103 protein-coding genes and 3 pseudogenes (1 of these 106 cut by a window edge) are annotated in these 113,797 nt (G+C 64.6%); 66 read left to right on the top strand and 40 right to left on the bottom strand.

Going from position 1 to position 113,797, the window contains the following annotated elements; genetic code table 11:
- The 3 genes from AYJ54_RS14070 to frc all read left to right on the top strand — a co-directional run.
- Window positions 1-96 carry the 3' portion of a GntR family transcriptional regulator gene (locus AYJ54_RS14070; protein WP_063699495.1) on the top strand. The gene continues 636 nt to the left of window position 1, outside the view, so 96 of the gene's 732 nt are visible here — the last part of the coding sequence; its start codon lies beyond the left edge, outside the window; its stop codon occupies window positions 94-96.
- Window positions 97-172: 76 nt separating this feature from the next.
- Complete coding sequence (gene oxc, locus AYJ54_RS14065) at window positions 173-1,906, top strand: oxalyl-CoA decarboxylase (RefSeq protein WP_063699494.1); 1,734 nt, start codon at window positions 173-175, stop codon at window positions 1,904-1,906.
- A gap of 154 nt (window positions 1,907-2,060) precedes the next feature.
- Entirely contained in the window at window positions 2,061-3,338 is a 1,278-nt protein-coding gene (frc, locus tag AYJ54_RS14060; protein WP_063699493.1) for a formyl-CoA transferase, read from the top strand.
- A gap of 455 nt (window positions 3,339-3,793) precedes the next feature.
- On the opposite strand, the gene AYJ54_RS14055 is transcribed toward frc, so the two are convergent.
- Complete coding sequence (locus AYJ54_RS14055) at window positions 3,794-4,630, bottom strand: DUF1194 domain-containing protein (protein ID WP_063699492.1); 837 nt, start codon at window positions 4,628-4,630, stop codon at window positions 3,794-3,796.
- A gap of 333 nt (window positions 4,631-4,963) precedes the next feature.
- On the opposite strand from AYJ54_RS14055, the gene AYJ54_RS14050 reads away from it, so the two are divergent.
- Window positions 4,964-5,407, top strand: a complete 444-nt coding sequence (locus tag AYJ54_RS14050) for an SRPBCC family protein (RefSeq protein WP_063699491.1) — start codon at window positions 4,964-4,966, stop codon at window positions 5,405-5,407.
- A 274-nt stretch (window positions 5,408-5,681) separates the two neighbouring features.
- On the opposite strand, the gene AYJ54_RS14045 is transcribed toward AYJ54_RS14050, so the two are convergent.
- Window positions 5,682-7,013 carry an Hsp70 family protein gene (locus AYJ54_RS14045; RefSeq protein ID WP_063699490.1) on the bottom strand — a complete coding sequence of 444 codons (1,332 nt, stop codon included), beginning with the start codon at window positions 7,011-7,013 and terminating at the stop codon, window positions 5,682-5,684.
- Between the two features lie 367 nt (window positions 7,014-7,380).
- Between AYJ54_RS14045 and AYJ54_RS51275 the strand changes: the two genes are divergently transcribed.
- The 14 genes from AYJ54_RS51275 to AYJ54_RS13975 all read left to right on the top strand — a co-directional run bounded on the left by AYJ54_RS51275 (window position 7,381) and on the right by AYJ54_RS13975 (window position 23,705).
- The gene (locus tag AYJ54_RS51275; protein WP_201724186.1) at window positions 7,381-7,518 is read left to right on the top strand and encodes a hypothetical protein; all 138 of its coding nucleotides are present in this window, start codon (window positions 7,381-7,383) and stop codon (window positions 7,516-7,518) included.
- A gap of 246 nt (window positions 7,519-7,764) precedes the next feature.
- Complete coding sequence (gene oxlT, locus AYJ54_RS14040) at window positions 7,765-9,051, top strand: oxalate/formate MFS antiporter (protein WP_063699489.1); 1,287 nt, start codon at window positions 7,765-7,767, stop codon at window positions 9,049-9,051.
- Between the two features lie 261 nt (window positions 9,052-9,312).
- Window positions 9,313-10,635 (top strand): oxalate/formate MFS antiporter, encoded by a 1,323-nt coding sequence (gene oxlT / locus AYJ54_RS14035; RefSeq protein WP_063699488.1) that lies wholly within the window; start codon window positions 9,313-9,315, stop codon window positions 10,633-10,635.
- A 190-nt stretch (window positions 10,636-10,825) separates the two neighbouring features.
- On the top strand, window positions 10,826-11,251 hold the full coding sequence (locus AYJ54_RS14030; protein ID WP_063699487.1) for a CBS domain-containing protein: 426 nt from the start codon (window positions 10,826-10,828) through the stop codon (window positions 11,249-11,251).
- A gap of 108 nt (window positions 11,252-11,359) precedes the next feature.
- Window positions 11,360-12,379: a 2-dehydropantoate 2-reductase gene (locus tag AYJ54_RS14025; RefSeq protein WP_063699486.1), complete on the top strand. Its 1,020-nt coding sequence runs from the start codon at window positions 11,360-11,362 to the stop codon at window positions 12,377-12,379.
- Window positions 12,376-13,164, top strand: a complete 789-nt coding sequence (locus tag AYJ54_RS14020) for a fumarylacetoacetate hydrolase family protein (RefSeq protein WP_136623675.1) — start codon at window positions 12,376-12,378, stop codon at window positions 13,162-13,164. Before AYJ54_RS14025 ends, AYJ54_RS14020 begins: the two co-directional genes overlap by 4 nt.
- A 68-nt stretch (window positions 13,165-13,232) precedes the next feature.
- Window positions 13,233-13,484: a hypothetical protein gene (locus AYJ54_RS14015; protein ID WP_063699485.1), complete on the top strand. Its 252-nt coding sequence runs from the start codon at window positions 13,233-13,235 to the stop codon at window positions 13,482-13,484.
- 125 nt (window positions 13,485-13,609) lie between these two features.
- Window positions 13,610-15,700, top strand: a complete 2,091-nt coding sequence (locus AYJ54_RS14005) for a phospholipase D-like domain-containing protein (protein WP_082905655.1) — start codon at window positions 13,610-13,612, stop codon at window positions 15,698-15,700.
- Between the two features lie 285 nt (window positions 15,701-15,985).
- Entirely contained in the window at window positions 15,986-16,189 is a 204-nt protein-coding gene (locus AYJ54_RS14000) for a hypothetical protein (RefSeq protein WP_063699483.1), read from the top strand.
- A 57-nt stretch (window positions 16,190-16,246) separates the two neighbouring features.
- Window positions 16,247-16,900, top strand: coding sequence for a hypothetical protein (locus AYJ54_RS13995; RefSeq protein ID WP_063699482.1), 654 nt, complete (start codon window positions 16,247-16,249; stop codon window positions 16,898-16,900).
- A 522-nt stretch (window positions 16,901-17,422) separates the two neighbouring features.
- Entirely contained in the window at window positions 17,423-18,418 is a 996-nt protein-coding gene (locus AYJ54_RS13990) for an NAD(P)H-dependent flavin oxidoreductase (RefSeq protein WP_063699481.1), read from the top strand.
- Between the two features lie 208 nt (window positions 18,419-18,626).
- Window positions 18,627-19,595: a zinc-binding dehydrogenase gene (locus AYJ54_RS13985; RefSeq protein WP_063699480.1), complete on the top strand. Its 969-nt coding sequence runs from the start codon at window positions 18,627-18,629 to the stop codon at window positions 19,593-19,595.
- A 179-nt stretch (window positions 19,596-19,774) separates the two neighbouring features.
- Entirely contained in the window at window positions 19,775-21,148 is a 1,374-nt protein-coding gene (locus AYJ54_RS13980; protein ID WP_063699479.1) for a cation diffusion facilitator family transporter, read from the top strand.
- Window positions 21,149-21,374: 226 nt separating this feature from the next.
- Entirely contained in the window at window positions 21,375-23,705 is a 2,331-nt protein-coding gene (locus AYJ54_RS13975; RefSeq protein ID WP_063699478.1) for a PAS domain-containing sensor histidine kinase, read from the top strand.
- A gap of 7 nt (window positions 23,706-23,712) precedes the next feature.
- On the opposite strand, the gene AYJ54_RS13970 is transcribed toward AYJ54_RS13975, so the two are convergent.
- A complete protein-coding gene (locus AYJ54_RS13970; RefSeq protein ID WP_063699477.1) occupies window positions 23,713-24,606 on the bottom strand; it encodes a LysR family transcriptional regulator in 894 nt (297 codons plus the stop codon).
- A gap of 223 nt (window positions 24,607-24,829) precedes the next feature.
- Between AYJ54_RS13970 and AYJ54_RS13965 the strand changes: the two genes are divergently transcribed.
- The 6 genes and pseudogenes from AYJ54_RS13965 (at window position 24,830) to AYJ54_RS13945 (ending at window position 30,793) form a co-directional block, all read left to right on the top strand.
- On the top strand, window positions 24,830-25,306 hold the full coding sequence (locus AYJ54_RS13965) for a formate dehydrogenase subunit gamma (protein ID WP_063699476.1): 477 nt from the start codon (window positions 24,830-24,832) through the stop codon (window positions 25,304-25,306).
- A pseudogene (locus AYJ54_RS52300) lies at window positions 25,303-25,600 on the top strand (formate dehydrogenase); the annotation flags it as partial. The gene AYJ54_RS13965 and the pseudogene AYJ54_RS52300, both read left to right, overlap by 4 nt.
- A gap of 1 nt (window position 25,601) precedes the next feature.
- Window positions 25,602-26,854, top strand: a 1,253-nt coding sequence (locus AYJ54_RS13960; protein ID WP_245329007.1) for a complex I 51 kDa subunit family protein, incomplete at its 5' end; no start/stop codon positions are given.
- Window positions 26,855-26,864: 10 nt separating this feature from the next.
- Entirely contained in the window at window positions 26,865-29,738 is a 2,874-nt protein-coding gene (fdhF, locus tag AYJ54_RS13955; RefSeq protein ID WP_063699475.1) for a formate dehydrogenase subunit alpha, read from the top strand.
- 4 nt (window positions 29,739-29,742) lie between these two features.
- Window positions 29,743-30,570, top strand: a complete 828-nt coding sequence (fdhD, locus tag AYJ54_RS13950) for a formate dehydrogenase accessory sulfurtransferase FdhD (RefSeq protein WP_063699717.1) — start codon at window positions 29,743-29,745, stop codon at window positions 30,568-30,570.
- Window positions 30,560-30,793, top strand: a complete 234-nt coding sequence (locus tag AYJ54_RS13945) for a formate dehydrogenase subunit delta (protein ID WP_063699474.1) — start codon at window positions 30,560-30,562, stop codon at window positions 30,791-30,793. The genes fdhD and AYJ54_RS13945 overlap by 11 nt, the downstream gene beginning before the upstream one ends.
- Here the strand turns inward: AYJ54_RS13945 and AYJ54_RS13940 are convergent.
- From AYJ54_RS13940 to AYJ54_RS51270, 14 genes are all read right to left on the bottom strand, one after another.
- The gene (locus tag AYJ54_RS13940) at window positions 30,768-33,737 is read right to left on the bottom strand and encodes a bifunctional [glutamine synthetase] adenylyltransferase/[glutamine synthetase]-adenylyl-L-tyrosine phosphorylase (protein ID WP_063699473.1); all 2,970 of its coding nucleotides are present in this window, start codon (window positions 33,735-33,737) and stop codon (window positions 30,768-30,770) included. The two genes, AYJ54_RS13945 and AYJ54_RS13940, sit on opposite strands and share 26 nt — an antisense overlap.
- Window positions 33,734-35,194, bottom strand: a complete 1,461-nt coding sequence (locus AYJ54_RS13935; protein ID WP_063699472.1) for a sensor histidine kinase — start codon at window positions 35,192-35,194, stop codon at window positions 33,734-33,736. Before AYJ54_RS13935 ends, AYJ54_RS13940 begins: the two co-directional genes overlap by 4 nt.
- On the bottom strand, window positions 35,178-35,858 hold the full coding sequence (locus AYJ54_RS13930) for a response regulator transcription factor (RefSeq protein ID WP_063699716.1): 681 nt from the start codon (window positions 35,856-35,858) through the stop codon (window positions 35,178-35,180). The genes AYJ54_RS13935 and AYJ54_RS13930 overlap by 17 nt, the downstream gene beginning before the upstream one ends.
- Before the next feature lie 272 nt (window positions 35,859-36,130).
- Window positions 36,131-37,705, bottom strand: coding sequence for a Do family serine endopeptidase (locus AYJ54_RS13925; protein ID WP_063699471.1), 1,575 nt, complete (start codon window positions 37,703-37,705; stop codon window positions 36,131-36,133).
- Window positions 37,706-37,925: 220 nt separating this feature from the next.
- Window positions 37,926-39,269, bottom strand: coding sequence for a methyl-accepting chemotaxis protein (locus AYJ54_RS13920; protein WP_063699470.1), 1,344 nt, complete (start codon window positions 39,267-39,269; stop codon window positions 37,926-37,928).
- A 104-nt stretch (window positions 39,270-39,373) separates the two neighbouring features.
- A complete protein-coding gene (locus AYJ54_RS13915) occupies window positions 39,374-39,856 on the bottom strand; it encodes a cytochrome c-type biogenesis protein (protein WP_063699715.1) in 483 nt (160 codons plus the stop codon).
- 5 nt (window positions 39,857-39,861) lie between these two features.
- A complete protein-coding gene (locus tag AYJ54_RS13910) occupies window positions 39,862-41,844 on the bottom strand; it encodes a heme lyase CcmF/NrfE family subunit (protein ID WP_063699469.1) in 1,983 nt (660 codons plus the stop codon).
- On the bottom strand, window positions 41,841-42,332 hold the full coding sequence (ccmE, locus tag AYJ54_RS13905) for a cytochrome c maturation protein CcmE (RefSeq protein WP_063699468.1): 492 nt from the start codon (window positions 42,330-42,332) through the stop codon (window positions 41,841-41,843). The genes AYJ54_RS13910 and ccmE overlap by 4 nt, the downstream gene beginning before the upstream one ends.
- A 37-nt stretch (window positions 42,333-42,369) precedes the next feature.
- A complete protein-coding gene (gene ccmI / locus AYJ54_RS13900) occupies window positions 42,370-43,491 on the bottom strand; it encodes a c-type cytochrome biogenesis protein CcmI (RefSeq protein ID WP_063699714.1) in 1,122 nt (373 codons plus the stop codon).
- A gap of 131 nt (window positions 43,492-43,622) precedes the next feature.
- Window positions 43,623-43,892, bottom strand: coding sequence for a hypothetical protein (locus tag AYJ54_RS13895; RefSeq protein WP_063699467.1), 270 nt, complete (start codon window positions 43,890-43,892; stop codon window positions 43,623-43,625).
- A gap of 99 nt (window positions 43,893-43,991) precedes the next feature.
- Complete coding sequence (locus tag AYJ54_RS13890; protein WP_063699466.1) at window positions 43,992-45,395, bottom strand: hypothetical protein; 1,404 nt, start codon at window positions 45,393-45,395, stop codon at window positions 43,992-43,994.
- Window positions 45,396-45,553: 158 nt separating this feature from the next.
- The gene (locus AYJ54_RS13885; RefSeq protein WP_063699465.1) at window positions 45,554-46,930 is read right to left on the bottom strand and encodes a sensor histidine kinase; all 1,377 of its coding nucleotides are present in this window, start codon (window positions 46,928-46,930) and stop codon (window positions 45,554-45,556) included.
- Window positions 46,931-47,038: 108 nt separating this feature from the next.
- Window positions 47,039-47,713, bottom strand: a complete 675-nt coding sequence (locus AYJ54_RS13880; protein WP_063699464.1) for a response regulator transcription factor — start codon at window positions 47,711-47,713, stop codon at window positions 47,039-47,041.
- A gap of 244 nt (window positions 47,714-47,957) precedes the next feature.
- Entirely contained in the window at window positions 47,958-48,113 is a 156-nt protein-coding gene (locus tag AYJ54_RS51270; RefSeq protein ID WP_201724185.1) for a hypothetical protein, read from the bottom strand.
- Between the two features lie 235 nt (window positions 48,114-48,348).
- Between AYJ54_RS51270 and ku the strand changes: the two genes are divergently transcribed.
- The 4 genes from ku (at window position 48,349) to AYJ54_RS13860 (ending at window position 50,428) form a co-directional block, all read left to right on the top strand.
- A complete protein-coding gene (gene ku, locus AYJ54_RS13875) occupies window positions 48,349-49,308 on the top strand; it encodes a non-homologous end joining protein Ku (protein WP_063699463.1) in 960 nt (319 codons plus the stop codon).
- Window positions 49,309-49,366: 58 nt separating this feature from the next.
- The gene (locus tag AYJ54_RS13870) at window positions 49,367-49,603 is read left to right on the top strand and encodes a hypothetical protein (RefSeq protein ID WP_063699462.1); all 237 of its coding nucleotides are present in this window, start codon (window positions 49,367-49,369) and stop codon (window positions 49,601-49,603) included.
- Window positions 49,604-49,829: 226 nt separating this feature from the next.
- The gene (locus AYJ54_RS13865; protein ID WP_063699461.1) at window positions 49,830-50,009 is read left to right on the top strand and encodes a hypothetical protein; all 180 of its coding nucleotides are present in this window, start codon (window positions 49,830-49,832) and stop codon (window positions 50,007-50,009) included.
- A gap of 251 nt (window positions 50,010-50,260) precedes the next feature.
- Window positions 50,261-50,428 (top strand): Flp family type IVb pilin, encoded by a 168-nt coding sequence (locus AYJ54_RS13860; protein WP_063699713.1) that lies wholly within the window; start codon window positions 50,261-50,263, stop codon window positions 50,426-50,428.
- Window positions 50,429-50,532: 104 nt separating this feature from the next.
- Here AYJ54_RS13860 and AYJ54_RS13855 read toward each other — a convergent pair whose 3' ends face one another.
- Window positions 50,533-51,201 (bottom strand): glutathione S-transferase family protein, encoded by a 669-nt coding sequence (locus tag AYJ54_RS13855; RefSeq protein WP_063699460.1) that lies wholly within the window; start codon window positions 51,199-51,201, stop codon window positions 50,533-50,535.
- A 50-nt stretch (window positions 51,202-51,251) separates the two neighbouring features.
- Between AYJ54_RS13855 and AYJ54_RS50665 the strand changes: the two genes are divergently transcribed.
- Complete coding sequence (locus tag AYJ54_RS50665; RefSeq protein ID WP_161491853.1) at window positions 51,252-51,407, top strand: hypothetical protein; 156 nt, start codon at window positions 51,252-51,254, stop codon at window positions 51,405-51,407.
- Between the two features lie 83 nt (window positions 51,408-51,490).
- Here the strand turns inward: AYJ54_RS50665 and AYJ54_RS13850 are convergent, their stop codons facing one another.
- Complete coding sequence (locus AYJ54_RS13850; protein ID WP_063699459.1) at window positions 51,491-51,949, bottom strand: cupin domain-containing protein; 459 nt, start codon at window positions 51,947-51,949, stop codon at window positions 51,491-51,493.
- 102 nt (window positions 51,950-52,051) lie between these two features.
- Between AYJ54_RS13850 and AYJ54_RS13845 the strand changes: the two genes are divergently transcribed.
- The 3 genes from AYJ54_RS13845 (at window position 52,052) to AYJ54_RS13835 (ending at window position 54,930) form a co-directional block, all read left to right on the top strand.
- Complete coding sequence (locus AYJ54_RS13845) at window positions 52,052-53,605, top strand: winged helix-turn-helix domain-containing protein (RefSeq protein ID WP_063699458.1); 1,554 nt, start codon at window positions 52,052-52,054, stop codon at window positions 53,603-53,605.
- Window positions 53,606-53,710: 105 nt separating this feature from the next.
- Complete coding sequence (locus AYJ54_RS47155) at window positions 53,711-54,412, top strand: helix-turn-helix transcriptional regulator (protein ID WP_161491852.1); 702 nt, start codon at window positions 53,711-53,713, stop codon at window positions 54,410-54,412.
- Between the two features lie 77 nt (window positions 54,413-54,489).
- On the top strand, window positions 54,490-54,930 hold the full coding sequence (locus AYJ54_RS13835) for a DMT family transporter (protein WP_063699456.1): 441 nt from the start codon (window positions 54,490-54,492) through the stop codon (window positions 54,928-54,930).
- A 52-nt stretch (window positions 54,931-54,982) separates the two neighbouring features.
- On the opposite strand, the gene AYJ54_RS13830 is transcribed toward AYJ54_RS13835, so the two are convergent.
- Window positions 54,983-55,384, bottom strand: a complete 402-nt coding sequence (locus AYJ54_RS13830; RefSeq protein ID WP_063699455.1) for a YciI family protein — start codon at window positions 55,382-55,384, stop codon at window positions 54,983-54,985.
- A 563-nt stretch (window positions 55,385-55,947) separates the two neighbouring features.
- On the opposite strand from AYJ54_RS13830, the gene AYJ54_RS13825 reads away from it, so the two are divergent.
- From AYJ54_RS13825 to AYJ54_RS13795, 8 genes and pseudogenes are all read left to right on the top strand, one after another.
- Complete coding sequence (locus AYJ54_RS13825) at window positions 55,948-57,639, top strand: thiamine pyrophosphate-requiring protein (RefSeq protein ID WP_283808665.1); 1,692 nt, start codon at window positions 55,948-55,950, stop codon at window positions 57,637-57,639.
- A gap of 85 nt (window positions 57,640-57,724) precedes the next feature.
- Window positions 57,725-60,250 (top strand): GAF domain-containing sensor histidine kinase, encoded by a 2,526-nt coding sequence (locus tag AYJ54_RS13820; protein ID WP_063699453.1) that lies wholly within the window; start codon window positions 57,725-57,727, stop codon window positions 60,248-60,250.
- Window positions 60,251-60,291: 41 nt separating this feature from the next.
- Entirely contained in the window at window positions 60,292-62,010 is a 1,719-nt protein-coding gene (locus AYJ54_RS13815) for an alpha/beta hydrolase (protein ID WP_063699452.1), read from the top strand.
- A gap of 202 nt (window positions 62,011-62,212) precedes the next feature.
- A complete protein-coding gene (locus AYJ54_RS53985) occupies window positions 62,213-62,560 on the top strand; it encodes a twin-arginine translocation signal domain-containing protein (RefSeq protein WP_136623674.1) in 348 nt (115 codons plus the stop codon).
- Between the two features lie 16 nt (window positions 62,561-62,576).
- Window positions 62,577-63,539, top strand: a complete 963-nt coding sequence (locus tag AYJ54_RS13810; protein WP_161491851.1) for an extracellular solute-binding protein — start codon at window positions 62,577-62,579, stop codon at window positions 63,537-63,539.
- A gap of 126 nt (window positions 63,540-63,665) precedes the next feature.
- Window positions 63,666-64,689, top strand: a pseudogene (locus tag AYJ54_RS13805) (ABC transporter ATP-binding protein).
- A 55-nt stretch (window positions 64,690-64,744) separates the two neighbouring features.
- Window positions 64,745-65,674: a carbohydrate ABC transporter permease gene (locus tag AYJ54_RS13800; protein ID WP_063699451.1), complete on the top strand. Its 930-nt coding sequence runs from the start codon at window positions 64,745-64,747 to the stop codon at window positions 65,672-65,674.
- Window position 65,675: 1 nt separating this feature from the next.
- On the top strand, window positions 65,676-66,521 hold the full coding sequence (locus AYJ54_RS13795; protein ID WP_063699450.1) for a carbohydrate ABC transporter permease: 846 nt from the start codon (window positions 65,676-65,678) through the stop codon (window positions 66,519-66,521).
- 44 nt (window positions 66,522-66,565) lie between these two features.
- On the opposite strand, the pseudogene AYJ54_RS52295 reads toward AYJ54_RS13795, so the two are convergent.
- The 3 genes and pseudogenes from AYJ54_RS52295 to AYJ54_RS13785 form a co-directional block, all read right to left on the bottom strand.
- A pseudogene (locus tag AYJ54_RS52295) lies at window positions 66,566-67,261 on the bottom strand (MFS transporter); the annotation flags it as partial.
- A gap of 1 nt (window position 67,262) precedes the next feature.
- Window positions 67,263-68,140 (bottom strand): MFS transporter (locus tag AYJ54_RS52290; RefSeq protein ID WP_245329021.1); only part of this gene is annotated, 878 nt, incomplete at its 3' end.
- Window positions 68,141-68,318: 178 nt separating this feature from the next.
- Entirely contained in the window at window positions 68,319-68,834 is a 516-nt protein-coding gene (locus AYJ54_RS13785) for a YcgN family cysteine cluster protein (RefSeq protein ID WP_063699449.1), read from the bottom strand.
- 293 nt (window positions 68,835-69,127) lie between these two features.
- Here AYJ54_RS13785 and AYJ54_RS13780 point away from each other — a divergent pair, with 293 nt between their 5' ends.
- The 3 genes from AYJ54_RS13780 to AYJ54_RS13770 are packed head-to-tail and all read left to right on the top strand — an operon-like array spanning window position 69,128 to window position 72,582.
- The gene (locus tag AYJ54_RS13780; RefSeq protein ID WP_063699448.1) at window positions 69,128-71,413 is read left to right on the top strand and encodes a transglycosylase domain-containing protein; all 2,286 of its coding nucleotides are present in this window, start codon (window positions 69,128-69,130) and stop codon (window positions 71,411-71,413) included.
- Between the two features lie 9 nt (window positions 71,414-71,422).
- Window positions 71,423-72,001 (top strand): DUF1214 domain-containing protein, encoded by a 579-nt coding sequence (locus AYJ54_RS13775; RefSeq protein WP_063699447.1) that lies wholly within the window; start codon window positions 71,423-71,425, stop codon window positions 71,999-72,001.
- Window positions 71,998-72,582, top strand: coding sequence for a DUF1254 domain-containing protein (locus AYJ54_RS13770; protein WP_063699446.1), 585 nt, complete (start codon window positions 71,998-72,000; stop codon window positions 72,580-72,582). The genes AYJ54_RS13775 and AYJ54_RS13770 overlap by 4 nt, the downstream gene beginning before the upstream one ends.
- 653 nt (window positions 72,583-73,235) lie before the next feature.
- On the opposite strand, the gene AYJ54_RS13765 is transcribed toward AYJ54_RS13770, so the two are convergent.
- The 3 genes from AYJ54_RS13765 to AYJ54_RS13755 all read right to left on the bottom strand — a co-directional run bounded on the left by AYJ54_RS13765 (window position 73,236) and on the right by AYJ54_RS13755 (window position 76,205).
- On the bottom strand, window positions 73,236-74,216 hold the full coding sequence (locus AYJ54_RS13765; RefSeq protein ID WP_063699445.1) for a tripartite tricarboxylate transporter substrate binding protein: 981 nt from the start codon (window positions 74,214-74,216) through the stop codon (window positions 73,236-73,238).
- A 74-nt stretch (window positions 74,217-74,290) separates the two neighbouring features.
- Complete coding sequence (locus AYJ54_RS13760) at window positions 74,291-75,196, bottom strand: VOC family protein (RefSeq protein WP_063699444.1); 906 nt, start codon at window positions 75,194-75,196, stop codon at window positions 74,291-74,293.
- Window positions 75,197-75,212: 16 nt separating this feature from the next.
- A complete protein-coding gene (locus AYJ54_RS13755) occupies window positions 75,213-76,205 on the bottom strand; it encodes a zinc-dependent alcohol dehydrogenase family protein (protein WP_063699443.1) in 993 nt (330 codons plus the stop codon).
- A 114-nt stretch (window positions 76,206-76,319) separates the two neighbouring features.
- Between AYJ54_RS13755 and AYJ54_RS13750 the strand changes: the two genes are divergently transcribed.
- From AYJ54_RS13750 to AYJ54_RS13740, 3 genes are all read left to right on the top strand, one after another.
- Window positions 76,320-77,021 (top strand): GntR family transcriptional regulator, encoded by a 702-nt coding sequence (locus AYJ54_RS13750; protein ID WP_063699442.1) that lies wholly within the window; start codon window positions 76,320-76,322, stop codon window positions 77,019-77,021.
- A gap of 99 nt (window positions 77,022-77,120) precedes the next feature.
- A complete protein-coding gene (locus AYJ54_RS13745) occupies window positions 77,121-77,984 on the top strand; it encodes a fumarylacetoacetate hydrolase family protein (RefSeq protein ID WP_063699441.1) in 864 nt (287 codons plus the stop codon).
- A gap of 8 nt (window positions 77,985-77,992) precedes the next feature.
- The gene (locus tag AYJ54_RS13740) at window positions 77,993-78,574 is read left to right on the top strand and encodes an amino acid synthesis family protein (protein WP_063699440.1); all 582 of its coding nucleotides are present in this window, start codon (window positions 77,993-77,995) and stop codon (window positions 78,572-78,574) included.
- A gap of 41 nt (window positions 78,575-78,615) precedes the next feature.
- Here AYJ54_RS13740 and coaA read toward each other — a convergent pair whose 3' ends face one another.
- Both coaA and AYJ54_RS13730 read right to left on the bottom strand, forming a co-directional pair.
- Window positions 78,616-79,548, bottom strand: coding sequence for a type I pantothenate kinase (gene coaA / locus AYJ54_RS13735; protein WP_063699439.1), 933 nt, complete (start codon window positions 79,546-79,548; stop codon window positions 78,616-78,618).
- Window positions 79,549-79,709: 161 nt separating this feature from the next.
- Window positions 79,710-80,537, bottom strand: coding sequence for an MBL fold metallo-hydrolase (locus AYJ54_RS13730; RefSeq protein WP_063699711.1), 828 nt, complete (start codon window positions 80,535-80,537; stop codon window positions 79,710-79,712).
- A gap of 95 nt (window positions 80,538-80,632) precedes the next feature.
- On the opposite strand from AYJ54_RS13730, the gene AYJ54_RS13725 reads away from it, so the two are divergent.
- Window positions 80,633-81,493, top strand: a complete 861-nt coding sequence (locus tag AYJ54_RS13725) for a LysR family transcriptional regulator (protein WP_063699438.1) — start codon at window positions 80,633-80,635, stop codon at window positions 81,491-81,493.
- Window positions 81,494-81,499: 6 nt separating this feature from the next.
- On the opposite strand, the gene AYJ54_RS13720 is transcribed toward AYJ54_RS13725, so the two are convergent.
- The 3 genes from AYJ54_RS13720 to AYJ54_RS13710 form a co-directional block, all read right to left on the bottom strand.
- On the bottom strand, window positions 81,500-82,312 hold the full coding sequence (locus AYJ54_RS13720) for a Crp/Fnr family transcriptional regulator (RefSeq protein WP_063699437.1): 813 nt from the start codon (window positions 82,310-82,312) through the stop codon (window positions 81,500-81,502).
- A gap of 379 nt (window positions 82,313-82,691) precedes the next feature.
- On the bottom strand, window positions 82,692-83,453 hold the full coding sequence (locus AYJ54_RS13715; RefSeq protein ID WP_063699436.1) for a hypothetical protein: 762 nt from the start codon (window positions 83,451-83,453) through the stop codon (window positions 82,692-82,694).
- Between the two features lie 14 nt (window positions 83,454-83,467).
- Window positions 83,468-83,656, bottom strand: a complete 189-nt coding sequence (locus AYJ54_RS13710; protein ID WP_063699435.1) for a hypothetical protein — start codon at window positions 83,654-83,656, stop codon at window positions 83,468-83,470.
- Between the two features lie 251 nt (window positions 83,657-83,907).
- Between AYJ54_RS13710 and AYJ54_RS13705 the strand changes: the two genes are divergently transcribed.
- On the top strand, window positions 83,908-84,882 hold the full coding sequence (locus tag AYJ54_RS13705) for a DUF2336 domain-containing protein (protein ID WP_063699434.1): 975 nt from the start codon (window positions 83,908-83,910) through the stop codon (window positions 84,880-84,882).
- Between the two features lie 265 nt (window positions 84,883-85,147).
- Here AYJ54_RS13705 and AYJ54_RS13700 read toward each other — a convergent pair whose 3' ends face one another.
- From AYJ54_RS13700 to AYJ54_RS13690, 3 genes are read right to left on the bottom strand one after another with little or no spacing between them, the layout of a single operon-like run.
- Window positions 85,148-85,492, bottom strand: a complete 345-nt coding sequence (locus AYJ54_RS13700) for a DUF1491 family protein (protein WP_063699710.1) — start codon at window positions 85,490-85,492, stop codon at window positions 85,148-85,150.
- A gap of 57 nt (window positions 85,493-85,549) precedes the next feature.
- Entirely contained in the window at window positions 85,550-86,257 is a 708-nt protein-coding gene (locus AYJ54_RS13695) for a peptidoglycan-binding domain-containing protein (RefSeq protein WP_063699433.1), read from the bottom strand.
- On the bottom strand, window positions 86,250-88,100 hold the full coding sequence (locus tag AYJ54_RS13690; protein ID WP_136623673.1) for a PAS domain-containing sensor histidine kinase: 1,851 nt from the start codon (window positions 88,098-88,100) through the stop codon (window positions 86,250-86,252). The genes AYJ54_RS13695 and AYJ54_RS13690 overlap by 8 nt, the downstream gene beginning before the upstream one ends.
- 387 nt (window positions 88,101-88,487) lie before the next feature.
- Between AYJ54_RS13690 and AYJ54_RS13685 the strand changes: the two genes are divergently transcribed.
- Both AYJ54_RS13685 and AYJ54_RS13680 read left to right on the top strand, forming a co-directional pair.
- Window positions 88,488-88,913: a DUF5330 domain-containing protein gene (locus AYJ54_RS13685; RefSeq protein WP_063699431.1), complete on the top strand. Its 426-nt coding sequence runs from the start codon at window positions 88,488-88,490 to the stop codon at window positions 88,911-88,913.
- 77 nt (window positions 88,914-88,990) lie between these two features.
- On the top strand, window positions 88,991-89,416 hold the full coding sequence (locus AYJ54_RS13680) for a SufE family protein (protein WP_063699430.1): 426 nt from the start codon (window positions 88,991-88,993) through the stop codon (window positions 89,414-89,416).
- A 7-nt stretch (window positions 89,417-89,423) separates the two neighbouring features.
- On the opposite strand, the gene AYJ54_RS13675 is transcribed toward AYJ54_RS13680, so the two are convergent.
- Both AYJ54_RS13675 and AYJ54_RS13670 read right to left on the bottom strand, forming a co-directional pair.
- The gene (locus AYJ54_RS13675) at window positions 89,424-89,837 is read right to left on the bottom strand and encodes a Ros/MucR family transcriptional regulator (RefSeq protein WP_063699429.1); all 414 of its coding nucleotides are present in this window, start codon (window positions 89,835-89,837) and stop codon (window positions 89,424-89,426) included.
- 159 nt (window positions 89,838-89,996) lie between these two features.
- Window positions 89,997-90,857: a hypothetical protein gene (locus tag AYJ54_RS13670; RefSeq protein WP_063699428.1), complete on the bottom strand. Its 861-nt coding sequence runs from the start codon at window positions 90,855-90,857 to the stop codon at window positions 89,997-89,999.
- 310 nt (window positions 90,858-91,167) lie between these two features.
- Here AYJ54_RS13670 and AYJ54_RS13665 point away from each other — a divergent pair, with 310 nt between their 5' ends.
- Entirely contained in the window at window positions 91,168-92,817 is a 1,650-nt protein-coding gene (locus tag AYJ54_RS13665) for a glycosyltransferase family 39 protein (RefSeq protein ID WP_063699427.1), read from the top strand.
- Between the two features lie 215 nt (window positions 92,818-93,032).
- Window positions 93,033-93,812, top strand: a complete 780-nt coding sequence (locus tag AYJ54_RS13660) for a class II aldolase/adducin family protein (protein WP_063699426.1) — start codon at window positions 93,033-93,035, stop codon at window positions 93,810-93,812.
- 107 nt (window positions 93,813-93,919) lie between these two features.
- Here the strand turns inward: AYJ54_RS13660 and AYJ54_RS13655 are convergent, their stop codons facing one another.
- The 3 genes from AYJ54_RS13655 to AYJ54_RS13645 form a co-directional block, all read right to left on the bottom strand.
- Window positions 93,920-95,314: a M20/M25/M40 family metallo-hydrolase gene (locus AYJ54_RS13655; protein ID WP_063699425.1), complete on the bottom strand. Its 1,395-nt coding sequence runs from the start codon at window positions 95,312-95,314 to the stop codon at window positions 93,920-93,922.
- Window positions 95,315-95,336: 22 nt separating this feature from the next.
- A complete protein-coding gene (locus AYJ54_RS13650) occupies window positions 95,337-96,662 on the bottom strand; it encodes a glycosyltransferase family 87 protein (RefSeq protein ID WP_063699424.1) in 1,326 nt (441 codons plus the stop codon).
- Between the two features lie 141 nt (window positions 96,663-96,803).
- Window positions 96,804-98,423 carry a helicase HerA-like domain-containing protein gene (locus tag AYJ54_RS13645; RefSeq protein ID WP_063699423.1) on the bottom strand — a complete coding sequence of 540 codons (1,620 nt, stop codon included), beginning with the start codon at window positions 98,421-98,423 and terminating at the stop codon, window positions 96,804-96,806.
- A gap of 356 nt (window positions 98,424-98,779) precedes the next feature.
- Here AYJ54_RS13645 and AYJ54_RS13640 point away from each other — a divergent pair, with 356 nt between their 5' ends.
- The 14 genes from AYJ54_RS13640 (at window position 98,780) to AYJ54_RS13575 (ending at window position 112,257) form a co-directional block, all read left to right on the top strand.
- Complete coding sequence (locus tag AYJ54_RS13640; protein WP_063699422.1) at window positions 98,780-99,145, top strand: hypothetical protein; 366 nt, start codon at window positions 98,780-98,782, stop codon at window positions 99,143-99,145.
- Between the two features lie 24 nt (window positions 99,146-99,169).
- On the top strand, window positions 99,170-99,577 hold the full coding sequence (locus tag AYJ54_RS13635) for a DUF4332 domain-containing protein (RefSeq protein WP_063699421.1): 408 nt from the start codon (window positions 99,170-99,172) through the stop codon (window positions 99,575-99,577).
- 346 nt (window positions 99,578-99,923) lie between these two features.
- Window positions 99,924-100,784 carry a dihydropteroate synthase gene (gene folP, locus AYJ54_RS13630; RefSeq protein WP_063699420.1) on the top strand — a complete coding sequence of 287 codons (861 nt, stop codon included), beginning with the start codon at window positions 99,924-99,926 and terminating at the stop codon, window positions 100,782-100,784.
- Window positions 100,781-101,149 carry a dihydroneopterin aldolase gene (gene folB / locus AYJ54_RS13625; protein ID WP_063699419.1) on the top strand — a complete coding sequence of 123 codons (369 nt, stop codon included), beginning with the start codon at window positions 100,781-100,783 and terminating at the stop codon, window positions 101,147-101,149. Before folP ends, folB begins: the two co-directional genes overlap by 4 nt.
- On the top strand, window positions 101,149-101,640 hold the full coding sequence (gene folK / locus AYJ54_RS13620; RefSeq protein WP_063699418.1) for a 2-amino-4-hydroxy-6-hydroxymethyldihydropteridine diphosphokinase: 492 nt from the start codon (window positions 101,149-101,151) through the stop codon (window positions 101,638-101,640). Before folB ends, folK begins: the two co-directional genes overlap by 1 nt.
- Window positions 101,641-101,722: 82 nt before the next feature.
- Window positions 101,723-103,594, top strand: a complete 1,872-nt coding sequence (locus AYJ54_RS13615) for a methylmalonyl-CoA mutase family protein (protein ID WP_063699417.1) — start codon at window positions 101,723-101,725, stop codon at window positions 103,592-103,594.
- The gene (locus AYJ54_RS13610) at window positions 103,591-104,055 is read left to right on the top strand and encodes a GFA family protein (protein WP_063699416.1); all 465 of its coding nucleotides are present in this window, start codon (window positions 103,591-103,593) and stop codon (window positions 104,053-104,055) included. Before AYJ54_RS13615 ends, AYJ54_RS13610 begins: the two co-directional genes overlap by 4 nt.
- A gap of 32 nt (window positions 104,056-104,087) precedes the next feature.
- Window positions 104,088-106,244: a methylmalonyl-CoA mutase gene (scpA, locus tag AYJ54_RS13605; RefSeq protein ID WP_063699415.1), complete on the top strand. Its 2,157-nt coding sequence runs from the start codon at window positions 104,088-104,090 to the stop codon at window positions 106,242-106,244.
- 162 nt (window positions 106,245-106,406) lie between these two features.
- Window positions 106,407-107,243, top strand: a complete 837-nt coding sequence (locus AYJ54_RS13600) for an RsiV family protein (RefSeq protein ID WP_430641430.1) — start codon at window positions 106,407-106,409, stop codon at window positions 107,241-107,243.
- 130 nt (window positions 107,244-107,373) lie between these two features.
- Entirely contained in the window at window positions 107,374-108,366 is a 993-nt protein-coding gene (locus tag AYJ54_RS13595; protein WP_063699414.1) for a tripartite tricarboxylate transporter substrate binding protein, read from the top strand.
- A gap of 190 nt (window positions 108,367-108,556) precedes the next feature.
- The gene (locus AYJ54_RS13590; protein WP_063699413.1) at window positions 108,557-109,051 is read left to right on the top strand and encodes a tripartite tricarboxylate transporter TctB family protein; all 495 of its coding nucleotides are present in this window, start codon (window positions 108,557-108,559) and stop codon (window positions 109,049-109,051) included.
- A 3-nt stretch (window positions 109,052-109,054) separates the two neighbouring features.
- Window positions 109,055-110,569 carry a tripartite tricarboxylate transporter permease gene (locus AYJ54_RS13585; protein WP_063699412.1) on the top strand — a complete coding sequence of 505 codons (1,515 nt, stop codon included), beginning with the start codon at window positions 109,055-109,057 and terminating at the stop codon, window positions 110,567-110,569.
- 51 nt (window positions 110,570-110,620) lie between these two features.
- A complete protein-coding gene (meaB, locus tag AYJ54_RS13580) occupies window positions 110,621-111,610 on the top strand; it encodes a methylmalonyl Co-A mutase-associated GTPase MeaB (RefSeq protein ID WP_063699411.1) in 990 nt (329 codons plus the stop codon).
- Complete coding sequence (locus AYJ54_RS13575) at window positions 111,607-112,257, top strand: pyroglutamyl-peptidase I (protein WP_063699410.1); 651 nt, start codon at window positions 111,607-111,609, stop codon at window positions 112,255-112,257. Before meaB ends, AYJ54_RS13575 begins: the two co-directional genes overlap by 4 nt.
- A 104-nt stretch (window positions 112,258-112,361) precedes the next feature.
- On the opposite strand, the gene AYJ54_RS13570 is transcribed toward AYJ54_RS13575, so the two are convergent.
- Window positions 112,362-113,693 carry an IS1182-like element ISBrsp8 family transposase gene (locus AYJ54_RS13570; protein WP_076611642.1) on the bottom strand — a complete coding sequence of 444 codons (1,332 nt, stop codon included), beginning with the start codon at window positions 113,691-113,693 and terminating at the stop codon, window positions 112,362-112,364.
- Window positions 113,694-113,797: the final 104 nt, after the last annotated feature.

Below are 113,797 nucleotides of genomic sequence, written 5' to 3'. Positions count from 1 at the left end.
GCGCGCGACACCGAGCTCGCCGAGAAGCGCGCCCGCGACCACACCCTTGGCCTTGCAGCTTACGTCGAAGCACACGGCCAGGAACTATTCACGTAGCTCTTTAACCTAGCAACGTTCACCAGAAGGGCGAACCATTCGCCCCAACGACCTTGAGACCAGGGAGACAAGGCCCATGCTGAATACCGCGACCAAGTCCGAAGCACCGGGCACCGAGCAGGAACTGACGGATGGCTTCCATCTCGTCATCGACGCGCTCAAGCTGAACGGCATCAACACCATCTATAATGTGCCGGGCATCCCGATCACGGATTTGGGCCGCATGGCGCAGGCCGCCGGCATTCGCGTGATCTCCTTCCGCCACGAGCAGAACGCCGGTTACGCGGCGGGCATCGCGGGCTTCCTCACCAAGAAGCCCGGCGTCTGCCTCACCGTCTCTGCGCCCGGCTTCCTCAACGGTCTCACTGCGCTCGCCCACGCCACCACCAACTGCTACCCGATGATCCTGATCTCGGGCTCCTCCGAGCGCGAGATCGTCGACCTCCAGCAGGGCGACTACGAAGAAATGGATCAGCTCGCGATCGCCAAGCCCCTGTGCAAGGCGGCCTATCGCGTGCTGCACGCCCAGGACATCGGCATCGGCCTGGCCCGCGCCATCCGCGCCGCGGTCTCGGGCCGTCCGGGCGGCGTCTATCTCGACCTGCCGGCAAAGCTGTTCGGCCAAGTGATGAATGCCGATGCCGGCGAGAAGTCGCTGGTCAAGGTGATCGACGCGGCTCCCGCGCAGATCCCCTCGCCCGCTTCGGTCAAGCGCGCACTCGACGTGCTCAAGGGCGCCAAGCGCCCGCTCATCATCCTCGGCAAGGGCGCGGCCTACGCGCAGGCCGACGAGGAGATCAAGACCTTCGTCGAGAAGAGCGGCGTGCCCTTCCTGCCGATGAGCATGGCCAAGGGCCTCCTCCCCGATACGCATCCGCAGTGCGCCGGCGCTGCCCGCTCGACGGTTCTCAAAGAGTCCGACGTCGTGATGCTGATCGGCGCGCGGCTCAACTGGCTGCTCTCGCACGGCAAGGGCAAGACCTGGGGTGAAGCGCCCAAGAAGTTCATCCAGGTCGATATCGAGCCGAGGGAAATGGACTCCAACGTCGAGATCGTTGCGCCTGTCGTCGGCGACATCGGCTCGGTCGTCTCGGCCTTCAACCAGGCGATGGGTGCGGGCTGGACCGCCCCGCCCGCCGAATGGACCAAGGCTGTTTCGACCAAGCGCGAAGAGAACGTCGCCAAGATGGCGCCGAAGCTCATGAACAACAAGTCGCCGATGGACTATCACGGTGCGCTCGGCGTGCTGAAGAACGTCATCAAGGAGCATCCGGACGCGATCCTCGTCAACGAGGGCGCCAACACGCTCGATCTCGCCCGCGGCGTCATCGACATGTACAAGCCGCGCAAGCGTCTCGACGTCGGCACCTGGGGCGTGATGGGCATCGGCATGGGCCAGGCGATTGCGGCTGCGCTCGAGACCGGCAACCCCGTGCTGGCGGTGGAAGGCGACAGCGCCTTCGGCTTCTCCGGCATGGAGGTCGAGACGATCTGCCGCTACAACCTGCCGATCTGCGTCGTCATCTTCAACAATGACGGCATCTATCGCGGCACCGACGTCAACAGCGCCAACTCCGATCCCGCGACCACCGTCTTCGTCAAGGGCGCGCGCTACGACAAGATGATGGAAGCCTTCGGCGGCGTCGGCGTGAATGCCAGCTCGCCGGACGAGCTCAAGCGCGCCGTCAACGAGGCGATGAAGTCGGGCAAGCCGACGCTGATCAACGCCGTGATCGACCCGGCCGCGGGCTCGGAGAGCGGCCGCATCGGCAATCTCAATCCGCAGAGCGTTCTGCAGAAGAAGAAGTGAACACCCAGCGGGTCATTCCCCGCGCAGGCGGGGAATCCAGTAATCGCCGAACCATCCTTGATGGCGAATACTGAGCCCAACTGAATCGACAGCGAATACTGGATGCCCGCCTTCGCGGGCATGACGGAAACAGATAGTGAAAGGAGCAAACACGATGACAAAGGCGCTCACGGGCGTTCGCATTCTCGATTTCACCCACGTCCAGTCGGGGCCGACCTGCACGCAATTGCTTGCATGGTTCGGCGCCGACGTGATCAAGGTGGAACGTCCCGGTGTCGGTGACATCACCCGCGGCCAGCTGCAGGACATCCCGAACGTGGACAGCCTGTATTTCACCATGCTCAACCACAACAAGCGCTCGATCACGCTCGACACCAAGAACCCCAAGGGCAAGGAAGTCCTCACCGAGCTGATCAAGAAGTGCGACGTGCTGGTCGAGAACTTCGGCCCCGGCGTGCTCGATCGCATGGGTTTCCCCTGGGAGAAGATTCATGCGATCAACCCGAAGATGATCGTCGCCTCGATCAAGGGCTTCGGCCCCGGGCCGTACGAGGACTGCAAGGTCTATGAGAACGTCGCGCAGTGCACCGGCGGCGCCGCTTCGACCACCGGCTTCCGTGATGGTCTCCCGCTCGTCACCGGCGCACAGATCGGCGATTCCGGCACCGGCCTGCATCTCGCGCTCGGCATCGTCACCGCGCTCTACCACCGCACGCATTCGGGCAAGGGCCAGCGCGTCACGGCTGCGATGCAGGACGGCGTGCTCAACCTTGCGCGTGTAAAACTGCGCGACCAGCAGCGCCTCGCCCATGGGCCGCTCAAGGAATACAGCCAGTTCGGCGAAGGCATTCCGTTCGGCGACGCCGTGCCGCGCGCCGGCAACGATTCCGGCGGCGGCCAGCCCGGCCGCATCCTGAAGTGCAAGGGCTGGGAGACCGATCCCAACGCCTACATCTACTTCATCACCCAGGCCCCGGTCTGGGAGAAGATCTGCGACGTGATCGGCGAACCGACCTGGAAGACCGATCCGAACTACGCCAAGCCCCCGGCCCGCCTGCCGCGGCTGAACGAGATCTTCGCCCGCATCGAGCAGTGGACGATGACGAAGACCAAGTTCGAGGCGATGGAGATCCTCAACAAGGACGACATCCCCTGCGGCCCGATCCTGTCGATGAAGGAAATCGCGGAAGACCAGTCGCTGCGCGCGACCGGCACCGTGGTCGAGGTCGATCATCCGACCCGCGGCAAGTACATCTCGGTCGGCAACCCGATCAAGCTGTCGGATAGCCCCAGCGACGTGCAGCGCTCCCCGCTGCTCGGCGAACATACCGACGAGATCCTGCGCAGTGTGCTCGGCTTCAGCGACCATCAGGTCGCCGAGATCCACAAGTCCGGCGCGCTCGACCCGCCGCAGAAGCAGGCCGCTGAGTAAGCGGTAGCGCTTTGACGCGAGACAAAAGGGCCGCCCATCGGGGCGGCCTTTTTTGCATGAGAACGCCTGTAGTCACAGGCACCAACTAAAAAACTGAAAAACAACCCCATGCACAGTAGCCAACCCGTTGGCAACAAAGGAATTGCGGATTTTACGAAACCCCTTTGACACGTCGGGCAAAACAGGGGCATTATGCGAACGTCGAAAGAAGCGCAGGTCTCGCCCGGCAAAGAGCTTTTCGGAGCACTGGAGCATTGCCGCCGGGATAAATTATCCTAACGATTCCAACGTCGAATACAGCCGGCGCTTGAGCTTTGCCGCGGACCGGTTACCTTCGACCCATGGGGGTCTCAAGCAGGCCGAGATCGTCTCTCGGAGGCGGTACGCGCAGCTCTCAGCCGAGGATGAGCAGTCGGAAACGTTCAGCCTCGAAAACCCGGGCTAGGTGCCCATGCCTAGCGACCCCAGCGATCCTGCCAAATCTTCTCGCCGATGGTGCAACTGACGCGCGGTTCTTTCTCCGCGACCGGCACCACCCGATGCTCTGGGCTTCTGCCCGCCACCTCGAGCAGGAGTTTCGCGCGGATCGCCTCCTTGAATGTGTCGCGGTCCTTGATCGCCACCACGAACGAGCCAGGGCCCCCTATCACGCAGTCCTCGTAGTACCAATCGAGATTCTCGATATCCATCGAGGGGTACGACGGCTCCTTCACCATGATCGGCAGTCCGTTGATGACGATACCCTTTCCGAGCGCTTCCTCACGTACAGGCGTGATCGGTGGGCCGTTGTTGTTTGGACCGTCGCCTGAAATATCAATGACGCGCCGGAACCCCCGGCTCGGGTTCTCGTCGAAGAGAGGCATCGCGTACAGGATCGCGCCCGAGATCGAGGTGCGCGACCCCCGCCGCACCGGCGTCCGCATGATTTCATTGGCGACGGCATCGGCCGTCTCGGGACCGTCGATCACCCGCCAGGGAATGATGATCTTTTGGTCGCTGGACGCCGACCACTCGAAATACGTGATCGAAATCTTTCCGTTCGGACCACCCCTCAGGGCCTGCAGGAATTCCTTGGATACGATGGCCTGGGCGTAACCCTCCCGCTGGACCGCGAGTTCATCCAAATCCATCGAATAGGAGACGTCGACGGCGATGACGAGTTCGATGTCGACCGAAGGGGCCGGCTCTTTGTCTGCGGCTTCCTGCGGTCCGCCGGTACCGGCGAGGCCGCTCCCTGTGAGTAGACCCGCAACAAGTATCGCGCCGGTCGAGACGCCCCACCGAACCTGCATGAGCGGACCTCCACGTCGCCGGTGCGATGCTGACATGCACCGGCCATCGCGGGAAGCAAAAGGCGCAATCCACCAATTCACGTTGCTGAGATAAACTCGCGCCAGGCCACCGTTCAACGGTCCGCGGATGCACCTGACATGAACAACACGTCCCCGTCGACACGTCAGCTTCCTGGGCGAGACCGGACACCGAGTGCGGTGGGCGCCCTCAACAGACTCTGGCAGGAAAATCTGAGATGTCGTGTCGGGCCGGCAGCGTCTCGCTCGTCCTCGGGGCATGAATGGGCGACAGATGTCAATACCCTGCCCATCAATGCAAGAGGATGAACGCTTATGCCCAACACTGTACGCCTGCACCGCGTTTTGGCGACCAGCCCGGAGAAAGTCTACCGCGCCTTTCTTGAGGGGGACGCGCTGGCGAAATGGCTTCCGCCCAACGGCTTTGCCTGCACCGTCCATCACCTCGAGCCCAAGGTCGGGGGTACGTTCAGAATGTCCTTCCGCAACTTCACGACCGGCAACAGCCACGCGTTCGGCGGTGAATATCTCGAGCTCATTCCGGGCGAACGGCTGTGCTACACCGACAAGTTCGACGACCCCAACCTGCCCGGCGAACTTCAGGTCACCGTAACGCTGAAGAAAGTCTCCGTCGGCACCGAGCTGGACGTGACGCAGGCTGGCATACCGGACGTCATCCCGCCGGAGGCCTGCTATCTCGGCTGGCAGGAATCGCTGCGAAACCTGGCAAGGCTCGTCGAGCCCGAGATCAACCAATAGGGCTAAGCGAAATGGCGTTAGGTTGAATCGATGTGGGCCGCGGGCTCGTTCAACCTCTCCCGCTTGCGGGGGGAGGCATAGGCCGCCTTCGGCGGCCGTTCTCTTTAGAGACGCCGAGGCAAGGCCTCGGCTGTGGCGAAGCGCCGGGTGGGGGCTTTTTCCACGTTGGAAGTCCCGATTGCGGAGACACCCCCACCCCACCCCTCCCCCCGCAAGCGGGAGAGGGAGCGCACCCCCCTTTCGTGCCAGAAATCGAGCCTGGTCTCATCGCACTTTACGCGCCCGCCTTCGACTTGAGCCCGCCGGCTGCGGCCCAGCGGTCCGGGTCGGGACTGTGTCCGATCAGGGCGAGGCCGTAAGCGATCGACTCGAACTGATCCCCCGACATCAGCCGTTCGTTGCCGAACCGCTCGGCGAACAGCCGCCGGACGGCGGGCACGAAGGAGGTGCCGCCGGTCAAGAACACCTTTTCCACCTCGCGCGCGGTGATGCCGGCCTCGCCCAGCACCTTGTCGATGGTGGCGCCGAGCCGGGCGATATCGTCGGCAATCCAGGTTTCGAAGTCGTTCCGTGTGATGGTTGAGCGAATATCGACCCCGCCTCCATTGAAGTGAAAGTCCACCTCATCCCGGGCCGACAGCGCGACCTTGGCGTCGGACACCGCGCGGTACAACGAAAAGCCGAGGTCGAGGTCGACGATGGTGATGAAATCCTGGAGCGGGGCCGGCTTCAGCGCGGTGCGTGAAAGCTCCCGCAGCTCGCGCAACTCGCCGCTGCTCTTCATCATCGCGAGTTGATGCCAGCGCGCGAGATTGGTGTAGTAGCTGTTGGGGAGCGGCAGCACCTTGTCGAATGAGCGGAAGCTAGAGCCCTTTCCCAGGCGCGGCGAGACGACATGGTCGACGATGCGGTAATCGAACGTGTCGCCCGCGATGCCGATGCCGGCATGGCCGAGCGGCTCGGCGCGCAAGCTGCCGCCTGCGCGCGAGAAACGCATTACGGAGAAATCGCTGGTGCCGCCGCCGAAATCCGCAACCAATACGGTGGCATCGCGCTCCAGCCGGCGCGCGAAGGAGAATGCCGCTCCCACAGGCTCGTAGACATAGCGCGCGTGGCCGGCGCCTAGGCGTTCGAACGCGGCCCGATAGCGCTGCATCGCCAGTGCCTCGTCGGGATTGCCACCGGCGAAGCGCACGGGGCGGCCGACCGCGATGTTTGCCGCCTCGAAGCCGAACCGGTCTCCGCCGTGGCGCGCCAGCGTCCGCAGGAACGCCGCGAGAATATCCTCGAACTTGTAGCGCTGGCGGAACACCTGGGTGGAATTGAAGCTGTGACTTCCAGCGAAGGTCTTGAACGACTGGAGGAAGCGGTAGACGTGGCGTCCTTCGAGAAACTGTTCGATCGCCCACGGGCCACCTTCGGCGTGAGCTCCGCTTCCCGGCCGGTCCTCCCAGAAGCACAGGGCCGACACGTAGACGCTGTGCCGTCGTCCGCCATGATCGAAGCGAATGGCCTCGACCCGGCGGTCGTCCGTCGCGAGCGCGACGACCGTATTGCTGGTTCCAAAATCGATGCCGATCGAGACGGCGGGCGAGGCGCTCGACATGAACCACTCTGACAGGTGATTGGAAAAGGGGGCAGACCACTACCGGCTTTGCTTTGCCCTGCCAAGGCCCCGGTCGATTGCGGTCCGGCCGGAATTCGCATCCATGGCCGCGCCGGTCCGCTTCAGTCGGAACAATGCGGCCCAGCTGCCACGTCTTTCAGTGACGGAAGGCAGTTTGCAGCCCCGTTTGGGCAGCTTTTTGGCAATTTTAAACCCCGAACAGCCCCTTTAACGGACCGTTATGCTGCAATGCGGGATAGCGCATGCTGCTATGCAATGACATGAGTAGACACTGGTATCTGGTATACATAGGTTAGTCGTCGAAATGAGACAGCGATACTGACTGTCTCGAGAAAGGGAATCACCGATGTCCAAGACCGCTTCCGTTGCGCTCCAGCCGTCCTCCTCGCTGCTCGCCCGCCTGATCGCCGCCCTCGACCGCCTCCTGATGGCCAGCGCCGAGATCTCCAACCGCAACGGCGACCTGCCCCGCTTCGGCTTGTAAGCATTCGCTTTTCCCGCATTGCGGGAAAGCGGCACCGGCTTCAGAACCGTCAACATGCTACTTTTGATGAATGGCCCCGCACGTCGGGGCCATCTCTATTTGAGCGGTCCCGAGTCACAGCTGCAGCTAGGAAGGACTGCGGCATTTGCGCACGGTGACCGGACCGGCGCTTGAACCTTGGCATAATGAATACAAGAATGCCGCTCCAGCGCTCGCATAAAAATTAGAGGCGCCACGGGAGGCTTTATGACGGACATGGTGCAGGCAACGGCCCCTACAGCCGCGCGCGTCAGCGACACTTTTCGCTGGGCGCAATTGGCGATCGGTGTAGCGGCCATGGTGATGATCGCCAATTATCAATATGGCTGGACGTTCTTCGTCCCGGACATCCAGAAAACCTTCGGTTGGGATCGAGCCTCGATCCAGTGGGCCTTCACGCTGTTCGTCCTGTTCGAGACCTGGCTCGTTCCGGTCGAGGGATGGTTCGTTGACAAATATGGTCCGCGCATCGTCGTGCTCGTTGGCGGCGTGCTCTGCGCGATCGGCTGGGTGATCAACGCCAAGGCCACCACGCTCAATGGTTACTATCTCGGCATGATCATCGCGGGCATCGGCGCCGGCGGCGTCTACGGCACCTGCGTCGGCAACGCGCTGAAATGGTTTCCTGACAAGCGCGGTCTTGCCGCGGGCCTCACGGCCGCGGGCTTCGGTGCGGGCTCCGCGCTGACCGTCGCGCCGATCCAGGCCATGATCAAGGACAGCGGTTTCCAGAGCACCTTCCTCTATTTCGGCCTCGGACAGGGCATCATCATCTGCATCCTCGCCTTCTTCCTGCTCGCGCCGAAGCCGGGCCAGGTGCCGAACGTGGTGGCGAATGCGGCGCTGGTGCAGAGCCGGCGCAACTTCCAGCCGACCGAAGTGCTGCGCCAGCCGATCTTCTGGCTGATGTACTTCATGTTCGTGATCGTCGGCGCCGGCGGCCTGATGGTGACGGCGAACCTGAAGCCGATCGCGGTCGACTGGAAGGTCGACAACATCCCGGTCACGCTGATCGGCATGACCATGACCGCGGTGACGTTCGCAGCGACGATCGACCGCGTGCTCAATGGCCTGACGCGTCCGTTCTTCGGCTGGATCTCCGACATGATCGGCCGCGAGAACACGATGTTCCTCGCCTTCGGCATGGAAGGCATCGGCATCTGGATGCTCTACCTCTGGGGCCATGATCCCATCTGGTTCGTGCTGCTGTCGGGCTTCGTGTTCTTTGCCTGGGGCGAGATCTACTCGCTGTTCCCCTCGACCTGCACCGACACGTTCGGCGCGAAGTTCGCGACTACCAATGCCGGCCTGCTCTACACGGCGAAGGGCACCGCCGCGCTCTTGGTGCCGATCGCGAACCTGATGCAGCAGACCTCGGGCCATTGGGACAACGTGTTCATCATCGCGGCCGGCGCCAACATCCTGGCCTCGCTGCTCGCGATCCTGGTGCTGAAGCCCTGGCGCAAGACGGTGGTCGCGCGCGCAACCGTCTGACCCGCTCTTAACCGACCCTACGTGCTACAAGCGCCCGGCCCTCGGCCGGGCGCTTTCGTTTTGACCGAATCTCACTTGATTCCGTAAAACCGAAGGGAACCGCGCATTTTCTTGCAGGCGGGCGCAAGATAGGGCTTGCTTTCTGGGATATGGTATACCAAGCTGCCCGCCGCGCTTGCGACGATAAGCCACAAGATTTGCGACATCAGGTCATCTTGGCAACCTGGGTCGCCACCAGACAGGCGCCTTGGGAGGTTGTTGATGATTTCCAACATCGAGGGCGCCGTCACTGCTGCGCCCCTTCGTACCGGTTTCCGTTGGCTCCAGCTCGGCATGGGCATCGTCTGCATGGCGATGATCGCCAACCTGCAATATGGCTGGACGCTGTTCGTCGATCCGATCGATGCGGTCCACCATTGGGGACGCGCCGCGATCCAGCTTGCCTTCACCATCTTCGTCGTCACCGAGACCTGGCTCGTTCCGATCGAGGCATGGTTCGTCGACAAATACGGCCCGCGCATCGTCATCATGTTCGGCGGCGTGATGATCGCGCTCTCCTGGGTGCTCAACTCCTACGCCGACAGCCTCACCCTGCTCTATGCCGCCGCGGTCGTCGGCGGCATGGGCGCGGGCGCGGTCTACGGCACCTGCGTCGGCAATGCGCTGAAATGGTTTCCCGACCGCCGCGGCCTTGCCGCCGGCGCGACCGCTGCCGGCTTCGGCGCCGGCGCCGCGATCACCGTGGTGCCGATCGCAAGCATGATCGCATCGAGCGGCTATCAGAACGCGTTCTTCACCTTCGGCATCGGCCAGGGCTTGATCGTCTTCGTGCTCGCCTTCTTCATCCAGCCGCCGCGGGTCTCGATCCCGCCGAAGAGGAAGCAGCTCAACCTGCCGCAGACCAAGATCGACTTCACCCCGCCGCAGGTGCTGCGCAGCCCTATTTTCTGGGTGATGTATCTCGTCTTCGTCATGGTCGCCTCCGGCGGCCTGATGACCGCGGCGCAGATCGCCCCGATCGCGCACGACTTCAAGATCGCGAACACGCCGGTGACGCTTGCCGGCTTCCAGATGGCGGCGCTGACCTTCGCGATCTCGCTCGACCGCATCTTCGACGGTTTTGGCCGTCCGTTCTTCGGCTGGGTGTCCGACACGATCGGCCGCGAGCACACCATGTTCATCGCCTTCGGCACCGCCGCACTTATGCTGCTGACGCTGTCGGCCTACGGCCACGTGCCGATCGTGTTCGTGCTCGCGACCGCGATTTACTTCGGCGTGTTCGGCGAGATCTACTCGCTGTTCCCGGCGACCTGCGGCGACACGTTTGGTTCGAAGTTCGCTACCACCAACAACGGCATGCTCTACACCGCAAAGGGCACCGCCTCCCTGCTCGTGCCGCTCGCCAGCGTGATCTCGACCGCCTATGGCTGGAAGGCCGTGTTCGTGGTGGCGGTGGCGCTGAATGCGACCGCCGCGCTGATGGCGCTGTTCGTGATCAAGCCGCTGCGCCGCTCCTTCATCCTCGGCAAGGAAGCAGAGAGCGCCAACACCGCGACGGCTAACGCCAAGACCGAGACGGCGTAGCGACCACACGCCTTTTGCATCGGTCAGAAAGGGGCGCTTCGCAGCGCCCCTTTCTTTTTGGTCCGCATTTGCACGCGACAAACGTCAGCATTGCTGCCGCAAGAATTTTCGGATCAACCAAATCCAGCGCTTGACGATTGGCATAATGTATACCAGAATTTCACCGATACATTCACCCAAGGAGGTTGCAATGCTGGTCGGAGACATTCTGCGCAAGAAGACGCCGCGCGTTGTCACGGTGCGGATGAACGAAACGGTGGGTATCGCCGCCAAGCTGATGCGCGCCAACAACATCAGCGCTCTGGTGGTCAAGGACGTCGTCCGCTCGGAGGGCAACACCGCGGTCGGCATGTTCACCGAGCGCGACGTGGTGCGCGCCATCGCCGAGCACGGCGCGAATGGCGTCAACGTCAAGGTCTCGCAGCTCGTGTCGGTGCAGCAGCTCGTCTCCTGCACCTCGACCGACACGATCGAGCACGTGCGGCACCTGATGAACCGGCACCACATCCGGCACCTGCCGGTGATCGACAACTACAGCCTCGTCTCGGTCATCAGCATGCGCGACATCGCGGCCGCCGTCGACGAGGCCACCAACTCTACGCCGCAAGCGGCCTAGGCGACCGCACCATTCCCCTGCGACTTCCGGCCCCGACTCGGACCCGTCCAAGCCGGACCGGATCTTTCGTGCCCAAAAACCCGGTTTCTGCTCCCCCGCGAGGATTTCATGAAGATCTGCATCTACGGCGCCGGCGCGATCGGCGGATATCTCGGTGTTCAGCTCGCGCGCGCAGGCGCGGACGTCAGCCTGATCGCGCGCGGCGCCCATCTCGCCGCGATGCGCGAGCGCGGCCTGACGCTGCTTGCCGGCGGCGAGGAACATGTCGTCCATCCGCGCTGCACGGACAACGCCGCCGAGCTCGGTGTGCAGGACTACGTCATCATCACGCTCAAGGCGCATTCGATCACCGGCGTGATCGAGAAGATGCAGCCGCTGCTCGGGCCGCACACCCGCGTCATCACCGCAGTCAACGGCATCCCCTACTGGTACTTCTACAAGCACGGCGGGAGTTACGAGAACTCGACGCTGGAGAGCATCGACGCGGGCGGGCGGCAGTGGCGCGAGCTCGGCCCCGAGCGCGCCATCGGCTGCATCGTCTATCCCGCGACCGAGATCGAGGCGCCCGGCGTGATCCGCCACGTCTACGGCAACAATTTTCCGCTCGGCGAGCCATCGGGCGAGATCACGCCCGACGTGCAGCGCCTCGCCGACCTGTTCGTCGAAGCCGGCATGAAGGCGCCGGTCCTCGACAACATCCGCGACGAGATCTGGCTCAAACTCTGGGGCAATGTCTGCTTCAATCCGATCAGCGCGCTGACCCATGCGACGCTCGACGTGATCTGCACCGATCCCGCCACGCGCGCGTTGTCGCGCGCGATCATGCTGGAGGCCCAGACGATCGCCGAAACCTTTGGCGTCAAATTCCGTGTCGACGTCGAACGCCGCATCGAGGGCGCCCGCAAGGTCGGCGCGCACAAGACCTCGATGCTCCAGGATCTCGAGCGCGGCCGCCCGATGGAGATCGATCCGCTCGTCTCCGTGGTCCAGGAGATGGGCCGCCTGACCGGCATCGCCACGCCCGCCCTCGACTCGGTGCTGGCGATGGTCACCCAGCGTGCCCGCATCGCCGGCCTCTATGACGGCGTCGCCGCGCCGACCGATCCGCGCGCACTGGCGGTGGCATGATGGCGGGCGAGATGAAGAAATGGCTCCGCTTCCGCCATGGCGGAGCGACCGGGTTCGGAACGCTGACGCCGTCAGGCATCAGCGTGCATGACGGCGAGATGTTCGGCCGCAACGTAGCCAGCGGCAGGACGCTGGCGCTGTCCGAAGTCGAGCTGCTCGCTCCTTGCGCGCCCAGCAAGATCGTCGCGCTCTGGAATAACTTTCACGCGCTCGCGGCCAAGCTCAACCAGCCCGAGCCGCCGGAGCCGCTCTATCTCCTGAAGGCCACGACCAGCATCGCCGCGCCCGGCGCGGTGATCCGCCGCCCCTCCTGTTACGACGGCAAGACCACCTATGAGGGCGAGCTCGGCATCGTCATCGGCAAGACCTGCGCCCGCGTCTCGCCGGCCGAGGCCGATGACTCCATCTTCGGCTACACCTGCGTCAACGACATCACCGCGAACGACATCCTCACCCGCGATCCCACTTTCGCCCAATGGGCGCGCGCCAAGGGCATCGACGATTACGGCCCGTTCGGCCCGGTGATCGCGACCGGCCTCGATCCCGCAGAACTCGTGGTGCGCACCATCCTCAACGGCACGGAGCGGCAGAACTACCCGATCGCCGACATGATCTTCAGCGCGCAGGAGCTCGTCAGCAAAATCTCGCACGACATGACGCTCCTGCCCGGCGATCTCATCGCTGTCGGCACGTCCGTCGGCGTCGGCGTGATGAAAGAGCCGTTGAATACGGTGACCGTCGCCATCGACGGCATCGGCGAGCTCACCAACGAGTTTCGGCTGTAATCGCGTTCCAGGTCCTGCCGTCATTCCGGGGCGCGACGAAGTCGCGAGCCCGGAATCCATTGGGCGGCATGGACTGCGGATCAATCGATTCCGGGCTCGGCGCTGCGCGCCGCCCCGGAATGACGACCGAGGACCGTTGGCGGCCGGCCCTTGATCTCGGTCCCGCTCTCACCCGCGATCTCCTTGCCAAGACGGTCGGCGAGATCGAGGCGAATGGCGGCGTGACGCTCGCCTCACACGTGCAGGCGCTCACCTATCCGCGCCCGATCCGGCGCCTGACGACGACCCGGCGCGTGGTTTCCGTGCCGCACGGCGTATGATACAATCTGTGCGGGAATCCTCTGATCGCAGGTTTTTGTCAGTTGGATTGTAATTTCATCGTCGGCATCGCCACGCAATATGCCGGCCGTCGTTCATGTTGCCGTTCATAGCGGAGGAAGTGTCCATGGCTGCCCGGAAAACCACCAAGTCTGCCAGGAAGACCAAGTCTCGCGCCGCAAGCGCCAACCGCACCAAGTCCAAGTCTGCCAAATCCAAGTCGAAAGCAAAGTCAAAATCCAAGTCGGCAGCCAAGACCAAGAAGGCCGCGACCAAATCCATGGCCAGCAAGTCCAAGGCCAGCAAGTCCAAGCCGAGCAAGACGAAAACGGCGTCCAGCCCCAAACCGAAGACCGCAACGCCGGCGAAGGGCAAGCCCAAGCCGCCGACCACGACATCGCCGACCACGACGTCGCCAGCGCCGGTCGTCGCCCCGCCGCCAGTGACGGCGCCCGCATCCTCAAATCCGCCGCCGGCCGCACCCTCGGGCTTCGAGGTCGTCGGCACCAACGCCAACGCGCTGTTCACGTTGAAGCTGCATCGCGGCGACGGCATGACGCTGCTCGCGATGAACTGGAAGCATGGCCAGCCACCGCAGGATTTCGTCGGCTTTGCGATCGAGTATCAGGAGCCTGGCGGGACCCAGTTTTTTGCGCTGAAGAACCGGCTCGGCTTTCTCGATGCATCCGGCAACGTCAATCCTGCGACGCTTTCGACCCTGGAATCGCCGATCCAGAAATTCCGCTGGGTGCACTTCCCCCGCAATGCCGAACTCGCCGGCGACTTTATCTATCGCGTCACGCCGATGTTCATGGATGCGAACGACAAGCTCAGCAAGGGCGAGCCGCAACAAGCCCCGATCCAGCTCGCGCGCGAAACCTATCCCGGCATCGCCAACGTCACCTTCACGCGCGGCTTCGTCTCCTCGCAGGCCTTTGTCGACCGCTATCTGGTGCACGGCCCCATCGAGACGCTGGTGGCGCCGGTCGCCGCCGGAGGGCTCAACTTTACCCCGACCCACCCCGACACGGCCGCGGCGCTCGCCTGGATGGGTTTTGAGGCGCGCTCCGCGATCCTGGAGACCCTGGACCAGGCCATCGCCGACGACCAAGCCGAGGTCCGCGTCATCGCCTACGACTTCAATCTGCCCGAGATCCTCGATCGCCTTGAGAAGCTCGGATCCCGCGTCAAGGTCATCATCGACAACAGCAAGGACCATGGAGAGCCGACCTCCGCCGAAGCCCAGGCGGAGGCTCGCCTGGTGACCTCGGCAGGTCGGACCAACGTGTTGCGCCAGCACATGGGGAGTCTTCAGCACAACAAGACCATCGCGGTGAACGGCAAGACCGTGAAGAAAGTCGTGTTCGGTTCGACCAACCTGTCCTGGCGCGGCTTTTACGTGCAGGCCAACAACGCCCTGGTGGTGACCGGTCAGACCCCGGTCGACCTGGCCTTCGCCGCCTTCGACAACTATTTCAAGCCGGCCCAGGGCAACCCGCCGAAGAACAACGACGTCGCGGGCTTCGGCGCAAAGCCGTCCGCGGACTGGAACGATCTTCGCCTTCCCGGCATCGACGCCAAGGCGACGTTCTCGCCGCACAGCGCCGGCAACGCCAAGCTTGAGGAAATCGCGACCGACATCGAGAAGAATACGACGTCGTCGCTCCTCTATTCGCTCGCCTTCCTGTTCGAGACGCCCGGCGCCGTGCATGACGCCATCGCGGCAGTCACCGCCAACAACAACATCTTCGTCTACGGCATATCCGACAAGAAGGTCGGCGGCCTCGACGTCCAGGACCCGAACGGAAACGTCGCGCCCGTCTTTGCGGCGGAGCTCGGCAAGGACGTGCCGGAGCCGTTCAAGTCCGAGCCGACCGGCGGCACCGGCACGCGCATGCATCACAAGTTCACCGTGATCGACTTCGACAAGCCGACCGCACGCGTCTATCTCGGGTCATACAATTTCTCCGAGCCCGCCGATCGCAAGAACGGCGAGAACCTCCTGATCATCAGGGACCGTCGCATCGCCGTGTCTTACATGATCGAGGCGCTCAGCCTGTTCGACCATTACTCGTTCCGGGTCGCCCAGAAGACCGCCGCCGAGAAGGGCCAGAAGCTGCACCTGGCAAGGCCCCCGCGTGCGGCGGGTGAGAAGCCGTGGTGGGACGACGACTTCACGGTCGCGCGCAAGATCAAGGATCGCCTGCTGTTTGCCTGACGATGCGAGCCGCCCGCGGCAAGGCGGCCTGCCATCGTCGAACTCAGCCGATCCGCACGCCAGACGGTGGAGCGAAGCCGATGGGTTTCGCTTCGCTCTACCATCCTACGAGCTGACGAACGCGCGGCGCAATGCTGGCATAAATCACACACTTCCCGCGCGCCCGCCATGTGCCGCCAACATGTCCCGCGATTGCCGCACTGCGGACGCATTCCGACGCCCATTTGGGAGGTGTGTCTGGGGGGCACGGCAGGTGATGCCGTGCTTGGACCAACCTTCAGGGGTATGACTGTGAAGAAGATTGTATTTGTCGTGGGCGCAACGCTTGCCCTGGTGACGGTCGCGAACGCCGCGGATCTGCCGCGCCGGCAGCCCGTGCCCGTCTATCCGCAAGGGCCGGCTCCGATCGGCAAGATGCCGATTGGCAAGAGCCCGGTCGGCAAGGCCCCGATCGGCAAGGCGCCCGGCCCGGTCGTATCGCGCTACTGACGCGCAGAATCACAGCGCTTAGATCTGCGTGAACGGCCGACAGTCGAGGGGGCAGAAGTGACGAACAAGCGTTATCGATCGGGATCCTGCCTGGTGGCGGGGTTCGCGCTCGCGGCCATGATCTCGTGCACGATGCCATCGGCTTCGGCCCACGAAGCGAACAAGCGCATCGCTGATGCGAATGCGCTTGTCTCGAACGACACCGGCTCGCGACCGGCGCCACAATCGACGAGGCGATCCGTCGCGAGATCGGAGAAAGGCCCCTATTACGTCGACTTCCGGGCCCGAACGGCCGCGAGCTGGGGCCACGCCTTCGTCTGGTATGGCAAGACCAGCGAGCGCGCCGTCGAGGTCGCGGGCCTCACGCCGGCCGGCGACACGCTTGCCTACATGCTCGGTCATTTGACCTGGGTGCCGTCCGAGACCGGCGCGAGCTACGGCGATCTCGATCCGGAATACCTGACCGCGAGCTACCGCGTCTACCTGAACGAAGCCGATGCCAAACGCGTCTTCGCCTACATCAAGAAGTTGCAGGCTAGCTCGCCGGTCTGGAATGCCGAGACGACCAACTGCACCGGCTTCATCGGCGACATCGCGGAGTTCATGGGATTGAAGGTCCCGTACCGCTGGCAGCGCCCTGAGAACTTCGTCAACCGCCTCAAGGAAATGAACGGCGGCCGGCAAGTGGTGCGGCTCTCGGCCGAGCAGTAGCTTTCGTGTAGCCCGGATGGAGCGCAGCGAAATCCGGGACCGGTATCACTTCATTGCAGACGCGCCCCCGGATTACGCTTCGCTCCATCCGGGCTACCAGACCCACTCGTAGCTCTCTGTCATTGCCCGCGAAGGCGGGCAATCCAGTATTCCAGAGACAGCGCGGGGATACGGATGGGCCGCGGCGTACTGGATGCCCCGGTCAAGCCGGGGCATGACAGCGGTGGGTAGGGCAGCGTCGGTGCCCACACTCGTCATTGAAGCAGTGCGCACAACACCTGCCAACGTCGTCCTGGCGAAAGCCAGGACGACAGCGGAGGACTGGAAGACGTCTGCGCATCTCGGAGACGGACAAGATCGCCGCAATTATCCGTCCCGCGGAATCACCCCCACTTCCCGCATGATCGCCCCGCCCCCAACCGCACGCCGCTGCAATAGACTTTTGCCAACCCGGGCGGCATCCTGCCGCCGACGTCAACCGATAACATAGCCCGCGGGACCAGCGGGCGGGGGAAACAGATCATGTTGCAGACACGGTTCACGAAGCTTGTCGGCGTCGAGCACCCGATCGTCCAGGGCGGCATGCAATGGGTCGGGCGCGCCGAGCTGGTCGCCGCCGTTGCCAGTGCCGGCGCGCTCGGCTTCATCACAGCGCTGACCCAGCCGACACCGGAGGACCTCACGAAGGAGATCGCGCGCTGCCGCGACCTCACCGACAAGCCCTTTGGCGTGAACCTCACCATCCTGCCCGCGATCAAGCCGCCGCCTTACGCCGAATACCGGGCCGCCATCATCGAGAGCGGCATCAAGGTGGTCGAGACCGCCGGCAACAAGCCACAGGAACATGTCGACGAGTTCAAGAAGCACGGCGTCAAGATCGTGCACAAATGCACCAGCGTCCGTCACGCGCTCTCGGCCGAACGCATGGGCGTCGACGCGATCTCGATCGACGGCTTTGAATGCGCCGGCCACCCCGGCGAGGACGACACGCCCGGCCTGATCCTGATTCCGGCCGCCGCCAACAAGGTCAAGATCCCGATGATCGCCTCGGGCGGCTTTGCCGATGCGCGCGGCCTGGTCGCCGCGCTGGCGCTCGGGGCCGACGGCATCAACATGGGCACCCGCTTCATGGCGACCCAGGAGAGCCCCATTCACCAGCTCATCAAGGAGAGGATCGTCGCCAACGACGAGCGCGAGACCGAGCTGATCTTCCGCACCATGCGCAACACCTCGCGCGTCGCCAAGAACGCGATCTCGACCAAGGTCGTCGCCATGGAAAAGGAAGGCGCCAAGTTCGAGGACATCCGCGAGCTCGTTGCGGGTGCCCGTGGCAAGATGGTCTATGCCACCGGCAACTCCGACGAGGGCATCTGGTCGGCCGGCCAGGTCCAGGGCCTCATACAGGACATTCCGACCTGCGCCGAGCTCGTCTCCCGCATCGTGCGCGAGGCTGAGGCCATCATCAGGAACCGGCTCGACGGCATGATCGTTCAGTCCAAGGCGCAAGCTGCTGAGTGAGAACTTTAAGGACGACCCATAACTATCGCGCGGCGAAGGCGCCTTCCCTCTCCCCCGTTCTTTCGGAGAGAGGGTCGGGTGAGGGCTCTATCCCACAAAGGCAGCGACAGCCGAATGTACGGAAGCTCCCCTCTCCGCGCAGGGCGGGGAGAGGCGAAGTGACATCGCACATGCTTAAACCAGTTCATCAAACGCAAGAGAGTAATACATGAAGGCTTACGTCTACGGCCCTGATGGAGCTACGATTTCCGACGTCGCTCAACCAACACCTAAAGGCACTCAGGTGCTGGTTCGCGTTCGCGCCTGCGGTTTGAATCGCGCCGACACCGGCATGCGCAAAGGCCACGCCCATGGCGCGGCCGGCGGCGTCGGCACCGTTCTCGGCATGGAATGGGCCGGCGAAGTCGCCGCACTCGGGCCGGATGCGAAGGGCGTCACGGTCGGCGACCGCATCATGGGCTCGGGCGGCGCGGCGTTCGCCGAGTACACGCTGGCCGACCATGGCCGCCTGTTCCGCGCGCCCTCGAACATGAACTTCGAGGAAGCCGCCACCCTCCCCGTCGCGCTCGCGACCATGCATAACGCCGTCGTGACCGTCGGCGGCGTGCAGCCCGGGCAAGCCGTGCTGATCCAGGGCGCCAGCTCCGGCGTCGGCCTGATGGCGATGCAGATCGCCAAGCTCAAGGGCGCCAAGCTCGTGATCGGCTCGTCGACCGACGCCTATCGCCGCGGCCGGCTGACCGAATACGGCGCCGATCTCGCGATCGACTCCTCCGACCCCGGCTGGGTCGACCAGGTTCTGAAGGCGACCGGCGGCGAAGGCGTCGACCTCATCGTCGACCAGGTCTCCGGCAAGGTCGCGAGCCAGAACCTCGCCGCAACGAAGGTCAAGGGTCGCATCGTCAATGTCGGCCGGCTCGGCGGCACCCATGCCGACTTCAACTTCGACCTGCACGCCGCGCGCCGCATCAACTACATCGGCGTCACCTTCCGCACCCGCACCATCGAGGAGGTCCGCGAGATCTTCGACGAGGTCCGGAAGGACATCTGGGGCGCGGTCGAGTCGCGAAAGCTGCAACTGCCGATCGACAAGGTGTTCGCCTTCGACGACATCGACAAGGCGTTCGAGCACATGGAGGCCAACAAGCATCTGGGGAAGATCGTCGTGACGTTGTGAGGGGTGACCGTCATTCCGGGGCGATGCGCAGCACGAACCCGGAATCTCGAGATTCCGGGTTCGGCTCTACGAGCCGCCCCGGAATGACAATGCCGGAGGCCCCGCTCCTGCAACTCACTTGCGACTAGACCTGTGGACCGCGGCTTGATGTTCGCCGACGGGCTGCTAAATCCCCCGCCATGACCTCCCAGCACAACAAGACGTCGGTCGCAGCGATCTCGATCTTCGCCAGCGGCGGCATGGCGGCGGCCAAGTTCGCGGTCGGGATCGCGATCGGCTCGCTCGCGCTGATCTCCGAAGCCCTGCACTCCTCGATCGACCTCGTGGCGACCATCATCACCTGGGCGGTGGTGCGGGTGTCCGACAAGCCCGCGGACGACGAGCATCATTACGGCCACGGCAAGCTCGAAAGCATCTCCGCGCTCGGCGTCACCGCCCTGCTCTACGTGCTCGCCGGCGGCATCCTGGTCGAGGCCTATAGCCGCCTGCGCGAGGGAACGCCGCCGCCGACGATTTCGGCCGTGCCGTTCGTCGTGCTGGTGATCGACATCGTCGTCAACCTGTGGCGCGCACGGGCACTGCACCGTGCCGCACGGGAGACGCGGAGCCAGGCCCTCGCCGCCGATGCGCTGCATTTCGCCTCCGACGTCATGGGCTCGTTCGCCGTGATCGTGGGCCTGATCCTCGCCGCCCTCGGCTTCTGGTGGGGCGACTCGGCGGCGGCCGCCGCGGTTGCCGTGATGATCGCCCTGCTCGGCCTGCGCATGGCCGGGTCGACGGTGCAGACGCTGGTCGACCGCGCGCCGGAAGGCGCGCAGGAAAAGGCGACGGCCGCGATCCGCGGCGTCCCCGGCGTGATCGACGTCGAGCGGCTGCGGGTGCGCATGGTCGGGGCGACCACTTTCATCGACACCATCGCCAAGGTGCCGCGAACCTATCCGATCGACCGCGTCGAGGACATCAAGCGCAACGCGCAAGTAGCCGTCGGCAAGGCGTTCGGCGATGCCGACCTCACCTTCACCGCCGTCCCCGTCGCCCGCAACAACGAGACCGTGCGCGACCGCATCATGGTGATCGCGCGCAATTCGGGCCTCGCCATCCACCACGTCACGGTGCACGACCTCGGCGCCAAGCTGATCGTCGGCATCGACCTCGAGGTCGACGGCGAGATGCCACTCGTGGCCGCCCACGACGTCGCCAACACGCTGGAGCGCAACATCAAGGAGGAATTCGGCGAGGACGTCGAGGTCGACGTCCATATCGAGCCGCTGGACCCGGAGCTGCCGTTCGGCGTCGATGCGTCGCCGGACCGGGTGCAGACCATCGCAGCCGCGCTCGCGGACTACGCGCACGGCGGCGATATCCATGACATCCACAACGTCCGCGTCCGCAACACCGATGCCGGCGAGATCGTGAACTTTCACTGCCGCGCTGCGCCGTCGATGAGCGTGATCAAGGTGCACCAGCAGGTCGACGCGATCGAGCGCGGGTTGCGCCGCGCCTTCCCGAGCGTGAAGCGCGTGATCAGTCACGCCGAACCGCCGCGCGGATGAGGCGGTGAATACAGAGGAGTCACACGTTCCCGTTTCGGACTCAGCGCTCACGTGAAAATGCGGCGCGCGACCTGCGAACTCTCCATTGGATAAGAATTATTTCGCGTTAACGATTCGTTGACTCTCGACAGGCCGCGAAAACTGGATTCAAATCGCTGTGATTCGGAAGCGAGCGGGGGCTTCATTCCGAATTGTGGTGCAGCAAGATCTCCTGGGGGCCGAAGGCATGCCGCGCGCAGACGCCGCGAGCGCGTGCGTCCAATCCGATTCGATCAAGGGATTGGCGCAATCGATCGCGAAACCGGCCTACCACCGGCTCTTGATCGCCGAGCCGGCGCTGCGGCGCGCCGTGCCTACGCTCATCATCGCCTTCCTCATCACCATCTGCCTCGGCGCCTTCGTCCAGGTCGCCGACCAGACCCGCCAGAAGCGCGCGGTGATGCGGCGCGACATCGCGGCGCTCGCCGACCTGCTCGCCGAGCGGATCGACCGCCTCACCTCCGCGCGCATGGAGCGGCTGAAGAACATCGAGAACCTGCCGACGCTCTTGCCCGATCTCATTCCGTCCTGGGGGACGGCCTCGGGCCGCCACGTCATCGTCACCACGGCCGGCGTCGACCGCCGCATCCTCGCCCGCATTCCCGTCGACGCCGATCCGGCCGGCAATGACCGCCTGCTCGATGCGATCACCACCGCGCAGTTGCTGGCGACACCGCCGCGCGACGCCAACGTCCCCGACATGACGCTGCCGAACGGCAACGCCGCGATGGTGACGTCGCGCCCGATCCGGTCACTGCCAGGCCAGATCACCGTGATCCAGGAGCGCAACGAGCCGATCTGGGGCTCGGATGCGGCGCTCTCGGTGACGCTGTCGGCGACCACCGGCTTCGTCGTCCTGATCCTCGGCTTCGCCTTCCACTGGCAGTCGACCCGCGCCCGCGAAGGCGACCTGATCAACGACGCCGTGCGCGGCCGGATCGACACCGCGCTCAACCGCGGCCGCTGCGGCCTGTGGGACTGGGACCTCTCGCGCGGCAGAATCTTCTGGTCGCAATCGATGTTTTCCATGCTCGGCCTCGACGGTCGCAACGAGCTCCTCACCTTCGGCGAGGTCAACGCGCTGGTGAAGTCCGACGATATCGACCTGTTCGAGATCGCCGACCAGCTCATCTCGGAGAAGATCGATCATATCGACCAGACCTTCCGCATGCAGCATGTCGACGGCCACTGGATCTGGCTCCGCGTCCGCTGCGAGAAGACGCGCGGTGCGACCGACTCCAGCGTGCACCTGATCGGCATCGCGGTCGACATCACCGAGCAGAAGAGCCTCGCAGAGAAGACCGTCGAAGCCGACCTGCGGCTGCGTGACGCGATCGAGACCATTCCGGAGGCCTTCGTGCTGTGGGATGCGAGCGACCGCCTCGTGCTCTGCAACTCGCACTTCCAGCGCCTGCACAAGCTGCCCGACAGCGCCGTCATTCCCGGTACGTCCTACGAGACCGTGCTCGAGGTCGGCCGCATGCCGGAGGTGCGCACCCGCCACAACGAAACCGCCAGCCAGGGCCCGGGCGCGCGCACCTTCGAGGCGCAGCTCGACGATGGAAGCTGGCTGCACATCAGCGAACGCCGCACCAAAGATGGCGGCTACGTCTCGGTCGGCACCGACATCACCCGCATCAAGGAGCACGAGCAGAAGCTCGTCGACAACGATCTGCGCCTGCGCGCCACCGTCATCGACCTCAAGCGCTCGCAGGCGGCGCTCGAGCGTCAGGCGGTCGAGCTCGCCGACCTCGCCGAGAAATACCAGCGGGAGAAGACCCGCGCCGAGGAAGCAAACCAGACCAAGTCGAAATTCCTCGCCAATATGAGCCATGAGCTGCGCACCCCGCTCAACGCGATCATCGGCTTCTCCGAGATCATGGGAAGCGGCATGTTCGGCGAGCTCGGCTCGGAAAAGTACCAGGAGTACTGCCAGGACATCCTGACCAGCGGCCACTATCTGCTCGAGGTCATCAACGACATCCTCGACATGTCCAAGATCGAGGCCGGCCGCATGAAGCTCGACATGGAAGAGCTCGACCTGTCGCGCACGCTTGCGGAATCCCTTCGGGTCGTCTCGGGCCGGGCGGAGGACAAGCACCTGACGCTCGATGCCGACATCGCGAAATCCATCTCCGTCGTCGCCGACCGTCGCGCGACCAAGCAGATCATCGTCAACCTGTTGTCCAACGCGGTGAAGTTCACGCCCGATGGCGGACGCATCGTGGTGCGCAGCCGGCAGCTCGACGACAGGATCGTGCTGATGATCGCCGACACCGGCATCGGAATCGCGCCACATTCGCTGGCGCGGCTCGGGCGTCCCTTCGAGCAGGTCGAGAGCCAGCTCACCAAGACCTATCACGGCTCCGGGCTTGGGCTCGCGATCGCCCGCTCGCTCGCGCAACTCCATGGCGGCTCGATGCGGCTGCGCTCGAAGCTCGAGATCGGCACTGTCGTGCGCGTGACGCTGCCGCGCGATGCCAACAAGGTGACTGCCGGAATCTCGGCGGCGGCGTGAGGTCCGGCTAGACCTGCAGCCCCGGCGCCACTTCGCGCGCGACGTTGACCAGCGCCGCGATCAGCGGCGTCATCGGGTCGCGCTGCGGGATCACCATGCCGATGCTGTAATTGACATCGGGGTCGACGATCGGGATCGAGCGCACGGTATCGGAGAGGCCAAGCGTCTCGGCGAGCTTGGCCGGCATCACGCTCGCCCACCGCCCGGTCTTGACGTGGGTGAAGAGCACGAGCAGCGAGTTCGATGTCAGCGTCGGCGTCGCCTCCGCGCCGACCGAGCGCAGCGCGCGGTCGATGATCCGGCGGTTCTGCATGTCGGGCGTCAAGAGGCACAGCGGCACCTGGCCGACCTCCTTCCAGGTCACCGTCTCGCGGTCTCCGAACATCGCATCCGGCGCGGTCAGGAGGCGATAACTCTCGTTGTAGAGCGGAATGGTGCGCACCTTGCCGATCGGCTCGTTCTCGATGTAGGTCAGCCCTGCATCGACCTCGAGATTTTCGAGTAGCCCCAGCACTTCGGATGACGTCGTGGACTGGATGCGGAAGCGCACCTCGGGATGCTTGGCGCGAAATGGCGTGGTCAGCGAGGCGACCATGCCGAGCACGGTCGGAATCGCCGCGATGCGGATCTCACCGGAAAGCTTGTCCTTCAGCGAGTTGATCTCCTGGCGCATCGCGCGCGCATCGCCCACGATACGCCGCGCCCAGTCCAAGGCGCGCTCGCCTTCAGGCGTAAAGCCCTGGAAGCGGGAGCCGCGCTGGACCAGCATCACGCCCAGGATCTCCTCAAGCTGCTTCAGCCCGGTCGACATCGTCGGCTGGGTGACGCCGCAGGCCTCCGCCGCCCTTCCGAAATGCCGCTCCTTGGCCAATGCCAGCAGCAGTTCAAGCTTGTCGATCAACCGTCCGCCCCCTTGGGTTTGCGCGTGGCATGCAAGTTAGCACGCCCGGCCTGCACCAACACGCAAAAACCGGCAGCCGATACAAGTTTCATTAGCATTCCGTATCGACCGATTGCGCCCGTCAATCGATCCGAATTCCCGATCGCAGCATGAGACGGCTTTATTGATTTTCGAATGATTCCAAATACTCATGGAGCGTCGGACACCGAGTTGAGAATGAAGAATGACAGCGGTTTACGAACCTTGGGATGAAACGCGCGGCGCTGAGATCATCGCCGAACACGCTCAGCAGGAGGGTGCGACGTTGGTCATCCTGCACGCGCTCCAAGAGGCATTCGGCTACGTGCCGGAGGCGGCCATCCCGATGGTGGCGCAAGCTCTCAATCTGTCGCGCGCCGAGGTGCACGGCGTCTTCACGTTCTACCATGATTTCCGCCACAAGCCGGCCGGCCGTCATGTGCTGAAACTCTGCCGCGCGGAAGCGTGCCAGGCTGCAGGCGGCGATGCGCTGGCTGCGCGCGCCGAGGCCAGGCTTGGTGTATCGCTCGGCAACACCACGGCCGACGACCGCGTCACGCTGGAGCCGATCTACTGCCTCGGACTGTGCGCGACCGCGCCGTCCGCGATGCTCGATGGCCGCCTCGTCGGCCGGCTCGATGAAAAGCGCCTCGATGCGCTGGTTGCGGAGGCGCAGCGATGACGATGCGCTTTTTTGTCTCGCGCGACGCAGGTGCGATTGCTGTCGGCGCCGATGAGGTCGCGCTGGCGCTGGAACAGGCTGCGGCGAAGCGCGGTCTTGCCGTCGAGATCGTCAGGACCGGCTCCCGCGGCCTCTACTGGCTGGAGCCGCTGGTCGAGGTCGCAACGCCACAGGGGCGGATCGCCTTCGGCCCGGTCACTGAGACCGATGTGCCCTCCCTGCTCGACGCACTCGCCAGCAATACACCGCATCTGCTGCGGCTCGGCGCGACCGACGAGATCCCCTGGCTGAAGCNCCCGCCTCACCTTCGCCCGCTGTGGCGTAATCGACCCGCGCTCGCTTGACGACTATCGCGACCATGGCGGCTACAAGGGCCTGGAGCGCGCGCTCTCGCTCGCCTCTGATGCGATCCTCACCGAGGTCACAGGGTCCGGCCTGCGCGGTCGTGGCGGCGCGGGCTTCCCGACCGGCATCAAATGGAAGACGGTCGCGCAGGCGAAAGCCGATCGCAAATTCATCGTCTGCAACGCCGACGAGGGCGACAGCGGCACCTTCGCCGACCGCATGATCATGGAAGGCGATCCCTTCCTGGTGATCGAGGGCATGACGATCGCCGCCATCACCGTCGGCGCGACCAAGGGCTACATCTACGTCCGCAGCGAATATCCGCACGCCGTCGAAGCGATGAATGCCGCCATCGCAGCGGCGAAGCGCGGCGGTTATCTCGGCACGAACATCGGCGGCACCACGCAGAGCTTCGACCTCGAGGTACGGGTCGGCGCCGGCGCCTATGTCTGCGGCGAAGAGACTTCGCTGCTAGAGAGCCTCGAAGGCCGCCGCGGCATCGTGCGCGCGAAGCCGCCGCTGCCGGCACATCACGGCCTGTTCGGCAAGCCGACGGTGATCAACAACGTGCTGTCGTTCGCCGCCATCCCCTTCATCCTCGCCGAAGGCGCGAAGGCCTACGCCGATTTCGGCATGGGCCGCTCCCGCGGCACGATGCCGATCCAGCTCGCCGGCAACATCCGCTATGGCGGGCTGTTCGAGACGGCGTTCGGCGTGACACTCGGTGAGCTCGTCGATGACATCGGCGGCGGCACGTTCACGGGTCGCCCGGTGCGCGCGGTGCAGGTCGGCGGCCCGCTCGGCGCCTATTTTCCCCGCGCGCTGTTCGACACGCCGTTCGACTACGAAGCCTTTGCCGCGCGCGACGGCCTGATCGGCCATGGCGGCATCGTCGTGTTCGACGACAGCGTCGACATGCGCAAGCAGGCGCGCTTTGCGATGGAATTCTGCGCCGTCGAATCCTGCGGCAAGTGCACGCCGTGCCGGATCGGCTCGACCCGTGGCGTCGAGACCATCGAGAAGATCATGCGCCGCGAGCGCGTAACGGAAAACCTCGCGCTCGTCGAAGACCTCTGCAACACCATGAAATTCGGCTCGCTCTGCGCACTCGGCGGCTTCACGCCCTACCCGGTGCTCAGCGCATTGAAGCATTTCCGGGAGGATTTCGTCCCGGCGCCGACCACGCTTCAGGCCGCGGAATAGGAGAACGACAATGTCTCTGATCGAAGAAGTCGACCTCGGCACGCCGCGCTCCAAATCGGAAACGATGGTCACGCTGACCATCGATGGCAAGCAGGTCTCGGTGCCCGAGGGTACCTCGATCATGCGCGCGGCGATGGAAGCCGGCCACCAGATCCCAAAGCTCTGCGCGACCGACATGGTCGACGCCTTCGGCTCCTGCCGCCTTTGCCTCGTCGAGATCGAGGGCCGCGCCGGCACGCCGGCCTCCTGCACCACCCCCGTGATGCCCGGCCTCGTCGTGCACACCCAGACCGAGCGGCTGAAGACGCTGCGCAAGGGCGTGATGGAGCTCTACATCTCCGACCATCCGCTCGACTGTCTCACCTGCGGCGCCAACGGTGACTGCGAATTGCAGGACATGGCCGGTGCCGTGGGCCTGCGCGATGTGCGCTATGGCTATGAGGGCGAGAACCACGTTTTCGCCAAGTCCAACAGCGAGGTCAACGCCGCCTGGATGCCGAAGGACGAGTCCAACCCCTACTTCACCTACGATCCCTCCAAGTGCATCGTCTGCTCGCGCTGCGTCCGCGCCTGCGAGGAGGTGCAGGGCACCTTCGCGCTGACGATCTCGGGTCGCGGCTTCGACAGCCGCGTCTCGCCCGGCATGAGCGAGAGTTTCCTCGGCTCCGAATGCGTCTCCTGCGGCGCCTGCGTGCAGGCCTGCCCGACCGCGACGCTGACGGAAAAGTCCGTGATCGAGATCGGCCAGCCCGAGCATTCGGTCGTGACAACCTGCGCCTATTGCGGCGTCGGCTGCGCCTTCAAGGCCGAGATGCGCGGCGAGGAAGTGGTGCGCATGGTGCCGTACAAGGACGGCAAGGCCAACCGCGGCCATTCCTGCGTCAAGGGCCGCTTCGCCTGGGGCTACACCAATCACAAGGAGCGTATTCTCAAGCCGATGATCCGCGAACGGATCGAGGACCCCTGGCGCGAAGTGTCATGGGACGAAGCGTTCTCCTTCGCCGCCACAAAGATGCGCGGCATCCAGAAGAAGTATGGCCGCGACGCCATCGGCGGCATCACCTCGTCCCGCTGCACCAATGAAGAGACCTATCTGGTGCAGAAGCTGATCCGCGCCGGCTTCGGCAACAACAACGTCGATACCTGCGCCCGCGTCTGCCATTCGCCAACCGGCTATGGCCTCGCCACCACCTTCGGCACCTCCGCCGGCACGCAGGATTTCGACTCGGTCGAGGAGACCGACGTCGTCGTCGTGATCGGCGCCAACCCCGCCTCGGCTCACCCGGTGTTCGCCTCGCGCCTGAAGAAGCGGCTGCGCCAGGGCGCGAAGCTGATCGTGATCGATCCGCGCCGCACCGAGATGGTGGAATCGCCGCACGTGAAGGCGCTGCACCTGCCCTTGATGCCCGGCACCAACGTCGCGGTGATGACCGCGCTTGCGCATGTCATCGTCACCGAGGGCCTCGTCAACGAAGCTTTCGTCCGCGAGCGCTGCGACTGGAGCGAGTTCGAGGAGTGGGCCGCATTCGTCGCCCAGCCGAACAACAGCCCGGAGGCGACCGCAATCCTGACCGGCGTCGATCCCAAGGTGCTGCGCGAGGCGGCGCGGACCTACGCAACCGGCGGCAACGGTGCGATCTATTACGGGCTCGGCGTCACCGAGCACAGCCAGGGCTCGACCACCGTGATGGCGATCGCCAACCTCGCGATGGCGACCGGCAATATCGGCCGCCCCGGCGTCGGCGTGAACCCGCTGCGCGGCCAGAACAACGTGCAGGGCTCCTGCGACATGGGCTCGTTCCCGCACGAGCTGCCCGGCTATCGCCACATCGCGGGCGATGCCGTGCGCGAGCAGTTCGAGGCGCTGTGGAACGTCAAGCTCAATCCGGAGCCGGGCCTGCGCATCCCCAACATGTTCGACGCCGCGGTCGAAGGCACCTTCATGGGCCTCTACGTGCAGGGCGAGGACATCCTGCAGTCCGATCCGAACACCTCGCACGTGGTCGCGGCACTGTCGGCGATGGAATGCGTGATCGTCCACGACCTCTTCCTGAACGAGACCGCCAATTACGCCCACGTCTTCCTGCCGGGGTCGAGCTTCCTCGAGAAGGACGGCACCTTCACCAACGCCGAGCGCCGCATCCAGCGCGTGCGCAAGGTGGTGACGCCGAAGAACGGCATGGCCGACTGGGAGGTCACCATCGGCCTCGCCAAGGCCATGGGCTTCGAGATGAACTACAATCATCCGTCGGAGATCATGGACGAGATCGCAGCGCTGACGCCCACGTTCGCAGGCGTCTCCTACGCCAAGCTCGAAGAGCTCGGCTCGGTGCAGTGGCCCTGCAACGAGAAGGCGCCGGAGGGCACGCCGGTGATGCACATCGACGGCTTCGTCCGCGGCAAGGGCAAGTTCGTCGTCACCGAATATGTCGCGACCGACGAGCGCACCGGCCCGCGCTATCCGCTGCTGCTCACCACGGGCCGCATCCTCAGCCAGTACAATGTCGGCGCGCAGACCCGCCGCACCGAGAACGTGGTCTGGCATGCTGAGGACCGGCTCGAAATCCATCCGCACGATGCGGAGCAGCGCGGCGTGCGCGACGGCGACTGGGTGCGGTTGAAGAGCCGCGCCGGCGAGACCACGTTGCGCGCGGAGATCACCGACCGCGTCGCGCCGGGCGTCGTCTACACCACCTTCCACCACCCGGACACGCAGGCCAACGTCATCACCACCGACTATTCGGACTGGGCGACCAACTGTCCCGAATACAAGGTGACCGCTGTGCAGGTCTCGCCGTCGAACGGCCCGTCCGACTGGCAGAAGGCCTATGACGCGCAGGCGCGGCATTCCCGCCGCATCGCGCCGGCCGAGGCCGCGGAGTAGCGGCATGCACGTCCCGGTCCAGGCCATCGACCGCGAGATCTGGCGCGACGGCGCAGCCTCCGAGGGAACGCGTCTGATCCCGGAGGAAACGCCGCTGGCGCTGACCTACAATGGCGGCACCTATGCCGTCATGATGGGGACGCCGCAGAACCTGGAAGACTTCGCTGTCGGCTTCAGCCTGAGCGAAGGCCTGGTCAGGTCCGTGGATGATATCCAGTCGCTCGAGGTGGTCCGCCTCGACGACGGGATCGAGCTGCGCATGTGGCTGGCATCGGAGGACGCCGGGCGCATCAGCGAGCGCCGGCGGCACATTGCGGGCCCGACCGGCTGCGGCATCTGCGGCATCGACTCGATTGCCGAAGCCGTACGGCCTGCGGCTGTCGTGACGCAGGGGCAGAGCTTCACGCCGGAGCAGATCATGGCGGCGATGCAGGCCATCGCGCCGCTGCAATCGATCAACCTGCAAACCCGTGCGGTCCACGCGGCGGCGTTCTGGTCGCCGTCGAATGGCATCGCAGCCCTCCGCGAGGACGTCGGCCGCCACAACGCGCTCGACAAGCTCGCAGGCGCACTCGCGCGTAGCCGGACGGATGCAAGCGGCGGCATGGTGCTGCTGACGAGCCGCGTTTCGGTGGAGATGGTGCAGAAGACGGCCGCGATCGGCGCGCCGGTGATGGTCGCAGTCTCCGCCCCCACCGCGCTTGCGGTCCGCACCGCGGAAGCCGCCGGCATCACGCTGATAGCCATTGCCCGCCAGGACGGGTTCGAAGTGTTTTCGCATGGCGGCCGGGTTGTCGCTCGCCATGCCACGGAGGTTGCAGATGTCGCCTGACCGCCTGATCTACATGGCCAACCAGATCGGCAAGTTCTTCCAGAGCCAGGGCCATGACAAGGCCGTGCCGGGGATCGCCGAGCACATCAAGAAATTCTGGGATCCGCGGATGAAGCGCGCGATCTTCGCCCATCTCGATGCCGGCGGCGCGGGACTGGAGCCGAACGTGCGCGAGGCCATCGCCTCGCTGAAACAGACTACTGCCCTTCCAACAGCGCCGTGAACACGCGCCGCACCTCGCTCTGCGTCTCCTTCACCCGCGCCTCCAGCGCGGAAAAATCCGGCGCGTCGCCGGCGCGCGCCATCACGCGCTGAAGGTCGACGCCGGCCGTCTCCGGCTTGAAGCGGTCGCTGACGCAAAGCCGCAGGATTTGCGTCAGGTCGTGATAGAGCCGCGCAGCCGCGCGCAATATCTCGGCTTCCGATTGCGCGAGTACGCCGAGCTTCGCGGCATTCTCCAGCACGTGCATCGTGCTGACGTCCAAAATCTCGGGCTTGTCGTGGGCGTGCACGAGCTGGAGGTATTGCGCGATGAAGTCGATGTCGACCATGCCACCGGCGGCATATTTGACATCCCAGTAATCGGTCTCGCCCTTCTCCTGCGCAATCGCGCGGCGCATGTCGGCGACGTCGTTGGCGATGATCGCCACGTCGCGGCGACGCGTCAGCACCTCGCGGATGACGCGCTCGATCCGCTGGCGGAACTCGGGCGATGCCGACACCACGCGCGCGCGCGTCAGCGCCATGTGCTCCCAGGTCCAGGCCTCATTGGCCTGGTAGTCGGCGAACGACGCGATGCTGGATGCCACCGGGCCGGCGCGCCCCGACGGTCGCAGCCGCATGTCGATCTCATACAGCACGCCGTAATTGGTGCGCGTGGTGAAGGCGCTGATCAGGCGCTGGGTGAAGCGGGCGAAATAATGCGCCCCCTGGAGCGATTTGGCTCCGTCGGAATCCGGATTTTCGCTGTCGAAATCGTAGAGCAGGATCAGGTCGAGATCGGAGGACGCTGTCATCTCGCGGCCGCCGAGCCGGCCCATGGCGATGATCGCGGTCTCCTGCCCCTGGATCCGGCCGTGCTGGGCAGCGAAGCGGTCAGCGACGAGGCCATGCACGGTGTGGACGATGCCTTCGGCGACGTCGGCAAAGGCCGTGCTCGCCTGCTGTGCAGAGACGGTGCCGGAGAGAATGCGCGTGCCGATCAGGAACAGGCTCTCCTGCCCGAACAGGCGTAGGCGATCGAGGAACTCCTCGTAGGAGTCGGCATCGCGCACCGTCGCGGCCAACCGCGCCGATAATTCCTGCTTGTCCGGCATCGCGCCGAAGAAGCGCGGATCGATCAGGCCATCCATGAGCTGCGGCTGCCGCGCCAGCATCTCGCCGAGCCGCGGCGCCGCGCCGAGCACCAGCGCGACGAGCGCGACGAGATCGCGGTTCTGGCTCAATAGCGTGATCAAGCGCCCGCCACGCTGCAGCGCCTGGAGGAAATGATCGAAGGCCGCGACCGCGCGATCCGGCTCCTCGGCGTGCGCAAGGCCGTCGATCAGGGCCGGCACGAACTCGACGAAGGCGCTTCGCGTCTGCTCGTTGCGAAACACGCGATAATCACCGGTGATCCAGTCGCGCACGGTCTGCGCGAGGGCGGCCGGCTTCTTGAAGCCGAGCATGGTCAGGTGCTGCAACAGGCGCGGATCCTCGGGACCGGCGCGGTAGTCGATGGCCGGCAGTTTTGCCGTGCCGGTCGGGTCGTCACCCTCGAACAGCTTTTCGTAGTGCCCCTGGACGATCTCGAGCTGGCGCAGCAGATCGCGGGCAAAGGCCTCGCGATTGGCATAGCCAAAGAACCAGGCAAAGCGTTCGACCGCCTCCTTGTCTTCGGGAAGCGCATGGGTCTGCTCGTCGGCGATCATCTGGAGGCGGTGCTCGACGCGGCGCAGGAATTCATATGCCTTGGTCAGCTCGTCGCGCGCCTCATGGGTGATCCAGTTGCTGGAGGCGAGCACGTCGAGTGCTGCGAGCGTCGGCCGTACCCGCAATTCCGGATGGCGACCGCCGGCGATCAATTGCTGGGTCTGCGCAAAAAACTCGATCTCGCGGATGCCACCGCGGCCAACCTTCACATTATGGCCTTCGACCGCGATCTCGCTCTGGCCGCGATAGGTCTGCATCTGCCGCTTCATGTCGTGCACGTCGGCAAGCGCGGCGAAGTCGAGATGCTTGCGCCAGACGAAGGGGGCGATCTCGGCCAAAAGCGCCTCGCCTGCCCCCGAATCGCCGGCGCAGGCGCGTGCCTTGATCATGGCGGCGCGTTCCCAGGTCCGCCCTTCCCGCTCGTAGTAATTCAGCGCGGCGTCGCGCGAGATCGCCACTTGCGTCGAGGACGGATCGGGGCGCAGACGCAGGTCGACGCGGAAGACGTAGCCGTCGTAAGTGCGCTGCTGCAGAATGCGCGCCATGCCCTGCGTCACCCGGACGAAGAACGGCTGCGGTTCGATATCCGGCGCCAGCGTCGTGGCGTCGGGATCGAAGAACACGATGAGATCGATGTCGCTGGAATAGTTCAGCTCGCCCGCGCCCATCTTGCCCATGGCGAGCACGATGAGGCCGCAGCCCTCTTCCGGAGCCTCGGGATTGGGTGGCGAGAGTTTTCCACGTGCGGCTTCCTGCCGCAGCAGGAACTGGAGCGACACCTGCACCGAGGAGACCGCGACATCAGTCAGAGCCGCCGTCACCCGCATCACCGGCCAGACTCCGCCGATGTCGCACAGCGCGGTCAGAAGCGCCGCCTCCGCCTTCATGCGACGAAGCAGCCGCATCACCTCGGCTTCATCGGCCGCGGCAAACACCGCACCCCTCGCCTCCTCGATCAGCGTCGCCAGATGCGCGTCAGGATCGCATTGCAGGAGCCGGATCAGGCGTGCCGGATCGGTGCGAACCAGTTCGAACAGATAAGGCGAGAATTCCGCGATGCCGGCCAGGATATCCCGTGCGAAAGGATGGGCCAGCAGTCCCGAGATACTGGCCGATTGTGCCGGCTCGAGCTCGGCCAGCCAATTCCCAAGGCGTCGTTCGTCGGTTGCGGAAGCGGCAATATGGGGAGCCTGCGCAAAACGCGCGACCAGGCTCTCACCAGTCTTGTCCGCGTTTCCCGGCGCGGAGTGGTTCATGCTACCTTCTGTGGCACATCCTGCATTGGAGGAGCAACCCTGTCGCCCGCACCCGCGCGGGCCGGCAGGACCAGCGTGGCGACGAGTCCGGGCTGGGCATCGCCCAACCGCAATTCACCGCCATGCAATGTCGCGACCGCCGACGCCAGGCTGAGGCCAAGGCCGGAGCCCGGCAATGTGCGGCTTGCCTCCAGCCGCACGAATCGCTCGACGACATGCTTGCGGTCGCCTTCGGGGATGCCGGGGCCGCGGTCGGTAACGCTGAGCAGCACCTGATCGCCCTCGCGCTTTGCCTCGATGTTGATCTGCCGGCTGTCCATGCTGACCACGGTTCCCGCAGCCTGGGTTACCGGCTTGCCGTATTTGATCGCATTCTCGACCAGGTTGGCGAGCGCCTGGCTGATCAGTTCGCGGTTGCCGTGCACCGGCGCGGCCTGCGTCTTCACCTTCAGAATCATACCGTCGTCTTCGGCCAGCGGCTCGTACAGCTCGTGGATGCCGTTGGCGACCTCGGCGGCATCGAAGTCATCCATATTGCCGCGCGCCTGGCCGGATTCCGCACGCGCGATCATCAGCAGCGCATTGAATGTGCTGATCAGCCCGTCGGATTCCTCGATGGTCCGCTCCAGCGCCGCACGGTAATCGGCCTCGCAGCCCGATTTCGCCAGCGCCTCCTCGGCACGGTTGCGCAAGCGTGTCAGCGGTGTCTTGAGGTCGTGGGCGATATTGTCGGAGACCTCCTTGAGGCCCGCCATCAGCGCCTCGATCCGCTCCAGCATGGCGTTGAGATTTTCGGCGAGCCGGTCGAGCTCGTCGCCGCTGCGGCCCACCGGCAGCCGCTCGCTGAGATCGCCGGTCATGATGCGCTGGGCAGTGCCGGTCATCGCGTCGATGCGTGTCAGCACGCGCCGGGCCACGAAGATGCCACCGCCAAGGCCCAGCACAACGACGATCAGGATCGACCATTGCGCCGCCTTTGCCACGATGCCGAACAGCCGGCGGCGCTCGTCGAGATCGCGGCCGATCAGGAGACGGAAGCCATTGGACAGCTCGGTGACGCGCACCAGCGCGCGGTGATCGCGATCGTCCGCGTCCTCGATCCGCCGATACGCCGTCTCGGACCAGCCGGGCGTCGCCATTACGCCGGGCGCCAGCGAGCCGACATTGCCGGCGATCGCCTGCCCCGTCGGGGTGGTCACGAGATAGAGGTTGGCGCCCGGCCGCAACGCCCGGTACTCGATCGCGCGCGCGAGGCCGAACAGGCCGCGGCGGATGTAGATGTCGTTGATCTCGGTGGTTTCGACGTTGACCGTCTGCGTGATTTCCTCGGTGATCAGCCGGCGCGTGTTCCAGGCGAAATAGGCGAGCAGCGACGCCGCGAACATCGCAAACAGCAGCAGATAGACCAGCGTCAGCCGGAACGCAGTGGTGCGGACGAGTTTACCGAATGCCGTCACGGATCATGTACCCCGCGCCGCGGATCGTGTGCAGCAGCGGCCGATCGAATCCCTTGTCGATCTTGGAGCGCAGCCGCGAAATGTGCACGTCGATCACGTTGGTCTGCGGATCGAAATGATAGTCCCAGACGTTCTCTAGCAGCATGGTCCGCGTCACCACCTGGCCGGCATGCTTCATCAGATATTCGAGCAGGCGGAATTCGCGCGGCTGGAGCGTCAGCTCGTCCTTGCCGCGAGCGACACGATGGGACAGCCGGTCGAGCTCGAGATCGCCGACGCGGTAGACCGTGTCCTCGGCGGGACCACCGCGGCGGCGCGACAGCACCTCGACCCGAGCCAGGAGCTCGGCGAAGGAATACGGTTTCGGCAGATAGTCGTCGCCGCCGGCACGCAGGCCCTTGATGCGGTCGTCGACCTGCCCGAGCGCCGAGAGGATCAGCACGGGCGTCGATTCACCCTTGTCGCGCAGGGCGCCAATCAGCGACAGGCCGTCGCGCTTGGGCAGCATGCGGTCGACCACCAGAACGTCGTAGTCGCCGTTCTCGGCCATGGCGAGGCCTTCCTCGCCGTCGCTGGCGTGATCGGCAATGTGGCCGACCTCGCGAAACGCCTTCACGAGATAGTCGGCGGATTCGCGGTCGTCTTCGATGATGAGGAGGCGCATCGTGCGGTCGGCGGCGGTCAAGGAGGTCAACCTTCTATGAGCATGGCGCGAGCGGCGGTCGCATGCAAGCCGAGCGAAAGTGCCTTGGGTAGGGAAAAAGGCGGGCGGTGAAGCTGGGGGGACCTCACCGCCCTAGACCCTTCCGACGGAGGGGGGCGTATTCCACCGGAAGGTAGAAATGGGGAGCGAGCATTGCGCTGCTCCCCGGAAGGGCGTCGGCGGCGGGGGCGACTAATGCCAGCGACACCCTTCATCTCGTAAGCTCCTGAGGCTCAGCCCTTGGCAAGGGGCACCGCGACGAAGCGCGACTGGCCGCCACTCTTGACGCGCATCAGGACGCTATTCTTGTTGTCGGTCCGCGCCGCATTGATCGCTTCGCGGACGTCGCCGGCAGTGCTCACGCTCTTGCCGCCGACCTCGAGGATCACATCGCCCTCCTTGAAGCCGCGTTCGGCCGCGGCGCTCTTCGGGTCGACTTCGGTAACCACGACGCCGTCCTTGCCGGCGCCGGCCACGGAGTTCGCGGGCGCAACCGTCATGCCGAGCTTGGGCACGTCGGTACCGCGGCTCGCACCCTTGCCGCTGTCATTGTCGGTGTCGGACTTGGCCTCGACCGTGCTCGGCAGCTGGCCGAGGGTGAGGTTCACGACCTTGTCCTGGCCCTTGTGCAGCACGTTGAGCTTCACGGTCGCGCCGGGCGCCATGCCGCCGATGGTGCGGGCGAGCTCGCGCGCATCCTTGACGGATTCGCCGTTGACCGCGGTGATCACGTCGCCGGACTCGATGCCGGCCTTGGCAGCCGGGCCATCCTTCTGCGGCTCCGCCACCAGCGCGCCCTCGGCCTTCTTCATGCCGAGGCTGTCGGCGATGTCGGCCGTCACGGGCTGGATCTGCACACCGATCCAGCCACGGCTGACCGAGCCCTTGTCCTTGAGCTGGGCGACCACGTTCTTCACGGTGTTGGCCGGGATCGAGAACGCGATGCCGACGCTGCCGCCGGAGGGCGAGTAGATCGCGGTGTTGACGCCCATCACCTCGCCATCGGTGTTGAAGGCCGGACCGCCGGAATTGCCCTTGTTCACGGGGGCGTCGATCTGGATGAAATCGTCATAGGGACCGTTGCCGATGTCGCGCCCGCTCGCCGAGACAATGCCCGCGGTGACGGTGCCGCCAAGGCCGAAGGGATTGCCGACCGCGAGCACCCAATCGCCGATCCGCGGCTTGCCGTCGGCAAGCTTGGCGAACGAGAAGTTCGAGCCGCCCTCGACCTTGATCAGGGCGAGGTCGGTGCGCTGGTCGGTGCCGATCACCTTGGCGGTATAGGTCTTGCCGTCGTCAGTCGTCACCTCAACCTTGTCAGCGCCGTCGACCACGTGGTTGTTGGTCACTGCAAAGCCGTCGGCCGAGATGAAGAAGCCGGAGCCCTGGCCCTGCACGACGCGGCCACGGCCGCCCTTCATGCCCGGGAAGCCATCCGGACCGCCGAAGCGGCGGAAGAAGCGCTCCATCGGCGAGCCCGGCTGGAACGGCGAGGAATCGTCGCCGTCATCGTTGCTCGCGGACTTTTCCTTGATGTTGACCTTCACTGAGATCACCGACGGCTTCACCCGCTCGACGATATCAGCGAAACCGATCGGGCGTTCGACCTTCCGGACCTCGTTGTTGACCTGCGCATGAGCCGGGCTCGAGAATAGGTCGGCCGGCGAGGTCGACGGGCTGAAGCCATAGACAGCGACACCGAGGCCGGCGACGACCGAGGCCATCAGCGCGATTTTACGGGCCGAGAAAACCGACCGGCGCGACTGCCGGTAGGACGGTAGGTTCGAAAGATCGGGACGGTCGTTCATGCAGAGGTCTCCAAGGCCTTGAAATCCTTTTGGTGCCAGGTAGCGGCATCTTACGCTCCTGAAGATGGGGGCTTCCGCCTTACCGTGCGCTGGCGGCGGGGTTAAACTTTCGTAATGAAGGGGCCGCCTGGATGCGGCAGTTTAGCGCAGGTCAAAAATCGTGGTAGCACAGGAACTTAACCGGGTTCCCGTGACGGGAACGAAAGTACCTTGCCGATTGTCAACCCGCCCTGACGCTGACGATGAATTCGTCGACTTCGCGCTTCAGGGTCTCGGCCTGCTGCGACAGGTCGACAGCGGAATCGCGTGCCTCGGCGGCCATGCGCCCGGTCTCCGCCGATGTCGAGGTGATCTGGACAATGTGGTTGGAGACGTCGAGGGTTCCCCGCGCGGCATCCTGCGCGCTGCGCGTGATGTCCTGTGTCGCGTTGCGCTGCTGGGCGGTGTCGACCTCGATGCCGGACATGATCGACGAAATCTCCGACAACGTCCTGGAGATGCCATCGATCGCGCCGCGCGTCTCCGCGGTGATGCCCTGGATGCTGGCGACGTGGGAGGTGATTTCCTCGGTGGCCTTGCTGGTCTGGTGCGCGAGGTTCTTCACCTCGGAGGCGACCACCGCGAACCCCTTGCCGGCCTCTCCTGCCCGCGCCGCCTCGATCGTGGCGTTGAGCGCGAGCAGGTTCGTCTGCGACGCGATGGCCTGCACGAGTTGCACGACCTCGCCGATCTTGTCGGCGGCGTCCGACAGCGTGTGAATGGTATCGCGGCTCTTCTCCGCCTGGGCCGCAGCGCCCTCGGCGCGCTGGGTCGCCTCCGTAACCCGGCGGCTGATCGTCCCGATCGAATCCGTCATCTCTTCGGCTGAGCCTGCGACCGTCTGGACGCTGGCGCTGGCCTGGCCTGCGGCGCTCGCCACCGCATTGGCCTTGCTGCTGGTGTCGTTGGCCGCCCGTGACAACGTCTCGGCGTTGCGCTTCAGGTGCACGGCGGAGGACGCCACGCTGTCGACGACGCTGGCGACGAGCTCGTTGAAGCCCTTGATGCGGGCGTCGAGATACGTCGACCGCTCGGCCTGGTGCTGCGCTTCCTGCAACTGCCGCGCGGTGAGCCGGCGCCGCTCAATCCCGTTGGTTTTGAAGACCTCCAGCGCGCTTGCCAGGAGGCCGATCTCGTTCGAGCCGCCCAACCCCGGAACAGGCGTTTCGAACTTCTGGTCGGCGACCTCGCGCATGGCATGCACGATCGCCGCCAGCGGACGCAAAATACCGTTGCGCACGGCAAACCAGGTCGAAAGACAGATCGCAAAGGCGATGACCGTGATCGCGCCGCAGGCGACCAGGAAATAGGAGAATGCGGCCTGCGCCTGCTGGTAGATCTGCATCGCGTGGTCACGCGAGGGGCCGCTCAGGGCGGCGAAATCGGACGACAGGCTGGTGATCTCGTTGTTGAGATAAAGCACCGCGACAAATCCGGTGCCTCCGCCGATGCCCAGCAAGAACAATAATGCGGCAACGACGGCTCCAACCAGGAAGCGGATCGTCAGGTTGCTGTTGGCGAACATCGGAGAACTCTAAGTCTGGAATCGAATCTCGCGACAAGCTTCCAGACAAAGGTCAACAGAGCATGAAGCACACTGCGCTGCACTAGCTACGTATCATTACGTAGCTAGTGCGATGCCGCGTCGTCGGACATCAGGGCGGCGAGCCGCGCCTTTTCGTCGGGCGTGAGCGGCGGCATTGGTACATCTGCACCATTCTGCGAACGACGCCGAATCTGCAGCCACAGCGCCAGACCGCCTCCGGCGAGCAGGACCGGTGCGAGCAGCCAGAGCAGCAAGGTCTGCCGCTCAAAGCGCGGCTTGAGCAGTACGAATTCGCCATAACGCGCGACCAGGAAATCGAGCACCTGCGAATTGCTGTCGCCGGCCGCGATCCGCTCGCGCACCAACAGCCGCAGGTCGCGCGCAAGCGGCGCCTCGGAATCGTCGATCGACTGGTTCTGGCAGACCATGCAGCGCAGCTCCCGCGACAATTCGCGCGCGCGCGCCTCCTTTGCCGGATCGGCCATGATCTCGTCGGGCTGCACCGCGCGGGCCGCCGGCGACCCTAGCAGCGCGAGTGCGATGAGCGCGACAAACATCCGGCGCATGGCGATCACTCCGCCGGTTGCAGGCGTTGCTTCGCCCGCGCCGGTTTCGGCGCACCGACGCGCAGGCGCCGGTCGGACAACGACAGCATGCCGCCGAACGCCATCAGCACCGGTCCCCACCAGATCAGCAGCACGAAGGGCTTGTGATAGATGCGCACCGCGACGGCGCCCTCGGCGGTGACGTCGCCGAGCGAGATGTAGAGTTGGCTCGCGCCGCGGGTCAGGAGCGCAGCCTCCGTCGTCGAGGAGCCGCGGGTGGTGAAGCTGCGCTTCGACGGCGTCATGGTGCTGAGCGCCTCGCCGTTGCGGCTGACGTTGAACTCGGCGATCATCTCGCGGAAGTTCGGCCCCTGGCGCTGAAACAGCCCGTCGAGCTTCAGATCGTAGCCGGCGACATGCGCGACGTCGTTCTGCTTCATCGTCGCGATATACTCGCTGTTCCAGGTGGTCTCGCAGACGATGCCGATCAGCGCGACGCCGAGGCCGGCATGCGCAAACGCCGTGCCCCAGGCCGAGCGCGGCAGGCCGCGCGCCCGGTGCAACGTCGCCGCGAACGGCAGGCGGAACAGGCCGGTCCGTTCGGCCAGGTCCGTGACGGCGCCGGCGATCACGAAGATTCCAAGGCCGATCGCCAGCGGCGCGAGCGCGCTGCCGCCGCGCGCCCAGCCCCAGGCGATGGCGACGGCGACAAGTCCGGCGACGCCTGCCGCAAGCAGGCGCTGGGTGACGCCGAGCAGATCGCCACGCTTCCATGCCAGCATCGGCCCGAACGGCACGGCAAGCAGCAGCAGCGCGAACAGCGGAACGAAGCTGAGATTGTAGAAGGGCGCGCCGACCGACATCTTGAAGTCGGCCAGCACCTCCATCGCCAGCGGATAGAGCGTGCCGAACAGCACGACCGCGCAGGCCACCGTGAGCAGCAGGTTGTTGAGCACCAGCGCCCCCTCGCGCGAGATCGGCGCGAACAGGCCGCCCTGCTTCAAGGCGGTCGCGCGCCCCGCGAACAGCGACAGGCTGCCGCCGATGAACAGGCAGAGGATCAGGAGAATGAACACGCCGCGCGTGGGATCGTTGGCGAAGGCGTGGACCGAAGTGATGACGCCCGAGCGCACCAGGAAGGTGCCGAGCAGCGACAGCGAGAAGGTCAGGATCGACAGCAAGATCGTCCAGACCTTCAGCGCGTTGCGCTTCTCCATCACCAGCGCCGAGTGCAGCAGCGCCGTGCCGGCAAGCCACGGCATCAGCGAGGCGTTCTCGACCGGATCCCAGAACCACCAGCCGCCCCAGCCGAGTTCGTAATAGGCCCAGTAGGAGCCCATGGCGATGCCGAGCGTCAGGAATATCCAGGCCACCAATGTCCAGGGCCGCACCCAGCGCGCCCAGGCCGCGTCGATCCCGCCCTCGATCAGCGCCGCGATCGCGAAGGAGAACGAGATCGAGAACCCGACATAGCCGAGATAGAGCATCGGCGGATGCACGGCGAGACCGATGTCCTGAAGCACCGGGTTGAGATCGCGCCCCTCGATCGGCGGGTTGGCGATGCGCAGGAACGGATTCGAGGTCATCAGGATGAAAAGATAGAAGGCGCTGGCGATCCAGGCCTGCACGGCGAGCACATGCGCGCGCAGCGACAGCGGCAGATTGTTGCCGAAGATCGCGACCAGCCCGCCGAACAGCGCCAGGATCGACACCCACAGCAGCATCGAGCCTTCATGGTTTCCCCACACGCCGGTGATCTTGTAGATCAGCGGCTTCATGGAGTGCGAATTCTCGTAGACGTTGGCGACGGAGAAATCCGAGGTCACGTGCAGCATGACCAGCGCCGTGAACGACGCGCCGACGAACAGAAGCTGTGCCAGCGCGGCGGAGCGCGCCACGTTCATCAGGGCGGGATCGCGCAGCCGTGCGCCGATCAGCGGCACGAAGGACTGGATCAGCGCCAGCCCGAGCGCCAGCACCAGGGCGTAATGTCCGGATTCAGCGATCACCGCACCGCTCCCTGCGAATTGCCCTGCGCCGTCGTTGCTGCAGGCTTGGCACCGTAGTCGTCCTTCCAGTGCCCCTGCTTCTTCAGGGCGTCGGCGACGTCCTTCGGCATATAGGTCTCGTCGTGCTTTGCGAGCACCGTGTCGGCCTTGAACACGCCGTTGGCGTCGAGCATGCCTTCTGCAACGACGCCCTGCCCTTCACGGAACAGGTCCGGCAGGATGCCCTTGTAGGCAACCGGCAGCTTCGCGTTGCCATCGGCGACTTCGAAGGTCACCGCGAGATTGTCGCCGCGCCGGAGCGAACCGGGCTGCACCAGCCCGCCAAGACGGAACCGCTTGCCCGGTGCGACGTGCTTCTCCGCGACCATGCTCGGGGTCGAGAAGAACACGATGGAGTCGCGCAAGGCGTTGAGCACGAGCGCGGCGGCGAGCGCGAGCACGGCGAGCGAGCCGCCGATGATGGTCATACGTCGCTGCTTGCGCGTCATGGCGTGTCTCTTCTCCGCTCGTCCCGTCCCGCGATCGTCATCCGTCGAGCCCGAGATTCTTCAGGCCTTCGTTGAGCTGGCGCAGCCGCTCGGCGTCATTGGCCACCGCCTGACGGGCGTCGGTCGAGGCGCCCATCGCCTTGTCGCGATCGCCCATCACGAGATAGGCGCGCACCAGACGCAGCCAACCGTCGACATCGTCGCCGTTCTGCTTGAGGCGGTTGGCGAGACGCTCGACCATGCCGCGGATCATCGCGCCACGATCGCCCTCGTTCATGTCCTTCGCGGCCGCCATCGTCTCGTCCGACAGCGCCGGTGCAGTGCTGCCGCCGCCGACCCGCGCGAGCGAGGATTGCACCAGGGGGCGCCACGGCGCATCCGCCGGCGCCTTCGCAAGCAGCGCGCGCCAGATGTTAGCCGCATCGTCCTTGCGGCCGTCCTGTTCGGCGGCAAGCCCAAGGAAGTAGTTCGCCTTGGGATCTTCGGCGTTCAAGGCATGCGCGCGCTCGAATTCGGTCTTGGCCTCGGCGGTCACCACGCCGCCGGCAGTGGCCGTAAGCGCTTCGCCGAGGTCGGACCTGCGCTCCGCGCTCTCGCCATTGTAGGTGAGCGAGTTGCGGTAGGCGCGCACGGCATCGTCATAACGGCCGAGCCGCTCCAGCACCGGCGCAAGCACGTTCCAGCCGCGTCCGTCGGTGGGATTCTTTTCCAGATGCTGCTCGACCTGCACGACGAGATTCTCGAGCGACTGCGCCATGCCGGGCGCGCGGTCCCGTTGCGCCAGCGGGAAGTCCTGAAGCCGGGGCGAACCGAGCGGCATGTAGACTGCGATCGCAACGAGCGGTAGGCCAACGAGTGCGAGCACGGCCGCGGCGCGGCGCCATTTGAGGTTCGACCTCGGCGCAGGCGCAGTCTCGCTGCCAGCGGCGGCAAGCAGCCTGCGGCCGATCTCGACGCGCGCGGCCTCCGCTTCCGGGGCCGCGATCAGCCCGATCGCAAGGTCACGCTCGATCTCGGCCAACTGGTCCTTGTAGACGGCGACCTCGCTGCCTTGATTTTCAGTGTCTTGCCGCTCAGCGCGACCGCCACGGCCGAGCGGCCAGAGCACGGCGAAAATCGCCGCGACCGTCATCAGCGCGAACACGAACCATAGTGTCATCAGGCAAGCTTCCGGCAGCGCGCGATCCGCGCCCATGGCTGGCTTTACACCACGGCTGGACGAGGCGGCAATTGACAATTGTCAATTTGGCGCGAGCGGACGTAGTCTCTAAACAGAGGAAATCCAACGGCTTAGCCGATCTCGAAGTCCGCGCTCTGGGCGGCATCCTCGCCGCGCCCGTTGAGGGCCTTCAGGAAATATGTTCCCGGCTTGATCGTGTCCGGCAACCTGATGCGCAACGCACCGACGGGAACCGGGGATGCAATTGTCGTAACAGGCTCCGGCAACTGCCGGCCGCTCGCCTTCTCGACCAGGACCACCTTCGCCCTGACCATCAATCTCCGATACGTCGCCGAGATCACGCGATTCTCGAGTTCAACAAAGCTGATAATCGGTTTCATGCGCCCACAGATAGAAATTCCCATAATGTGCACGAAACCGTACGGTCCGTCACGGGCAGCGTCAACCTGAAATTGTGGTTACAAAAATATGCGCTTGGATCAGCTTGCCCGCGACGATTTGCGCTCGCCGGTCAACGCGTTTTCCGCGGCCCGGCTCATCAGCGACGCGTAGTCGTCGCCGAACAGCACCTCGCAGAAGCGGATCGCGGCCTGCACCTGCTGCTGCCGGTAGGTGCGGACCTTGTGATCGGCGGCGCGCAGGGACTGCACCAGCGATTCCGTCGACCGCTCGACATATTGCTGGAGGTCGGAATAGGTGCGCAGCGTCACCTCGTTGATCGCTAGTTCGCTCGCATAGTTGCGGCAGGTCGCGACGAAATCGATCAGCGCCGCGGCCTCCTCCACCTCCGTGCCGTCGATCCGCGCACCAGGCGGAATGTCCTTCTCGGCGCGCTGGCGCAAGATGCGGCGCACGCGGCCGGGAACGCTGTCGATCTCCGATTGCAGCGCGTTGGAGATGTCCGCCCGGATCGAGGTCAACTGCTTGCCCCAGGCGGAATCGTTGCGCAGGTCGAGCTCTGTGCGCAGGCCGCGCACGCCATCGTGCAGCGCCTTCAGATTGTCGGCGACCGTGTCGAAGCGGCCGCGCTTGATGTCCATACGCAGGACGGCGGCGAGGCATGAGAGGTCGTGCAGCGCGATGGTGACCGCCACGCCATACGGCGTCGCCGCGACCCGGATCTCGTCGTCGGAAGCGGCGATCTTGACGGCGAGGCGGATGATCTGCCAGGGCGCGGTCATCCGCTGGATCACCATCGAGAGCGCAAAGGGCAGCATCTGCGGCGTCTGGAGGGCGGGGATGTTGAGCGCCGCCGTCACCGCCGCGATCTGGGGATCGCCGAACGTGCGCAGGAAGCGCGGAAGCTTTTCGTTGAGGGTCGCGAGGGCCTCGCGAACCCCGAGCACCGCGCCGATCGAATAGAGATCCTCGATCACGTTGGGCGCGCCGACGCGGGCAAGCGCACGCGACTTGTCGCCGCCGCCCGGTCCAACCAGCTCGGCGATCGCGTCGGACGCCACCGCTTGCAGCTTCTCGGCCAGGGCTTCGACCGGGCCGGCATTGTCGCTGCTCGGCAGGCGCGCCAGCGTGGCCTCGAACTCACTCACCTTGGCCGGAGCACCGTCGCGGCCGAGCCACTGCCAGATCGGCTGCAGTGAGGAACGGCGGATCTGCCCGACCCGTATCGGCGCGCCGGCCTCGACGAAGAATGGTTCCAGCGGCTGGAACAGCAGCCTCGACAGATCGTCCGTGCGCGGCGGCGCGGCCTCGTCGGCTTCCGTCTTGCGCACGATCTTGCGCAGCTGCTCGAGCACAAGCGTGGCGACCGCCGTGTCCTGGCCGCGCTCCAGCGCGCGCTCGAACTCGCGCATCAGCAGCGCCTGCGATTGCGGCGGGAGCTGCGCGAGATATTCTCTCAGCCGCTCGATCGATGTCTGGCTCATGCGCCCGGTATGCACGGTAAGATGGCGGACTTGGGATGCGTCCGGGCGCGATCATAGAAGGAGCCGCCTTAAGAAGCCGTTGAGGAAGTTGGATCGAATGCCTTGTCCTCCTCCGGACTGGCACCCCCGACGGCAAAAAAAGCGTGTCGAAACAAGCACTAGATGCCGGGAAGCACCAACTCCGCCCGGAGGCCCCCGATCGGCGCGCTCCCGAGCGAGAGGCGGCCGCCGTAGAGCCCGGCGAGATCGACCACGATCGACAGCCCCAGACCTGATCCCGGCTTGGATTCGTCGAGCCGCTGGCCGCGCCGCGAGACCTGGGTGCGCTCGGCCTCCGACAGGCCCCTCCCGTCGTCATCGACGATGATCCGCAGACGGGGGCCGGCGCCGGACTGGTGCGGCGTCTCCACCAGGACCTCGATGAAAACTCGCGAGGCCGCCCATTTGCAGGCATTGTCGACGAGATTGCCGACCATCTCCTCCAGATCCTGGCGCTCGCCCCGAAATTTTGCGGACGGATCGGCCTTGGCCTCGACGAGGATGTCGCGGTCGCGATGGATCTTCTCCATGGTCCGCCGTAATGCCTCGATGGCGGGCGCGACCTCCGTCACGGTGGCGACGACCGAGACCCTCGCCGCGATGCGCGCGCGCTCCAGATGATGGGCGACCTGGTCGCGCATCACATCCGCCTGCTCCATGACCTTGGCCGCAAACGGGTCAGTCGCGTGCACGCCGGCTTCGTTGACGATGACGGAGAGCGGCGTCTTGATCGCATGCGCGAGATTGCCCACATGGGTGCGCGCGCGCTCGACGATCTCGCGATTGGCGTCGATCAGCGCGTTGGTCTCGCGCGCCAGCGGAGCAATCTCGACCGGAAATTCGCCCTCGAGCCGCTCTGCGCGCCCGGACCGGATGTCAGCAATCGACTCCGAGATGCGCTTTAGCGGCGCCAGACCGAAGCGGACCTGGAACACGGTAGTCAGCAGCAGCACGATGCCGAGCGCGGTGAAGGTGCCGCCGAGGTAGTAGTCGAAGCTGCGCGTCTCGTCGAATATCTCGGTGGCATCGCCCGCGACGCTGACCAGATACTTGCCGTCGGCGCCGAGATCGACCGGCCGCTCCGCCATGCGCAGGTTCTGCCCCTCTGGCCCGTCGACATAAGCGAGCCTGATGCCGGCAGCGGTGAGCTCGGCGCCCTGCTCCTCCAGCTTCGGCAGCTTCTTGTCCCAGAGCGAACGCGACGAGCGTACCTCCGGCTTCTCGGCATCGGTCCGCGTGATCTGCCAGTACCAGCCGGACAGCGGCAATTCGAACAAGGGCTCGCCGAGCGACTGGAACTGGCGGTCCGGCGGCTCGTCGGGCGTTGCGACCTCGGCAATCAGCGTGCGGAGATAGAGGTTGAGACGGCGGTCAAAGGCCCGCTCGGTGGCGTTCTTGTAGACCGAGGACAGGACGACGCCGGTGATGGCCAGGATCACCACGAGCCACGCGGTCGCCGACAGGAACAGGCGGTTGGCAAGCGAGCTAGCGGCCATCGGAAGGGTCCCGGGAGGCACAGGACGGCGGGTCGTCAGAGGTCATGGGCCGACCAAGACCCCTGTTCCGCCGCCCGGTCAAGCCTGAGATGCTTCAAGCCCCAGGCTTCAGCTGCCGTTGGCTGCCGGCGGGGTCAGGAGATAGCCCAAGCCGCGGACGGTCTGGATGATGTCGACGTCGAGCTTCTTGCGGATGCGGCCGACAAACACCTCGATGGTATTGGAGTCACGGTCGAAGTCCTGGTCGTAGAGGTGCTCGACGAGCTCGGTGCGGGAGACCACGCGGCCGGAATGGTGCATCAGATAGGCCAGAAGCCTATATTCGTGCGAGGTCATCTTCACGGGATTGCCTGACACGCTGACCCGGCCGGTCCTTGTGTCCAGCGTGACGGGGCCGCAGGTCAGCTCGCTCTGGGCGTGGCCGGTCGCGCGGCGCAGCAGTGCGCGAATGCGGGCCAGAACCTCCTCCAGATGGAAGGGCTTTGCGACGTAGTCGTCGGCGCCGGCGTCGAAGCCCTGGACCTTGTCGCTCCAGCGGTCGCGCGCGGTCAGGATCAGGACCGGCATGGTGCGGCCGTTGCGCCGCCAGGCCTCCAGCACCGAGATGCCATCCTTCTTCGGCAGGCCGATGTCGAGCACCACCGCATCATAGGGCTCGTTGTCGCCGAGATAGTGCCCCTCTTCCCCGTCGAAGGCGCGGTCGACGACGTAGCCTGCGTCGCTGAGCGCCTTGGTAAGCTGGCGATTGAGATCGGGGTCGTCCTCAACAACGAGCAGGCGCACGCTTCTCTCCAAGAATGGTTCGACGGGACCGATGGCACGAGAGCCGCACCAAGATGATCAATTCCGGCGTGAACTGAATATGAACGCAGGGAACCGGCGAACGTTACTTTTTCGTCACAAACTAACTTCACGCGCCGACGCGACTGCGCCCGCCAGGCCACCGGAGGAGCCGATGGCATGACGGGCGCAATGTGCCGTGTTACGCGGCGAGTCGGAAGGTCCCAGCCTCCTGCCGATTTGGCCCTCAGGTCCGGAAGAACACGAACCAGATGACGGCGAGGATCAGGATCGCCAGCCCGGTCGAGATGGCGAGCAGCGCCGCCACTGAGGGTCCAGGCTCGCCCTGGCGCGCTTCGGTCGTGGTTTCCACAATCTGGTCGTGCTCTCGCGTGGCTGCCATGGTGACCTCGATCTCTGGCTATCGCATCCTCTTGCCGCGACCTCCTCGCAGCCTGACGTTTTGGGGCAACGCCTGATCATGAACGATGTTCCGGGCGGACTGCCCTCACCCGATGGCAACCGGAGCCAGCCCCAGCGGTTAACGTCGTTGCAAGATTCCGCCCCGCGGCTTGCTATGATTCGCAGGTCGGCGGTGATATCTTTGTTGGCTGTCCCTGTTGCGTTTGGAGTAACCCATGGCCCCGCGAGCCAACTGGAAGGGTTTTTTGCGCCTCTCGCTCGTGACCTGCCCGGTCGCGCTCTATCCCGCCACTTCGGATACCGAGAAGGTCTCGTTCAACCAGATCAACCGCAAGACCGGCCACCGGATCAAGTATCTCAAGGTCGACGCCGAGACCGGCGATGAGGTGTCCTCCGACGACATCGTCAAGGGCTACAAGGTCGACACCGACACTTATATCGAGGTCACCAAGGACGAGCTCGACGACATCGCACTCGACTCGACCCACACGATCGAGATCGACGAGTTCGTACCCAAGGCCGACATCGACAACCGCTATCTGATCCGCCCCTATTATCTCGTGCCGGACGGCAAGGTCGGCCACGACGCCTATGCGGTGATCCGCGAGACCATCCGCAGCATGAACAAGGTCGCGATCGGCCGCGTGGTGCTGACCAACCGCGAGCACATCATCGCGCTGGAGCCGCTGGAGAGCGGCCTGATGGGCACGCTGCTGCGCTATCCCTACGAGGTGCGCAGCGAGATGGAGTACTTTGACGACATCCAGGACGTGAAGCTCACCAAGGACATGCTCGATCTCGCCAAGCATATCGTCGAGAAGAAGTCCGGCGCCTTCGAACCCGAGCTGTTCGAGGATCATTACGAGACTGCGCTGATCGATCTCATCAACAAGAAGCGCAGCGGCATGCCGATCACGGCCAAGGCCGCACCGAAGACCGGCGGTAACGTCATCAACCTGATGGACGCGCTGAAGAAGAGCCTCGCAAGCGAGAAGGAGGCGGCGCCCGCGGCGAAAGTCGCCAAGGGCAAGAAGCCGAAGAAGCGCGTCGAAGGCCAGCGCGAGATGCTGCTGCCGATCGCAGGCAAGGGCGGCAGGGAAGCCGCCGCCAAGGAAGCCCCGAAGAAGGCCGACAAGCCGGTGCGTGCTCCGGCGCGGACAAAGAAAGCGGGATAGCAGCAGCGGTCGGGGGCGAAGCGCGTCGTGAGATCTCCTGCGGCCGGGCCGGCCTGACATGCCCTGGTCGGCAGCGTTCGACGATCCCATTGCCTTGCGCGGCGGCCGCAAGCTGCGGACCCTTCAAGAGGCGGCCGATCACATCATGCAACTGTCCGAGGACGCGCAGCACGCGAGCCACTGGCAGACGGCGATCGAGACCCTGATCAATGCGGCTGAGACCGGCGGCGGCTGGATGATGTTTGCCCGCATCGCGATGTTGCGGGCGCTGAACGCGGACGTTCATCGCAAGTGAGCCCTGCCCGGCCCGACATCGCTCTGCAGGTGTGCCAACTGTGATGAGTCCATCGCCGACCCGTTGAAGAACAGCCTCAACAATCCGTTAAGCAGCGCCATCGCTTTGGGCGCCCGATCTCCCCATCGTGGGGCGGCACGTAATCCTACGGAAGACAAAATTAACCGTCGATTCCCGTTGCGCACAGCATGGTCGCGCCGATGATTGAGCAGAGGTTCGCACGCCCGTGCAGCAGGACGCCAGAAAGAACTACATCGGCATCGTGAACGACAGGGCCGAGGAAGAGCGGCTCGCCGACGGCGTGGCGCAGTCGCAGCCGCGCGTGATGAGCTATCTGGTCGGACGCCTCTCAGCGATGCTGAGACGCCCTCACAAGGGCACGCCGGGACGTTCGCTCACGTCTTGAGACGCGTGACGACACTGCCGCGCCGTCCTGATGCCCGTCACCATGCCCGACCCCGGTGCTGCTCCAGACAGGATGCGCCGAATCCACCTGAATTGGTTGAGGAAACCTTAAGTTTATCGGTGCCAACGTAAGACGTTGCGGCAGGCGAGGACGGCCGAACCTGCTCTTTTGACGCGCAAAAAGTTAATGGATCAATTTACCATTCCGAAAACGGCGCGAGCATATGTTTGACGGACCAACAGGAGTTGACGATGACTTTGCTCAGGTCCTTTCTTGCCGACGAAAATGGTGCCACCGCTATTGAGTATTGTCTGATCGCCACCGGTATTGCGCTCGCAATCGTTACGATCGTGAACAACGTCGGGACGGCACTTCTGAACAACAAGTTCAACTCAGTTGACGTCGCCACGAAACAATGATGCCTGCGCAACAGCGCACCGCTTCAACTAACATTCAAATAACCGACAAGACTTCGCATTTTCGCGGCGGGTTTCGCCCGAGCTTGGCGATCTGACCGACATGATCAAGAGATCGAGACATTCTCGTCGGCAAGAACGCGCTGCACGGCCGGCCTCTGCATTGTTCGTTGGGTCAGACGGCGCCACGCGGGATAGCTAGTCGTCATGTCGAGACCGATGCGCACTCCCCATTGGTAGAATACCAGCAGGTAGGGATCGACTACCGAGTAAGCGCCAGGTAGCGCCCAATCACGACCGTCGTCGAGCAGGCTTTCGATATAGGCATACTGCTCGCGGACGTTTTGCTGGCCCTTGCCTTGAACGGCGGCGTAGTCCCGTTCGTCTGCAACGAAGCGATTTGGACGCCAGACTTGACCGTAAGAAACGGCATGCACGTTGCCGGACAGCCAGTTCATCCATTCGATCGCGCGCGCCTCCCCAGCTAGATCGGCAGGCAGGAGTTTCGCACCGGGATGTGTGCGCGCCAGATAGAACAATATGGCATGCACCTCCGTCAGCAGTTCGTCGGCCCCTCCAATCCGTCCAGCGACGCCGGACAATGCGGGAATCCTGGCCTTCGGATTTTTCGCCTTCCATTCCGGACTTGTCGTACCAACGCCACCGAGATGCCCCCGGGACGAAACCAGCTCCAGCTCGTACGGCTCTCCGATCTCCTCAAGAACGATGTGCACGGCCATGGAGCACGCTCCGGGAGAGTAATACAGACGATGCATGCGTATTCCCGCCAGGTTGGGATCGTTTCGACTGATGGAAGATGCGAACAATGTACCGGCTCGTCAATGGACCGCAACTTTTGGCTGGATCCCGACGTCGTCGCGCTCGCAATGATGAGCAAGCGCAATGGCGCACCGCTTCCATTCACATTTCAACAGGCATCGCGCCTGTCGGCCGCGACATCAGCTTTTTGACTCAGAGCTGACATTGACGCTTGCCATGTCAGGAGACGTTTTGACCACGCGACCGTGGTCAAACGAGTTCCAGATCCTGGCGTGAAAACGATGCCTAGCCTTTGAGTGCCGAGAGCTGATCTGTGTCATAGCGGGCTCGCAGCTCGGCAATCGTAGCGGGGTCAGCAGCGCCGCCGCGCGCCACTGTCTCGGCCAACTCCTCGAAATAGCGCTCGTGGCCAGGCGGCGACACCGTCATGAGCACGCGTGCGACCTCGTTCGAAGCGTTGCCGATGTTGTGCGGCACGCCTGGCGGGACGAACAGGTAAGTGCCAGGTGTGGCGCGCACGCGTTCGTTGCCGACTTGCCAGTCGCATTCGCCCTCCAGCACATAGAACGTCTCCTCCTGAACGCGGTGGACATGTAGCCCGGTGGAGAAGCCCGTTGGAATCGTCCACTCGAACATCGAGGTGTATCGGGTGTCGCTGCCGGTGACCAGAAATGCCATGGGATGGCCGGCAAGCTTTATGGACTTGCCTTCGCCTGGTCTGCGGATGATCGCCTTTCTATTCATGTCCAGTCCCTCATGCCAAGTTGGTTGGGAGCCTCGATCCTGCCCTTTCCGTCGTCGAAAGGTCGTGAAACAACTCCGAAATTGTTGCAAAATGTCGCCGAAATGGCTCAGCAGTTTCCACCAGGCACCTATAAATTCGGCTCCTTTGCACTCGATGCCGAGACGGGCGCGCTGCTTTGCGGCAATGCGCCGACCCTGCTCGGCCAGCGAGGTGCTGCGCTGCTGCGCCTCCTGTTGGAGCGGGCCGCGTCTCCCGTCGGCAAAGACGCGCTGATCGAGGCAGCGTGGCCGGGGCTTAATGTCGAGGAAAGCAATCTCACTGTGCAGATCGCCGCACTTCGCCGCGCGCTGGAGCAGGACGGCGGAGGCCGCTGGATCGAGACGCTACCGCGTCGCGGCTATCGCTATGTCGGCCCAGCGGTGACGCGGGTGGATGCAAATGCAGACGGGGCCGGGCACCCGGCCGCGTTGCTGGTACCGGAAAAGCCGTCGATAGCCGTGGTGCCGTTCGAGCACTCCGGCGAAGCCGCTTGGTTTGCCGACGGCATGGTCGACGACATCATCACGGGGCTGTCGCGCATTAGGTGGCTGTTCGTGATCGCGCGCAATTCCAGCTTCGTCTGGCGCGGCCGTGTCGCTGACGTGAAGCAGGTCGGCTGCGATCTCGGTGTGCGCTATGTCTTGCAGGGCAGCGTGCGGCGCGCCGACGACCGCGTCCGCATCAACGCGCAGCTCGCGGACGCCGCAAGCGGCGCACATATCTGGGCCGAGCGCTACGACCGCACCGTGGGCGACTTGTTCGCCTTGCAGGACGAAATCTCGCTCGCCGTAGTTGGCGCCATCGAGCCGAGCCTGCGCCGCGCCGAGGTCGAGCGTATCCGCCGAAAGCGTCCCGACAGCCTCGACGCCTACGAACTCGTGCTGCGTGCCCAGCCGGATGTCGATTCAGGCATGCCCGATCGTGCCGCGCTCGCGCTGCCGCAGCTCCAGCGCGCCCTGGCGCTTGAGCCTACTTACGCGCTCGCCCATGGCCTTGCCGCAATGAGCCATCATAATCGCTTTCTGCGCGCGGGACTGAAGGAAGAGGATCGATCGGCGTCAGTGCGCCACGCGCGTCTTGCAATCGAGCATGGGCGCGACGACGCGCTGGCGCTTACCTTTGCCGGCTTTTCGCTCGGAATGGATGCTCATGACAGGCAGGCAGCTTTCGCCGCGTTCGAAGCGGCGCTCGCGCTGAGTCCGTCGACCGCGCTGGCATGGATCCTCGGCAGCGTCGTCGCTGGCTGGGCCGGTGAAGCGGAGCGAGCAATCGACTGGAGCGAGCGCGGCATTCGCTTGAGCCCGTTCGATCCATGGGCCTTTGCTGCTTACGACGCGCAGGCGCTCGGCCATTTCTGTCGTGAGCGCTATGCGGAGGCCGCAAATGCAGCCTACAAATCCAACCTCGCCAATCCAGCCCACAGCATCACGTGGGTGCAGCTCGCTGCATCCCTCGCCGCGCTCGGGCGCCTCGAGGAGGCGCAGGCGGCTGCCGCGTGCGTGCTGGAATTGCAGCCTACCTTCCGCATCAAAAACCAGTTCGCCGGAGTTGCCTGCGCGCCTAAACTGGCGGCGAAGCTTGGTAAAGTGCTGCGCGCAGCCGGTCTACCGGAATGAAGCGAGCGCGACCAGCAGGTCGGCTGTTTGAAATCGCGCGGCCTTTGACAAAGCCGATAGGCATCCTTCCATTGCCGTCGACCGAAAATGGTCTACATACGAGCCATGAGCGCATTATGGAGCTATCGTCCTTATAACCGCGCAAGCTGCATCGAGATGGGGCGGCTCGAGACGACCGGCCCGATCTCTCAGGCTGCCCATTTCCATTCGGAAGTCCAAATTGCCATCGTGACTCACGGGTGCCGTGTCTATTCGAGCCCGCTCGGAGATCTCTGCGCCTCTGCAGGTGACATGGTGATCATACCGGCCCACCTGCCGCATGCATCGCAGGGCAGCACCGCATCAATAGTCACTCATCTCTATGCACCAAGCGACCATCCTTCCGTACGCGGCATGGTGATTCCGCAAATCATCCGGCGCGTGCACGCGCAATCGCCCTACGAGGCTCTCGACGCTATTGGATCGCTGCGCAGGGACGAGCGGCACGACAAACAGTTTGCATCGACAGGCGCGCTGTCGAAAAAAGTCGTGAACCAGGAACTTGATATCAATTCGATTGCCGCGCAACTTGGCTATTCGACCGACGGGTTCATCCGGGCTTTCAGGCGGCAGTTTGGAATGACGCCCGCCGCCTATCGTCTCGCACATCGACTGATGAACGCTCGGTCGAAATTAAGACGAGGCGACGCCATCGCTGATGTTGCCTATGCCATGTCCTTCGCGGATCAAAGCCATTTCGGGCGGCTGTTCCGAAGAGCTTATGGCGCAACGCCTGCCGCCTATCGGTCCGCATTCGTGGTCCCGTGAAGAAGTCGATTTCCTTCCAGACGGGCTGCAGGCCTCGCGAGTAGCGTCGCGGAAGAACAAATCTGCGCGGCCGTTTCATGAATGCTTTTGCACCTCTCCTTGTCGTCGCGGCGGGCTGCTGCCTCGCATTCCAACAATTGTTGAATGCGAACCTCGGGAAAACGCTGCAATCGGCCTGGTGGTCGGCATTTGCCAGTTATCTCGGAGGAACGATCGCCTTGTCGGCGCTGCTGATCATCTTGCGCGAGCCGCTCTTCAGCCTCGCTTCGGCCATGCGCGCTCCCTTGATTACGTGGACAGGCGGTGTCTTCGGCGCGATGTTCATCGCGACGAGCGTGTTCATGGTCCCGCGCCTCGGTGTTGCGACCGTTCTGACCTTGATTCTCGTCGGTCAGTTACTCAGCTCGCTTTTGTTCGATCACTTTGGTCTGCTTGGTGCGCCGCAGCATCAGATAACGTTCGTTCGATTGCTCGGTGCAGTATCGCTGATTGCCGGCGCCGCGATGGTTCGTCTGTGACTTGCACAGTCGTATTCACGACGATTTCTTTCCATGCTGCCCCCCGCGACCGTCACGGATTTCCGTTGCCTCCGGCGTCGGAGTTTCGTCGCAAATCAGCCATCTCGTACAGCGGCCGGATTTCGATCTCGCTCGGTCCCGGCATGGGATTGGGGCAGCGCTTCACCCAGGCGACCGCCTGGTCCATGTCCTTGACGTCCCAGAGCCAGAAGCCGGCGACCAGCTCGCGAGGCTCGGCGAAAGGCCCATCGATGACCGTGCGGCGGGGACCATCGAACGCGACACGCTTGGCTTGCGAGGTGGGCTTGAGGCCGTCGGCCATGACCAGGATGCCGGCATTCCGCAGCTCGTCATTGAATCTGCCCATCGCCTCCATCATCTCGGTCGTCCAGGGCTCCGGGAAATAGCCCTTTTCGCTGTCTTCGGTCGCCTTCACGAGCACCATGACACGCATCGTCTGTCTCCTTGTTTTAGCCGGCCTCATCGGCTTGGCGTCGGAACGACGAACGGGGTTTTGGGATGCCGACATCGTCCGGCAAATTTTCCGCTCGCGAACCCGTGAGGAGATTTCGTCAACCACGCGGAACGAAACAATTGACTTTGGATCGACGCCGCTTTCCAGCGACCACGAAATCACGACGAAGCATCGCCGCGCTAACGTTGGAAGTATTCTGATTGGGAGAGGCAACAATGCGGTCACATCAGACTCTCGTCGCTCCAGTAATCATCCTGTGCTGCTCGCTGTTGAGCATCGCCACTCTGGTGATGGTCGGAGCGTGGTGATCTCCGGGTTAAACGTCCATGCGCGAAGAATTCACATCGCTGGCTTTTCTGGCCGTGACTATCGCCGGTGTTGCTCTGCTCGGGTCAGGCCTGCTCGCACTGTTTCTCGTGGGATAGGCCGCGCGGCGACCCAGGGGGCCCGCATGGCAGGCTTGATCGGCTGCACGCTTGCGCTGCATAGCTGACCTACCGCGGCCCTCCCGCGCCCGTGCTTTACGCCTCTTCAAATTCCTGATCCTCTCTCTCCCAAATCGGCCGGGCCAACCGGCCTGCTCAGGGGAGAGAGACGCCATGAAGCTCGGCACTGCGATCGCGGAAATCATGAAGCGCGAGGGGATCGAGATCCTCTGCGGCTATCCCGTCAACCACCTGATCGAGCACGCGGCAAAAGCCGAGATCCGGCCCGTGATGGTGCGGCAGGAACGCGTCGGGATCCACATGGCAGACGCGATCTCCCGTGTCACCTCGGGACGCAGCATCGGCGCGTTCTGCATGCAGCATGGCCCGGGCGCGGAGAACGCGATGGGCGGCGTCGCGCAATGCTTTGGCGAGTCCGTGCCGGTGCTGGTGCTGCCGATGGGCTATCAGCGGCGGCTGTCGCACGTCGAGCCGAACTTCAATTCCAGCGAGGTGATGAAGGCGTTCGCCAAATCGTCCGAGCCGATCATCCTGGCAGCTGAGGTCGCCAACATCTTCCGCCGCGCCTTCACCAAGCTGAAGAACGGCCGCGGCGGACCTGTCGTCGTCGAGATCCCCTCCGACATGTGGAACGAGGAGGTGCCGGAGCCCCTCAACTACACCCCGGTGCTACGCACCCGCTACGGCGCCGACCCCGTGCATGTGAAGGAAGCGGCAAGCCTTCTCGTCAATGCGAAGCGGCCGGTGATCTATGCCGGCCAGGGCGTGCATTACGCGCAGGCCTGGCCACAGCTGAAACGGCTCGCCGAACGTCTTGCGATCCCCGTCACCACCAGCCTCGGCGGCAAGTCGTCATTTCCTGAAACCCATCCGCTCTCGCTCGGCTCCGGCGGGCTTGCGGTGCCGCGCGCGGTGCCGAAATTTCTCGCCGAGGCTGACGTGATCTTCGGCATCGGCTGCTCCTTCACCGAAACCAACTTCGGCATCGCAATGCCGAAGGGCAAGACCATCATCCATTCGACGCTCGACCCGAACCATCTCAACAAGGACCTCGAAGCCAGGGTCGGCCTCGTCGGCGATGCCGGTCTCGTGCTCGATGCGCTGCTGGAGGAGATCGGCAAGACCGTCACAGCGGATCGCGACGCCTCGGCGGTCGCGGCCGAGATCGCCGCCTCGCACAAGGAATGGCTCGCGAAATGGATGCCGAAGCTCACCAGCAATGACGCGCCGCTGAGCCCTTATCGCGTGCTCTGGGACCTCCAGCACACCGTTGACATTCGCAACACCATCATCACGCACGATGCCGGCAGCCCGCGCGACCAGCTCTCGCCGTTCTGGAAGGCGGTCGAGCCCCTCTCCTATCTCGGCTGGGGCAAGACGACGCAGCTCGGCTACGGCCTCGGGCTTGCGATGGGCGCCAAGCTGGCAAAGCCCGACAAGCTCTGCATCAACGTCTGGGGCGATGCGGCGATCGGCTTCACGGGCATGGATTTCGAAACCGCGGTGCGCGAGCGCATTCCGATCATGTCGATCCTGCTCAACAATTTCTCGATGGCGATCGAGCTGAAGGTGATGCCGGTCTCGACCGAGAAATACCGCTCCACCGACATTTCCGGCGACTATGCCGCGATGGCGCGCGCCTTCGGCGGCTATGGCGAGCGGGTGACCAAGCCCGAGGACATCGTGCCCGCCATCAAGCGCGGCATCCAGAAGACGCGGGAGGGCGTCCCGGTGCTGCTGGAGTTCATCACCAGCAAGGAGACCGAGGTATCGCGGCCGGGCACTTGAGGCATACTTGAACCTTGGCCGCGCCGGCTTTTGGCGCTAAAGGCGCGGTCGTGGGGACTGGCTCCCCGGCCGCACCGGACGATCAATGACCGCGCTTTCCGAGGATATGGCTGCCGCGCTGAAGCGCACGATCGACGAGCTCGAGCAGCAACTCAAGTCCGGCGCGGCCGAGAATGCGCGGGCAGAGGACGAGAAGCGGCAAGCCCTCGAACGGCAGGCCGCAACGGCCGACATCCTGAAAGTCATCGCGGCCTCCCCCTCCGACGCGCGGCCGGTGTTCGAGGCCATCGCGTCCAGCTCCAAGCGCCTGCTCGACGGCTTTTCCGCCACCGTGCTTCAGTTCATCGGCGATGAGCTCCATCTGGTGGCGTACACACCGACCAGCCCCGAAGCCGACCGGGGATTGAAGGCATCGTTCCCGCGGCGGATCGCTGACTTTCCGACCTTTGAACTGGTTCGCGGTGGCAAGACGATCCAGTTTCCCGACAGCGAAGCCGACGACGTCCCGCAACTGAACAAGGAGCTGGCGCGGCTGCGCGGCTTCCGCAGCGTGCTGTTCGCGCCGCTGATGAACCGGGGGACGCCAGTCGGCATGATCAGCGTCACGCGCGCCCAGCCTGGCGCGTTTGCCGCCGAGCACGTCCAACTGCTCCAGACGTTCGCCGACCAGGCCGTGATCGCGATCGAGAATGCGCGGCTGTTCAACGAAACGCGGGAGGCGCTGGAGCGCCAGACCGCCACCGCGGACATCCTGAAGGTGATGGCGGCCTCGCCCGCCGACGTGCAGCCGGTGTTCGACGCCATCGCGTCCAACGCCAACCGCCTGATCGGCGGGTTTTCCACCGCTGTGCTGCGCTATGTCGACGGCGCCGCGCATCTTGCGGCTTTCACGCCGACGGATCCGGCCGGCGACCGCGTGCTGCAGGCCTCGTTCCCGGTTCCCTTCGCAAAATTCCCACCCTACCAGCTCGTGGCAAACGGCATGGCAGCGCAGCTGCCTGACACCGAGATCGAACCGGCAGCGCGCGAGATCGCGCGCGCCCGCGGCTATCGCAGCATGCTGTTCGCTCCGCTGATGAGCGAGGGCCAGGCCATCGGCGTCATCATCGCCACACGCAGGTCGACCGGCGCGTTCGGCGAGCACCATGTCCGACTGCTGCAGACCTTCGCCGACCAGGCGGTGATCGCGATCAAGAATGTCAGCCTGTTCAACGCGACGAGGGAGGCGCTGGAACGGCAAACCGCGACCGCGGATATTCTCAAGGTGATTGCCGCCTCACCGGCGGACGTAACGCCGGTGTTCCAGGCCATCTCCGATAGTGCCAAGGCGCTAATCGGAGGACATTCCTCCACCGTCACCCGCGTCATCGATGGCATGCTGCATCTGGCGGCCTTCACCACCAACAACGAAGCCGGCAACGAGGATCTGCTCAGCTCATTCCCGACGCCGCTGTCGGCATCCGGCATTCACAGCCGGGTGGCGGCGAGCGGACAGTTCGCTTTCCGCACCGACATGCAGACCGAACCCGACCTCACGGAGGCGATGAAGGAGCTCGCGCGGACAAGAGGCTATCGCAGCATCCTGGTGGTCCCGATGCTGCGCGATGGCGTTTCGATCGGCACCATCGGCGTAACACGACCAGAGGCCGGCCATTTCCCGGACAAGGCGATCAATCTGCTCAAGACCTTCGCCGACCAGGCCGTGATCGCCGTCGAGAACACGCGGCTGTTCAACGAGGTGCAGGCCCGCACCAAAGAGCTCGCGAAATCCCTCGACGATCTGCGCGCCGCGCAGGATCGCCTGATCCAGACCGAGAAGCTCGCCTCGCTCGGCCAGCTCACCGCCGGCATCGCGCATGAGATCAAGAACCCGCTCAACTTCATCAACAATTTCGCCGCGCTCTCGGCCGAGCTCGCCGACGAGGTGAACGAGGTGCTCGCGGCCGTCACGACGCTCACGGGCGACGTCCGCGCCGATATCGACGAGCTGACAGGGCTTCTGAAGGACAATCTGCAAAAGGTGGTGCAGCACGGCAAGCGCGCCGATTCCATCGTCAAGAACATGCTGCTGCATTCGCGTGAGGGCGGCGGCGAGCATGGGCCGGCCGACGTCAACGCGCTGGTCGAGGACAGCCTCAACCTCGCCTATCACGGCGCACGCGCCGAGAAGCCACATTTCGACGTTACACTGAAGCGCGATCTCGATCCCGAGGCTGGAACGGCCGAGGTGTTTCCGCAGGAAATCACCCGGGTGCTGCTGAACCTGATCTCGAACGGCTTCTATGCCGTGACCAAGCGTAGCAGCCAGGCCGCCGGAGGCTTCGAACCCACGCTCAGCGCCTCGACCCACGACCGCGGCACCCATGTCGAGATCCGCATCCGCGACAACGGCACCGGCATCCCGCAGGAGGTGAAGGAGAAGATGTTCAATCCCTTCTTCACGACGAAGCCGGCCGGCGAAGGCACCGGCCTCGGTCTCTCCATCAGCCACGACATCATCGTCAAGCAGCATGGCGGCACGCTCGATATCGAGACCCAGCCCGGCGAGTTTACCGAGTTCAGAATCCTGTTGCCGCGCAAAAGCAATTTTTCGGACAAGAACAGAGGATAGCCGTATCGTCGGGTCTACGGGTTGAGGAACATCGTCGCTTGATGGGTGCTTTGAAGAATCTGGCTTGGCTCATTCGGCGGCAATTGCTCTCGCTGTCCGGCGTCGGCCTCATGCTGGGTGCGCTGTTCTTCGCGGCCGCGCTGACGCCGACGCTGATCCCGCGGAGCTACCTCACGCAAGGCGTCCTCGCCGGCGCCTGCTTCGCGATCGGCTACCTCGCCGGCATCCTCTGGCGCTGGCTGTGGCACTATCTCGAGTTGCCCGAGCCCTCGGCACGCGTGAGATCGAGCGCCAATGCGTTGGTCGCGGCCGGCTGCCTGCTCGTCGTCATCATCTTTCTGCGGCGTGCCGCCGAATGGCAGAACTCGATCCGCGCCGTCATGAACATGGCGCCGGTCGAGACCGCGCATCCGCTCGAGGTCTGCGGCATCGCCCTGATCACGTTCGTCGTGCTGCTGGCGCTGGGGCGGCTGTTCGTGCTTGTCGTCGGCTTCCTGTCCACGCGCACAAGACGTGTGATTCCGAGAAAGATCGCGAACGTGATCGGCGTGCTGGTCGCGGCGCTGCTGTTCTGGTCGATCGCCAACAATGTCCTGATACGCGCGGCCTTCGGCGCGCTCGATTCGTCCTTCCGCGAATTCGATGCCTTGCTCGAACCTGAACGGCCGCAACCAACGGCGCCCGGGAAAACAGGAAGCCCTGCTTCGCTCGTAAAGTGGAAGCAGCTCGGACGTGCGGGGCGCCAATTCGTTGCCTCAGGTCCGACCGCTGCGGAGATCAGCACCTTTACCGGGCGACCCGCGCAGGAGCCCGTGCGCGTCTATGTCGGCCTCGGCGGTGGCAACACCGCGCAGGCGCGCGCGAAGCTCGCGCTGGACGAGCTCAAGCGCCAGCACGGATTTGAACGCGCAGTCCTGATCGTCATCACGCCGACCGGCACCGGCTGGATCGACCCCTCCGCGATGAATACGGTCGAATATCTCCACCATGGCGATGTCGCGAGCGTTGCCGTGCAGTATTCCTATCTCAACAGCCCGCTGTCGCTGCTGTTTCAGCCCGAATACGGCGCAGAGGCCGCGCGCGCCCTGTTCTCCGAGATCTACGGCTACTGGACGACCCTGCCGAGGGACAAGCGGCCAAAACTGTACCTGCATGGCCTCAGCCTCGGCGCCATGAACTCGGAGAAATCCGCCGAGCTGTTCGAGACGATCGGGGATCCCATTGCCGGCGCGCTGTGGAGCGGGCCACCGTTCGAGAGTCGCATCTGGCGCTCGGTCACCGCGAACCGCAACGCGGGCTCGCCGGCCTGGCTGCCGGAGTTTCGCGATAGCCGCTTCGTCCGCTTCATGAACCAGAACGGACCGACGGTGCCGGCGGATGCGCCCTGGGGTGCGTTGCGCGTCGTCTATCTGCAATATGCGAGCGATGCGATCGTGCTGTTCGACTACCGCGACGCCTACCAGGCCCCGGCCTGGATGGCAGCGCCCCGCGGTCCGGACGTGTCACCGGAGCTGCGCTGGTATCCCATCGTCACGATGCTTCAGCTGGCCCTCGACATGGCGGTTGCGACCAACACGCCGATGGGTTTTGGCCATGTCTATGCGCCCGAGCATTACGTCGATGCCTGGGTCGCGGTGACCGATGTCCAGAACTGGTCCGCCCAGGCGCTCGCGCGGCTCAAGGACCATCTTGCGGCGGCGGCGCGGAAGGGGGCCGAGAGCAGCGCCGACGACAATCCCTACGCCGACCGTGGCGGATAAGACCGGTTGGCGGCAGCGAGACGGCATTCGGTCCGCTTATGGGGTTGCGGATGGGTCACATCTATTGACCGGCTTTTGTCGAGATACCGCGGGCTATGTCGCCGCACTATCTTAGCAAAAAAACAATCCAGGGGGAGCGAGGCCGATCTTTCACCAGGATCGGCCTGATCTAACCGGAAGCCAAACGGAGGAGGATTCGCAGATGACCACGCGAAATCGTGTCACGCGACGCCGGCTCCTGAAGGACACGGGGCTCGGCCTTCTCGCAGCCGGCTCAGCACCGGTACTTTCGACACCATTCATATCCCGCGCCATGGCCGACACCAAGACGCTGTCGATCGTGCAGTGGAGTCACTTCGTCCCTGGTTCGACAATTTCGCCAGGGATTGGGGAACCAAGAACAACATCGAGGTTAGCGTCGACCATATTCCTGTCGCAGACGTTGCCGCCCGCGCTGCCGCCGAGGCATCGGCTGGATCCGGCCACGATCTGTTTGGGTGGAATGGAGCCGGCGGCGCGCACCTCTACCGCAAGTTCCTCGTCGATGTGACGGACTTGTCGAGTCGGTGGAAAAGAAATACGGCAAGATCACTGTCATTGGTCGGCAGATCGGCTACAACCAGGACGACAAGACGTGGTCCGCATTCCCCGACTATTACATCAATTTCCCGGTGATGTACCGCAAGAGCCTCTGGGACGGAATCGGGGTGCTGCCCGACACGTGGGACAGTATCCGCATCGGCGGCGCGAAGCTAAAGCAGAAGGGCAACCCGGTCGGAATTTCGCTCGGCCACAGCAACGATCCGAATACGACCTGGCGCGGCCTGCTCTGGAGCTATGGCGGCGCAGTCCAGGACGAGAGCGGAAAGCATGTTGTGCTCGACAGCAAGGAGACGGTCGAGGCGGTCAAATTCGTCGCTGCCCTCTACAAGGAGGCGATGACGGCGGAAGTGCTGTCATGGAGCGACGCCAGCAACAACCAGTACATCGACTCGGGCGTCAGCTCGCTGATCATCAACCCGATCTCCGCCTATCGAACGGCCCAGCAGCTCAATAAGAAAGTTGCCGACGACATATTCGTGATGAAGCCGCCCAAGGGCCCGGTTCGCCAGATCATGGGCGGTGCCGCCGAATTCTACGGCATCTGGAAATTTGCCAAGAACAAGGAGGCGGCGCTCGAGTTCCTGAAATACTACGCCGACAACTGGGTCGATGCCTTCAAGGCGAGCTCGGGCTACAACAACCCGATCTTCGCCAACATCGTCCCGAAACCGATGCCGCTGTTGTCCGACGATCCGACTTCGACGCCGCGTGACAAGCTGTCCGTCTTGCAGACCTCCGACGAATGGTCCGCCGTGCCTGGCTATCCGGGGCCGGCCTGGCCAGCCACTGACGAGATCTACAACAACTTCATCATCTGCGACATGATGGCGAAGGCGGCGACCGGGGTCATGACTGCCGAACAAGCCGTCAAATGGGCGACGCAGCAATGCGAGGCCATCTTCGACAAGTGGCTGCACAGATCCTGAATGACGGCTGCACCAGCGAACCGCATGCATATGCGGTTCGCAATGGTTGCTCCAGACGAACGGGCATAGGGAACAGCTAGTCCTGCCGAAACGTTTCCGCATCGACTGATTTTCTGGATTTCAACGATGGCCGCAGTGTCTGCCAGAAACATCTTCAAGAAGTTTGACGACGTTCTCGCAGTCAACGGCATTACGCTCACGGTGCCGGACGGCGAATTCATGGTCCTGCTCGGGCCGTCGGGCTGCGGGAAAACGACCTTTCTGCGCATCGTGTGCGGCCTCGAGCAGCAGACGAGTGGCGATCTCGTGATTGGCGGCCACCTCGTCAACGACGTACCGCCCCGCGCGCGCGGCGTGGCCATGATGCTCCAGAGCTACGGGCTCTATCCGCATTACACGGTGCGCAACAACATCGCCTTTCCGCTGAAGACGCAGCGCGTCCCTCGCACGGAGATCGAGAAAGGTGAGCTGGGCAGCGAACCTGCTCGGGATCTCGCATCTGCTCGATCGCCGGCCGCGCCAGCTCTCCGGCGGCGAGCGCCAGCGTGTCGCGCTCGCTCGCGCACTCGTGCGCGAGCCGACGGCGCTTTTGCTCGACGAGCCGCTGTCCAATCTGGACGCCAAGATGCGCGCCTCGGCGCGCCACGACATCCGGCAATTCCAGCAACGCGTCGGGGTCACGACCATCTACGTGACGCACGACCAAGTGGAAGCGATGGGCATGGGCGATCGCATTGCCGTCATCGACCATGGGCAGATACGGCAGGTCGGAACGCCCGTGGAGATTTATGAGGATCCGGCCGATCGCTTCGTCGCAACCTTCGTTGGCACGCCGCCGATGAATCTGCTCGCGCGCAACGGCGGGTATCTCGGCTTCCGACCCGAGAATTTTCTTCCCAGGGAAATGATCAATGGCGGCGACGCGGAGGAGTTCTCGTTCCGGGTCGATCGTTCCGAATATCTCGGCTCGGAACGCATCGTCTATGGCGCGGTCGAAGGCTTCGATCCGACGCAGGTGCTCGCCGCGAAATTGCCCCCTGCGCATGTGGCCGAGGAAAGCATCCGCGCGGGCGAGTGGCACCGCTTCGCCGTACGCCGCGGCGCATTGCGGTATTTCGACGCGGACGGCAAGCGGACCATGTCTCACTAGAGTGTCTCACTGGAACGAGGCTGGAACGAGGTCTCACTGGAACGGGCTTTCTTCAATGGTCTCGATCGCCGAACCAATCGCCAAGCCGGCATCGCGCTACCGCTTCATCCTGGACCGGCGCGACGTGTTGGGCAGCGTCATGGTCGCGCCCGCGATCCTCTACGTGCTTTTGCTGGTTGGCCTGCCCTTTCTGCTCGCGGTCTATTACTCGGTCAGCGCCTATACGATCTACGATCCGTCCTGGCACTTCGTGGGCCTTTCTAATTTCAGGCAGATCGTCAGCAATCCGGTCTTTCAGGACACCCTGGCCAACACCTTTCTCTTCACCTTCGGGTCCCAGTTCCTCGGACTCGTGCTCGGCAAGTTCGGCGCGCTGCTGCTGATGCGGCCGTTCCCCGGCCGCACGATCGTCCGAGCCCTGATTATCCTGCCGTGGGCCGTGCCCATCGCACTCGCCACCGTCGCCTGGGAGTGGATGTTCGATTCGCTCTACAGTGTCATCAACTGGACGCTGATCTCGCTCGGCATCATCACCCGCTCCGAAGCGCCAAACTGGCTCGGCAACCCGCATTTGGCGATGCTGTGCGTGATCGTCGTGAATGCTTGGCGGTTCTTTCCATTCGCGATCGTCATCTTTCTGGCTGGCATGACCTCGATCCCGCAAGACGTCATTGATGCTGCGACGGTGGACGGCGCCGGCTTCTGGCGGCGCAACTACCAGATCGTCCTGCCGATGATCATGCCCATCGTCGCCGTTGGCCTCATCTTCGGCATCGTGTTCACCTTCACCGATCTTTCCGTCGTGTTTCTCCTGACCAATGGCGGTCCGGTCGGCGCGACCTCCGTGCTGGGGTTCGAGGGCTTCCAGGTCGGCATCGTCTCCGGCGACGTGTCACATGGCGCCGCCATCTCGTTGTTCATGCTGCCGGTGCTGTTCTTCGTGGTGGTCGGCATGCTGCGCTTCATCCGGCGGCGGGAGATCTGAGATGCGTCGCGCCCTCCTCAACATCGCGGGCGAGAGCGCGTTCTACAGCGCGGTGGCCGCCTTCGTCGTTCTGACCGCCTTTCCGTTCTACTGGATGCTCATCACCTCGTTGAAGAGCAATCCCGATCTCTACAACGTCACCAACATTCCCTTCTGGTTCAACGAGACGCCGACGCTCGAGCACTTCCAATATCTGTTCGAGCAGACGCTGTTCGCGCGCTGGCTCCTCAACTCGCTGATCATCGGTCTTTGTGTAGTGGCGATCACGCTTACCGCCGCACTGCCGGCCGGCTACAGCTTGGCGCGGATGGTCGGTCGGAACGGCGAGGCGCTCGGCATTGGCATTTTCCTGACCTATCTCGTTCCGCCGACTCTTCTGTTCCTACCACTCTCGCGCATCGTCGCTTCGCTCGGCCTGCAGAATTCGATGTGGTCGCTGGTGCTGGTCTATCCGACCTTCACGATCCCGTTCTGCACGTGGCTATTGATGGGATTCTTCAAGGCGATGCCGGTCGAAATCGCGGAAGCGGCGATCGTCGACGGTTGCAGCCTGTTCGGCGCTTTCGTCAGGATGGTGCTCCCGCTGTCCCTGCCGGCTATTCTGACGGCGGTTATTTTCACCTTCACGCTGACCCTGCAGGAATTCGTCTATGCGCTGACGTTCATCTCCGCTTCGGCGCAGAAGCCGGTCACGCTCGGTGTCGCCACCGATCTGGTCCGCGGCGACATTTTCTTCTGGGGCGAGATCATGGCCGGCGCACTGATTGCCAGCATCCCCGTGGCCATCGCCTATAACCTGTTCCTTGATCGCTTCATCTCCGGCATCACCGGCGGCGCGGTCAAATAGCCGGATCGCTTGCCGATACCCGGCTTGCGCGGGCAGGCAAGCCCCTACTCCGCCATCTCGACGGCCTGCGCGGTGGCCGGCCCCGCGAGCGGCCGCTCCTCCATCAGGATCAGGCAGAGCGCGGCGGTGGCCATCATCGCAGCAGCCGCACCGAAGACATAACGGAACGCCGCCATCATGTCGGCCGAGGGAATCGCATTGACGGCGCCGTGATGCTCGCCGGCGAGCGGAATGTCCGCGCCGAGCGCGATGAGCAGGATGGCCGCGAACGCCGCGACCGTGAACGAGGACATCAGCGAGCGGAAGAAGTTCATCGCGCCGGTGATGGTGCCGACCTGGGCACGGGCGACCGAATTCTGCAGTGAGACGACGCACACCGGGAACGTCGTGCCGAGCCCCAGCGCGAACGCGGCCATCAAGGTCAATAGACCCCACAGCGGCAGCGTCGAGAACGTGAGGCCCAGGCCACAGATCGCGGCCCAGGACGTGCCGATGACGGCGACGCGCTTGTAGTGCTTGGCGCGCGCCATGGTACGGCCGGCGATCGCCGCACCGCAGGTCGAGACCGCCGCGAGCGGGATCAGCGCGAGCCCGGCCTCGCTTGCGCTGAGATGGTAGACGGACTCGTAATAGAGCGGCAGCTGGACGGTGAGGCCAGTGATCGCACCGAGTGCACAACCGCCGGCCGTCATTGCAAACGGAGCGACCCTCCCGCCGAGCAGCGGCAGCGGCAGGAACGGNCGCCGCGCGTGCCACACGAAGGTGACCGCCAACGCGACCGCCCCACCCACCATCGCAAGAACGGTCGGCGATAGCCAGGCGTAGCGGGTGCCGCCCCACGTCAACACCAGCATGAAGACGACGGCGGACGCCATCAGCAACACGCCGCCGAGCCAGTCGACCTCGCGCTTGCGATGGAACACCGGGATCTTGTTCATCTTCGGGAGCAGCAGCGCAAGCGCCGCCGCCGCAAGCGGCAGGTTGATCCAGAAGATCATCGACCAGTGCAGATGCTCGGCGAACACGCCGCCGATCACGGGGCCGAGGATGCCGCCCACCATCCAGACGCTGGAGAAATAGGCCTGATACTGGCCGCGCTCGCGCGGTGAGACGACGTCGGAGATCACGGTCTGGACGACCGGCATGATGCCGCCGCCGCCGAGGCCCTGGAGGCCACGGGCCAGGATCAGCATCGGCATGCTGGGCGCAATCGCGCACAGGATCGAGCCCGCGACGAACAGGCTGAGCGAGGTAATGATCATGGCACGCCGGCCATAGATGTCGCTCAGCGTCCCGAACACCGGCGCGACCGCGGTCGAGGCGAGCAGATAGGCCGTAATCACCCAGGAGAGGTTCGAGACGTCGTGGAACTGGCGCCCGATGGTCGGCAGCGCGGTCGCCACAATGGTCTGGTCGAGCGCCGCCAGGAACATCGTCAGCATCAGGCTGATCACGATGGTGCGGACCTCGTCCGACGACAGCGGCGCCGGCGGCGAGATCGGAGGCGCGTCGCTGACGCTGACCACCTCGGTCGGATGGCGGGAGAGCTCTTCGGTGATGTCGTCGGGCAACGCCTGGATGTCGGCAGATTGGCTGCTCTGCCGTTCGAACTTGTTCATTTCGATCGGACGTCGTGGATAGCGGCGCAACGCCGCGAAGGATTCGTTCTATGGAGGCAATCTAAACAGCAAAGTTCTTCCCAGGCAGGCACCACGACGCATGGGTGCATCCCACCCCCGGGTCATCCCGAAGACGTGATTGCTTCACACAGCAGCCAAGTCCTTACAGACGTCGCGTTCAGTCCTTCGGACGTCGCTTCAAGCGTGCCCGTTTCGGCAGCTGTGCCGGCCATTGCACGATGTGATCCTCGAGCTCCTCGTCCGGGATGTCCTCCTCGCTGCCCTCGACCCGTCCGCGCACCGAGACGCCGGCCTCATGCACGGTATTGGGATCGCCGGAGACCAGCGGGTGCCACCAATAGAGGTCGCGCCCTTCGGCGACGAGCTTGTAGCCGCAGCTCGGCGGCAGCCAGTTCAGGGTGCGGACATTGGCCGGGGTCAGGCGGACGCAATCGGGAACCTTGTCCGAGCGATTCGGGTAGTCCTTGCAGGCGCAGGTCCCGGCATCGAGCAGTTTGCAGCCAACATGGGTGAAATAGATCTGGCCGGTATCCTCGTCCTCGAGCTTGTTCAGGCAGCAGCGGCCGCAGCCGTCGCAAAGGCTTTCCCATTCGGCCTCCGACATCTCTTCCAACGTCTTGGTTTTCCAGAAGAATCCCTCCTGGTCTGAAGGTCGTTTGGGAGCTGCGGTCATGCGCCTCAACAAGATTCGAAAGAGCTACGGACAAGTCCATGTAGGGCGAGGGCCGACAATGCTGCAAGCAGTGCCCCCGGTGATGCCCGTAAAAGATCGGGCCAATTAGGCCTGTTGTTCAAAATCGTGAGCGTAGCCATTGGTTTATGGGCCCCGCTCGGCTAGAACACACCTCAAGTCCCCTCGGACGCGAAACGGGCGCCTTGGGTTTGCCGCAACACTCCCGCAAGACGTCTCGATGCCGCCCCGGCCGGGTGCTTGAACGCTTTCGAACCGAGCCTCAAGGGTTCTAGGTGCGCCAGATCATACCACCGCATTTGAAGACCAGGGTCCGGAATTTCTTCCTGGATCTCGATGCGCGCATCGACTCTTCGCTGTTCTCCTCGGCCAAGGGCATCCGCGAACTCTACGAGCGCTACTCGACCTTCATGGACCGCTTCTATGTCGGGCGGTGGAAGCGCTGGGTGTTCATCGAGCCGCTGTCGGAAGCCGCAACTCTCGGGCTCGGCGGCCTGGTCCTGCTGCTCGCGCTCGCCGTACCCGCCTTCCGCGAGACCGCGGACGAGGACTGGCTGAAGAAGTCCGATCTCGCGGTGACCTTCCTCGACCGCTACGGCAACCCGATCGGCAGCCGCGGTATCAAGCACAACGACTCGATCCCGCTGGAAGACTTTCCGGACGTGCTGATCAAGGCGACGCTTGCCACCGAAGACCGCCGCTTCTACGACCATTTCGGCATCGACATCGCCGGCACTGCCCGCGCGCTCGTCACCAATGCCCAGGCCGGCGGCGTCCGCCAGGGCGGCTCCTCGATCACCCAGCAGCTCGCCAAGAACCTGTTCCTGAGCAATGAGCGCACCATCGAGCGCAAGATCAACGAGGCGTTCCTCGCGGTCTGGCTGGAATGGCGCCTGACCAAGAACGAGATCCTGAAGCTCTATCTCGACCGCGCCTATATGGGCGGCGGCACCTTCGGCGTCGACGGCGCGGCGCATTTCTACTTCAACAAGTCAGCGCGCGACGTGAACCTCGCGGAGGCCGCGATGCTCGCCGGCCTGTTCAAGGCCCCGACCAAATACGCGCCGCACATCAACCTGCCCGCGGCCCGCGCCCGCGCGAACGTCGTGCTCGACAACCTCGTCGATGCCGGCTTCATGACCGAGGGCCAGGTGTTCGGCGCCCGCCGCAACCCGGCCTTCGCCGTCGACCGCCGCGACGAGAACTCGCCGAACTATTATCTCGACTACGCCTTCGACGAGATGCGCAAGCTCGTGGACACCTTCCCGAAGTCGTACACCGAGCGCGTCTTCGTGGTCCGCACCGCGATCGATAGCAACGTGCAGAAGGCCGCCGAAGAGGCAATCGAGAACCAGCTTCGCCAGTTCGGCCGCGACTATCACGCAACGCAGGCGGCGACCGTCGTCGCCGATCTCGACGGCGGCATCCGCGCCATGGTCGGTGGCCGCGACTACGGTGCAAGCCAGTTCAACCGCGCCACCGACGCGTACCGTCAGCCGGGCTCGTCGTTCAAGCCGTATGTCTACACCACCGCGCTCTTGAACGGGTTCACACCGAACTCGAAAGTGGTCGACGGCCCGGTCTGCATCGGCAATTGGTGCCCGCAGAACTATGGCCACTCCTACTCCGGCTCGGTGACGCTGACCCAGGCAATCACCCGCTCGATCAATGTCGTGCCGGTGAAACTGTCGATTGCGCTGGGGGGCAAGGAGGGCCCGAAGGCCGGCCGCGCCAAGATCGTCGAGGTCGCCCGCCGCTTCGGCATCAAGGCGCCCCTGCCCGACACGCCGTCGCTGCCGATCGGCTCCGACGAAGTCACGGTGCTCGAGCACGCGGTGGCCTATGCGACCTTCCCCAACAGGGGCAAGGCGGTCACCCCGCATTCGGTGCTCGAAGTGCGCACCGGCGCCGGCGATCTGGTCTGGCGCTGGGACCGCGACGGTCCGAAGCCGCGGCAGGCCATTCCGCCGAACATCGCCGCCGACATGGCCGGCATGATGAGCCACGTGGTGAGCGAAGGTACCGCGCGTCGCGCCGCGCTCGACGGCGTTCCGACCGCGGGCAAGACCGGCACCACCAATGCATACCGCGACGCCTGGTTCGTCGGCTACACCGGCAACTTCACCTGCGCGGTCTGGTACGGCAATGACGACTACTCGCCGACCAACCGCATGACCGGCGGCTCACTGCCGGCGCAGACCTGGCACGACATCATGGTCGCCGCCCATCAGGGCGTCGAGGTCAGGGAAATTCCCGGCATCGGCATGGGCCAGAAGCTGCCGCCGCAGCCGGCGGCCGCCAACGCGCAAGCGAATGCGGCACCGAAGGTGCTGGAGACCAAGCCCGGTCCCCCGCCCGTGCTGACCAAGCGCGGCGCCGACATCCTGGTGCGCGTCGAGAAACTGCTCGACGATGCGGCCAAGACCGCAACCAAGTCGGCGGCCGACGACGCAGCGAATCCGGCCAAGCCGGCATCGTCGTCGAGCGCGCTCGCATTTCCGGAGAACTATGCGGCGGAAACCGCGGAGAATGCGGGCTCGTCTGCCCCGCGCAAGAACTGATCGTATCCCGTGCGGCTGATCCTTATCACATTGACGGCGCTTCTGCTCGCGACCGTCGTCGGCGTCGGTGCAACCTGGATGACGACGACGCGCGGCACTGACATCGGCGCGCTGACGATCGGCGCCTGGACGGCGCGGCCGCGCACCGGCACCGCCGACGTCGATCCCTATTCGCGCGCCACCATCGTGCGCAACGGCGAGCTGCCGATCGGCACCGGCGACGGCGTCGCGTTCACCGCGACCGCCGACGACAAGAAGAAGGCGCTCGACGGCCGCTGCGATGTCGTCATCTCCGGCGTGACGCCGCCGGCGCGGTTCTGGACCCTGACGCTCTATGACCGCAAGGGTCATCTCGTCGCGAACTCGCTCCAGCGCTACGGCTTCACCAGCCAGGAGATCGTCCGGCAATCGGACGGCTCGTTCGAGATCCGCATCGCCTCGCGCTCACGCGCCGGAAACTGGCTGCCGACCGGCGGCATCGAGCGCTATGCACTGATGCTTCGGCTCTACGATACGCCGGTGGGTGTGGCGACGCGCACCCAGCGTGACGCGCCGATGCCCACGATCACGACGGTGGGCTGCTCATGATCCGGCTGCTGTTCACCATCGTTGCCGGTGTCCTGCTGGGCCTCGTGGTCCATCTGGTCAGCGTGCTGGCGCTGCCACGGATCGCGACCCAGGACGCATATTCGCGCCTGACGCCGATGACCAAGCTCAACGCGGTCACGCAGCTTCCCCTCGCCGATCCCAACACCTCGCCGATGCCGTTCATGGATCCGGCCTTCGCGCTGGCGATCTGCCGCTACGATCTCTCCAGCGGAGCGCTCAAGCTCACGGTGCCCGTGAGCCAGGCCTATACCTCGGTGTCGTTCTACACCCGCAACGAGATCGCCTACTACGCGATCAATGATCGCTCCGCAGGCAAGAAGGTCATCGAGCTCGACCTGATGACGGAAGCGCAGCACAACGACCTGCCCGAGGACGAAGAGGTCACGGCGGCCGACCGCCTGATCATCGATTCGCCGAGCAACACCGGCCTGATCGTGATGAAGGCGTTCGCCGCCGAGCCCGGCCTGATGCCGCAGGCGCAGGCCTCGCTTGCGGCCGCGACCTGCGCGCCGCAGACCGAGCCGCCCGCCAAGGCCGAGGCGCCGCGCGGCCGTCGCTGAGCGGACGTTGGGCGCTGATTCAAAATCCGCAAAACAACCCCATGCAAAGTGGCGGTGGCTGTATCGCGCCTTGCACGCTGATCCGCGCTAAAGCCTTGCATCTGCAACCCGTTCGCGCAAACGCGGGACGACGAACGCGCGGAGCTTGAGCGGCAGCGGCATCGCGTGTCAGCTCACCCCATGCAAGCAGCAGGAGCCGTGGGTACGGATGCCGCTCGCTAGAGAGGCAGGTAGCGCTTCAAGATCGACCACCCCTCGCGCGCGGTGCCCTCCATCAGGAGACGGTCTATCTCTGTGCCCGGCAATCTGAGCTCGGCCAAAACGCTGCGCGTATCGGTGCCTGGCGCGGGCGCAGCGGCAAGCGGCTCGACAGCCTCCGATTCAAACCGATACCAGGTTGGGAGCGGCAGGCTGACGCGATGGCCGCTTGGATGTGCAGACCTGAGCCCAAGATAGCGGAGCTAACCGAGCGCTTCGGAACCCGCCCACGACTGACCTGGTACGACACGCATGTCACTGTCGATAACGTCAAGGGCGAGACGCGGGTGAATCGATCCGCGCTGCCCTCCGCCGCAGAATGAACTGACGTGGCTCCGACGGCCAAGTGAATCCGACAACAAGGTGGCCTTTGCCGCGGCGGAGGGTCCCAAAGATCATATCTTCGGGATCTTCGCCCGTTCCACCACGCCCGACCACTTTGAGATTTCCGTCGCGATCAGCTTCTTCATCTCCTCCGGCGAGCTGCCGCGAACCTCGCCTCCAACGGCCGTTTCCAGACGTTGCTTGAGTTCGGGATCCCCCAGCACTTCGAGCGTCGCTGAATTGAGCGCGGCCACGATGGCAGGTGGGATTCCTTTCGGAGCCAGCAGGCCTGCCCAGGTGCGCACGTCATATCCTTTGATGCCGGCCTCCTGAACCGTCGGGACGTCCGGCAACAACGCGGTCCGAGTCGGCGAGGTCACCGCCAAGCCACGGATTGCGCCGCTCTGGATCTGTGGCGCAAGCAGGACGGGCGTGCCGACGATGACCGGAACCTCCCCGCCGAGAAGTGCGGTGACGGACTGCGCATCGCCCCGATACGGCACATGCACGATCTCGATGCCGGCCGTTGCGTTCAGCAGTTCTCCTGCAAGGTGATGCGTGCTGCCGAAACCGACCGATCCGAAGCTGAGCGAGCCGGGCTTCTCCTTGGCCATCGCGATGAGGTCGCCCAACGACTTGGCCGGGTAATCATTGCGCACGGCAATGACGAGCGCGTAGTAAACCAGCGTCGAGATCATGTCGAAACTTTCGGCCGGCTGGTAGCTGAGGCTCTTGTAGGTTGCCGCAGAAATCGCGTGAGCGCCGGTGACGAGACCAAGCGTGTAGCCGTCGGGCGCGGCTTTCGCGATGGCATCCGCCGCAATGTTTCCACCAGCGCCCGGCTTGGCCTCGACGATGATCGGCTGCCCAAGCTTTTTCGAGAGCCCATCGGCGATGATACGCGACAGCGTGTCGGCCGCGCCGCCGGCTGCGAATCCGTGGAGCAAACGTATCGGGCGTGACGGATAGTTGTCGGCCAACGCTGCCGTGCCGACGGCAAGACAGCTGCCAAGTAGAACTCCTGCCGCAGCAAGCCGCCTCATCCATCGCATGGATGCATTCTCCCTTTGAATGTTATCTCGTTGGCCGCAGCGAGGCGGCGTTCTTCGGGTCGACGTCGAGCCGGCTAGCGGGCGAACTCGGTGCATTCCGGTGATGGCGGCAGACCCCAGACATCGCGCGGCAGCCCAACCCAGACCTTCGGCCGCTGCGGCCGATCGCGATGCCAGGGGCGCGGATCGAAATAGCCGAGCTCTTCATCGATCATGCGATCGAGGTCGTAGAACAGCTCGACCAGATGCCCATCGGGATTGCGGTGGTAGACGGCGGTGTTGTGTCCGGGTCCGTGGCGAACGGGGCCCCAGAGAATATTGAGCTTGTGCCGCGCGAGATGATCGCACGCCTGTTGCATATGCGCGGCGCCGCGCAATTCGAATGCAAGATGATGGAGGCTGCGCACGGGAGCACGAACGAAATTCAGCGTGTGGTGTTCGAAACCGCTGCGCATGAAGACGAAGCGGTCCTCCACCCAGTCGGAGACCCGCAAACCCATGACCTTCGCATAAAACTCCGAAGTCGCGAGCGGATCGGGCGTGCGAAGAGCGACATGGCCGAGCTTGGTGACCGCGAGGGCACCGATCCGCTCTTGCGCTGGCGTCGGCGTCCAGCCCTGGATCAGTTCGAATTGCGTGCCTTCAGGATCAGTAAAGGACAGCAGCCTGGAGACGCCAGGCAGGGGATCACTCCGTAGCTCCGGCCGCAGATCCGACTGCTTCAGAGCCGCGCCCACCGCCTCCATCTCGACGTTCGGAGATATCTCGAAGGCAACCCGCGTCAGGGCGGCTTCGCCGGGCTCGATCACGAGCGAAAGCTGCTCGGAATCGCTCGCGAGATAGATGCGATTTCCGTTGCGGCCGACCAGGCCGAGACCTATCACGGTCCGGTAGTAGTCGAGCAGTCGCTCGGGATCGCGCGAGGCAAAGGTCGCATGCCTCAGCCGGGTGAACTTCGCAATGGGTGCCGGTGTCGTCATTGTGCAGTCCACCCTCTCATGGCGTCATGATGATCTTGCCGAGCGCAGAGCCCTGCTCGAGCAGCGTATGAGCTTGCCTGACCTGATCGAGCTTCAGAACCGCCGAGATTGCCGGCTTGATCGCGTTGCGGCCTAGGGCCTCGATCACGCTGCGCATCAGGGCACGGCGCCCGTCACGATCGTGGTCGTAGATGTGGAAGGAGAAGCAGCGCGCGGCCGGACAGATATCGAGATGGTTGCGCATCGCCGCCATCAGATTCTCTTCCGGCAGTCCGGCGAAGGCGTTGTACGACAGCAGCGTTCCCCATTTGCCGAGCGCGCCGAGATAGCCGATGAATTCGGGCCCGCAGACGTGATCGAGCACGAGGCCGACGCCCTCGCCTTTCGTCAACTCGCGGGTCCGCGCGACGACATCTTCGCGGCGGTAGAAGATGACGTGATCGGCGCCGTTGCCCAGCGCGAACTCCGCCTTCTGCTCCGTCGAGACCGTGCCGATGACGGTCATCTGCGCGAGCTTGGCGAGCTGCACCAGCGCGGTGCCGACACCGCCGGCCGCGCCGATCACCAGCACGCTCGCGGGCGCGCGCGGATGACGGCACTCGTGCAGGAGCGCGCAAGCCACCTGGTAGTTCGAGAGGCAGACCGCCGCGTGCAGTTCGACATTGTCGGGAAGCGCGTGAACGGCCTCCGCCGGCGCGACCACGTAGTCGGCATAACAGCCGCCACGCTGGGACAAATCGCGCGCGCTCAGCAGAACTTTCTGGCCGATCGCAAATCCCTCGACGTCGGCCCTGAGCGCGGAAATGCGGCCCGCGACATCGTTTCCGGGATTGGCCGGCAACGGCGGCATCCACTTATAGACGCCGCGGCGGATCAGCACGTCCGGCTGCCCTACCCCGAACGCCTCGGCCCGGATTTGCACCTGCCCAGGTCCGGGCTCCGGCACCGGAAGCTCGACCACCTCGAGTGCATCGGGCCCGCCCGGCTGACGCACCAGCACCGCCCTCATGACTTCATTCCCCCCACTCGCTACGGGCATTTTCGAAAATCATATCGTTTACGAAAATTATTGCAAGATGGTCGTTGGCGCGGCATCTTGAGGCATCGATTCATCGACAGAACCATGCCTGACAGCGCCATTCGCCCCCGCAAGGAATTCGGCAAGACGATTGCCGCCGACATCACCCATCGGCTGCGCGAAGAGATCGTCACCTGCAGCCTGGCCCCGGGTGAGCCGCTGCGGTTCGACGTCCTGCGCGAACGGTTCGGCGCAAGCTTCACCACGTTGCGCGAAGCGCTGACCGCCCTCACCGCCGAAGGACTGGTCGACGCGCAGGAGCAGCGCGGATTTCGCGTCGCGCCGGTCAGCCGCCAGGATCTGGTGGAAGTCACCGATGCCAGGGTGCTCATCGAAGTCGAATTGATCCGGCGCTCGATTCAAAGGGCCGATGACGACTGGGAAATTGCCGTCATCTCCACGCTGCACAGGTTGAAGCGTATTGAGCAGCGCGACCCCGAGCATCCGCTGCGTGACCCCGAATGGAAGATTGCCCATCGCCAATTCCATCAGGCGCTGGTCTCCGCCTGCGGCTCCGCGACCCTGCTCGCAATTCGCGCGGAACTGTTCGATCGCGCCGAGCGCTACCGGCATTTGTCGGCCAATTTCCGGCCGCGCCCCCGCGACAAGGCCGGCGAGCACCAGGCGATCATGCAGGCCGCGATTTCGCGCAATGCTGATCTGGCCGCGCAACTGATCGAGACGCACATCCGCTCGACCGCTGACAACGTCGCGAAATACGCGGGCCACCTGCTCGAAGCCGAATAGGTGACGCCGGCATTTTCACGCGCGGCGGGCTTGCGTCTTCGTTTATTTTCGAAAATAATAGACAGGATCGAAAAATTACCAAACTTTTGAGGCGAAGCCATGAAGCTGCTGTCGTTTTTGGATGGAAACCGGGAAAGCTGGGGGGCTGTTGTCGAAAACGGCGTGGTGGATTTGGGTCGCGCCCTGCCCCAGTACCCGACTCTTGCGGACTTCCTCGGCAGCGATGACTACGCAGGCCGCGATGCCATCGTGGCGCAGCACAAGCGCGGGCTGGCGCTCAGCGACATCAAATATCTTCCCGTGATCCCACGGCCCGAGAAGATCGTCTGCGCCGTGCGCAATTATCTCGACCACCACAATGAGGCGGTGGCGTTCGGCATGAAGCGCGAGATTACCGAATTTCCGCCGATCTTCCTGCGGATCTGGCGCTCCCAGGTCGGCCACAACGCGCCGGTGATCCGGCCGAAGGTCTCGGACAATTTCGACTGGGAGGGCGAACTCGCCGTCGTCATCGGCAAGGGAGGCCGTCACATCAGCCAGGCCGATGCATGGAATCACGTGGCGGGTTACTCGATCTACAACGATGTCAGCGTCCGCGACTGGCAGCGCCATGCGCAGCAGATTGCCTCCGGCAAGAACTTCGTCGGCACGGGTCCGTTCGGACCGTGGCTCGTCACGCCGGACGAGATCGGCGACCCTGCCAATCTGAAGCTCGAGACGCGCGTCAATGGCACGGTGATGCAATCCTCCAGCACATCGATGCTGATCTTCTCGATTCCGCGGCTGATCGAATACTGCTCGACCATTTTCGACCTTGTCCCCGGCGACGTGATCGCCACCGGCACGCCGGCCGGCGTCGGCTTCACCCGCAAGCCGCCGATCTTCCTGAAGGCCGGCGACGTCGTCGAGGTCGAGATCGAGAACATCGGCGTGCTGCGCAATCCCGTCGTGGATGAAGCATAGGGCTTGCCATGTCGTCATATGACATTCGGAAGACCGCGCTCAGCATTGAGACGATCTGGCACGAGCGCGGCCCCCGGCTGGAGAAGCCGCTCCTGATCGGGACGGCCGTTGTGGTCATCCGCAATCCCTTCGCGGGCCGCTTTGAACCGAACCTCATGCCGTTTCAAGCTGCCTTGCGTGAACTTGGGCGCGAGCTCGCAACGCGGCTGATCGCGCAGATTGGCGGCGCGTCGCAAATCGAAGCCTATGGCAAGGGCATCATCGTCGGCGAAGACGGCGAGCTCGAGCACGGCGCCGTCTGGCATGAAGCCGGAGGCCAGGGAATGCGCGAGGTCCTCGGTCAGCCAAAGGCGATTGTTCCTGCGGCAAAGACCATCGGAGGCGCGGGCACGCGTCTCATGGTCCCGCTCGGCCACATCCACGCGGCCTATGTCCGCAGCCATTTCGGGACGGCGGAGATGACGCTGTGGGATGCACCGCGACGTGATGAGATCGCCTTCGGGCTGGTGATGGCAACCGGCGGCCGGCCGCACGCGCGCATCGGGGGACTCGCAGTTTCCGAGATCTCCGTGCACGACGGACAGCGTTGACGAGCGAGGCGGGGCGTCCGAGAACCTCCACAAACCGGGACCTACGTGCCGCGCAACCAGACTTCACCGATCGAATGGTCGGAACGCTTGCGCAGCACAACATCTGCCCGCGTTCGCGTAGGTTGAATATTCTCCCGGAGATTGGCGCGATGATGCTCGCGCCACAACCTGTCCGCGACCTCGCGCGCGTCTCCGGGTGGGAGATCCCTGTAGTGATGGAAATAGGAAGCGGGATCTCGGAAAGCTGTTCGCTGCAATCTGAGAAAGCGCTCGACATACCAGGATTGGATGTCAGCCTCATCGGCATCGAGGTAAATCGAAAAATCGAAGAAATCGGAGACCACCACCGGCTCTGTACTGCGCGCATGCAGGACATTGAGGCCTTCGAAAACCAGGATATCTGGCTGCCGGACCACTTGACGTTCCGAAGGCACGATATCGCCAATCAAATGCGAGTACACGGGTAGTTCGAGGTCAAGTTCAGCCGACTTTGAAGCCGAGAGGAATCGTAGCATCCGCGGGAGATCGTAGCTCTCGGGAAAACCCTTGCGTCGCATCAGCCCACGTTCCTCCAGAACGCGGTTGGAATGCAGGAAACCGTCACTCGTAACCAGCTCGACTCGAGGATGATCCGCCCAGCGCGCCAGAAGCGCGCAAAGCACACGCGCAAAGGTGCTCTTGCCGACGGCGACGCTCCCGGCCAATGCGATAATGTAGGGTGAACGGCGTGCCGGCCGACCGAGAAATTCTGCCTTGACGCGCATGAGGTTGCGCGCCGCCGAGAAATGGAGGTTCAAGAGGCGGGTCAACGGCAAGTACACGTCGGCGACTTCGGCAGACGTGATGGGCTCGTTCAAGCTGCGAAGCGCCGAGAGATCGGCTTCCGAGAGAGTCAGGGCCGTGTTGGCGCGCAATCCCGCCCAATCGCTTCGGCCGAAGATCGTGTATGCGGACAGCTCGTCGCAGTGTGTCATTCTCATCCGCTCACGGCGTGTCTGATCATCCCGTCAATTCTGTAAAGGATAGTCTTTCTCCTTCTTGAGGGTATCCAGGATTCAGCGAGATAGCCTCCCGATTTCCGCAACAATAGGCGTGGACGTCTGAGGCGCTCAATCGAACGCGACCTCGTCATAACCTAATGCGCGCCGCACCGGCAGTTCTCGTAGTCGACGGGATCATGGCTGTTGAAGATCGTCACGCGATCGCCGTGGTTCAGCTTCAGCGCGCGCAGCCGCGTCTGGTTCGCGATCCGGGCATTGCGATCCATGTCGACCCGGCGCTGGAAATGGCCGAGCACCAGCGGCATGCGAACGGATGCCTCGAGCTGGCCGTGAAAGAAATAGCTGTCGCCGGCATGCAGCAGCCATTTGTCACCGGAGCGCACCGCGATGCCGCAATGACCGAGCGTGTGGCCAGCGAGCGGGATCATCAGGATGTCCGCCTCGCGATCGCCCAGCGCGCGGACGCCCTTGAAGCCGAACCAGTCTTCGCCGCCTTCGCCATAGAACTTCCAGCTCGGTCCGTGCTGCCACTGCTCGGTGACGTAGCGGCCCTCGGGCGGTGCCGGCTTGCGCAGCACCGCCATCTCGTATTCGGCGCGGTGAACGTGGATCGCGGCATGCGGGAAGTCGGGAACGCCGCCGGCATGATCGCGATCGAGATGCGTCAGCAGCACGTGACGCACGTCGGTGGGCGAATAGCCGAGCGCCCTCACCTGCTGAACCGCCGTCTCGGATCGATCGAGCTTCGGCGCGGTCCGCCGCAGCCATCGCCGTCCGAGCCTTCCCGGTGCCGCGATATCGCCGAGCCCGATGCCGGTATCGACCAGGACCAGTCCGTCACTGGTTTCGACCAGCAGGCAATGGCAGACCATGCGTGCGCGCTGGAACAGGCCGCCGGTGCCGTTCACCAGGCGCCGGCCCATTGGGCACATCGTGCCGGTGTTGAGATGATGGACTTTCATCGAGAACCCTTTGCCGGTTGTGAGCAAAGCGTTCTTGTCACCGTCCGATCCATAGGTAAAATACTGAATATTGATATCATCTCTAGGCGTATCCTATGGACATCCGCGAGCTTCGCTACTTCGCCGCCGTCTATCGCGAGCGCAATCTGACCGCGGCGGCACGCTCATGCTTCGTGTCGCAGCCGTCGATCTCCACCGCGATCACCAATCTGGAGGCTGAGCTCGGCACCACCCTGTTCATCCGGCACAAGAAGGGCGTTGCGCCTACCGCCTCGGCCGAGCAGTTTCACGCTCTCGCCCGCCGCATCATCGACGAGGCCGACGCAGCACGCAGCCTGTTCAGGAAGCCCAGCGCGAAGACCACGGTGACACTGGGATTGATGCGCACGCTCGACGTGCCGCGCACGATCGCGCTGCTGAAACCGCTGACGGCTCGGGCGGACATTGCGCTTCGCCTTGTCGGCAGCGACGAGCGCGCCGATGCGCGGATCATCTCGAAGTCCATGCTGCGTACCGACGAGCACTTCGTCGCGCTCTGGAGCGAGCGCTATGTCGCAGCGCTGCCGCCGTCACACCCGCTGACGCTCAAGGACAAGCTCCGCGCCGCCGATCTTGCCGATGTTGCCCTGATCGATCGTTGCCACTGCGAGCAAAGCGAATTCTTCGGACGCACCGCGCAGCGGCGCCAGCCCGCCGCGATCGCACAATCGGAGGATTGGGCCATGGCGCTGGTCGCGGCCGGCGTCGGCATCGCCATCGTTCCGGAAGGCGTTGCGCACGGCAATCCGGACATCGCCGTCCGCGAGATCGAAGTGAAAGTCCGGCGCGAGGTCGGGCTCGCCTACCGCGCCTCGGCCCCGCTGGCGGACGCACTGAAGGATTTCGTCGCGAAGCTGCAGAAGCAGCGCTCGAAGTCAAAGCGGACCGCGCGCAAGGCTTCCAGCCGCGGACGTTGATCAATGCTATTTTCCCGCCCGCGAAACGGCTCTGGATTCACCGCCGGCTCCGTCGGAGGCGACGATCGCGGTTTCCCGGAACGGCGCATGGGCAGGCTGCGGCGCCGACAATTCCTGGCAATACATCCGATGGATCTTGCTCTGCATGAGCGCATAACAATCGCATGCGACTTTCTCGAGCCGCGCCCGATCGATCTCGACAAACCCGCGACGATCGGACGGGACAGCGCCGGCCTCGCGCAGCTTGCTCATCGTCAGAGTCACTGTCGTCCGCCGTACCCCAAGCAATTGCGCAAGCGCCTCCTGCGTCACCGGAAGGAGGTCATCGGGAACGCGGTCGTGAAGCTGCAGGAGCCACCGCGCCATGCGGCCATCCACCCGGTGCAGCGCGTTGCAAGCGGCTACGTGCTGGAGCTGCAATAGCAGCGCGCGGGCGTGGACCTGCACGACATTCCTGATGGCTGCGCTTTGCGCATAGGCCGCCCGAAATTTGGCGGCGGAAATCAGCGATGCTGTGCCGGCTACGCGAGCAATCGCGGTCACGGATGAAAGCGACGGGCCGAGCACGGAGAACGAGGCCAAAGCGCCTTCCCGCCCCATCAAGGTGGTTGCGACCGTTTGCCCGTCCGGCATGTCGAGCATGAAGGCGATTGCGCCGCTATGGGGAAAATAGACCGGGTCGAGCTCATCGCCCGACCGCACCAGGACGGCATCGGGCTCGAACGTGACCTTCTGGAAGTAGGGCGTGAGCAAGCCGAGATCCGCCGGCGGCAATGCCGCCAGTAGCCGATTCCCGACGTCAGTGCGGTGGACGGTCATGCTGCCTTCTTGTGAACGAGCACCCGATGAACGACGGTATCCATTTGGTTCATCAACCATGATTATCCGAAATACGAATTGCCGAACGAAGCCATCCAAACAGAGCCGTTAATGGGGATCAAGCACGGACAATTGCGGAGACCTTACCGGCGTCCTCGCAGCGCAAACAGGACCTGGCATACATCATACTTTTGACGATCTTTGCCACTCGGCAAGGCGCCCACGAGGCGATCGACTAGCGATGGTTGCGGCAGCGCGTGAGTCCGCCCTTGGCCCGCCCTGGACCTGCGACGACGTCCGCTATTGTGCCGCTCTTGGCGAACGAGCAGACCTCGGGTGCGCCCGACACCCGGCCCCTGATCTATGCTGTACAACGTGGTCAGCCACGCACGCTCACTGAGCGGCCGTAAGGCGGCTGCGCCGCGACCGGAGGATTGGCGGTCTGCGCGGCGAGTTCGCCGATCAGGCGATCGGCGTCGGCGGCCATGCCGTCGGGTGCCTGGATCACCAGCCGCTCGAGCGCCCAGCGATAGGACGAGACGCGCTGCTCCAGGCATTGTTGCACCCACTGGACGATCAGCGAGTTCTCCTGCATGCGCGCGACCGCGTCCGCCCTCTCCCTCGGGGAGAGTTCGGAGACGCGCGCCATGCTGGCGTCGCGCTTGCGATCGAGATCAATCACGCGGATCGCGCTGGCGAAAAACGGCTCGAAGCGGGTGATGTCGTTGCGCACGTCCTCGATGAGCTGGGCATAGCGCGAGGAAAACGAGCGATGCGGCTCGTCGATCAGCGTGCGACCGTACATGGTGCGGTCGAACACGACTTTCTGCTGCCAGGGCGACGGCAAGGCCTTGTAGTCGCCGAACACGCTCTTCCAGGCCGGGCGCGACAGCGGCGGCTCGATCAAGGGATAGGCGAGATCGCGAAGCTGGCGCTCTTCCTCGGTGAGCTGGAATTGCGACGCCTTCAGACCGACGCTCGAGGTAACTTCTGCGCCAAGCCAGCGATGCATGTCGTCGCTGCGCATATCGGCGCGGGTGCGGCCGAAATCGCCGCCGCTGCAGGCCGCGAGCGTCGCGCCGATCAGCGCGAGCAGCACGACCGATGAGATGGACCGGATCTGGCGGATCGTTTCCGGCATTGCACGAGCCGGGCTTAGCGACGGCGACGACGCCGCCCCGGCGCTGTGCCCTGTTCCGGCCCACGACCGCCGCTGGTCTCATCCGCCTCGCGCTCGATGCGGATCACGGGAAGGATCAGGACCGTTCCCAACTCCGTGCGCGGTGCCACTTCCCCCGACGAGGCGGGCCGGCGACCGGCCGGAAATTCGATGATGGTCCCCATGTCAGCTCTCTTCAATTGCCGCCGACCGAAGCGGGTGCTGCAACATGGGATCATTAAGATCAGTTATGGTTAACGGGATGTAAACATGCCCGCCGGACCGTAGCCGCGCGGGCGCGCCGCGTCGTCCCGTCGCGGCACGACAACACCGGAAAACAGGTGTGCGGTTTCACATCTCGTTTTCCTTAACGAGCCTTTAAAGGAACCCGCGATAGGCTCAAAGCAAGGATCTCTTCCAAGTTGCGTACGCCTCAATGACCAAGTCGCTGTTTCCCGGATTCGACGGGCTGATGACCCTCTCCCGTCGCGAAGGCGTCGATATCCGCCCGACGCTGCTGCGCGTGCTGACCGACCTCTATGTCCAGGCGAGCAGCCACAGCGAGGACGAACAGCGGCAGTTCGTCGAGCTCGCCACGCGCCTCATTGATCAGGTCGACGATGCGACGCGCGCCGTCGTCAAGGCGCGGCTTGCGATCTATCCCTCGACGCCCGCCCCGATCATGCAGAAGCTCGGGCTGACGGCCGCGCAGGAGGGCCGCCGGGTTTCGCTCGCGCGGGAAATCCCCGCTGCTCCGCCGGCTCCCGCGGCAGCGCGCACGCCGACCGACGCGGAATTGCGCATGGCCTCGAACATGGCGATGCAACCGAAGGACGCCGCCGAAATCCACGACATGTTCTTCCGCGCCGGCGCATCGGAGCGCGCCGTGATCCTGCACAACCTGGCGCAGACGCCGCTCAAGGCCGCCCCCCGCATTCCGACCGTGCGCGCCAAGCGCGCGATCCAGATCCTGGAGATGGCGGCAATCGCCAATGACGTCGAGAACTTCACCCTCGAGCTTGGCGACAGCCTGATCCTGCCCTCGCGCGTCGCGGCGCAAATCGTCGACGATCCCGGCGGCGACGCGCTGGCGGTTGCCGCACGCGCGCTCGACATGCCGAGCCCCAATTTCCAGCGCATCTTGCTGTTCTTCAAGCCGGAGATCGGCACGTCCGTGAACAATGTGTACCGGTTGTCGCGACTCTACGACCGCCTGAGCGACCGCTCCGCACTGGTGATGCTAGCTGCCTGGCGCGGCTCGACGCTCGCCGTCACGCGCGCCAAATACCAGTCGTCGCTGCATGACGCCGAACGCCAGCGCGCGCGTTCGAGCGCGAGCCAGCCAAGGCCGGGCGTGCAACCCGGCTCCAGCCCCGCGGTGCGGACAGGCACCGGCGGGTCGGACCGCTAGAGCGGACTTCCTTAGGTTGAATTGATAGAGCCGCGGGCTCGCTCAACCTCTCCCGCTTGCGGGGGAGGCATAGGCCGCCTTCGGCGGCCGTCCTTAAGGGACGCCGAGGCGAAGCCTTGGCTATGGCGAAGCGCCGGGTGGGGGCTCTCTCCACGTTGGAAGTCTCGATTGCGGCGACACCCCCACCCCAGCCCTCCTCCGCAAGCGGGAGAGGGAGCGCACCTCCGACGTGGCACCGATCGAGGTTAATCCGATCGCGCTCCAATCAGGTTCGCGCCAGCTCCAGGAAGTGCCGGCCGGCGCGGTCTTCCGTCTCGACGATCCAGGCATCCGGATCGAAGCGGATTTCCTTAGTCAGCCGCTCCTCGACGGCCTGCTCCGGCTGGGGCTGCGGCGCAACGGGCACGAAGAAGCGATCGACGGGCCGGCCGTCGTCATAGACGGTCTGTGGCGCCGGCACGTACAGCATCGCATTGCCATCGAGCAGCGAGACCTTCACGAACACCGCGCCAGCTTCTTCGGCGCCGCGACGGCGCACCACGCCGAACACGCCCTCGGCCTGGCACCGGCGCAGATAAGCCGCAACCCAGATGTTGGATTTCAACCGCATGAGCAGGAAAAGATAGGCCAGCGCAGGGATGAGCACCAGCCTCCGCAACGATGACTGTTATTCGACGGGATGTCCGATCGCGGCCGCAAGCTCGCGCAGCAGGCGATCAGATACCTGTCCGGTGACCGCCATCCTGTGGTCGCGCTCGAACTTCTGGATCGCAGACTGGGTCTCGCCGCTCATCGTGCCCGTGACCTTCAGCTGGCCATAGCCATATTCGGACAGTGCGCGCTGCACGCCGGCGATGCGCCGCGCCGCGGGGCTCTGCTGCACCGGGATCGGTGCCGGCGGGCGGGCGATGGCGACGGACGGCGGCGTCGGCGTTGACGTCGTGGCCTTGACCAGGTTGGTCATGGGATCGCCCGATCTGGGTGTTGACGCGGTCGCCTCGACGGGCTTCTCCGGCGCCTTCTCGGCAGGCTTCGGTTCGACGCGAAATTCCGTCGCTTTCGGCTCGAGCGGCGAAGTATCTGCGCCGACGGGACGCGGCCGCGGCAGCGGGTTCGACAGTGCAGCAGACGACGGCCCAGGCAGATTGATCACGGTGCCGAACATCGGCGCCGGATGTCGACCGGTCTGGAGGAACAGCGCGTTGCCGACGATGGCGCAGACAGCGGCAACGGCGACGAGGCCGGCCAGCGTATCCTTGGGGCTGTGCAGCAGGATCCGCATCGCGAGATTGCGCTCGGTCTCCACATCGACAACAGCAGCCTTGGCGCCACGGCGGCGCGGAGCAGCTTCGTCTTTTGCAGACTTTCTAGGCACTTTTCTTCACCAGAGCAGGTTGGTCCTGAAGTTCTTGGCGCGGCGCCGGCGTCAACGTCGCGATCTTGCTGTCGGACGGCCTGACTTGCGGCGGCGTGTAGACGAGCGGCAGCTTGACGGTGACGGCCGTCCCCTCGCCGAGCCTGCTTTGTACCGTCAATTCGCCGAGATGCAATGCCACGAGGCTCTTCACGATCGACAGACCAAGCCCCGTGCCTTCGTGGCGGCGCTGATAGGTCTTGCTGGCCTGGAAGAACGGCGCGCCGATGCGCTTGAGATCGTCGGGCGCGATGCCGACACCGGTGTCGCTGATGCGAAGCGTCAGCTGCGACGCCGAGGCTGATGCGGCAACCGCGACCTGACCGCCGCGTTCCGTGAACTTGATGGCGTTGGCGACGAGGTTGAGCACGATCTGCTTGAAGGCGCGCGGATCGCCGGTCATCATCGGCAAGTCCTGCGGTGCATCGGTGATCAGATCAATGCCGTTGTCCCGCGCCTTCAGCGCGAGCAGATTGCAGCAGTGTAGCAACGCGGCGCGCGGCGCGAACGGCTCCGACGCAATCTCGAAATTGCCCGACTCCATCTTGGACATGTCGAGGATGCCGTTGACGACCGACAAGAGATGTTGGCCGGAATCGTTGATGAGCTGCGCATATTCCTTGCGCTGGACCGCACCGAGCATCAGCGTCTGCTCCTGCGCGATCATCTCCGAAAAGCCGATGATGGCGTTGAGCGGCGTGCGCAGTTCATGGCTCATGGTGGCGAGGAAGCGCGTCTTGGCGGCATCGGCCGCGGCGGCGGCGCTGCGTGCCTGATCGAGCGCCTGCTCCTGGAACTTGCGATCGGTGACGTCGCGCATCACGGCGACAACTTCGGCCTCGCGCGCCGCGTCGCGAGCGGGCTCCTGCTCGAGCGGCCGGCAGCGCATGTCGACCCAGATGAAATCGACCTGGCCGCGCTCGGGCCCGGCATTCTCGCGTCGCAGGCGGAACTCGACGCTGCGCACCTCGCCGCGGGCTGCATCGGACAATGCGGTGAGATAGGCCGGGCGATCGGCGACATGAACGCGATCGAACAGACCATGGCCGAGCAGTTGTGCAATCGGAATCCCGAGCATGGTCTCGGCCGCCGGCGAGATGAACTGCACCGCGCCGTTGCGCTGATGCCGCGAAATGACATCGCTCATGTTGCGCGCGAGGAGGCGGTAGCGCTCCTCTTCCCGTGACAGAAGCGCGACGCTGGTGCGCGCCAGGGATTCCGCACCAAAGGCGAGACCCGCGGCATAGAGAGTCGCCGAGGCGACGCCGAATGCCATGAAGACGCCGCGTTCGGTGGCGCTCGGCTCACCGGGCGGCAACCACCCGAGTTGGCTGAATATGATCAGTATCCCCGCACAGGACAGCGCGAGCAGCGAGGCGAAGGCCGCAACGCGGCGCGAGGCCGACAGCGCGGCTTCGAGGGGAACCACGACCAGCCAGATCGCGGCGAAGGATTCGATCCCGCCGGTCGTGACCGCGACCGCCATGATCAGGGCGGCGAGCGCCAGCGACGACAGCACGTGCGCGCCCTCGTAGTGACCGGTGCGCGACAGGAACCACGACAGCAGAATCGGCGCGATCAGCCATGCGAACGCGGCGACCTCGATCGCGCTCGGCGCGCCGCGCGTCGCAAGGTAGACCGGAAAGGCGGCAAAGGCGGCCAGGCTGCCGAGCAGCCTCGGCGCCATGAAGGCACGATGGCGCGCTCGCGTCAGCGCATCGTAACGCGCGGAGGGATGCAGCAGCGCATCGAGACAATCACGGATGATACTCAAAACTGTCACGGGTCTCGCGCTTCGGCTCATTCGTCGAAAAGACGCGCCGGAACGCCTCCTTATCGTTGAGCCACCGTGTCAGAGTGACATTAAACGAACGCTAAGGCGGCAGCCCTTGCAGCCGAACACCATGTCATCGCGAAGCCTTTTAAGCGATTTGACGACATCTTTAGCGGGGATGGTGAACGCGAGGTTTCGGCTCCGCCCTCATGGTTTCAAATTGGTGGACGTGCGGTGGCGGCAGGACTACGGGACGCCGGCGTCAATCGAAAATTTACGAGACCGTCGGCCGCCAAAAAATTTGCGTCAATTTTCGACGAATTAAGCTCAACGCAATCACTTGCGATTTATCGAGGATTGCTAGGTCGGACGTGCGCGGGGATCGCCGCGAGCGGGATCTAACACACAGGTCGCAAGATGCGCTTTCTGCTTCGCATCACATTCTGGCTCGGGCTGGTGCTGGTGCTCCTGCCGCGGGACAAGACGCCCGAATCGGAGAAGCTGCCGCAGATCGGCGCCGCCGATGCCGTGCAGGCTGCGACCGCGGCCGTCTCCGACATGACCCAGTTCTGCAAGCGCCAGCCGGCGGCCTGCGAGGTCGGCGGACAGGCCGCGACCATCATTGGCCAGCGGGCGCAAGACGGCGCGCGCAAGCTCTACCAGATCATCAACGACAAGAAAGAGCAGATCACCAACGACAAGAATGACAAGAAGGCGCCCGACCACACCGGCTCGATCGCGATGGCCGGCGAAGGCGATTCGGCCGCGAGCGAGGCGCCGCGCGACACCCTGACCCAGGACGACCTGGCGCTGGAATGGCGGGGGCCAGGGCCCGCGAATTAGGGCCCAAACCCTATCGATTTCGCTCGTTTGCGTCCCTATATTGGCCTGAACAGGGGATCACGGGCCGATATGCCGATATGACGACGATTGACGAGATCAGGGACAATTTCGAGGTTCTGGACGACTGGGACGACCGCTACCGGTACGTCATCGAACTCGGCCGCACCCTGGAACCGATGCCCGAGGCGGAGCACTCGGCCGCGAACAAGGTGCAGGGCTGCGTCAGCCAGGTCTGGCTGTCCAAGCGCATAGACCGCGGCAACGGCGCCCCCCTCCTGAAATATCTTGGCGACAGCGACGCGCATATCGTGCGCGGGCTGGTTGCGATCCTGCTCTCGCTCTATTCCGGCCGCACGCCGCAGGAGATCCTGTCGACCGACGCCATCGCGGTGTTCGACGAATTCGGCTTTCGCGAGCACCTGACGCCGCAGCGCTCCAACGGCCTGCGCTCGATGGTCGAGCGCATCCGCACCGACGCGAAAGAGGCGCTCGCCGAAGCGTGAGGCAGCGCTACTTCCGTTTCCGCTGCTGCTGTCCGAGCCCCATCTGCTTCGCCAGTTGCGAGCGCGCCACCGCATAGTTCGGCGCGACCATGGGATAGTCGGCAGGCAGGCCCCATTTCTCGCGGTATTGCTCAGGGGTCATGTTGTACTGGGTGCGCAGATGGCGCTTCAGCGACTTGAAGCGCTTGCCGTCCTCCAGGCACACCAGATAGTCCGGCGCGATCGATTTCTTCAGCGAGACCGCCGGTTTCGCCGGCTCGAGCGGCGCTTCGGTTCGGCCCGAGGAAACCCGCACCAAAGCGCCATGCACCTGGCTGATGAGGTTCGGAATCTCGCCGGCCGGCGTCGGATTGTTGCTGAGATAGGCCGACACGATGCTCGCCGTCAGCTCGATGAAATTTTTGCCCCCGGCATCCGACATGGGCTCACCCCCTAACTAGGCTCCGTTCGCGCTGGATTGGCAACGCGGAAGTATTTTGTGTCAACAATACGTTCGGCTGAAATACGACGACTGGCGAATATGGGCCGATGACTGGTCAGATGACAAGAACAGCGGTGCTTTACTTGACCGCTGCAGGCGTCAGGACCGCTGGTCGAGATGGGCGCGCAATTCGTCGATCGAGGCGAAGCGCATCATGCCCTCCGGCATCTGCGCTTCGATCGATCCGTCGGAATAGAGCGAATAGGCCATGCCGTCGACAACGCCTGACTTGAGAATGGTAACGGGCGGCTGCTCCGCCGGCGGCGCGGGCTCGGGCTCATGCGCGGCAGCCTCGGTGAAGGACGAAGGCGAGCGCGGCGATGGCGACGGACGACGCGACACTGCGGGCTCGGGCGGCCGCACCCGGTCCGGCTTCGGCCAGGCATCCTCGAAGCTCGCAGGCGGGGCCTCCGCCGGAGCGGGTGCCCCAGGCTCGGTATGCGGTTGCGGCGGCAGTCCATCGGCAGCTTTGCCCTGGGCCCGTTCGCGCTCCCTGCGCGAGGTCGAGGCAAACAGCAGGTTGCGGCGGCGCGGTGCCTCGGGCGCCGCAGGCGGGGGAGCTTCGGGCGCCGCGGGAGCCTCGACGCGCGACCGCTCGCGTGCGGCAGCATCCTCCAGCCATGGCGGCGGCGCGGCCGACGGCGGCCCTGGCTCGACCTTCATCGCTGGTGCAGGCGCCGGCTCCACTCCCGGCGCGCCGGCTGTCGCGACACCCGGCGGCTGCACGGACCGGACCCGAACTTCCGGCGCGGTCAAGCCCGCGAGCCGCCGCCCGATGCCCTTCAGTTCCAGGACCACGGCGAACAGGCCCATCAGTAAGAATCCGGAGCAGACGCCCATCGCGCCGGCAAGTATGAGCGTATTGCCGAAGCTGAATTCCTTGACGGGGATGCCAAATAGGATCGCAAGGAGGCCCGCCAGGACGGCGAAGATCCCCGCGATCAACAATGCCAGCGTCATCGAACACACCCCCGGCCGCGCAACGACGCGCGACACCCGTTACGCCACGATACCGTCATATTGCGTACCTCGCCAACGACCAATTGCCGCCAACGTTCCTTAAAGAAAGGAAATCAGGGACTTATTCACATTCCCTTCAGCATCGGTTCGCTAGCTTTAGTCGGCTCTTAAACTGGAAATTGCTGCGTCGCATCAGGAATTTAGCCATAATGCCCAATTACTTGGTAATGGAACTGCGCTATAGGGATTCCGGGGAACAGGCCCCCGCGCACCAGCAGGGCCAAGAGGGGATTCCGGGTCGCCAATAGCCATGACATCCATCACGACTTCGGCGATCGACACGCCTCTTCGGCGCTCGATTGAACGGACTTGCGACGATCTCGCCATGCTGGTGCTGGCTGCGGTCGCCGTCATTGCAGGCTTGACCTTCCGCGACTACGGGCTCGGCTGGGACGACTACACTCACGCCGAATATGCCGACCTCCTGCTGCGCATGTTCGGTTCCGGCTTCAACGACACCGCAGCACTGTCCTTCGCCAACCTCTACATGTATGGCGGCGGCTTCGACATGGTCGCAGCCCTCCTGCACAAGGTGCTGCCGCTCGAGCTGTTCGAGACGCGCCGCCTGGTCGGCGCCATCGTCGGCGTGATCGGGCTCGCCGTGACATGGCGGCTCGGCCGCCGCATCGGCGGACCGCTCGCTGGACTTGCGACGCTGCTCCTGCTCGCGCTCTGCCCGATCTTCTACGGCCACATGTTCATGAACCCGAAGGATGCGCCCTTCGCGGTGGCGATGATCATCCTGATGCTGGGCCTGGTGCGGCTCGCCGAGGAGTATCCGCAGCCCTCGCCGCGCACGATCCTGATCGTCGGCCTCGGCGCGGGCCTCTCGATCGGCACGCGCATTCTCGGCGGCCTTTCGCTGGTCTACGCCATGATCGGCTTCATGCCGATGTTCCTGGAAGAGCTGCGCATCGAAGGTGCGCGCGAAGCGGTCCGCCGCTTCGCCCATGTCGTCTATGTGCTGCTGCCCGGCCTCGTGTTCGGCTATCTCGTGATGGGCCTGATCTGGCCGTGGTCGATCATGCAGCCCGGCAATCCCTTCGAGGCCCTGACCTACTTCTCGCACTTCTTCGAGAAGCCCTGGAAGGAGATGTTCGACGGCGCGATCGTGTCCGTGCCCGACATGCCCTGGTCCTATCTGCCGACGCTGTTCGCGCTTCAGCTTCCCGAGGTGATGCTGTTGCTGATGACCGGCGCCGTGATCGGCACCTTCGCACTGCTGCCGCGCCGCGAGGTTCCGGCGCGCCGCAAGACCATCCTCTTGATGCTCACGCTGGCTGCGACGCTGCCGCTGGCGATCGCGATGGTGAAGCGGCCGGCGCTCTACAACGGCATCCGCCATTTCGTCTTCGTGATCCCGCCGATGGCCGTGCTCGGCGGCGTCGCCTTCGCCTGGGCCATGGAGCGCCTGCGCGCCAATCGCCGCGCCTGGCAGCCGGTCGTGCTCGCCACCTTCTGCTTCGGCCTTGCGCTGCCGCTCGCCGAGATGATCCGGCTGCATCCGTATCAATACACGCACTTCAACTACATCGCCGGCACCGTGCGCGCCGCCGACGACCGCTTCATGCTCGACTATTGGGGCCTGGCGCTGAAGCAGGCCTCCGACGAGCTGCGCGAGCAACTGGTCGAGCGCCAGGAAGTGCCGCCGCGCAATCGCAAATGGAAGGTCGCGGTGTGCGGTCCGCAGCGTCCGGCGCAGGTCGCGCTCGGGCCCGATTTCACCATCGGCTGGGACTCCAACGCCGCCGATTTCGCCATGACGCTCGGCGAGTTCTACTGCAAGGGCCTCACCGCACCCGTCATGGTCGAGATCAAGCGCGACGATGTGGTGTTCGCCCGCGTCTACGACATTCGCGGCCGCAGCATTTCCAGCCTGCTGTCGATCCCGGCTCCGTAATATTGTTGTCGGATCGACTGCATCGGCAGCCGGAACATCATCCCGGCTCCCGTAGCCAGGATGGAGCGAAACGGAATCCGGGACAGCAAGTCTCCCGCATTCCGCTTCGCTCCATGCGGGCGACGCTTGACTGCCGCGCGAGAGACGCGCCTTGCCGCCGGTATCAGCCGCGACTACGCTCGATCTCGCAACAACGATGTTCGGAGAGACCAGCCATGTCGCCAGCGGAAGCCCGCCTGAAGGAAGTGCCGTCGAACATGACGGAGGCCGAGTGGCAGCAACGGGTCAATCTCGCCGCGTGCTATCGCCTCGTCGCGCTGTACGGCTGGGACGATCTGGTCGACACCCACATTTCCGCGCGCGTGCCCGGTCCCGAGCATCACTTCCTGATCAATCCCTACGGTCTGATGTTCGATGAGATCACGGCGTCGAGCCTGGTCAAGGTCGACCTGCACGGCAACCAGCTCACCGAGAGCGAATACAGCATCAATCCCGCCGGCTTCACCATCCATTCGGCGATCCACGAGGTGCGCGAGGACGCGATCTGCGTGCTGCATCTTCACACGCTCGACGGCACCGCGGTCTCCAGCAGCGCCGAGGGCCTCTTGCCGCTGAACCAGACCGCGCAGCTCGTCACCCATGATCTCGCTTATCACGACTACGAAGGCATCGCCCTCGATCACGACGAGCGTCCGCGGCTGCAGAAGGACCTCGGCGACCACAACCACATGCTCCTGCGCAATCACGGCACGCTGACGGTCGGCCGCTCGGTCGCCTCCGCCTTCGAGCGCATGTATCACCTCGAGCGCGCCTGCTCGATGCAGGTGCGCACCCGCGCGCTGGGCACGCCGGTGTATCCGGTCGACGAGATTGCGATCGACAAGAACACCGAGTTGTTGTCGAACCGCGACCGCGCCGAGTTGCGCGCCACCAACCTGGTGTGGCCGCCCTTGCTGCGCAAGCTCAACCGCGTCAATCCGGGCTACCGGTCTTGAGATTTTCGGGATTTGGTGTAGAGTAGCGGTCAACTACCTCTGCACGTTTTGGAATGAAACGCCGCCCAATTCCGGGCGGCGTTTTTGTTCTGTGCGCACTCCACGCCCTACTTCACCTCCGCCAACGCCGCGAGGATGCGCGCCCAGGAGCGGATGCCCTTCTGAAAACTCTTCAGGTCGTACTTCTCGTTGGGCGAGTGGATGTTGTCGTCATCGAGCCCGAAGCCGACCAGCAGCGAGTCCAGCCCAAGCGTGCGCTTGAAGTCGGCGACGATCGGGATCGAGGCGCCCGAGCCCATAAGCACGGTCTCCTTGCCCCATTCGTCCGTCAGCGCCTTCTTGGCGGCGGCGAGCGGCTTCATGTTCCAGTCGAGCGCGACTGCGGGCGCGGCGGAATGGTCACCGAACTCGACCTTGCAATCCCCCGGAATGCGCGCCGACACGTAGTCGCGGAAGGCCTTGCGGATCCTCGCGGGATCCTGCCCTTGGACCAGCCGGAACGAGACCTTTGCCGACGCATGCGATGGGATCACCGTCTTTGAGCCTTCGCCGATATAGCCGCCCCAGATGCCATTGACGTCGCAGGTCGGACGCGTGGAGGCCTGCTCGACCATGAGCCGGCCCTTCTCGCCGGCCGGGATCGACAGCCCGATCGGCTTCAGGAACGTGTCCGGCGTGAAGTCGAGTTTCTTCCACTGCTCGAGGACGTCCGGCGGCGTATCCTTCACACCGTCATAGAAGTCGGGAATGGTGATGCGGTTGTCGTCGTCGAACAGGCCGCCGAGGATTTTTGTCAGCACCCGGATCGGGTTCATCGCGGTGCCGCCGAACACACCCGAATGCAGGTCGCGATTGGCGGCGGTGATCTTCACCTCTTCATAGAGCAGGCCGCGCAGCGACGTCGTGATCGCCGGCGTGTTCTGGTCCCACATGCCGGTATCGCAGACCAGCACGTAATCGGCCTTGAACTCGTCCTTGTTGGCCTCGATGAAGGGTACGAAGTTCTTGGAGCCGACCTCTTCCTCGCCCTCGATCAGGAAAGTGATGTCGATCGGTAGCGAGCCCGTCACTTTCTTCCAGGCGCGGCAGGCCTCGACGAAGGTCATCACCTGCCCTTTGTCATCCTCGGCGCCGCGCGCGACGATGATCTTGCGGCCGTCGGCGTGATCGGTGACGGCGGGCTCGAACGGCGGACGGTGCCAGAGGTCGAGCGGATCGACCGGCTGCACGTCGTAATGGCCGTAGAACAGCACGTGCGGACGTCCGCCCGCCTTGCTCTTGCCGACGACGGCGGGATGACCTGCGGTCGGCCGGACCTCGGTCGCGACGCCGAGGCTTGCGATGTCCTTGGCCAGATGCTCGGCCGCAGCCTTGCAATCCTTGGCGAAGGCCGGGTCGGCCGAGATCGACTTGATCCGCAACAGTGAGAACAGGCGCTCGAGACTGTTGTCGAAATCCTTGTCGATATGGTCGAGCACGGACTGAAGCTGCGCGTTGGACATTTTCGTGTTCCTGGCTGTGGTCTCAAGAGACTTGCGGTTTTAGCCCTGCTGAGGCATCCGGACCAGCCGCAGCCGAGGGATGCCGGATGTGCCAGACGAGCGCACCGGCGAGGACGGCCGTGGCCGCGAGGTTGTTGCCCGAGGCCTGGATCACCAGGGGAAACAGCTGCAGCGACAGCAGCATCAATATTCCCGCAATGCCAAGGGCGATCCAGGTTCCCAGCCTGACGCTAGCCCGTCCGTCGAAGGCGGCGCGATGCATCAGCACCGTCATCGGGAAGAACAGCCACATGAAATAATACTGCCGCGCCAAGGGTGAGGCTACCGTCATCAGGCAGAACAGGATGCCGAGCTCCTCGGCGTCCGAGCGCACCGTTCGCCGCCGCTGCGACGGCATGACCGCGACAAAGCCGAGCCCGAGCGCGGCGGAGACCGCGAGCACGATCCAGTTCGCCGTCTTGTAGTCGACATCGATCAAATTCATCGTGCGCGGCGGCTTGGAGGGATCGTCCTGATTCCAGTTGATCGGCCGCACCAGCCGATGGGTCACGGAAATGATGGACTGGTTGACCCACGACCAGTTCTGCTCGTCGCGCTGGCCAAAACCTTTCTCCGAGCTCGAGCCGACCATGCCCTGGTACCAGGTCTTCAGCTCGGCCGCGTTGCGCTCGAAACCGCGAATGGGTGCCGGCACGACGAAGAGAAGGATGCCAGTGAAAGCGATCATGCTGACGACGGCAGCCCACTGCCGCCGCCAGATGAGATAGGGCAGCACCGCCACCGGGAATACCTTGATGGCGGTGGCGAGCGCGAACATGAAGCCTGCAAGCCAGGACCGCTGGTGCTGCAGGCTCCAGAAGCCGTACAGCATCATCGCCAGCAACAGGAGGTTCGGCTGGCCGAGATCGAACATGTCGAACACGAACGTCACGGTGACGACGGCCGGCAGCGCCTCCAGCCAGGGCCCGGGCGCGAGGCCGGAGCCGGTCATGGCATTCGAGAGTATCCCTGTGTACCACCACGCCGCCGCGTTCAGGACCGACAGCACGACATAGAGCGTGATCTTGCCGAACCAGCTCGGGATCGCGAGCAGGATCGCCGGCAGCGGCGGGTAGATGTAGGCAAACAGCTCGGTGACGTCGGGATAGAGGGCCCCGCCCTGCAGCACCTGCTGGCCGGCCCAGTACCACAGCGCGTAGTCCTTGGTCTTGCCGTGGCCGAATATCTCGGGGACGAGGACGTCGGCGGTCAAGAGAACGCAGCAGAAGAGGAAGAGCAGATCGAGCGGGGCGCGAAGCGACGGAGGCCTGAGCGCGCCGGGTTTATTGGGCGAATGGGGTGCGGTCACAATGCCTTCAACCTGCAGCCAGCAAATCGTCGATATATGTCGATCAAAACGCCAGCCGCAAGTAGGCTCCCTCTCCACGCAAACGGGGCGAGGTGAACAACGGCTGCATAGAAATCCGCCTCAACGGAAGTCCATGCCTGCCTACCGGCGCAGCAATCCGCCGAGGGCGCCGCGGACGAGCGCGCGGCCGACCGAGCTGCCGAGCTGACCGCCGACCGACTTGCCAAGATCGGCGACGACGCCGCCCACCACCTTGTCGGTGACGGTGCGCGTCACGTCGCGCGCGATGCGCTGGCCGGTCGTCAGCCGGCCGCGCCCGGTGTTGGTGCCGAAGATGGTGCCGACGATCGAGCCGATCTGGCCGAGGATGCCGCCGCCTTCGCCTCCCGCGCCGTCCGCCGTCGCCGCGGTGCCGGCGATACGCTTCTGCAGGATCTCATAGGCGGATTCGGAATCGATCGCGGTGTCATATTTGCCCTTCACGGGGCTCGCATCCATGATCGCCTTGCGCTCCTCCGGCGTGATCGGCCCGATGCGGGCCGACGGCGGCCGGATCATCACCCGCTCGACCATCGCTGGCGTGCCATTGCCTTCGAGGAAGGACACCAGCGCCTCGCCCTTGCCGAGCTCCATGATCACCTTGGCGGTATCGAGCTTCGGATTGGGCCGGAAGGTCTGGGCCGCGGCGGCGACCGCCTTCTGGTCGCGCGGGGTGAAGGCGCGCAGCGCATGCTGCACGCGGTTGCCCAGTTGCCCGAGCACGCGATCGGGCACGTCGATCGGATTTTGCGTCACGAAATAGACGCCGACGCCCTTGGAGCGGATCAGGCGCACCACCTGCTCGATCTTGTCCATCAGCGCCTTCGGCGCGTCGTTGAACAAGAGATGCGCCTCGTCGAAGAAGAACACCAGCTTCGGCTTCGGCGGGTCGCCGGCCTCAGGCAGCTCCTCGAACAGCTCCGACAGCATCCAGAGCAGGAATGTCGCATAGAGCCGCGGGCTCTGGAGCAGCTTGTCGGCAACGAGGATGTTGACCATGCCGCGTCCGTCGCGATCGGTCTTCATGAAGTCCTTCAGCGATAGCGCCGGCTCGCCGAAGAATTTGGTGCCACCCTGGTTCTCGAGCACCAGGAGCTGACGCTGGATCGTGCCGACGGTGGCCTTGGTGACGTTGCCAAAACCCTGGGCGGCTTTCCTGATTGGCGCGAGCGGATCCTCTTCTGCGTCCGGTCCCTTCTTGCCGCTGTCGGGCACGATCGCATCCAGCAATGCCCGCAGATCCTTCATATCTATCAGAGCAAGGCCGCTGTCGTCGGCGACACGGAAGGCGACGTTGAGCACGCCCTCCTGCACGTCGTTGAGATCGAGCATCCGCGCCAGCAGGAGCGGCCCCATCTCGGTCACGGTGGCCCGGACCGGATGGCCCTGCTCGCCGAACACGTCCCAAAATACCGTCGAGAACTGGTCGGGCTGGAATGTCAGCCCCATGTCAGCGGCACGCTTGAGGATGAAGTCCTTGGCCTCGCCGACCTCGGAGATGCCGGAGAGATCGCCCTTGATATCGGCAGCGAAGACCGGAACGCCGGCCCGCGCAAATCCTTCCGCCATGACTTGCAGCGATACCGTCTTTCCGGTTCCTGTTGCGCCGGTGACGAGGCCGTGGCGATTGGCGAGTGCCAGCGTCAGCCAGGCCTGCTCGTTTCCCTTGCCGACGAAAATCCTGTCGTCGGTGTCGCCGAGCTTGCTGTCCTGTGCCGTCATTAGTCTCTTGCCTCGTTTGTGTCAGCCTGTTTCGCGTATTGAAACGCAAACGCGCCGTGGTTCCGTAGTTTAACGCATCTCGCGAGCCGATTAAAACGGTTCAACGCGCCGCGCCATGCGACATTGTCGGAGAATGGGCGCATGACTTTCGCCAAAAGTCGGAATGACAGGTTCGCACCGCGGCAATTTTTCGCCGATTCCATCTCCGCCCTTGCATTGCTGCAACACTTTTCGCGCGATTGAAGATGAATCGCGAGGTCGCATGCGTTCATCGCTTGTATTTCATATCGCACCGGCTCAAGATCATTTTTCGAAAATAAAACTCCGGCATGTGAACCGGCTGAGGGGCAGGCCATATGGACGAGCTGATCGGACGGCTGGCGGCAAACGCCAGCATAGATAGTGCTGTCGCTGAAAAGACCGTCGGCATTATCCTGGGCTTTCTCCGCAGCGAGGGCCCTTCCGATAGCGTCGAGGCCCTCATCGACCAGATTCCCGGCGCAGAAGCGGCGATCGAGGCGTCCAGAAGCGGCGGCGGACTGTCGCGGCTGATGGGCGGCGGCCTGATGGCCGTCGGCACGCGCCTGATGGGCCTGGGGCTCGGCATGTCCGACATTCAAAAGGTCGCCCGTGAACTTTTTCGCTTCGGCCGAGACAAAATCGGAGCGGATCAGATGGGCAAGATCATTGCGGGGACGCCGGGCCTCAGCCAGTTCGCCTGAAGCTCGCATTGCATATCGAGTATCATGACATATCCCATCTCCGAGATTGACGGCCTGCCGGCCTTCGCCGCCAGCAAGTTGAAGGCGCACGGTATTCGCACCACCGATGCCCTCCTCGAAGCGGCCAGCACTGCCAAGGGCCGCAAGGCGCTCTCCGCCAAGACCGGCATCAGCGAGCAGCAGCTCCTGGAATGGGCCAACGTCTCCGACTACATGCGCATTCCCGGCATGGGCAAGGCCAAGGTCGGCCTGGTCCGCGCCGCCGGCGTCACCACGGTGCGCGAGCTCGCCTATCGAAATCCAGCAAGGCTTGCGCAAAGCATGCGGGAGGCGAACGAGAAGAAGAAGCTCGTCCGCATCATGCCGTCGGAGAAGTCGGTCGGCGACATCATCGCCAAGGCGAGGAAGCTGCCGCCGAAGATCACGTATTAGGGCCAGCGCCTCGCGGCATACGAATTCAGGCGCCACGCCCTCGGTGTCGTCCCGGCGAAAGCCGGGACCTATAACCCCAGGGAGAAGTTTGGCGAAGACTGGTGTTTGGGACTCCCGCCATCCGCGATGGATAGATTCCGCGGTATGGGTCCCGGCCTTCGCCGGGACGACGTTGGGGTGATAGCCCGCTACTGCTCCAACAAACTCGCCATTGCGAGCGCAGCGAAGCAATCCAGCATCCCTTCGCGGTGACAGTCTGGATTGTTTCGCTGCGCTCGGGTTCCGGGCACCGGCATCGCCCCAACCCGTCTTGACTCCCCCTACCCGACCGCGCAAAGCCAGCCGCATGAATGCCTCGCCCTCCCCATCCGTTGCACCGGCCGGCTCGGCCGGGCCGGGCGTGCTGCGGACGCTGCTCGAACGGCCCGTCCCGGCGGTGATGGGCGTGCTCAATGTCACCCCGGATTCCTTTTCCGACGGCGGGCAGTTCATCGCACCGGACCAGGCGCTGGCGCGGGCGCGGGCGATGATCGCCGATGGCGTTGACATCATCGACATCGGCGCCGAATCCACCCGGCCCTACAAGGGGGCCCAGCCGGTGACGGCGAGGGACGAACTCGCTCGGTTGATGCCGGTCCTGGCCGAGGTGGTGGCGCTCGGCGTGCCCGTGTCGATCGACAGCATGAAGGCGGAGGTCGTGGCTTTCGCGCTCGACCAGGGCGTTGCCATCGCCAACGACGTCTGGGGCCTGCAACGGGATGCCGGCATGGCGCCGCTGGTTGCAGAGCGAGGCGTCCCGGTCATCGTCATGCACAATCGTGACAGCGTCGATCCCGCCATCGACATCGTGCAGGACATGATCGCGTTCTTCCAGCGCTCGCTCGACATCGCCGCAAGAGCCGGCATCGCGCGCGACCTGATCGTGCTCGATCCCGGTATCGGCTTCGGCAAGACGGCCGAGCAGAGCATGACGGCCCTGGCGCGCCTCGACGCTCTCGGCGCGTTCGGCCTGCCGATCCTGGTCGGCGCCTCGCGCAAGCGTTTCATCGCGTCGGTATCGCCGTCCGAACCGCAAGAGCGGCTCGCCGGCTCGATCGCCGCCCATCTCATTGCCGTACAGCGCGGCGCGAAGATCATCCGGACCCATGACGTTGCCGAGACCCTGCAGGCCCTGCGGGTCGCTGCCGCAATCGAGAGCAAGCAATGACCGATACGATCTTCGTGACCGGCCTGTCGATTCATGCCCGCCATGGCGTGATGGATCACGAAACCGAAGTCGGCCAGCGTTTTGTCATTGATCTCGAACTCTATACCGACCTGTCGGAGCCTTCGCGCACCGACCGGCTCGCCGATACGGTATCCTACGCGGAAGTCGTGACGACCACGACGGCGGCGTTCAAGAACACCAACTACAAGCTGCTGGAGCGCGCGGCCGGCGCGGTCGCCGACGCCATCCTGTCGCACTTCCCGCGCATCCGCGCGGTGAAGGTCACCGTGCACAAGCCGCATGCACCGATCGCGGCGATCTTCGACGACGTCGGCATCATGCTGACGCGCTCGCGGCATCCCTGATGGCAAGCGCGCTGATCGCACTCGGCGGCAATGTCGGCGATGTCCGCGCGACGTTTGGCAAGGCCATCACCCACATCTGCGGCATGGCGCAAGCGGCGCTCATCGCGCGCTCGTCGGACTATACGACCCCGCCCTGGGGCGACGAGGACCAGGATCCCTTCATCAACGCCTGCGTCGAGATCGAGACGGATCTCGATCCGCATGCGCTGCTGTTCGTGATGCAGAAGGTCGAGCAGAAACTCGGCCGCACGCGGACCAAGGAGCGGCGCTGGGGACCGCGCACGCTCGATCTCGACATGATCGCCTATGACGATGTCTCGCTGCAAACGCCCGACCTGACGCTGCCACATCCGCGCCTGTTCGAACGCGCCTTCGTGCTGGTGCCGCTGGCCGAAATCGCGCCGGACCGCATCATCGGCGGCATCCGCGTGCGTGACGGCCTCGCCAGCGTCTCAACGCAAGGAATTGAGCGGCTCCCGGATACCGGCTAACCAAAAACAACCGTTTGCAGGGACGGCCGGCCGTGGCAATTTCGCCGCCGAATAACAAGGACGTTTGGGAGCCCTTCGCCGTATGACCTCCGTGACCGACGACCTGCCGCTGGCGGCCGATTTTCCCAAGGCGCAGTTCGAGGACTGGCGCAAGCTGGTCGACGGCGTGCTGAAGGGCGCGCCGTTCGAGAAGCTGGTCGGCAAGACCTATGACGGGCTGAAGATCGATCCGCTCTATCAGCGCGCGAAGGGCGTTGCCCCCGTGGCGGGACGCCCCGCGGCCTCGCCGTGGCAGATCATGCAACGGATAGATCATCCCGACGCGGCGCTTGCGAACGCGCAGGCGCTGACCGATCTCGAGAACGGCGCCACGGGACTCGCACTGGTGTTTGCTGGCGGCAATGGCAGCCACGGCTTTGGCCTGGAACCGACGGCGGATGCGGTCGCGAAGGTGTTGAAGGATGTTCATCTCGACGCCGGCATCGGCATCGAGCTCCAGATCGGGCCGCAATCGCGGATGGCGGCGATCCATGTCGCGGAGTACGTGAAGAGCAAGGGCATCGATCCGGCCGCCTGCGACATCCGCTTCGGGCTCGATCCGCTCGCGGCCGGTGCGGTGTGGGGCCACAGCCCCTACACCTGGGAGGAGATCGTCCCCGCCGTCACCGGCGGCATCAAGGGCCTCGCCGGGCTCGGCTTCAAGGGGCCGTTCGCATCAAGCGACGGGCGCGTGATCCACGATGCCGGCGGCTCGGAGGTGCAGGAGCTCGCCTTCGTGCTCGCCTGTGGTGTCGCTCACCTGCGCGCGATCGAAGGCGCCGGCGTTCCACTGGAGCAGGCGCAAGGCATGGTCTATGCGCGGCTCGCCGCGGATGCCGACCAGTTTTTGACCATGGCAAAGTTCCGCGCGCTGCGGCTGCTGTGGGCGCGTATCGAGGCGGCGTGCGGACTGACACCGAAGCCGCTGTTCATCGCCGCCGACACCGCCTGGCGCATGCTGACGCAGCGCGATCCCTATGTGAACATGCTGCGCGCGACCATGGCGACATTCGCCGCGGGGCTCGCCGGCGCCAATGCGATCACAGTGCTGCCGTACACGCTCGCGCTCGGCCTGCCCGATCCCTTCGCGCGCCGCGTGGCGCGCAACACCCAGCTTCTGCTGCTGGAGGAAAGCAACCTCGCAAAGGTCTCCGATCCCGCGGCAGGCTCCGGCGGCATCGAGACGCTGACGGCCCAGCTCTGCGAAGCGGCCTGGGCGCTGTTCCAGGAGAGCGAAAAGGCCGGCGGCGCCTTCGCCGCGCTTCAGCAGGGCCTGTTCCAGAGCAAGGTCGCCACCACACGCAAGGCACGCGAGGCCAATATCGCAAAACGTCGCGACGTACTGACAGGCGCCAGTGAGTTTCCGAACCTGCATGAGAGCGCGACGGTTGTGCTCAAGGCGACGCCGGTCGCGCTCCCGCCCTATGGCGAAGAGAAATACAAGTTCGATGCGCTGCCGCCGATCCGGCTTGCGGAACCGTTCGAAGCACTCCGCGACAAATCGGATGCGGCGCTGAAGGCACGCGGTGCACGGCCAAAGGTGTTTTTGGTCAATCTCGGCACGCCCGCCGATTTCACGGCCCGCGCGACCTTCGCAAAAAGCTTCTTCGAGGCCGGCGGAATCCAGGCCGTCGACAGCGAGGGCTTTGCCGATCCGGCCAAGCTTGCGGCCGCCTTCAAGGCCTCCGGCGCCGAGCTCGCCTGCCTTTGTTCCAGCGACAAGGTCTATGCAGGCCAGGCGGAAGCTGCGGCGCGGGCCCTGCAACAGGCCGGCGCACGACATATCTATCTGGCAGGCCGCCCCACCGATACCGAGGCGGCCCTGCGCGGGGCCGGCGTCAGCGGTTTCATCTTCGCAGGCGCCGATGCGCTTGCCACGCTGCAAGACGCCTATCGACGGATGGAACAGCAATGACCGAAGCAGGCAAACCAGTTCTCGCCGGCGGCTGCCAATGCGGCGCGGTGCGCTTTGCGGTGACGGCGGCGCCGACCCGGATCTCGATCTGCCATTGCCGGATGTGCCAGAAGGCGAGCGGCGCGCCGTTCGCCTCCTTTGCCGACATCAACAAGACCGATTTCGCCTGGACCAAGGGCGCGCCCGCGGCGTTCCGCTCCTCCTCGATCGCGGAGCGTGATTTCTGCCCGGCCTGCGGCACGCCGCTCAGCTTCCGTCGCATCGATGGCGACCGCATCGAGATCATGACCGGCGCGTTCGACCATCCCGACCGGGTGATTCCGACGCGGCAATTTGGAACCGAGTCGCGCCTCGGCTGGGTGGTGGGGATCGCCAATCTGCCGAGCCAGACCACGCAACAGAACTACGGACCGGAGAAGATGGCGACCATCGTCAGCCATCAGCATCCGGACCATGATTAGCTTACGCGCTCACCTCTGATATGGTTGGAACTATGAGCCGCATACCCAATTTCGCCGATGTCGCCTTCGAGCGTGTCGCAACCGAAGCCGCGACCGGCAGCGCCGAGTCGTGGCTGACGCCCGAAGGCATCCTGGTGAAGCCCGCCTATGGCGAGGCCGATCTTGCCGGCGTCGATTTCCTGGAGACCTATCCGGGCATCGCGCCCTACCTGCGCGGTCCCTACCCGACCATGTATGTCAACCAGCCCTGGACCGTCAGGCAATATGCCGGCTTCTCCACGGCGGAGGATTCCAACGCGTTCTATCGCCGCAACCTTGCGGCGGGACAAAAGGGCCTCTCGGTCGCCTTCGATCTCGCCACCCATCGCGGCTACGATTCCGATCACCCGCGCGTCGCCGGCGACGTCGGCATGGCCGGCGTTGCGATTGATTCCATCTACGACATGCGCACGCTGTTCGCCGGCATTCCGCTCGACCAGATGAGCGTGTCGATGACCATGAACGGCGCCGTGCTGCCGATCCTCGCGCTGTTCGTCGCGGCCGCGGGCGAACAGGGCGTGCCGCCGGAAAAACTCTCGGGCACCATTCAGAACGACATTCTGAAAGAGTTCATGGTGCGGAATACCTACATCTATCCGCCGGCGCCCTCGATGCGGATCATCTCCGACATCTTTGCCTACACCTCGCAGAAGATGCCGAAGTACAATTCGATCTCGATCTCTGGCTATCACATGCAGGAGGCCGGCGCGACGCAGGATCTCGAGCTCGCCTATACGCTGGCCGACGGCGTCGAATATCTGCGCGCCGGCCTTGCCGCCGGCCTCGACGTCGACCGCTTCGCGCCGCGCCTGTCGTTCTTCTGGGCGATCGGCATGAACTTCTTCATGGAAGTCGCCAAGATGCGCGCCGCGCGGCTGCTCTGGGCCAAGATGCTCAAGCCGTTCGATCCGAAGGACCCGCGCTCACTCTCGCTGCGTACGCATTGCCAGACCTCGGGCTGGTCGCTGACCGCGCAGGACGTCTTCAACAACGTGATGCGCACGACGGTGGAGGCGATGGCGGCAACGCAAGGCCACACCCAGTCGCTGCACACCAACGCGCTTGACGAGGCCTTGGCGCTGCCGACCGACTTCTCGGCGCGTATCGCCCGCAACACCCAGCTCTTCCTCCAGCAGGAGAGCGGCACCACCCGCATCATCGACCCCTGGGGCGGCTCCTACTATGTCGAGCGCCTCACGCGCGACCTCGCCGCGAAGGCGTGGGGCCACATCCAGGAGGTCGAGGAGCTCGGCGGCATGGCGAAAGCCATCGAGGCCGGCGTGCCGAAGCTGCGCATCGAGGAAGCCTCCGCCAAGACGCAGGCGCGGATCGATGCGGGCAAGCAGTCGGTGATCGGCGTCAACAAGTACAAGCCGACCGACGAGGACAGGATCGAGATCCTGAAGGTCGACAACACCAACGTGCGCCGGCTCCAGATCGACAAGCTGACGCGGCTGAAAACCGAGCGCAACCAGAAGGACGTCGAGGCCGCGCTCGCCGCGCTGACGCGCTCGGCCGGCGAAGGCAACGGCAATCTGCTCGCGCTCGCGATCGACGCGGCGCGGGCGAAGGCAACCGTCGGCGAAATTTCGGACGCGATGGAGAAGGTGTTCGGCCGGCACCGTGCCGAGATCAAGTCCATCACCGGCGTCTACAAGCGGGAGGCGTCCAGCATGGGTAACCAGGTCGAGAAGGTGCAGGCGCTGATCGACGCTTTCGAGGAAGCGGAAGGCCGCCGCCCGCGCATCCTCGTCGCCAAGATCGGCCAGGACGGCCACGACCGTGGCCAGAAGGTGATTGCCTCGGCATTCGCCGATATCGGCTTCGACGTCGACATCGGACCGCTGTTTGCCACCGCCGATGAAGCGGCGCGGCAGGCGGTCGAGAACGACGTCCACATCCTCGGCGTCTCCTCGCTCGCCGCCGCCCACCTCACCGCCGTGCCGGAATTGAAGGCGGCGCTGAAGAAGCAGGGCCGCGACGACATCATGATCATCGTTGGCGGAGTCGTCCCGCCGCAGGACTACGATGCGCTCTATGCGACCGGCGCCGAAGCCATCTTCCCGCCCGGCACTGTGATCGCGGACGCTGCCGAGGAGCTGATCCGCAAGCTGAATGCCCGGCTCGGGCATAGCGAGGCGGCGGAGTAGATCACCGCCGCTCGGCACTTTCCGCATCAAACCGACAGGCGCGCTGCCGCGACAAATTTTCACGACCTGGTGTTCGCACCGGGCATTCTGTGCCGGTTCATCTTGTGATGTTTATGCTGTCGCAGATGTTCGGCCGCCGCCCTGGCGGTCCTCGAAAAGAGCATGAAATTCATGGGTACTGACGTGACATTCCATCGTGCAACAGCGCGCGCAGGGCTACTCCTGCACACGATCGCGATCCTCTCGACCATCGCCGCGATCTCTACAGCTTCACCCTCCCAAGCCGCCGATCCCAAGCCCGACGCTGTCATCAAGACCAAGAGCATCGAGGCGCGCGTGCTGCTCGACGACAAGGTCAAGGCCGATGCGGCGCTGGCGGCGGATTGCCTGGCCGAAGGCAAGAAGTGGCTCGACAAGAACGCGGCTGAGGCTGCAGCCTCGCGTAAGCAGGATCCGCAGTTCTTCAAGGACGGCGGCTGGGATTTCGAGCGCAAATACGCGATCCGCTCGGTGGTCGCCGACCGCTATGTCAGCATCCTGCGCAACGACTATATGGACACCCACGGCGCCCATCCCAATTCGGACGCGAACACGCTCCTCTGGGACAAGGCCGACAACAAGCGCATCTCGATCCGCCCGTTCTTCACCGAGACCGCCGACAACGGCCCGACCCTGAAGGCGATGGTGAAGGCCATCATCGCCTCGCTCAAAATCGAAAAGAGGAAGCGCGATACGAGTGAGACCGCGACCGACGAGTGGTTCAAGGGCGTGGAGCCGAGCCTTCTCAAGATCGGCGCGGTGACTCTCGCGCCTTCGACCGAAGCGGGCAAGAGTTCCGGCCTCACCTTCCACTACCCGCCCTACGCCGTCGGTCCGTACGCCGAAGGCGAATATGTCGCGTTCGTGCCCTGGGAGACGCTCAAGCCCTATCTGACCGCCGAAGGGACGCGCATCTTCGGCGGCGCGCGGCCGAAGGGCGACGAGGACGACGGGCAGTGACCACGATTTGAGCGCGCATCGTTGCTCACAACGCGGTGGTAGCGCTACCTTGCCGCGACGCTGCAAAGCCGACTAGAATGCCGCCATCGACAAGAGCGCCCGATGTTACGGGCGCCGCTGGGAGGCATTCATGTCCAAGCTCACCCGCCGCGCTTTTGCGGCCTCGTCCGTTGCGGCCGCGGCATCCGCCGCGTTCGGTTTCAAGCCCGCGCTCGCACAAGCCTATCCGGCACGTCCGGTCACCGTGATCGTGCCCTGGGGCGCCGGCGGCGGCACGGATGCGACTGCGCGCATTGTCGCAGCGCTGCTGGAAAAGGATCTCGGCCAGCCCTTCAACGTGGTCAATCGCACCGGCGGCTCCGGCGTGGTGGGTCACACCGCGATCGCGACCGCCCAGCCGGACGGCTACACCATCGGCATGCTCACCGTCGAAATCTCGATGATGCATTGGCAGGGCCTGACCGACCTGACGCCGCGGAGCTATACACCGCTCGCGCTGATGAACGAGGACCCGCCGGGCGTCCAGGTCTCGTCCTCCTCCCCCTACAAGACGGTCAAGGACATCGCCGACGCGATCAAGGCGGCGCCTCCCGGCAAGTTCAAGGCCTCGGGTACCGGCCAGGGCGGCATCTGGCATCTCGCGCTGGTCGGCTGGATGCAGGCGATGGGCCTGCCCGCGAACCAGGTGGCCTGGGTGCCGTCGAACGGCGCGGCACCGGCGATGCAGGATCTCGCCGCCGGCGGCCTCGACCTCACCACCTGCTCGGTGCCGGAAGCGCGCGCCATCATCGAGGCCGGCAAGGCGAGGAGCCTCGCCATCATGGCGCCAGCGCGCAACCCGATCTTCCCCAACGTGCCGACGCTGAAGGAATCGATGGGCGTCGACTACTCCACCGGCGCCTGGCGCGGCATCGGCGCGCCCAAGAATCTGCCGCCGGAGATCGCGGCCAAGCTCACCGCGGCCCTGAAGAAGGTCTACGACTCCGCCGAGTTCAAGGACTTCATGAGCAACCGCGGCTTCGGCACCGTGTGGGGCGATGGCGGCCAGTTCGGCAGCTTCATGGACAAGGGCGATGCCCAGATGGGCGAAGCGATGAAGGCCGCCGGCCTGACGAAAGCGTGACTTTTCACCTCTCCCCGCTCTTGTCCGCCGAAGCTTAAGGCGGATGCGGGGAGAGGTCGAATTTGAGTGAGGGGGAGTCTCCGCGAGACTCAACTCTCACCACCCTCGCGGAGCCCCCCTCACCCCGCCCCTCTCCCCGCAGGCCGGGAGAGGGAGCGCACCTCCCGGAATTCTGACAGGACTTTCTCCCATGCGTCTTCCCGACTCCGTCACGGGATCGTTTCTCGTCGCACTTGGCGCTGCGGCCGCCTATGGCGGCTGGGTCTTGCCGCCGGTGCCGGGCCAGCCGGTCGGCCCCAACGTGTTTCCGCTCGTGATCGGCACGGGCCTTGCGCTGTGCGGGCTCGCGATCGTGTTCGGCATCGGCCACTCCTTCGAGGAAGAGGAAGAGCTGATCCCGCTCGAGGACGGCCAGGCCGCAACCGCGCCGCCGCCGCAGGGAAAGCTCTACGGCCTGCGCGCTTTGCTGCCACCGGCGCTGTTGCTGTTCTACGTCTTCGCGGCCGACCGCCTCGGCTTCATCATCACTGCGGCGATCATGGTCTACGTCACCTCGAGCGCGCTCGGCGCGAAGTGGAAGCTCGCGCTGCCGCTCGCGGCGCTGTCGCCATTCGCCATCCACCTCATCTTCGGCAAGCTGCTGCGCGTGCCGCTTCCCGCAGGCCTGTTGCCGACGCCCTGGTGAACCATGCTGAAAACCCTGATTGACGCGCTCTCGCTGATCTCCACTTGGGAAGTCATCATCGCGATGTTCGCGGCCTCCGTGTACGGGCTCGTCATCGGCTCGCTGCCGGGCCTGTCGGCGACGATGGCGACCGCCCTGCTCGTTCCCGTCACCTTCTATCTCTCGCCGATCGCGGCGATCGCAACCATCGTCGCGGCCTCCTCGATGGCGATCTTCTCGGGCGACATCCCCGGCGCACTGCTGCGCATTCCAGGCACGCCCGCTTCGGCAGCCTATGCGGACGAAGCCTATGCCATGACGCGCAAGGGCCAGGCTGAGCTCGCGCTCGGGGCCGGCGTCTGGTTCTCGGCGGTCGGCGGCATCGCCGGCGTGCTGTCGCTGATGATCCTGGCGCCGCCGCTCGCCGAGATCGCGCTGTCGTTCTCGACCTTCGAATATTTCTGGCTCGCGCTGCTCGGCCTGATGTGCGCCACCCTTGTGGCGCGCTCCTCACCGGTGAAGGCGATCGCGGGCATGTTCATCGGCCTGCTCGTCTCCTGCATCGGCATCGAGAACCCCGGCGGCATTCCGCGCTTCACCTTCGGCATTACCGATCTGTTCGGCGGCATCGAACCCATTCCCGCGCTGGTCGGGGTCTTCGCGGTGGCACAGGTGATGCGCGCGATGCTGACGCCGGAACCACCACCGCTGCCGCGGCGAAAATTCGGAAGCATCATGGCCGGCCAGTGGACGCTGACGAAGAAGTATCACTGGCAGATGACGCGTGGAAACATCGTCGGCATCATCATCGGCGTGCTTCCCGGCGCGGGCGCCGACATGGCGGCCTGGGTCTCCTACGCGATGTCAAAGCGCTTCTCCAAGGAACCGCAAAAGTTCGGCACCGGCCATGTCGAGGGCCTGGTCGAGGCCGGCGCCAGCAACAATGCCAGCATCGCGTCGGGCTGGGTGCCCTCGCTCCTGTTCGGCATTCCCGGCGACACCATCGCCGCGATCGCGATCGGCGTGCTCTACATGAAGGGGCTCAACCCCGGCCCGACGCTGTTCACCGAGAAGGCATCGAGCATGTACGCGATCTATCTGATGTTCATCATCGCGAACATCCTGATGATCCCGCTCGGCATCGCCATGATCCGGGTCGCCGCCTACATCCTGCTGGCGCCGCGCTCCACCGTGATGCCGATCATCATGCTCTGCTGCGCGGTCGGCTCGTTCGCGATCGGCAACAACATGTTCGGCGTCGTCACCGTCGCCGCCTTCGGCGTCATCGGCTACGTGATGGAGGCGAACGGCTATCCGGTCGCCGCCATGGTGCTCGGCATCGTCATGGGCACCATGGTCGAGCAGGCCTTCGTAACCTCGCTGATCAAGTCCGACGGCAGCATTTTGCCGTTCTTCGAGCGTCCGGTCGCCGCGATCCTTGCCGCCATGGCGATCGGCGCGCTGCTCTGGCCGGTGATGGTGTGGGTGTGGCGAAAGGTGAAGCCGGCGCTGACAGCGGCGGCGGCAACATCCCAGTGATTCCAGGCGAGCGGCCCTCGCCTGCCCCGCCGGGGCGTTGTAAAGCAGGGCATGGTTGAGAAGAAGCCCTCGCTGGATATCAAATCCCTCGCCCGCGACGTCCGCGCGGGTCACCGCGCCGCGCTGGCACGGGCCATCACGCTGATCGAGAGCCGACGCGGCGACCACCAGGCGCTGGCCCGCGAGTTCGTGCAGATGCTGCTGCCGGACACCGGCAAGGCGGTTCGCGTCGGCATCACCGGCTCGCCCGGCGTAGGCAAGTCCACCACCATCGATGCGCTCGGCACCTATCTGATCGACGAGGGCCACAAGGTCGCGGTGCTCGCGGTCGATCCATCCTCGGCCCGCAGCGGTGGTTCGATCCTTGGCGACAAGACGCGGATGGCTCGGCTCTCGGCCTCCGACCACGCCTTCATCCGTCCCTCTCCGTCCTCGGGCACGCTCGGCGGCGTCGCGGCAAAGACGCGCGAGGCGATGCTGCTCTGCGAGGCGGCAGGCTTCGACGTCGTGCTGGTCGAAACCGTCGGCATCGGCCAGTCCGAGACCGCGGTCTGCGACATGACGGATTTCTTCCTGGCGCTGATGCTGCCGGGCGGCGGCGACGAGCTGCAAGGCATCAAGAAGGGCCTGGTCGAACTCGCCGACATGATCGCCATCAACAAGGCGGACGGTGACAATCTCAAGCGCGCCAACATCACCGCCGCCGACTATCGCGGCGCGCTGCACATCCTGGCGCCCCGCTCCGAGCACTGGCATCCGCCGGTCGTCACCTATTCGGCATTGACGGGCAACGGCATCGCCGAGCTTTGGCAAAAGATCCTCGATCACCGCAAGGCGACGAACGCATCCGGCGAGTTCGCCGCACGCCGGCGCGAGCAGCAGGTGAAGTGGATGTGGTCGATGCTGGAGCAGCGCATGCTGGCGCGGCTGCGCACGGAGGCATCGGTGCGCAGCAAGGTCAGGAAGATCGAGGCCGAGGTGGCCGATGGTCACGTCACCCCGGCGCTGGCCGCCGAGCGGATCCTGGAGTTGCTGCAATGAGCGAAAAGCTCCGCATCCTCCTCACCGGTTTCGGACCATTCCCGGGCGCGCCCTATAACCCGACCCAGCCGCTGGTCGCGCGATTGGCGCGGCTGCGCCGTCCGGCGCTCGACGATGTCGCGATCGCGAGCCACATCTTTCCGGTCACCTATGCGGCGGTCGACCGGCAACTGCCGGAACTGCTTGCGAAGGTGAAGCCGGACGCGCTGTTGATGTTCGGCCTCGCGGCACGCACGCCCTACCTGCGCATCGAGACCCGTGCGCGCAACGCCGTCACCATGCTCTGGCCCGATGCCGCAAACACGCGCTCGCGCAAACGCGCGATCGCCGCCAATGCTGACGCGATGATGTTCGGTCCGCACACGGCAAGGCTGCTGCGCGCCGCGCGCCTCACCGGCATCGATGCGCGTTCCTCGCGCGATGCCGGTGCCTATCTCTGCAACTATCTGAGCTGGCGCGCGGTCGAGCACGTGAACGCCGGCGGGCCGCGGCTAGCGGCATTCATCCACATTCCGCTGCTCGCGCGCAGTGGCGCTGTGCGCCGCAAGGGTGCGCCTCGCATCACGCTGGAGGAGCTGGTGGATGCCGGCGAGGCAATGCTGATGGAGATGGTGCAACTGGCGCGGAAGGCGCGGTACACGCGCTGAAAGCGTAGAGCCTGTGAAGCTATTGGATCTGCGGAGATTGGCCGGCAGGGAAATGGCGAGTTGAGTTGATCCGAGGGCTGTGACGAGGCGGACTGTGGGTGCCACTATGGTTTGGCGAGATGGTGGCCCTGCAGGATGTTGTTGGTGAGCGCGTACCAGAGGACGACGGCGCGGACCTTTTCGATACCGCGGACGGTCAATTGCCGCAGGTCCCAGTTGCGCCAGCGGGCATGTATGCATTCGCAGATCGTACGGGCTCGGTACTGAGCTTTGCCGTCTTCGCTGGCCATGCGAGCACGCCAGGCCAACACGCCCGGACCGTCGCCATGCCGGGGCAAATAAGGATCGACACCGCTCCTGGACTGCGTTGGTGGACAGTAGATGTCGATGCCTTCGCTATGCGCCCACTCGATATCCTCGGCGCTGCAGAAACCGCCATCGACGAGGTGGCGGCGGGGAAAGCGGCCCAGCAGTGATCGCGTTCGTTCCAGCATCGGCCGCATCAGGCCGCGATCCGATCCATTGTTGTCGACGTCGACCGTGACCACGATCAGCTCGCCCGCCGCGCTGGCCACCTGCACGTTGTAGGCTGGACGAAAGCCGGCATCCGCCATCTTCATCACCCGCGCCTGCGGGTCGGTGGTGGAGGCCCGCGCCTCCTTCGGCTTTTTGCCATTGCCGCCCTTCTCGTCGAGCTGCTTTCGCTTGCGCTTGATCTCGGCCAGCGCCGCTTGCGCCGCCTGCACCCGCTCGCTGCGTTCGCGCGCCGCGCGCTCCCTCGCGGCCCGAATGCGCCGATTGCTGGCTTCCGGATCCGCATCGACCTCGCGCTTGAGCTCCTCCACCACAGCCTGGGCCTGCGCCATCTGCCGATCCAGCGTCGCCTCCCGCCGGAACGATCCGGTCCCCGCATTGGCCCGTATCCGCACCCCGTCCTGGGTCAACTTCTCCAGATCGACCAGCCCCGCCTTGCTCAGCGCCGCCAGATGCTCGCTCAGCAGGCGGTCGAGCAGGTCGGCACAGCCGACCCGGAAGTCCGACAGCGTGTGATAGTTCATCGACACTCCGCCACATAGCCAGCGATAGACGTCATGGCTCTCGCAGAGGCGGTCCAGCGCACGCGCGCTGCCCACGCCATCGCTCGTGGCGTAAAGCCAAAGCGCCAGCAGCAGTCGTGGCGATGGCGGCGGATGACCGGGCGTATTCTCCCGCGCCTTGACCCGATCCTCAAGCTCGCTCAGGTCCAGCCCCTCAACATAGGCCCAGATCACGCGCGCCGGATGCTCTTGCCCGATCAGGCTCTCGATATCCACGGCACGCAGTTCGATCTGGTCACGCATCGGCTCGCGCAGCCGCGGCGCTCCAACCGGCTCTGCACCTGCTCGCGGCTTCGCCTGTTCCGGCAGCTCTCCAAATAGCTCTTCGTCAGCCATCATCCCCTCCGCCGAATCAAGGCACACAGAGAATCACGACGGCCTTGATCTCCGCTACATCCGCCCAGCCGAAATGAAAGATTCACAGCCTCGTAGGGTGGGTTAGC

The organism is Bradyrhizobium centrolobii (assembly GCF_001641635.1).
Taxonomy (GTDB): domain Bacteria; phylum Pseudomonadota; class Alphaproteobacteria; order Rhizobiales; family Xanthobacteraceae; genus Bradyrhizobium; species Bradyrhizobium centrolobii.
This window is presented reverse-complemented; position numbering and strand designations above follow the sequence as displayed.

What these genes read in the sequence shown, in the direction of transcription:
- folP (WP_063699420.1), top strand. Translation starts at nt 99,924, where the DNA reads ATGAATGCCTCGCCCTCCCCATCCGTTGCACCGGCCGGCTCGGCCGGG.
- ku (WP_063699463.1), top strand. Translation starts at nt 48,349, where the DNA reads ATGGCCCCGCGAGCCAACTGGAAGGGTTTTTTGCGCCTCTCGCTCGTG.
- AYJ54_RS47155 (WP_161491852.1), top strand. Translation starts at nt 53,711, where the DNA reads ATGAGCGCATTATGGAGCTATCGTCCTTATAACCGCGCAAGCTGCATC.
- AYJ54_RS14015 (WP_063699485.1), top strand. Translation starts at nt 13,233, where the DNA reads ATGGACTGCGGATCAATCGATTCCGGGCTCGGCGCTGCGCGCCGCCCC.
- AYJ54_RS13685 (WP_063699431.1), top strand. Translation starts at nt 88,488, where the DNA reads ATGCGCTTTCTGCTTCGCATCACATTCTGGCTCGGGCTGGTGCTGGTG.
- AYJ54_RS13690 (WP_136623673.1), bottom strand. Translation starts at nt 88,100, where the DNA reads ATGAGCCGAAGCGCGAGACCCGTGACAGTTTTGAGTATCATCCGTGAT.
- AYJ54_RS13770 (WP_063699446.1), top strand. Translation starts at nt 71,998, where the DNA reads ATGATCCGGCTGCTGTTCACCATCGTTGCCGGTGTCCTGCTGGGCCTC.
- AYJ54_RS13915 (WP_063699715.1), bottom strand. Translation starts at nt 39,856, where the DNA reads ATGCGCCGGATGTTTGTCGCGCTCATCGCACTCGCGCTGCTAGGGTCG.
- folK (WP_063699418.1), top strand. Translation starts at nt 101,149, where the DNA reads ATGGCAAGCGCGCTGATCGCACTCGGCGGCAATGTCGGCGATGTCCGC.
- AYJ54_RS13635 (WP_063699421.1), top strand. Translation starts at nt 99,170, where the DNA reads ATGACATATCCCATCTCCGAGATTGACGGCCTGCCGGCCTTCGCCGCC.
- folB (WP_063699419.1), top strand. Translation starts at nt 100,781, where the DNA reads ATGACCGATACGATCTTCGTGACCGGCCTGTCGATTCATGCCCGCCAT.
- AYJ54_RS13940 (WP_063699473.1), bottom strand. Translation starts at nt 33,737, where the DNA reads ATGAACCACTCCGCGCCGGGAAACGCGGACAAGACTGGTGAGAGCCTG.
- AYJ54_RS13680 (WP_063699430.1), top strand. Translation starts at nt 88,991, where the DNA reads ATGACGACGATTGACGAGATCAGGGACAATTTCGAGGTTCTGGACGAC.
- AYJ54_RS13990 (WP_063699481.1), top strand. Translation starts at nt 17,423, where the DNA reads ATGTTGCAGACACGGTTCACGAAGCTTGTCGGCGTCGAGCACCCGATC.
- AYJ54_RS13975 (WP_063699478.1), top strand. Translation starts at nt 21,375, where the DNA reads ATGCCGCGCGCAGACGCCGCGAGCGCGTGCGTCCAATCCGATTCGATC.
- oxc (WP_063699494.1), top strand. Translation starts at nt 173, where the DNA reads ATGCTGAATACCGCGACCAAGTCCGAAGCACCGGGCACCGAGCAGGAA.
- AYJ54_RS50665 (WP_161491853.1), top strand. Translation starts at nt 51,252, where the DNA reads ATGTACCGGCTCGTCAATGGACCGCAACTTTTGGCTGGATCCCGACGT.
- AYJ54_RS13590 (WP_063699413.1), top strand. Translation starts at nt 108,557, where the DNA reads ATGCGTCTTCCCGACTCCGTCACGGGATCGTTTCTCGTCGCACTTGGC.
- AYJ54_RS14020 (WP_136623675.1), top strand. Translation starts at nt 12,376, where the DNA reads ATGATGGCGGGCGAGATGAAGAAATGGCTCCGCTTCCGCCATGGCGGA.
- AYJ54_RS14025 (WP_063699486.1), top strand. Translation starts at nt 11,360, where the DNA reads ATGAAGATCTGCATCTACGGCGCCGGCGCGATCGGCGGATATCTCGGT.
- AYJ54_RS13945 (WP_063699474.1), top strand. Translation starts at nt 30,560, where the DNA reads ATGTCGCCTGACCGCCTGATCTACATGGCCAACCAGATCGGCAAGTTC.
- AYJ54_RS13850 (WP_063699459.1), bottom strand. Translation starts at nt 51,949, where the DNA reads ATGAATAGAAAGGCGATCATCCGCAGACCAGGCGAAGGCAAGTCCATA.
- AYJ54_RS13895 (WP_063699467.1), bottom strand. Translation starts at nt 43,892, where the DNA reads ATGAAACCGATTATCAGCTTTGTTGAACTCGAGAATCGCGTGATCTCG.
- AYJ54_RS13710 (WP_063699435.1), bottom strand. Translation starts at nt 83,656, where the DNA reads ATGGGGACCATCATCGAATTTCCGGCCGGTCGCCGGCCCGCCTCGTCG.
- AYJ54_RS13665 (WP_063699427.1), top strand. Translation starts at nt 91,168, where the DNA reads ATGACATCCATCACGACTTCGGCGATCGACACGCCTCTTCGGCGCTCG.
- AYJ54_RS13745 (WP_063699441.1), top strand. Translation starts at nt 77,121, where the DNA reads ATGAAGCTGCTGTCGTTTTTGGATGGAAACCGGGAAAGCTGGGGGGCT.
- AYJ54_RS13600 (WP_430641430.1), top strand. Translation starts at nt 106,407, where the DNA reads ATGAAATTCATGGGTACTGACGTGACATTCCATCGTGCAACAGCGCGC.
- AYJ54_RS13585 (WP_063699412.1), top strand. Translation starts at nt 109,055, where the DNA reads ATGCTGAAAACCCTGATTGACGCGCTCTCGCTGATCTCCACTTGGGAA.
- AYJ54_RS13595 (WP_063699414.1), top strand. Translation starts at nt 107,374, where the DNA reads ATGTCCAAGCTCACCCGCCGCGCTTTTGCGGCCTCGTCCGTTGCGGCC.
- AYJ54_RS13675 (WP_063699429.1), bottom strand. Translation starts at nt 89,837, where the DNA reads ATGTCGGATGCCGGGGGCAAAAATTTCATCGAGCTGACGGCGAGCATC.
- AYJ54_RS13575 (WP_063699410.1), top strand. Translation starts at nt 111,607, where the DNA reads ATGAGCGAAAAGCTCCGCATCCTCCTCACCGGTTTCGGACCATTCCCG.
- AYJ54_RS13765 (WP_063699445.1), bottom strand. Translation starts at nt 74,216, where the DNA reads ATGCGATGGATGAGGCGGCTTGCTGCGGCAGGAGTTCTACTTGGCAGC.
- AYJ54_RS13610 (WP_063699416.1), top strand. Translation starts at nt 103,591, where the DNA reads ATGACCGAAGCAGGCAAACCAGTTCTCGCCGGCGGCTGCCAATGCGGC.
- frc (WP_063699493.1), top strand. Translation starts at nt 2,061, where the DNA reads ATGACAAAGGCGCTCACGGGCGTTCGCATTCTCGATTTCACCCACGTC.
- AYJ54_RS13655 (WP_063699425.1), bottom strand. Translation starts at nt 95,314, where the DNA reads ATGTCCAACGCGCAGCTTCAGTCCGTGCTCGACCATATCGACAAGGAT.
- AYJ54_RS13925 (WP_063699471.1), bottom strand. Translation starts at nt 37,705, where the DNA reads ATGAACGACCGTCCCGATCTTTCGAACCTACCGTCCTACCGGCAGTCG.
- AYJ54_RS13870 (WP_063699462.1), top strand. Translation starts at nt 49,367, where the DNA reads ATGCCCTGGTCGGCAGCGTTCGACGATCCCATTGCCTTGCGCGGCGGC.
- oxlT (WP_063699489.1), top strand. Translation starts at nt 7,765, where the DNA reads ATGACGGACATGGTGCAGGCAACGGCCCCTACAGCCGCGCGCGTCAGC.
- ccmI (WP_063699714.1), bottom strand. Translation starts at nt 43,491, where the DNA reads ATGACACTATGGTTCGTGTTCGCGCTGATGACGGTCGCGGCGATTTTC.
- AYJ54_RS13700 (WP_063699710.1), bottom strand. Translation starts at nt 85,492, where the DNA reads ATGCGGTTGAAATCCAACATCTGGGTTGCGGCTTATCTGCGCCGGTGC.
- scpA (WP_063699415.1), top strand. Translation starts at nt 104,088, where the DNA reads ATGAGCCGCATACCCAATTTCGCCGATGTCGCCTTCGAGCGTGTCGCA.
- AYJ54_RS14050 (WP_063699491.1), top strand. Translation starts at nt 4,964, where the DNA reads ATGCCCAACACTGTACGCCTGCACCGCGTTTTGGCGACCAGCCCGGAG.
- AYJ54_RS13740 (WP_063699440.1), top strand. Translation starts at nt 77,993, where the DNA reads ATGTCGTCATATGACATTCGGAAGACCGCGCTCAGCATTGAGACGATC.
- AYJ54_RS13980 (WP_063699479.1), top strand. Translation starts at nt 19,775, where the DNA reads ATGACCTCCCAGCACAACAAGACGTCGGTCGCAGCGATCTCGATCTTC.
- AYJ54_RS13815 (WP_063699452.1), top strand. Translation starts at nt 60,292, where the DNA reads ATGGGTGCTTTGAAGAATCTGGCTTGGCTCATTCGGCGGCAATTGCTC.
- AYJ54_RS13705 (WP_063699434.1), top strand. Translation starts at nt 83,908, where the DNA reads ATGACCAAGTCGCTGTTTCCCGGATTCGACGGGCTGATGACCCTCTCC.
- meaB (WP_063699411.1), top strand. Translation starts at nt 110,621, where the DNA reads ATGGTTGAGAAGAAGCCCTCGCTGGATATCAAATCCCTCGCCCGCGAC.
- AYJ54_RS13570 (WP_076611642.1), bottom strand. Translation starts at nt 113,693, where the DNA reads ATGATGGCTGACGAAGAGCTATTTGGAGAGCTGCCGGAACAGGCGAAG.
- AYJ54_RS13730 (WP_063699711.1), bottom strand. Translation starts at nt 80,537, where the DNA reads ATGAAAGTCCATCATCTCAACACCGGCACGATGTGCCCAATGGGCCGG.
- AYJ54_RS14005 (WP_082905655.1), top strand. Translation starts at nt 13,610, where the DNA reads ATGGCTGCCCGGAAAACCACCAAGTCTGCCAGGAAGACCAAGTCTCGC.
- AYJ54_RS13645 (WP_063699423.1), bottom strand. Translation starts at nt 98,423, where the DNA reads ATGACGGCACAGGACAGCAAGCTCGGCGACACCGACGACAGGATTTTC.
- AYJ54_RS13785 (WP_063699449.1), bottom strand. Translation starts at nt 68,834, where the DNA reads ATGACCGCAGCTCCCAAACGACCTTCAGACCAGGAGGGATTCTTCTGG.
- AYJ54_RS13885 (WP_063699465.1), bottom strand. Translation starts at nt 46,930, where the DNA reads ATGGCCGCTAGCTCGCTTGCCAACCGCCTGTTCCTGTCGGCGACCGCG.
- AYJ54_RS14055 (WP_063699492.1), bottom strand. Translation starts at nt 4,630, where the DNA reads ATGCAGGTTCGGTGGGGCGTCTCGACCGGCGCGATACTTGTTGCGGGT.
- AYJ54_RS13920 (WP_063699470.1), bottom strand. Translation starts at nt 39,269, where the DNA reads ATGTTCGCCAACAGCAACCTGACGATCCGCTTCCTGGTTGGAGCCGTC.
- AYJ54_RS14030 (WP_063699487.1), top strand. Translation starts at nt 10,826, where the DNA reads ATGCTGGTCGGAGACATTCTGCGCAAGAAGACGCCGCGCGTTGTCACG.
- AYJ54_RS13800 (WP_063699451.1), top strand. Translation starts at nt 64,745, where the DNA reads ATGGTCTCGATCGCCGAACCAATCGCCAAGCCGGCATCGCGCTACCGC.
- AYJ54_RS13820 (WP_063699453.1), top strand. Translation starts at nt 57,725, where the DNA reads ATGACCGCGCTTTCCGAGGATATGGCTGCCGCGCTGAAGCGCACGATC.
- AYJ54_RS13855 (WP_063699460.1), bottom strand. Translation starts at nt 51,201, where the DNA reads ATGCATCGTCTGTATTACTCTCCCGGAGCGTGCTCCATGGCCGTGCAC.
- AYJ54_RS14045 (WP_063699490.1), bottom strand. Translation starts at nt 7,013, where the DNA reads ATGTCGAGCGCCTCGCCCGCCGTCTCGATCGGCATCGATTTTGGAACC.
- AYJ54_RS13860 (WP_063699713.1), top strand. Translation starts at nt 50,261, where the DNA reads ATGACTTTGCTCAGGTCCTTTCTTGCCGACGAAAATGGTGCCACCGCT.
- AYJ54_RS13670 (WP_063699428.1), bottom strand. Translation starts at nt 90,857, where the DNA reads ATGACGCTGGCATTGTTGATCGCGGGGATCTTCGCCGTCCTGGCGGGC.
- AYJ54_RS51270 (WP_201724185.1), bottom strand. Translation starts at nt 48,113, where the DNA reads ATGGCAGCCACGCGAGAGCACGACCAGATTGTGGAAACCACGACCGAA.
- AYJ54_RS13750 (WP_063699442.1), top strand. Translation starts at nt 76,320, where the DNA reads ATGCCTGACAGCGCCATTCGCCCCCGCAAGGAATTCGGCAAGACGATT.
- AYJ54_RS13985 (WP_063699480.1), top strand. Translation starts at nt 18,627, where the DNA reads ATGAAGGCTTACGTCTACGGCCCTGATGGAGCTACGATTTCCGACGTC.
- AYJ54_RS13720 (WP_063699437.1), bottom strand. Translation starts at nt 82,312, where the DNA reads ATGACCGTCCACCGCACTGACGTCGGGAATCGGCTACTGGCGGCATTG.
- AYJ54_RS13795 (WP_063699450.1), top strand. Translation starts at nt 65,676, where the DNA reads ATGCGTCGCGCCCTCCTCAACATCGCGGGCGAGAGCGCGTTCTACAGC.
- AYJ54_RS13930 (WP_063699716.1), bottom strand. Translation starts at nt 35,858, where the DNA reads ATGCGCCTCCTCATCATCGAAGACGACCGCGAATCCGCCGACTATCTC.
- AYJ54_RS13755 (WP_063699443.1), bottom strand. Translation starts at nt 76,205, where the DNA reads ATGAGGGCGGTGCTGGTGCGTCAGCCGGGCGGGCCCGATGCACTCGAG.
- AYJ54_RS51275 (WP_201724186.1), top strand. Translation starts at nt 7,381, where the DNA reads ATGTCCAAGACCGCTTCCGTTGCGCTCCAGCCGTCCTCCTCGCTGCTC.
- AYJ54_RS13835 (WP_063699456.1), top strand. Translation starts at nt 54,490, where the DNA reads ATGAATGCTTTTGCACCTCTCCTTGTCGTCGCGGCGGGCTGCTGCCTC.
- AYJ54_RS13830 (WP_063699455.1), bottom strand. Translation starts at nt 55,384, where the DNA reads ATGCGTGTCATGGTGCTCGTGAAGGCGACCGAAGACAGCGAAAAGGGC.
- AYJ54_RS13615 (WP_063699417.1), top strand. Translation starts at nt 101,723, where the DNA reads ATGACCTCCGTGACCGACGACCTGCCGCTGGCGGCCGATTTTCCCAAG.
- AYJ54_RS13760 (WP_063699444.1), bottom strand. Translation starts at nt 75,196, where the DNA reads ATGACGACACCGGCACCCATTGCGAAGTTCACCCGGCTGAGGCATGCG.
- AYJ54_RS53985 (WP_136623674.1), top strand. Translation starts at nt 62,213, where the DNA reads ATGACCACGCGAAATCGTGTCACGCGACGCCGGCTCCTGAAGGACACG.
- oxlT (WP_063699488.1), top strand. Translation starts at nt 9,313, where the DNA reads ATGATTTCCAACATCGAGGGCGCCGTCACTGCTGCGCCCCTTCGTACC.
- AYJ54_RS13640 (WP_063699422.1), top strand. Translation starts at nt 98,780, where the DNA reads ATGGACGAGCTGATCGGACGGCTGGCGGCAAACGCCAGCATAGATAGT.
- coaA (WP_063699439.1), bottom strand. Translation starts at nt 79,548, where the DNA reads ATGACACACTGCGACGAGCTGTCCGCATACACGATCTTCGGCCGAAGC.
- AYJ54_RS14000 (WP_063699483.1), top strand. Translation starts at nt 15,986, where the DNA reads ATGACTGTGAAGAAGATTGTATTTGTCGTGGGCGCAACGCTTGCCCTG.
- AYJ54_RS13845 (WP_063699458.1), top strand. Translation starts at nt 52,052, where the DNA reads ATGGCTCAGCAGTTTCCACCAGGCACCTATAAATTCGGCTCCTTTGCA.
- ccmE (WP_063699468.1), bottom strand. Translation starts at nt 42,332, where the DNA reads ATGACGCGCAAGCAGCGACGTATGACCATCATCGGCGGCTCGCTCGCC.
- fdhF (WP_063699475.1), top strand. Translation starts at nt 26,865, where the DNA reads ATGTCTCTGATCGAAGAAGTCGACCTCGGCACGCCGCGCTCCAAATCG.
- AYJ54_RS13660 (WP_063699426.1), top strand. Translation starts at nt 93,033, where the DNA reads ATGTCGCCAGCGGAAGCCCGCCTGAAGGAAGTGCCGTCGAACATGACG.
- AYJ54_RS13715 (WP_063699436.1), bottom strand. Translation starts at nt 83,453, where the DNA reads ATGCCGGAAACGATCCGCCAGATCCGGTCCATCTCATCGGTCGTGCTG.
- AYJ54_RS13890 (WP_063699466.1), bottom strand. Translation starts at nt 45,395, where the DNA reads ATGAGCCAGACATCGATCGAGCGGCTGAGAGAATATCTCGCGCAGCTC.
- fdhD (WP_063699717.1), top strand. Translation starts at nt 29,743, where the DNA reads ATGCACGTCCCGGTCCAGGCCATCGACCGCGAGATCTGGCGCGACGGC.
- AYJ54_RS13725 (WP_063699438.1), top strand. Translation starts at nt 80,633, where the DNA reads ATGGACATCCGCGAGCTTCGCTACTTCGCCGCCGTCTATCGCGAGCGC.
- AYJ54_RS13965 (WP_063699476.1), top strand. Translation starts at nt 24,830, where the DNA reads ATGACAGCGGTTTACGAACCTTGGGATGAAACGCGCGGCGCTGAGATC.